The organism is Aquitalea sp. USM4, from assembly GCF_004328945.1.
Classification (GTDB): domain Bacteria; phylum Pseudomonadota; class Gammaproteobacteria; order Burkholderiales; family Chromobacteriaceae; genus Aquitalea; species Aquitalea pelogenes.
In genome coordinates, this window is record NZ_CP029539.1 from 459357 (window position 1) to 574699 (window position 115343).

Here is a 115343-nt window from a genome sequence, read left to right on the forward strand (position 1 = left end):
CGAGGAAAAGCTGGAACTGCTGATTGGCCTGCTGAACGAACTGGAACAACTGCCAGCCCCCGTGGCGCTGACCGAGGACAAGCTGCAGCCAACCGAAGCGGAACTCTGAAATAAGAGACGGAAAGCAACAGGCCCCGGTGTAATGCCGGGGCCTGTTGTGCATTGTTTTAGCGCGTGAAAATCAGCCCGCACTGGCCACCACGCGCCGCACCGCCGCCATCACGGCCAGCAAGGCCAGCTTTTGTGTGGTCAACAGCCGGATATACCGGCGAAAAGGCGGGAAGCTGCCCACCACTTCACTGGCGGCAAAATGCTCGACTTCCAGCCGCCAGCCCTGCTCATCCGCAATCAGTTCACAACGCTTGAAATCCAGTGGCATCAGCGCGGTGTGCAAGTCGCGGTCCTGCTGCAACAAGGCCATCAGGCCCACCAGCGCTGCACCATCCCCCTCGCGGCGCAGACAGGCAAAACCGCTGCGCTGCCAGTTGCCGCGGTGTTGCAGTTGCAGCCGGGACGGACGGGATGGCGCAGTACCAGGCAGTGCCAGTACAAAGCAGCAGCTGACGGTATGCAGCAGGAACTGGCTTTCCACCCGCTCCTCCACCCGGAAAAACCAGTCCGCAGCAGGCAAGCGGTAAGCCGGACAGCCCTCATCCACACCGACCACTTCCAGCCCGTTCAGGTCCTGCGCCAGCCTGGCCAGGGTTGCCCCCGGCCGGTAAGCCCGTGGCTGGCGCGCTTGCCACAGCCGCTCAAGCACCAGAGGCAACACGCTTGAGCTCCTCGTCAATCAGCGAAGCATGGCCGCCCACCTTGCCGAACTCCTCGGCCAGAATGTCTTCAATGGCCACGGCACGGAAGGGGTTCACCTTCTGGACAAACACGGTCCACACCAGTGCATACAGCGCAGTCAGACCCAGCATGATGCCAAAGGGCAGATAGATGTCCCGCGGATGCATGCCCGGCGGGGTGATGTACCAGATGGCAATCAGGATGCCCACCGAAGACACGATCTGCGGCAGCGGGAACCAGGGCGAGCGATAGGCCCGCGGGAAATCCGGCCGGGTGAAGCGCAGACGGACGATAGCCAGATTCACCAGCAGATAAGCCACACCCCAGGCGCACACCGCCGCCAGCACCAGCGGCATGATGCGGTCCAGATCACCCTGAATGAACCAGGCATGGACACAGGGAATGACCACCGCCACCAGAATGCCCACCAGCGGCGTCTTGAAACGCGGGTGCAGATAGGTAAACGCCTTGGGCAGCGCGCCATCCACCGCCATGCCGTACAGGATGCGCGGCAGCGCGGCAATCAGGGTATTGATGGTGGCCGCACCGGCAAACAGCAGGCCGATACCCAGCCAGATCTTGCCGAAGGGGCCCATCACCTGATCGGCAAAGGCCGGAATCGCCATCGGGGTATCCAGCAAATGCGGGCCGGCGGGATTTTTCGGGTCCATCGCCACATTGGCCACCTGATGCACCATGGCCGCACCGTAGATGGCCATGGTGACGGCCACGCCGGTCAGGCCCAGCTTGGCGGCACGCGGAATATTGCAGCCGGCGTTTTTCAGCTCCGGGGCCAGCGGGGTCACCAGCTCGAAACCGACAAACATGAACATGGCCATGCCGATCAGGCTGAGTACGCCACTGGCGTCGCTCAGGTCCAGCGGGCTGCCGAACCAGCCTTGCAGCGACACGGCCGGGGCCTTGATGAGGCCGATGATGCCGAACACGGTAAGCGTGGCCCACATCACGAAGGTCAGCACGATTTCGGCCTTGCCGAAAATGGTGACGCCCAGCGCATTGAGGATGCCGAACAGCACCACCAGACCCACCCCCACCATCCAGGAAGTACCGCTGTGCTCCAGCATGGTGTTGAGGTGTTCAAAGTTCACCAGCGCCATGATGCCGGACAGGATGGTTTCCGCCGTACCGGCAAACACATGCACCAGCAGATAAGCGGAAATGGTGCCGGTAATCGCCCAGAAGCGCCCCAGCCCGCAGGATATGTAATCGTAGACGGCACCGGACGTCGGCATCATCGAGGCCGCTTCGGCAAAGGTGGTGGCCTGCGCCTGCATCATGATGAAGGCAATCAGCATGGCCAGGGCAAAGGTGCTGCCCGCCATGCCAAAACCGCTGGTAACGGTAAGGATGACCGGGCTGGCCATCACCACGCCGACCGAACTGGCCAGCGCCACCGGAAAACCCACCACCCCTTGCTGCAGGTGCCGGGTCAGTTTCTTCTCTATCGACATGCTGTTTTCCTCCTGAAGACTCGCTAACCATGGCAGGGAGGCACTGCAGCAGGCTTGCTACCTGTCTGTGGCGCATCAGTACACCTTCCCCATCATGCTGATAACCGGGCGCGCTTCTTTTTATGGCTGTCCCGGACGAAACCGTCACTGCCGCAAGTGCTGTTCGGCTTGTTGCCGGACAAACAGCGCATGCGCCAGCGCGGTACGACTACTCACATCAAACTTGCGAAACAGGTGCAATAAATGGGTTTTGACCGTGGCGAGCCCCATATTCAGCTCGCGGGCAATGGTCTTGTTACAGGCACCGGTAGACAACAGCATGGCCACTGCCTGCTCGCGCTCGGTCAGCACGATGGCGGGGTCCGGGCAAGGCTGGCTCAGCGTGCTGTCCAGCGCCATGTCCAGCAGACCATGCAAGCCATGCAGCACACGCAGTTCATCGTCACCAAAACCGGGCATCCGCCCTTGCCGCAACAGGGAGAAAGCGGCAACCACCCGCCCCTGCCGCCGCAGCAGGATTTCCGCCACATCCACCAGCCGGTTGCTGGCCAGAAACGGGGCATAGCGCGATGTGGCACGTAGCTCGTCTGGCAAGGCGCGGCCCAGCGTCACCACATCCAGCGGCTGGCGGGCCAGCCTGGCCGGATGCAGCGGGTCGTGCCCCATGTAACGCGCAACATAGCGCTGATGCACCTCTTGCGGCATGTGACGCAAGACGAAATCATGCGGCTGCTGCTGCCGGTCTACCCGGTAAAAGGCAGTGGCGCTGTGCGGCAATACATCCTGCAGTACGTCCAGACAACGTTGCAACGGCTTTGCCACCGGTGCGTCAGCCAGCAGATGGGTCATGGTGTTGTCCTGGCAATGGGTGGAAGCAGGCGCCTGGCCCGCTCCCTCCCGTCACATGATTCAGGCAGCCTCGAAACCGGCAGCCAGCGCACTGACGATGGCATCGCATTCTGCCTGGCCGATGACCAGCGGCGGCGACAGGATGATCTTGGTACCCACCGGGCGTACCAGCACGCCGTTTTCACGCGCGATTTCGGCCACCTTGTTGGCATAGCCGCCCATCGGGTCGATAGGCTCGCGGCTGTTCTTGTCCTGCACCAGATCCAGCGCAATCATCAGCCCCTTGCCACGCACCTCGCCCACTGCCGCGTATTTGTCGGCAAACGGTTTGAGCCTGGCCAGCAGGTATTCACCCTGGGCGGCGGCCTGGGCCGGCAGGTTCTCCTCGCGCACGATCTTGAGGTTGGCAATGGCTGCCGCGCAGGCAACCGGGTGACCGGCATAGGTGTAGCCATGCATGATGACGCCACCGAAATCCTGGTTCTTGGCAAAGGCATCGGCCACGCGCTGGTTCACCACGGTGGCACCCAGCGGCACATAGCCGGAGGAAATGCCCTTGGCCAGGCACATGATGTCCGGCTTCACGCCCCACAGGCGGCTGCCGAACATGGAACCGGAACGGCCAAAACCGGTGACGATTTCATCGGCAATCAGCAGCACGCCGTACTTGTCGCACACGGCGCGGATCAGCGGCCAGTAGCTGGCAGGCGGCACGATGACGCCACCGGCACCCTGGATGGGTTCGGCAATGAAGGCGGCCACGGTGTCCGGGCTCTGGAACAGGATTTCCCGCTCCAGCATCTGTGCACAGATTTGCGCCAGTTCTTCCGGATCTTCGGTAAACGGGTTGCGGTACAGCCACGGCGTTTCCACATGGAAGCAGCCGGGCAGCAGCGGTTCGTAGCTGCGACGGAACACGGTATTGCCGTTGACCGAAGCGCCGCCGAAATGCACGCCGTGATAGCCCTGCTTGAGCGAGATGAACTTGGTGCGGTCCGGCTGACCGCTGACGCGCCAGTACTGACGGGCCAGCTTGAGCGCGGTTTCCACCGCATCCGAACCGCCGGAACTGAAGCTGACCCGCGCCATGTCTTCCTGCTTCAGCATGTCGATGAGGGTGGCGGACAATTCCTCGGCACGCGGGTGCGAGATACCATCAAACAACTGGAAGTATTCCAGCTCGTCCAGTTGCTCCACGATGGCCTGCTTGATTTCCGGGCGGTTGTGGCCGACGTTGACGTTCCACAAACCGGCGACGCCATCCACCAGCTTGCGGCCCTGGTCGTCGAATACATGACAGCCATCGCCACGCACGATGCGGATGGGCTGGCGCTGTTTCATTTCATTGGGGTGCAGCATGGGGTGCCAGAAACGGGACTTGTCGTAAGACATGGGTTACTCCTTTGCAGACATATGTGCGGCCGATGGCGGCCAGCAAACCTGGTTAAGTACCTGAGTCACACCGCGCCGCCGCAGCCAATACAAGGAGTACAGCAAGGCGGCGCAACGCAGGATCGGGGGGCCTGTCAGTCACTCAGTGCGCGATGCAGACCGACTTGGTCTCGGTAAAGTTTTCCACCGCACCGCGACCAAATTCGCGGCCGATGCCGGATTGCTTGAAGCCGCCAAACGGCAGGCTGGGGTCGAGCGGAATATGGCTGTTGACCCACACCGTGCCGGCATCGATGCGCGGCACCAGGTTCATGGCGGCGGACAGGTCGTTGGTCCACAGGCTGGCGGCCAGGCCATAGCGCGAGTCATTGGCCATGGCAATGGCCTCGTCGGGATGGTCGAAGGGCAGCGCCACCAGCACCGGGCCGAATGCTTCCTCGCGCACGATGGTGCTGTGCTGGGCGGCGTTGACAATGATGGTGGGCTTGACGAAGTAACCGGGCAGATCGGCCGCGCCGCCGCCGGCCAGAATGCTGGCACCTTCGCTGCGGGCGGTGTCGATCAGCCGGCACACCGACTGCTGCTGGCGGGCTGACACCAGCGGGTTGACCTGGGCGTTCAGGTCCATGCCGCAACCCAGCGTCATGCTGTTGGCAGCAGCTGCCAGGCCTTCGACAATCTGCTTGAACTTGCTGCGCTGGATATACAGGCGGGAAGCGGCGGCACAAACCTGGCCCTGATTGAGGAAGCCCCCCATCAGCGCACCCTGGATGGCCTTGTCCACATCCACATCACCCAGCATGATCATCGGATTCTTGCCGCCCAACTCCAGCGAGAAGCGGGTCATGTTGTCGATGGCGGTATGGCCGATGGTCTTGCCGATTTCGGTGGAACCGGTAAACGACACCTTGCTCACCAGTGGGTGACCGGCCAGCGCCTGCCCGGCACGGGAGCCACGCCCGGTCAGCACATTCACCACGCCGGGCGGAATGCCGGCTTCAAGTGCCAGCTCACCCAGACGCAGCGCGGTGAGCGGAGTTTCGGTGGAAGGCTTGAGCACCACGGTACAACCGGCGGCCAGGGCCGGCACCATCTTCCAGATGGCAATCATCAAGGGGAAATTCCACGGCACGATGCCGGCCACCACGCCCACCGGCTGGCGGCGGGTGTAGGCGGTGTAGCGGGTGCCGGGCGGCACCGGAATCGACACGTCCATAGTTTCGCCACCCAGCTTGGTGGCCCAGCCGGCCATGTAGCGGACAAACTCGATGGACGCGCCCACTTCGATGGCCCGCGAGATATGGATGGACTTGCCCTGGTTCAGTGTTTCCAGTTGGGCCAGCTCTTCGGCATGCGCTTCCAGTACATCGGCCAGCTTCAGCAGAATGCGCTCGCGATCGGCCGGGCGCAGGCCGGACCACACCCCGGCGGTGAAGGCGCGGTGTGCGCTTTCCACCACCGCATCCACATCCTGCTCGTTGCCATCGGCCACACTGGCAATCACCTGTCCTGTTGCCGGATTACGCACCTCGCTGCGTTGGCCGGACTTGGCGGCCACCATCTTGCCGTCCAGCAGCAAGCCGTGCTCGCGCAGCAGGAAGGCATTCACCGACTCCAGAACATCCACCCGATTGTGATCCATTTTCTCTCCACTCCTTGCAGGGCGGCCTTGCCAGCAGGCAGGCCGCCTGATTTGCCTTGTCGCCACCATTCGCTGACAAGCAGCAACCGCGGCAACGCGATTTGTTGCAGATCAATATACGCGTCAGTTTTTGGCGGGCTTATCCCAAATCGGCAAATCCTGCATGGCCTGCCCGGCTGGGCAGCCAGGCGCAAAAGTGGCACTTCCCGGACTGTTTTGTTGCAATGAAGAAACAGCAGCCAACACGGCAGAACCACGGTCTGGCAAGGCTGGGAAAGGCCTTGCCAGGCAATGGTGACAGGCAAATAGATAATATATTAAGTATTTTTTGCAGCGCTTCGGCAAATGACCCAATATAGTCTGGACTTGGCCTGGCAAGACAGAACGTCCGCTGCATACATGGCACTGCCTTGCCCAGACAGAAAAGATGGCCCGCAGAGGCCGGGCGATAGCACACGCCATCGCACCGGATTGACATCTACATCGTCAGAAACAGAAGGTGACGGGCCACAGGCTGCCACCGGAGAAATGCATCAGGAGGTCCACCATGCTGGCTGAGGTTCGCCATTTCAATGATGCCCAGTGCCATGCCGCGCACTTGCCCGGCTGGCAACAGGTATACGACCAGATCAGCGGCGGGCGCTTTTACAGCTCGCTGTCCCGCCTGAACACCGGCCATCTGGAAGTGTTCCGCGAAGCTTTCAACCAGCGCGTGGTGCAATATGGCCGCGCGCCAGCCGACATGGTGCACTTTGCCATTCCCATCCACGCCCCGCTGCCCCTCACCCTGCAAGGCCGCGCGGTAGGCTGTCATGCCATTACCGCCCTGCGCAGCAATGAAGAATTCATCATGCATGCACCTGCCGAGGTGGACTCCATCCAGCTGTCGGTACGTAATGAAGACCTGGCCGCACTGGCACCGGAGTTTTACCAGCAGCTGAACAGCAAACGCCAATGGCAGCCGGTAATCCAGATTCCGCCCGAACAACTGGCCCACACCCGCCACTTGTTGCTGAGCGTGTTTGAAGAAGCAGTGGAAAACCCGGACCTGATGCGCTTTGCCGGCAGCCAGAAGCTGGTGCAACACCAGCTGATCAGCCTGCTGCTGGACCTGCTGCACGGCAGCGTGCCGGAGCGCGCCATCAACCTTACCCATGCCACCCACTGTGACATCGTGCGGCGCAGCCAGGCCATCGTGCTGGCCAGCAGCGACGAACCGGTGACCGTGCTGGACCTGTGCCAGCAGCTGCGCATCAGCCGACGCACCCTGCAAAACAGCTTCCAGCTGATTGCCGGCACCACGCCGGTGGATTACCTGCGCTCCATCCGGCTCAATGCGGTACGGCGCATGCTGCTGTCACCGGAACATGCCGGGCTTGGCGTGCGCGATGCCGCCGGGCACTGGGGCTTTTACCACCTGGGACATTTTGCCCGGGACTATCGCAAGCTGTTTTGCGAGCTGCCATCGGAAACCCGCCAGCGCAGCCTGCTGCAGTAAGACAGGCCAGACTGACTGTCTTGCCTACCCTCCATGCTGCTGGCGGTAGGCACTGGGCTTGCTGCCGGTTTCACGCAGAAAGAAGCGGGAAAAATACGCCGGGTCCTTGAAGCCAAGGTGATAGGCAATTTCGTTTACCGACCCGGCGGAATACATCAACAAGCGCTTGGCTTCCTGCAACAGCCGGTCATGCACCAGCCGCTTGGACGGCAAATCCGCCATGCGCCGGCAAATATCATTCAGCCGCGACTCGGTCACCCCCATTTCCTCGCCATAGCGCCACAACGGCCAGTGCTCGCGAAAATGCGCTTCGATCAAGGCATTGAAGCGATGGAAAACCTGCAAGTCCTCGCGGCGGCATTGCCGGCTGTGCTCGCCCTGCGCACTCAGGCGCAAGGCCGTCACCAGTACCAGCTGCACCAGTCCGTGCAGCGCGGCCTCGCGCCCTACTGCGTCATGGCCATACTCCTCGGCCAGCAAGGCCAGCAGCTGAGGCAGCTGCTGTGTGGCCGCCCCATCGCCCAGTTCAACGCAAAACGGCTGCATCAGCCCTGCCTCGCGCTGGGTCGGCGGCAGGGTGTGCAATAACTGGCGTGCCAGCTCCTGCCGCACGGTCAGCACATAGCCGTCGGCATCGGCCTCGGTGATGAAGGCATGCGGCACGGTGGGCGGGGTAAAGAAAAACAGCGGAGCCTGCGCCACATAGTGCTGATCTTCCAGATACAGCCGTATCTGCCCACTGGCCAGATAATGCAGCTGGAAAAAGCGGTCGTGCCGGTGCACCGGCATATTGCGGCCAAAAAACTCCGCCAGCTTGCCAAAGGCTTCCACATTGATATCCGACTCGCCATAGCGGCTGTCATACACCTTGCCGATGTCGATATTGGGAATCGGGGTACGGCTTTCCTGCTTCATGGCGGCTCCATCCTGTCATGTGCGCAAAATGCCACATGCCGACTGACTTCCATCTTTTGTACAGCAAGCATTTTCCAGCTGCAAGCCACAGCCAGCCCCTGCCCTTTGTATTGATTGGTTTTCTCGCATTTCCAAGCAGTATTCCAGCGAAAACGAATAAACCAGCACCCGCAGGAATTCCATGAAAAGTACAGTTAATTCCTTAGAAAATGCGGCATGCCACATGGCATAGTGGGCAGCAACAGCGCTTGCAGCAGATAAAGCGCGTTGACAAAGACGGAAGCAGGCCCGTATAAAGTTAACATATTAAATAAATGGTCAGCCCCGCTGTCCACCACCACAACAAGGAAGAGACCGATGAAGCAAGGCCGCATCGTGCTGAACCAGCAAGCCCGCCACGTGACCGCGCTGGCCGATGGCAAGCTGCTGCTGGACAACGGCAATCCGCTGGCAGACTCCCCGCAATGGCTGGCTCCGGCCAGCGGCACCGTGTATGGCGTGGCACTGAACCACCGCAGCCTGCTGGAACAGCTGGAAGCCGAATTCCAGCAGCCGCCCTACCAGAAAGCCCCGGCCACGCCGGTGCTGTTCATCAAGCCGCGCAATACCCACGCCGGCCACGGCAGCGCCATCTCCCTGCCCACCCAGGCGGGAAAGGTGTTTGCCGGTGGTGCGCTGGGCGTGGTGATTGGCAAGGTGGCCAGCAAGGTGGCAGTCGAACAGGCACTGGCTGTCGTGGCTGGCTACACCGTGGTGAATGAAATCAGCCTGGAAGAAACCAGCTTCTACCGCCCGGCCGTCAAGGCCAAGTGCCGCGACGGTTTCTGCCCGATGGGCCCGTGGCAGGTGGATGCCGCTGCCATCGACCCGCTGAACGTGGAAATCCGCAGTTACCTGAATGGCGAGCTGGCCGAAACCCATCACAGCCGCGACTGGTTGCGCTCCGTGCCGCAGCTGATTGCCGCCCTCAGCCAGTTCATGACCTTGCAGCCGGGGAACGTGATCATCCCCGCCACCCCGCTGCGCCAGCTGGAAATCCGCCCCGGCGACACCGTGGCGGTGGAAATCGACGGCATCGGTCGCCTGGAAAACCGCCTGATCGCCGAGGAGAGCGCCCAATGAAACACGCCCGCATCCGCCTGCCCGGTGAGGCAGACATCCACGCAGTTCTGGTGAATGACGACCACTCGGTACAGCTGGCCGATGGCCGCCGCTTTGCCGAAGAGGCGGTCGAATGGCTGCCGCCGGCAGAAGGCACGGTGTTCGCGCTGGGGCTGAATTATGCCGACCACGCCGCCGAGCTGGCCTTCAAGGCCCCGACCGAGCCATTGGTGTTCCTCAAGTCACCCGCTACCCTCACCGGCCACCGGCAGGTATCGGTACGCCCGGACAACATCACGTACATGCATTACGAATGCGAGCTGGTGGTGATCATCGGCAAAACCGCCAAGAACGTCAGCCGCGAACAGGCGATGGACTACGTGGCCGGCTACAGCGTGTGCAATGACTACGCCGTACGTGACTACCTGGAAAACTATTACCGGCCCAACCTGCGGGTGAAAAACCGCGACACCCTCACTCCGATCGGCCCGTGGTGGGTGGACCGCGACGACGTGGCCAACCCGGCCAGCCTCACCCTGCGCACCTGGGTGAATGGCGAGTTGCGCCAGCAGGGCAACACCAGCGACATGGTGTTCGACATTCCTTATCTGATTACCTACCTCAGCAGCTTCATGACCCTGTCCCCCGGCGACATGATCGCCACCGGCACGCCGGAAGGGCTGGCCGATGTGCTGCCCGGCGATGAGGTGATTGTCGAGGTGGAAGGCGTGGGCCGTCTGGTCAACCACATTGTCAGCGAGGCGCAGTACGCCGACAGGCTGCTGACAAAGTGATTTGATGAGATTGCACTGGACCCGGCAAAGCCGGGCCTTTCAACAAACTGATTGATTCCGCAGCCTTTCCATCTATTCCCGATCCCTTTGGCCTTGCCCTGCCAATTGAAGAAGGGCGCCTCGCTTTCTGCTTAGAAAGCGAGAGGGGGTTGTCAATAATCGGCTGAACGATTACCCGGCGCAGCCCGGTAGACGGCGCGCCTGCACAGGAGAACACAAGATGATCAAACACTGGATCAACGGCCGCGAGGTCGAGAGCAAAGAAGTCTTTGAAACCGTCAACCCGGCCACCGGCGAAGTGATTACCGAAGTCGCCTCTGGCGGTGCCGACGAAATCAACGCCGCCGTGGCCGCCGCCAAGGAAGCCTTTCCCAAGTGGGCCGGCACCCCGGCCAAGGAACGCGCCAGGATCATGCGTCGTCTGGGCGAGCTGATCGACCAGAACGTGCCCATGCTGGCCGAGCTGGAAACACTGGACACCGGCCTGCCGATTCACCAGACCAAAAACGTGCTGATTCCGCGCGCCTCGCACAACTTCGACTTCTTCGCCGAAGTGTGTACCCGCATGAACGGCCACAGCTACCCGGTGGACGACAGCATGCTCAACTACACGCTGTACCAGCCGGTGGGCGTGTGCGGTCTGGTGTCGCCGTGGAATGTGCCCTTCATGACCGCCACCTGGAAAACCGCGCCCTGCCTGGCGCTGGGCAATACTGCCGTGCTGAAGATGTCCGAGCTGTCGCCGCTCACGGCAAACGAGCTGGGCCGTCTGGCGCTGGAAGCCGGTGTGCCGCCCGGTGTGTTCAATGTGGTGCAGGGCTATGGTGCCACCGCGGGTGATGCGCTGGTGCGCCATCCGGATGTACGCGCGGTGTCGTTTACCGGCGGCACCGCCACCGGCAAGCGCATCATGCAGAATGCCGGGTTGAAGAAATTTTCCATGGAGCTGGGCGGCAAGTCGCCGGTGCTGATTTTTGCCGATGCCGATCTGGACCGCGCACTGGACGCCGCGCTGTTCACCATCTTCTCGCTCAATGGCGAACGCTGCACCGCAGGCAGCCGCATCTTCATCCAGCGCCCGGTGTACGACAAGTTTGTCGAGGAATTTGCCGCGCGCGCCAAGCGCCTGATTGTTGGTGATCCGCAAGACCCGAAAACTCAGGTCGGCTCCATGATCACCCCGCAGCACTACGACAAGGTGACCGGCTACATCCGCATCGGCATGGAAGAAGGTGCCCGTCTGGTGGCCGGTGGTCTGGAACGCCCGGCCGGCCTGCCCGCCCATCTGGCACGTGGCAACTTCATCCAGCCCACGGTGTTTGCCGATGTAGACAACCGCATGCGCATTGCGCAGGAAGAAATCTTCGGCCCGGTGGTGTGCCTGATGCCGTTTGACGACGAGGCCGATGCGCTGCGGCTGGCCAACGATGTGGAATACGGCCTGGCGTCCTATATCTGGACCCAGGACATCGGCAAGGCCCACCGCCTGGCCCGTGGCATCGAAGCCGGCATGGTGTTCATCAACAGCCAGAACGTGCGCGACCTGCGCCAGCCCTTTGGTGGTGTGAAAGCCTCCGGCACCGGGCGCGAGGGGGGCGAATACAGCTTCGAGGTGTTTGCCGAAATCAAGAACGTCTGCATTTCGATGGGCAGCCACCATATTCCTCGCTGGGGCCTGTAAGCGCAGTGCCGTTGCGCTGTTTTGTTAGCAGCTGAAAAACAACAGATGGTCAGGGCGCCACAGAACGCCCGGCCTCTTGGCTGTGGCACACATCAATGCCCACTGCCCTCACGACTACAAAGGAGACACTCCATGGGACAACTCGCCCTGGCGGCCAAGATCACGCATGTGCCGTCGATGTATCTTTCCGAACTACCCGGCCAGCACCAAGGCTGCCGTCAGGCCGCCATCGACGGCCACAAGGAAATCGGCCGTCGCTGCCGCGAACTGGGGGTGGACACCATCGTGGTGTTCGATACCCACTGGCTGGTGAACTCCGGCTACCACATCAATTGCGCCCCGGCGTTTGAAGGGGTTTACACCTCCAACGAACTGCCGCATTTCATCAAGAACCTGCCCTATGCCTATCCGGGCAATCCGGCACTGGGCCAGTTGCTGGCCGATGCCGCCACCAAGGCCGGGGTACACACCCGTGCGCATGACGCCACCACGCTGGCGCTGGAGTACGGCACGCTGGTGCCGATGCGCTACATGAATGCCGACCAGCATTTCAAGGTGGTGTCGGTGTCCGCCATGTGCACGGTGCACAACCTGGCCGACAGCGCCCGGCTGGGCATGGCCATGCGTCAGGCGGTGGAAGAACAGTACGACGGCAAGGTGGCCTTCCTCGCCAGCGGTTCGCTGTCGCACCGCTTTGCCCAGAACGGCGTGGCCGAACAATACCTGCACAAGGTATGGAGCCCCTTCCTTGAAACCTTCGATCACGAAGTGGTGGCCATGTGGCAGCGCGGCGACTGGAAAACCTTCTGCGCCATGCTGCCGGAGTATGCGGAAAAGTGTCATGGCGAAGGCTTCATGCACGACACCGCCATGCTGCTGGGCGCGCTGGGCTGGGACGAATACCAGGGCAAGGCCGAGGTGATCACGCCTTACTTTGGCAGCTCCGGCACCGGCCAGATCAACGTGGTACTTCCCGTCTGATTGCTTGCCCAACACGGCCAGCCCTGCCCCGGCAGGCTGGCAGTTTTCCCCGGAGGATTCCATGCCGCATTTCATCGTCGAATGCACCGACAATATCCGCGAGCAGGCCGACTTGCCCGGCCTGTTCGAAAAAGCCCATGCCTACCTGATTGGCACCGGTCTGTATCCGGTGGCGGGCATCCGCAGCCGCGCCATCTGGCTGGACACCTGGCGCATGGCCGATGGCGAGGCCGACTACGCCTTTGTCCACATGAGCCTGAAAATCGGCCACGGCCGCACGTTTGAAGAACGCGAGCGCACCGCCGAGGGCCTGTTTGCGCTGATCAAGCAGCACTTTGCCCCGCTGTTCGATGCCCGCTACCTGGCCCTCACTTTTGAACTGAGCGAGCTGGACGCCAGGCTCAGCTACAAGCACAACAACGTCCATCAGCGCTTCAGATAAACCGCCATGCATACCGCAAGTCAGGCACAGCAACAGGTGCGGCTGATCGTGCTGCTGGGAGTACTGGTGGCCTTCGGCCCGCTGTCCATCGACATGTATCTGCCCGCCCTGCCCGCCATTGTGGCGGATCTGGCCGCGCCGGTGGCACGCATCCAGCTGACCATAGGCAGCTTTCTGGCCGGCTTTTGCGGCGGCATGCTGCTGTACGGCCCGCTGTCCGACCGCTATGGCCGCCGCCCGGTATTACTGACCGGCCTCAGCCTGTATGTGCTGGCCAGCCTGGCTTGCGCTGCGGCGCAAACGGCAGAACAGCTGATTGCCCTGCGCGTGCTGCAAGCCATGGGTGGCGGCGCGGCCACGGTGATGGCGCGCGCCATCGTGCGCGATGCCTTTCCGCTGACGGAGGCCAGCCATGTGCTGACGCTGATGCAGCAGATCACCATGATCGCCCCCTTGCTGGCACCGCTGCTGGGTGGCTGGCTGTTGCTGCTGGCCGGTTGGCGCAGCCTGTTTTTGTTGCTGGCGCTGATTGGCGCGGCATCGCTGGCCGTGGTGGCACTGCGCCTGCCGGAAAGCCACCCGCCCAGTGGCCGCAGCGACATCACGCTGGGCAAAGCCTTCCGTGCCTATGGCCACCTGCTGCAACACCTGCCCACCATGGGCTACAGCCTGGCGCTGGGCCTGAGCTTTGGCGCGATGTTCGCCTACATCACCGGCTCGCCCTTTGTGTACATCCAGTACTTCGGCGTGGCCGCGCAGCATTACGGCTATCTGTTCGGGCTGAATATCGTCGCCATCGTGCTGTTCAGCCAGCTCAACCGCTACCTGCTGCGACGACATGCCATTGACAGCCTGTTGCAATGGCAATGCGGCGTAGTGGCGCTGGCCGGGCTGGCGCTGTGGCTGCTGGGCGCGCACAGCCTGTGGCTGACCGTGCTGCCACTGCTGTTCAGCGTGGGCATGACCGGCAGCATCGGCCCCAATGCCATGGCGCGGCTCTTGCAACTGCATGCCGACCGGGCCGGTGCGGTGATGGCGCTGGCGGTCTCCGGCCAGTTTGGCTGCGGCATGCTGGCCAGCGCACTGGTGGCCAGCCTGTTTGACAGCAGCCCGCGCGCCATGTGCCTGCTGGTGATGGCCTGCGGTGTCGCCGCCTGGCTGAGTCTGCAATTGATCCGTTTTTCCCGGAAACCGACATGAACACCGAATCCCGCCCATCCGCGTCCCTGCTGCGTGAACAGGCTTATATCAACGGCCAATGGCTATCCGGCGCGCAACAGTTTGCCGTGCATAACCCGGCCAGCGGCGCACTGCTGGCCCGTGTGGCGGATCTTGGCGCAGCAGAAACCTGCGCGGCCATTAAGGCCGCCCATGCCGCCCTGCCCGCCTGGCGCGCACTGAGCGCGCAGCAGCGCGCCACCATGCTGCTGCGCTGGCATGCGCTGATCTTGCAACACCAAGCCGAGCTGGCAGCGCTGATCAGCCAGGAGCAAGGCAAACCGCCAGCCGAGAGCACCGGCGAAATTGCCTACGGTGCCAGCTATATCGAATGGTTTGCCGAGGAGGGAAAACGGGTTTACGGCGAAGTGATTCCCAGCCCCTTTGCCGACAAGCGCCTGCTCACCGTGCGCCAGGGCGTGGGCGTGGTGGCGGCCATTACGCCGTGGAATTTCCCGCACGCCATGATTACCCGCAAGGTGGCGCCTGCGCTGGCCGCCGGCTGTACTGTGGTGCTGAAACCCGCCGCCGAAACGCCCTTGTCCGCGCTGGCACTGGCGGTACTGGCCGAACAGGCTGGCCTGCCGCCCGGCGTATTCAATGTCGTCACAGGTACCGATGCGGTGGCCATCGGCGCTGAACTGACCGGCAGCCCGCTGGTGCGGGCGCTGAGCTTCACCGGCTCCACTGCGGTCGGCAAATTGCTGATGCGCCAGTGCGCCGATACGGTGAAAAAACTGGGGCTGGAGCTGGGTGGCAATGCGCCCTTCATCGTGTTTGACGATGCCGATCTGGATGCCGCCGTGCAGGGAGCGCTGTTTGCCAAATTCCGCAACAGCGGCCAGACCTGTGTCTGCGCCAATCGCCTGCTGGTGCAGGACGGCATCTACGATGCCTTTGCCGCCAGACTCGCCGCTGCCGTGTCCGCGCTACAGGTTGGCCCGGCCAGCGAACCCGGCATGCAACAAGGCCCGCTGATCAGCCAGGCCGCGGTGGCCAAGGTGCAGCGCCATATAGCCAACGCCGTCAGCCTGGGCGCAAGGGTGCTCAGCGGCGGTGCGCCGCATGCACGCGGCGGCAACTTCTTCCAGCCCACCGTGCTGGCTGATGTCACCGAACAGATGCTGGTGGCACAGGAAGAAACCTTCGGTCCGCTGGCTCCGCTGATCCGCTTTCACGACGAAGCCGAGGCCATCCGTCTGGCCAATAGCGGCGAGTCGGGCCTCGCCGCCTACTTCTACAGCCGTGATGTCGGCCGTTGCTGGCGGGTGGCCGAAGCCATCGAAGCGGGGATGGTGGGCATCAACGAAGGGGCCATTTCCACCGCTGTCGCCCCGTTTGGCGGCATCAAGCAGTCCGGGCTGGGCCGTGAAGGTGGACGGCTGGGGCTGGAAGAATTCATGGAAACCAAATACCTGTGCTTTGGCGGCATCGCCAACTGAGGAGACCACATGCTGACGCAAGACATCATCCACACTACCGCCCGCCGCCTGCATCAGGCCGAACAGCAACGCGAGCAGATCCGCCAGATTTCGCTGGACTACCCGGACATCACTATTGAAGACGCCTATGCCATCCAGCGCTGCTGGGTGGAGATGAAACTGGCAGAAGGCAGGACGATCAAGGGCCACAAGATCGGTCTGACTTCGCGTGCCATGCAGATGTCCTCGCAGATCAACGAACCGGACTACGGCACCCTGCTGGACGACATGTTCTTCAATGATGGCAGCGACATTCCCACCAGCCGCTTCATTGTGCCGCGGGTGGAAGTGGAGCTGGCCTTCATCCTGGGCAAGGAGCTGAAAGGCCCGGACATCACCCTGTTCGATGTGTATCAGGCCACCGACTTTGTCATTCCGGCACTGGAAATCATCGACGCACGCAGCCAGTCCATCGACCCGGCATCCGGCCGCCCGCGCAAGGTGTTCGACACCATTTCCGACAACGCCGCCAATGCCGGCGTGGTGATGGGCGGCCGCCCGGTGAAGCCGTCCGAGCTGGACCTGCGCTGGGTATCTGCGCTGATGTACCGCAACGGGGTGATCGAGGAATCCGGCGTGGCCGCGGCAGTACTGAACCACCCGGCCAACGGCGTGGCCTGGCTGGCCAACAAGCTGGCGCCGTTTGATGTCAGCCTCAAGCCCGGCCAGGTGATTCTGGGTGGCTCCTTCACCCGCCCGGTGCCGGCGCGGGCTGGCGATACCTTCCATGTGGACTATGGACCGCTGGGTGCCATCAGCTGCCGCTTTGTTTAGATCAGCGAACAAAAACCCTGCTGCTGCGTTGCGCCTCCTGGCCGTACACCTTGTACTGTCTGCGTCGGCGCGCCTTGCATCTGGGGCGCTGCGCTATTTTGTTAGCTGCTCTTGTTTTTTAAGGAAAATTCCATGCAGAACCCATCCAACCGCTTCAAGGCTGCGCTGAAAAACGGCGAAGTGCAGATCGGCCTGTGGCTGAGCCTGGCCAGCCCCTACAGTGCCGAGCTGCTGGCCGCTGCCGGTTTCGACTGGCTGCTGATCGACGGCGAACACGCGCCCAACACACTTACCGACATGCTGGGCCAGCTGCAGGCCATCGCCCCCTACCCCAGCCACCCGGTGGTGCGCCCGGTATGGAACGACCCGGTGCGCATCAAGCAGATTCTGGACATTGGCGCGCAAACCCTGCTGCTGCCCATGGTGCAGACCGCCGAAGAAGCGGCACTGGCGGTAGCCGCCACCCGCTATCCACCGCATGGCATCCGCGGGGTGGGCAGCGCCATTGCCCGCGCCTCGCGCTGGAACCGCATCGAGGGCTACCTCAAGCAGGCTGAACAAGAGCTGTGTGTGCTGGTGCAGATCGAAACCCGTCAGGGTCTTAACAATCTGGACGCCATTGCCGCCACACCCGGCGTGGATGGCGTGTTCATCGGCCCGGCAGATTTGTCCGCCGACATGGGCTATCTGGGCCAGCCAGCCCACCCGGAAGTGCAAGCCGCCATCGAACAGGCCATCGCCCGCATCCGCGCCCAGGGCAAGGCGGCCGGCATCCTGATGGCTGATGAAAAACTGGCCCGTCACTATATCGAGCTTGGCGCGCAGTTTGTCGCCGTGGGCGTGGACAGCACCGTGCTGGCGCGCAGTGCCGAAGCACTGGCCGGCCGCTTCAAGACTGGCGGTCAGCAAGCCGGTGCCAGTGGCGTGTACTGAAACAAAACCGGGCAGCCCGCCGGGCTGTCCGCTGGCACTGTGTCCAGCCACCAGATAATTAATATATTCAATTAACCGCAACCGAAAGGACCGCACAGCCACATCGCACACCGCAGCAAGGCAACAAGGTGATCTGCCAGCAAGAGCAGGCACCAAGACAAAGGACAACACGCCGGAACGCTCCCGGCACGATCAATGAGGAGAAGTGCATGAGTCTGGATAAAGCCACGACCTGCCACACCGCGCCCGACCTGATGGATCAGGCGCACAAGCACGACACACAGCAAGAACAGCGGGTAATCCGCAAAGTCTCCGGACGCCTGATCTGGTTTCTGTTCATCCTGTTCGTATTTTCCTTTCTGGACCGCATCAACATCGGCTTTGCCGGCCTCACCATGGCCAAAAGCCTGAACCTGACAGCCACCATGTTCGGCTTTGCCGCCACCATTTTTTACATCACCTACGTGTTGTGCGGCATTCCCAGCAACATGATGCTCAGCCGCATCGGTGCCCGGCGCTGGATGGCCGGCATCATGGTGGCCTGGGGCTTTGCCTCCACCGCCACCATGTTTGCCCATGACGCCACCAGCCTGTACATCCTGCGTGCACTGGTGGGCATTACCGAAGCCGGCTTCCTGCCCGGCATGCTGGTCTACCTTACCTTGTGGTTTCCACGCGTCTACCGCGCCCGCGCCAATGCCCTGTTCATGATTGCCATGCCGGTAACGGCAGCGCTGGGCTCGGTGGTATCCGGCTATCTACTGGAAATGGACGGCATCTGGCAACTGGCCGGCTGGCAGTGGCTGTTTCTGGTGGAAGGCCTGCCCTCAGCCGTGCTGGGCGTGGTGGTGTGGTTTTATCTGGATGACTCGCCGGCCAAGGCAAAATGGCTCAGCCCGGAAGAAAAGCGCTGTCTGCAAGGCATGCTGGACGCCGAGGTACACCAGCCGGCCCAGCAACATTCCGGCGTAATGCACGAGCTGCTGCAACCGACGGTGCTGAAATTCGCCTTCGCCTATTTCTGCCTGGTCAACACCCTGAGCATGGTGAATATCTGGGTGCCGCAAATCGTCAAAAGCTTCAATGCCGGCAGCAGCAATGTCACCATCGGCATCCTGGCCGCCATTCCGCAGCTGGGCACCATTTTGCTGATGCTGTGGTGGGGTGCGCGTTCCGACCGCACCCAGGAGCGCAAATGGCACACCGTGCTGCCCATGCTGTTTGCCGCTGCAGGCTGGCTGCTGACCGCCTATGCCGGCGACCCGGTGGTGCGGCTGGCCGGCATCGTGATGGCATCGGCCGGTTCCTTTACCGCCATGACCATTTTCTGGACCACCCCCGACACCACGCTGTCGACCAAGGCCAAGGCGGTGGGCATTGCGCTGATCAACGCCACCGGCAATATCGGTTCGGCGCTCAGCTCCTTCGTGGTGGGCTGGCTGAAGGACATGTCGCACAGCTTCACCAGTGGCCTGTTGTATGCGGTAGCCGCCTTATTGATAGGTGCCCTGGTGTTTCTGCTGATTCCACTGCAAAAGCCGGCCCGCTACTGAACCATTAACCCTTCCCTATTTACCTGCACGGTGTCCGGCATCAAGGCCGCACACCGCGACGGCCTGCGCCTGACAATCGGCAACGCAGGCCCAAACCGGAGCCATATCATGCAAGGCAAACATTTTTGGGCAGCCCTGTTCCTGCTGCCGCTACTGGCCCACGCCGACGTCACCCTGTACGGCACGCTGGACGAAACCATCGAATCGGTAGGTACCCGTGGTGCTGCCAATGGTCAGCCCGGCAGCAGCGTGCGCCGCATCAGTTCGGACAGCTCGCTGATCGGCTTCAAGGGCCGTGAAGAGCTGGGCAACGGACTGAGCGCCTACTGGCAGCTGGAGAGCAATCTGTGGCTGGACAGCGCGCCGTCCTATGCCACCTTTGGCACCCGCGACAGCTTTGTCGGCTTCGCCACGCCTGCCGGCAATGTGCAGGCCGGCCTGATCAGCCCGCCCACCCGCGTGGTGGCCGGCATGCTGGATGTCAATCAGGGCAATACCGGCATTGGCATGTCCGGCGCGCTGCTGGGCAAGCTGGGCAATGTACTGTCCGCTGACGGCCTGCTGAAGAGCTATGGCAGCGCCACCCCGGCCGACGGCAATGGCAACACCCTGGTACGCACCAGCCCCTTCGACACCCGCCGCAAGAATGCCGTGCAGTACACCAGCCCCAGCTGGCAGGGGCTGACGGCAACCGTGGGCTATGACGCGGTGGAAACGCGCGCCACAGGTGCCAGGCATGCCGCCAGCGTGTTTGACCTCGGGCTGAGCTATCGCGGAGGCCCATGGTTGCTGACCTCCGCTTACGAGCGCATCGACACCGGTGTGGATGATGCTGCCAGCAGCACAACCCAGTTCCGCCAGGTATGGAACCTGCGCGCAGGTGGCTACTACCGTTTTGGCGAAGTCAGCCGTATCGGCCTGCTGCTTGACCACACCGATGGCAAGCTCACACCCACGGCCGCCGCCAGTTATCAGGGCAGCAGCCTCAGCCAGAATGTGTGGTATGTCCAGACCGTTATCGGCGTCGGCGACCATGGACGGCTGATCAGCCAGTATGGCGAGTCCGGCAAGTTGCAAGGCAGCACAGCCAGCGATAGCGGGCGGGCACGCCATGCCGAGCTGGGCTACGAATACGACCTGTCGCGTCACACCACCCTGAAAGCCCTCTATGCGCAAATCCGGAATCATGGCAGCGCTGCCTATGATTTCGGCTTCAGCAGTATTGGCAGTGTGCCTGCCGGCAGTACGGTGCACGGGCTGGCCATGGGGCTGCGGCACAGCTTCTGACGCCAAACTCGCTCCAGATGGGCAGATTCTCCTTTCAGCTGCACCATCCTTGTCAGCCACCCCTTGCCGGGTGGCTGTTTTTTTGCTGCATCTGCCTTTTGGTGCAGGGTCGAAGAAATCCATGAAAAGTACAGTAATCAACCTGAAACTTGTATTTAACGGCTGCAATATGGCCTACATAATGCAGTCAGCACGTCGCGCTTTTACGCGCGACAGACGATAACAACACCAAGTGCCAGCTGGCTGCCGTATTTCATTGCTCACGGCACGAATACTTAACTTGTTAATAAAATACATGCAACAGGAGACATTCATGAGTGAGAACACACTGCTGACCCGGCTGCAGCAAATCCTGCCGGAAATCGCCGCCAACGCAGACAAGGCCGAAGCCATGCGCCAGGTGCCGGAACAAAACATCCGCCTGCTCAAAGGCATTGGCATGCATCGCGCCTTCCAGCCGAAGAAATACGGGGGGCTGGAAATCTCCCTGCCGGAATTTGCCGACTGCGTGGCCGCACTGGCCGGTGCCTGTGGCGGCACCGCCTGGGCATTCAGCCTGCTGTGCACCCACAGCCACCAGTTGGCCATGTTCTCGCAACAATTGCAGGACGAAGTATGGGCCAACAACCCGGATGCCACCGCCAGCAGCAGCATTGCCCCGTTCAGCCAGATCGAGGAAGCCGAGGGTGGCGTGTACCTGAGCGGCGAAATGGGCTGGAGCAGCGGTTGCGATCATGCCGAATGGGCCATTGTCGGCATGCGCCGCAAGAATGCCGAGGGCGAACTGGTGTACAGCTTTGGCGTGCTGCCACGCAGCGACTATGAAATCCGCGACAACTGGTTTGCCATGGGCATGAAAGGCAGCGGCTCCAAAACCCTGGTGATTCGCAATGCCTTCATCCCCAATCACCGTATCGAAGCGGCCAAGGACATGATGGAAGGCCGCTCCAGCGGCTTTGGCCTGTATCCGGACAGCGATATTTTCACCACGCCGTACCGCCCCTATTTTGCCAGTGGCTTTGCCGCCATCAGCCTGGGCATTGCCGAACGGATGTTGCAGGCCTTCAAGGACAAAACTGCCAACCGCGTGCGGGCCTACACCGGTGCCAGCGTCGGCACTGCCACGCCTGCCCTGATGCGCCTGGCAGAGTCCACCCACCAGGTGGCCGCCGCCCGCGCCCTGCTGGAAAAGACCTGGCAGGATCATGCAGAACACGGCCGTCGCCGTGCCTACCCGGACCGCCTTACACTGGCCTATTGGCGTACCAATCAGGCTTATGCGGTCAAGATGTGCATCGAAGCGGTGGATCGCCTGTTCAGCGCCGCCGGTGCCACCAGCTGGATGGAAGGCAACGAGCTGCAACGCCTGTTCCGTGACTCGCACATGACCGGTGCCCACGCTTATACCGACTACGATGTCTGCGCCCAGATCCTTGGCCGCGAACTGATGGGACTGGAACCCGACCCGAGCATGGTCTGACACCACCCCACAACAAGCAAAACAAGGAGATGAGGATGACAAGCAAACCACCGGCCAGTGTGGATGACCCACGCCTGTTCCGCCGCGCGCTGGGTAACTTTGCCACTGGCGTCACCGTGATGACGGCCTGCGATAGCGATGGACAAAAAGTGGGCGTCACCGCCAACAGTTTCAACTCGGTATCGCTCGACCCACCGCTGATTCTTTGGAGCATAGACAAGCGCTCCGGCAGCTATCCGGTATTTGCCTCGGCCAGTCACTTTGCCGTCAATATCCTGGCAGCCGACCAGATCAGCCTGTCCAACCGCTTTGCCCGCCAGAGCGACGACCGCTTTGCCGGTGTACCGCACACGCAGGGCGCTGGTGGCGCACCGCTGCTGGAGGACTGTGCCGCCCGCTTCGTGTGCGAACGCCATGCCATACATGATGGCGGAGATCACTGGATCATGCTGGGCAAGGTGGTGGCACTGGACGACTTTGGCCGGGCACCCCTGCTCTACCACCAGGGCAGTTATGCCATGGCATTGCCGCATGGCCTGCAGCAAAAGAAAGAAGAAAGCAGCCCGGCAGACCGGCAATGGCAAAAGCGGCTGGATGGAAATGTCTACTACCTGTTGACCCAGGCAGTACGGGCCTACCAGCAACATTACCAGCCACTGCAACTGGCCACCGGGCTGCGTACCAGCGAGGCACGCATGCTGCTGGTGATGGAACAGGGCCTGGATATGGCATCCATGCACGGCGAGGTCAACATGCCGGACAGGGAAGTGGAACAAGCCGCCCAGATGCTGATACGCAAGGAGCTGATCAGCCTGCAAGGACAGCATTATCAGCTGACCCAGCAAGGCAAGCTGCATGCCGAGGCCTTGCATGACCTGGCCGAGCAACAACAAGCCGCCATGCTGGCCAGTTTCACGCCGGATGAAATCGCCACCTTCCGCCGGATTCTGCAGGCCATCATCAGTCGGCGCTGAGCGTAATGCATCGCCATGAAAAAGAGCTGCCGGGAAACCGGCAGCTCTTTTGCTGTCATGCAGGCCTGTGATTGGCTCAGGACAAGCTGCGCAATTGCCGGGCCAGCGTCTGCAAGCGCAAGTCCAGATCAGCCAGCAGTATTTCCAGCTGTTCGGCATTGCCGGTCTTGCAGATTTTCTCCTGCTGCTCGCAAGAGCGTACTACCTGCCGGGCATCAATCAGGCGCGCCGCACCCTTGATCTTGTGCAACATCTGGGCAAGGCCATTCCAGTCCCGCTCGGCAAAGCATGCCTTGGCGGCGGCAAAGTCCTGCTGGTTGCTTTCGAGCAGCTTGCTGACAAACTTCTCTATCAGATCCTGATTGCCATCAAACAAGGCAGACAGGCTGCTGGCTTCATACACCGGCAATCGTTGCATGCAGACATCCAGGCTGTAGCGCAGCAGCACAGTATGCAAAAACGGCAAGGTAACCGGTTTGGGCAGCAGGATATTGAAGCCTGCTTCCTGCGCACGTTGTTGATCCCGTTCGGAAGGGTCAGCCGATATGCCAATGGCCGGGCGCTGCTCACCCGCGGCCCGCAGCTGTTGCACCAGGTCAAACCCTCCCAGCTGCGGCATGCTCAAATCGGTCAGCAAGCAATCAAACTGCCCCTGCTGCCATTGAGTCAGCGCATCCAGTCCGTTACTGACTCCCACCACCTGGCAACCCAGTCGCAGCAACTGGCTGTTAAGCAGAAAAAGATTGGCCAGATTATCCTCTGCAACCAGTACCCGCGGTTGCAACCCTTCGGCCCACAGATCCGACTCGGGCGTGCCGGCTCCTTCGTTTGGTCCGTAAGGGCTGGAAGCAGAATCCGCCGCGCGTGCTTGCAAGCGGTGGCCGATGCACCGCCGCATTGAAATCCATTGATGATATGACATGACACTGACACCTGTTTGTGATTATCCGCCGCATTCCAGCACGTTCAGAGGCTCAGACTGGCGCTGGCAGCGTACCGAGCATGAGCCTCTCTAAGCTTAGAAAGGGCAATGCAATCACTATCCGGGTTATTTCTTAACAAACAATAGGAAATTTCTGATCATGTATCGCCAAACATCCCGACGCAGCCAAAGCCAGCATGGCAGCTCCGCACACACACACCGGAGGGCAGGCATTTAGACAGCGTACGCACAACGCGCTACATTGTTGTCTGCACCATCTTCAAGCCGGCATTTGATGGCGGCATCATCGGAGCCCTCATGATTCATCACCAACATCCATTGACATCCAGTTGCCTGGGAACGCAGCGCCAGCTCTCCAGCTTTCACTTCGGCCAGCCGGGCTCCAGCGCCGGGAAGGCTTATATCCAGGCATCTTTGCATGCAGACGAGCTCCCCGGCATGCTGACCGCGTGGGAACTGAAACAGGCACTGCAAGTACTGGAACAGGAAGGAAAAATTGCCGGTGAAATCATTCTGGTACCGCAAGCCAACCCGATTGGCCACGCCCAGTCGCTGCTGGGGTATCAGCTTGGTCGCTTCGAACTGGCCACCGGACAAAACTTCAACCGCCACTACCCGCAGCTGACCCAGGCGGTGTACGCCGCAGTCAAGCATCAGCTGGGCAAGGATGCCAAAGCCAATACCGCACTGATCCGCCAGGCCATGCGCCAACACCTGCAACAACTGGCTGAACCTACCGAGTTGGTCAGCCTGCGCAAGCAGCTGTTACTGCTGGCCGCCGATGCCGACATCGTGCTGGACCTGCACTGCGACAGCAATGCGGCCTTGCATGTCTACACCGGCACGCCCTTGTGGCCACAGTGCGAGCCACTGGCGCGCTACTTGCAATCCCATGCGCAATTGCTGGCTACCGAGTCCGGCGATTATCCGTTTGACGAAGCCTGCAGCCAGACCTGGTGGGAGCTGGAAGCCCTGTGCCGCCAGGACGGCCTGGATGTGCAGATCGAAATGGCCTGCCTGTCAGTCACCGTGGAATTGCGTGGACAACATCAGGTGGCACAGGCGCTGGCGCGGCAGGACGCACGCGCCATCCTGGATTTTCTCTGCCTGCGCGGCTTGATTGCGGGCGAAGCACCGGCATTGCCACCGCTGCCCTACCCGGCCACCCCGCTGTCCGGCTCGGAAAACCTGCAGGCACCCCATCCGGGAGTGGTCAATTTCCTGCTGGCTCCCGGCACACTGGTAGCAGCAGGCCAGGCCGTGGCCGAAATCATCGACCCTCTGCAGGACAAGGTGGCAGTTTTGAGTTCACGCTATGGCGGCATGCTGTACGCACAGGAACTGCACCCGTATGCCACGGCAGGCATGACGGTAGCCAAGGTGGCCACCGCACAGTCATTCAAGACAGGAAAACTGCTATCGGCCTGAGGAATTGGGGGCCGCATCCCCTTGCTGGCCGGAAGGAGCCTGTGCAATGGCCTGTAACAAGCAGGCCGGGCACAGGCAATCTCCGCCATCCTGCGTCATGGGCATGACATTGGGCAGACTGGCACACCAGCAGTTTTCCTCACCATCAGCAATACCACAGCGGAAGGTGTCGCCACAGCGCTGGCACTGCTTGGCCTGGGCAAGCGGCGGCAAGGACAACAAGCGGTTCCACACCGCTTTTTTTTCATAGTCGCTGAAGCCTGGCCAACCAGCTATTTCCTTTAATGTTCGCCGGCAACTCTTGCAGCTTTCCCCGGTGGCATCCAGCTGGCAACGCTGCTGACAGGGGGATGGAATGGGAGAGGTACTCATGCGGGCCGCCCGGACAGAACGCCAGTACGCCGCAGGCATGCAAAATCCGCAGGGCTGCGCTGCAGCCCGGAATGATGACGCAACAACATTGATGCAAACATAAAACAGCCTGTTACAAGGGAATGAGACTAACCCGGCACGCGGGACCAGTTACCCGAAAATCACACGACATAATAGCAGTGCAAAAAATTGCCATAAAAATATAAGGCAATACATTGTTCAGGCTCAAACAACGCTTCTGCACCGACTACCCGGCAAAGAGCTTGCCCGGCAGCAATAACACAGGCAGTTCAGCTTTCCAGCATGTCAGTACCATAGCCCTTGTCGGCCACGTTCACACTATGCGTCTGCATGGTATCCAGCTGCAGCATGCTCAATTGGCGGCCGTATACGCCGCCAGTGTCCAGATACCAGACATTGTCGATCTGCCTGACCTGGCGCTGTGGAGTATGCCCCACACACAGCATGTACACGCCGACAACCGGCTTACGTACCATGCCCTTGGCCCGCAAACGGCACCAGGTGATCTGGCGCAGCAGCTTGCCGCCCTCTTCTCCCCAAGGGGTGGGTAATGCCAGTTGCTGACGCAACAAGTTCCAGTCGTCCAGCGGGCAATCGGCGTGCAACAGGCCGATCAGGCCGTGCTCGCTTACCACCTCCATCGCCAGCGGCAGGCGCAAGAACGCAGTACGGTAGGCTTGCTTGTCTTTTTCATCCAGGCAGATGAACCAGCCGCCGCCATTATTCAGGTAGCGTTCGCAGGCATCGGTTTGTGCCAGATCGAATTCCAGTGCCATCTGTTCATGATTGCCCCTTACCGCATAAAACCAGGGCTTGGCCAGCCACTCCAGCACCTGGCGCGACTCCGGGCCACGATCCACCAGGTCGCCAACGGAAAACAGCCGGTCGCGACTGCCATCAAACACCACTTGCTCCAGTAACTGACGCAATTCGGTGAAGCATCCATGCACATCACCCACTACAAAGTCACGCCCGGCCTGATTGGCGGGCATGCTGGCAAACAACTCACTCATACACAATCACATCAGTCTTGAGAGATACAGCTTTCATTATGCACATCTGCCCCCGGTTCTGCGGGAAATTGTCGAGCAGCAGGCATGAAAAAACGGCGCAGTGTCTGCGCCGTTTCTGAGCCAAATCAGTAAGAAAATTACTGGGCTGCGGATGCTGCAGCAGGAGCAGCAGTGCCGCCACCGATGGTTTGCATCACTTTCCACTGACCGCCTTCAACCTTGTACACGGTGATGCCGCCGTCTTTCAGGTCGCCCTTGTCGTCGTAGGTCCAGTTGGAAGAAGTCACACCGGAGTACTTGATCTTGGCCAGTACCGGCAGGTAAGCCTTGGGATCGGTGGAGTTGGCATCCTTCATGGCCTGGATCAGCGCGCGGGTCGCGTCATAGCCGTACGGGGAGTAAGTGGCTACGTCGGTCTTGAAACGTGCCTTGTACTTGTCGGCATATTCCTTGCCCTTGGGCATTTGTTCCAGCGGCAGGCCAGCCAGCGAGGCGATGGAGCCTTCGGCTTCCTTGCCTGCCAGTTGCAGGAAGTTCGGGGTCTTGGTCATTTCGCCGGAGATCAGCGGAGCCTTCAGGCCCAGACGCTTCATCTGCTTGGCCATCGGGGCGGACTGGGCGTCAGCACCACCGTAGAAGATCACGTCCGGATTCACGCCCTTGATGGAGGTCAGAATGGCGGCGAAATCGGTTGCCTTGTCGTTGGTGAATTCGCGCTTGGCCACGTCGCCACCGGCAGCCTTGACGGCTTTTTCGAATTCGTCAGCCAGGCCTTGGCCGTAAGCGGTACGGTCGTCAACGATGACGATTTTCTTGGCCTTCAGGGTGTCCACCACGAACTTGCCCATCACGCTACCTTGCTGGGTATCGGAGGTCATGGAACGGAAGGTGTTCTTGAAGCCTTGTGCGGTGAAGACCGGGGAAGTCGCCATGGCAATCATCGGGATGCCGGCGTCAGAGTAGATCTTGGAGGCCGGGATGGCGCAACCGGAGTTGAAGTGACCGATGATGCCGGAAACCTTGTCGTCCACCAGCTTCTGTGCCAGTTGGGTAGCGGTTTTCGGGTCGGCTTGGTCATCCTGGGCGTCCAGTTCGAAGGTCACCGGCTTGCCACCGATGGTCGGCTTTTCGGCGTTGGCATCTTCGATGGCCAGGGTCACGCCGTTTTTGTATTCTTCGCCATAGTGGGCTTGCGGGCCGGTCAGCGGAGCGGCAAAGCCGATTTTCACGGTGTCGCCACCAGCAGCGGCAGCAGCCGGAGCGGATGCGCCAGCCGGAGCGGCGGCGTCGTCTTTCTTGCCACATGCAGACAGTGCCAGAGCAGCTGCGACAGCGATGGTAACGGTAGTCAGCTTGGTGAATTGCATCTTGAATCCTCTATCTTTCGGTCTCTCCTGTCCGCTTGTGGCGGACAGATCTCATGCAGCGAGCTTGTTGTAAGTGAAAACGCTGGCGGCATTATTCCAATGCCGACAGCACATGACAAGTAGCGTGACAAAGATATCGTCACACAGCCCCGGTTTGTGACCATTCCCGCCAACAGCCGGGTTGGGCCGGGCCGGGGCTGACTGACATCAGTCGCCGATACTCATCAGGCTGGCGTTACCACCTGCTGCCGTGGTATTGACGCTGACTGCGCGCTCCACCACCAGACGATGCAGGTTGTAGCCATCTTTGCCGGCCAGAATCAGCGGAATCAGCGCACCGTCACGTTGCGCCAGTTGCTGGCGCACGCGGGCTGCGTCTTCCCCTTCATACAGCACGGCATCCAGCGAGGCAGTCAGCACGTCTTGCGTCAGCTCGACATGGCTGCCCAGTGTGCTGGCCAACTGGCGATTGGCCGGCGAATCCGCCAGCACTGCCACGTTGCCGGTAGCCAGTACGGCCACCAGTTGTTCGGCCAGCGTTGCTCCACTGCTGGCCACGCACCCTACCTTGCCGCGCGGGGCAAAGCAGAGCGTGTTCTTTTCGCCGGTCGGTCCCGGCAGGCTTACCTGATGGGTCAGCGGCGAAGCACGACCTGCCGCATCAATGCGTGCATTCAGGCCACTCACACCCATGCTGCCCGCTACCGCGGCCAGCTTGGACAGACCGGACAGATTGGCGGCCACCGGCTGCAAGGCCAGCTTGGGTGCCCATGCAGCGCGGGTCAGACGGTACAGGTAGAACGGGCCACCGGCTTTGGGGCCGGTACCGGACTTGCCTTCACCGCCGAAGGGCTGCACGCCCACCACCGCACCCACGATATTGCGGTTGACGTAGACATTGCCCACTTTGATCTTGTCGACAATATTGTTGATGGTTTCGTCGATGCGACTGTGAATGCCGTGGGTCAGGCCGTAACCGGTGCTGTTGATTTCTGCCACCACCTTGTCCAGCTGGCTGGCTTCAAAGCGCAGCACATGCAGTACCGGGCCGAACACTTCACGGGTGAGATCGGACAGGTTGTCGATTTCAAACAGCGTCGGCGGTACAAACGTCCCTTGCTGGCATTGTTCCGTGAGCGGGGTCTGGTAGAACCAGCGCGCACGCTGCTTCATCTTGTCGATGTGTGCCAGCAGGCCGGCCTGGGCTTCGGCATCAATCACCGGGCCGACATCGGTACTCAGTCTGGCCGGGTTGCCCACGGTCAGTTCGGCCATGGCTCCCTTGATCATGGCGATCACCTTGTCGGCGATATCGCTTTGCAGGTACAGCACGCGCAAGGCGGAACAACGCTGACCAGCCGAATCGAAAGCCGAGCTCAGTACATCGGTCACCACCTGCTCCGGCAGGGCCGAGCTGTCCACGATCATGGCGTTCTGGCCGCCGGTTTCGGCCACCAGCACCACGTCCTCGCCACGCTTGGCCAGGGTGCGGTTGATGATTTGTGCCACTTCGGTGGAGCCGGTGAAAATCACACCCTGGATGCGCGGATCGCTGGTCAGTGCAGCACCGACGATTTCGCCACGGCCCGGCAGCAGTTGCAGCACATCACGCGGCACGCCGGCTTCGTGCAGCAGACGCACGGCATAGGCGGCAATCAGGTTGGTTTGCTCGGCCGGCTTGGCCAGCACCGGGTTACCGGCGGCCAGCGAGGCGGTCACTTCACCAATGAAGATGGCCAGCGGGAAGTTCCACGGGCTGATGCACACCACCGGGCCCAGCGGCTGGTGGGTAGCATTGTCGAAATTGGCGACGATCTGCGCGGCATAGTAACGGCAGAAGTCCACCGCTTCACGCACTTCGGCAATGGCATTGCTCAGGGTCTTGCCCGCTTCACGCACTGCCAGTCCCATCAGTGCCGGCATGTGATCTTCCATCAGGTCGGCCATGCGGTTCAGGCAGCCAGCGCGGTCTGCCACCGGGGTATTGGCCCAGCGTGCGGCGGCAGCTTCGGCCAGTTGCAAGGCACGTTCCACATGTTCCTGCGTGGCTTCAATCACTTCACCGACGATGTCGGCGTGGTCGGCCGGGTTACGTACCGGCAGCTTGTCGCCTTCACTGATATCGGCATCGCCCAACAGCGGGCTGGCCAGCCACTGCTGCTGTTCCGAACCTTGCAGGCCGATTTGCAGGGCGGCAAGCACATGCTCGCTGGACAGGTCCAGGCCCTTGGAATTCTGACGCTCGCTGCCATAGAGGGAAACCGGCAGGGCAATCTTGTGATGCGGCTGACCGGCATGGCTGGCGGCTTCCGCTACCTGGTCGGTCACCAGTTCGTCGATGGATACGTTTTCGTCCACGATGCGGTTGACGAAAGAGCTGTTGGCACCGTTTTCCAGCAGGCGGCGTACCAGATAAGCCAGCAGGGTTTCGTGCGAACCCACCGGCGCGTAAATACGGCAGGCCTTGCCCAGATTGTCCTTGCCCACCACCTGGTCGTACAGGGTCTCACCCATGCCGTGCAGGCACTGGAATTCGTAATCCAGGCCCTGACCCAGCTGATAAATGGCGGACAGGCTGTAGGCATTGTGGGTGGCAAACTGCGGGTAGATGGCATCCTGTGCGGCCAGCAGGCGCTTGGCACATGCCAGATAGGAAATATCGGTATACACCTTGCGCGTATACACCGGGTAGCCCGGCAGGCCATCCACCTGGGCGCGCTTGATTTCGGCATCCCAATAGGCACCCTTCACCAGACGCACCATGAAGCGGTGACCGGAACGGCGTGCCAGATCCACCAGATAATCAATAATGAAGGGGCAGCGCTTCTGGTAAGCCTGCACCACCAGACCAATACCATTCCAGCCTGCCAGGTCCTTGTCGAAAGCCAGCTGTTCCAGCAGGTCCAGCGACAGCTCCATGCGGTCGGCTTCTTCGGCATCGATATTCAGGCCGATATTGTATTGCTTGGCCAGAACCAGCAGTTCCTTGAGGCGGGCATACAGCTCGGTCATCACCCGTTCACGCTTGGCGCGGCTGTAACGCGGGTGAATGGCGGACAGTTTTACCGAAATGCCCGGACCATCGTAAATGCCACGGCCGGCAGACTCTTTGCCGATGGCGTGGATCGCCATCACATAGTCTTTCATGTAGCGCTGGGCATCGTCCTCGGTCATGGCGGCTTCACCCAGCATGTCGTAGGAGAAACGATAGCCACGTGCTTCGCGCTCACGGCCATTTTCCAGCGCCTGTTCGATGGTTTCACCAGTAACAAACTGCTTGCCCAGCATGCGCATGGACATGTCCACGCCTTTGCGGATCAGCGGTTCACCGCCCTTGGCGATCAGACGGGTCATGGCAGCAGACAGGCCTTGCTCGCTATGCGAGGAAACCAGCTTGCCAGTCACCACCAGACCCCAGGCTGCGGCATTGACGAACAAGGAAGAGCTGTTGCCCAGGTGGGCTTTCCAGTCACCACGGGAAATCTTGTCGCGGATCAGCTTGTCGGCCGTTTCCTTGTCCGGAATACGCAGCAAGGCTTCCGCCAGGCACATCAGGGCAATGCCTTCCGCGCTATCCAGCGAAAACTCATGCATCAGGGCATCTACCCCGCTGGAGCGCGTACGCTCATGCCGCACCTGGCTGACCAGGCGACGCGCCAGGTCCTGGGTAGCGGTTACCTGTGCCGGCTGCAAAGCCGCCTGCGGCAACAAGGCCTGTACACATTCCTGTTCATCGCGACGGTATGCGGATGTAATGGCATCGCGCAAGGCGCTCTGGTTTAGGGCAAACACCTCGAATTGCATGGAAAACTCCCGATTTTGTTCGCAGCCCGGTTTATACCGGTTAAGATTTGCCTATTGTATACAATTGCATTTTTCTTTGTTCGACAATATAAAATATTCTTGGTATCAGACACTGCGTGGACGGCAACAGATCAAGGCAAATCAAGCGACTTGTCCTATTATTTGCTGCATCCCCCCACCCTTTTGCTGTTGCATTACCACAACGTTACCGCTTGCGATCCAGGCCACAGCCACAGCAGCTACCCGGCCTTCGCAGGCAGGCCAATCCACTTTGTAGTCAATGACAGGACTTGCCGTGCAGAATATTTTGCTCATCGTGAATGCCAGCCCCTATGGCAACGAACGCTGTCTGAGTGCATTACGCTTGACACTGACCCTTGCGAGCCATGGGCAACCCAGTCGCATCAAGCTGTTTTTGCTATCCGATGCGGTCATCACCGCGCAAAACGGTCAGGGCAATTCCAATGGGCCAAGCCTGGCAGACATGCTGACCGAAGCCATGACGCATGGTGTCGCCGTCCATGTTTGTCGCACCTGTGCCGAGGCACGCGGGCTGGATCAGACCCGCCTGCTACCAGGCGTGAAGATAGGCAGCATGCCGGAACTGGCCGACTGGACGCTGGAAGCCGACAAAGTCGTCAGTTTCTGAATAAAAAAAGGCCTGCCTCTCGGGGGGGAAGGCAGGCCAAAGGGCAGTTCACATCAAGCAGCAAGAAATCAAATGGGGCGTATCAACATTTCCGAACGAACCTCGCGCACCCCAGGCACATTGGCGGCAACCTCAAGCAAGTGCCGTACGGTATCGCGACTGGGGCTGGAGCCTTTCAGCCACACCATCCCGGCCTTGACCGAAGGATGCACGACCGAACCCGAACCATCGGCTAGCGGCTTCAGAACTTCATTCAGCTCCCAGGCTATTTTCTCGTCATCTGATACATGAGAAACAGCAACATGTTCGGCAATCGGGTCCATCAGCAGGCTGTCAGTTGCCATCACTGCCTGCAGCGGAAGCAATAATAAAAATATCCATGCGGCACGTTTCATTTTCATCGCACACCTCGGTACAAGAGCACTCCAGCTGCTATTGCAAAAGCCGTGCCAACCTTGGATAAGCATTTAAATTCAATGGCTTAGTAAAAAAAAGCCACATACTCCGCTGCTTGTTTGTCTCAAACTGTCGCCCATCAGCGACAAGGCGAGATGGCAACAATGCTCAAGTCATTGATTAACATGAAAAAACCCCTGTCGCCATTTGGCGACAGGGGTTTTCGATCCTGATACCGGTTTAAAAGTCCTTGAACGCTGCAGCCACCAGATCATGCTTTTGCAACAAGCGGTAGAACTCGGTTCGGTTACGGTCGGCAATACGCGCAGCCACACTGGCATTGCCTGCAGTCACCCGCAGAAGCTTCTCCAGATATTCCCGCTCGAACTGACGCCGCGCCTCTGCCAGTGTAGGAATACTGGCCATGCCGTCTGATACGGCTTTTTGCACCAGGCTTAGCGGAATCAGGCCTGCGGTACTCAACACGCAGCACTGCTCGACGGCATTGGCCAGTTGGCGGATGTTGCCAGACCAGCGCAGACTGCATAGATATTCCGTGGCGTCGGGAGCGAATCCGGCTACCTCCTTGCCATAACGTTCACACACCTGACTCAGGAAATGCTGCGCCAACAGCGGAATATCCTCCCGCCGTTCACTCAGTGCAGGCAATTGCAGGGTAAGGACATTGAGACGATAAAACAGATCTTCACGAAACAGGCCATCACTGATCAGCAATTCCAGATCGCGGTGCGTTGCCGAGATCAGCCTGACATCAACGGCGATTGGCTTGCTGGCTCCCAGCGGGCGCACTTCGCGCTCCTGCAGCACGCGTAATAGCTTGACCTGCAGGGCAAGCGGCATATCCCCGATTTCATCCAGAAACAAGGTGCCGCCATCGGCCTGGGCAATCAGCCCCTGGTGGCGCGCTGCCGCCCCGGTAAAAGCGCCCTTCTCATGACCGAACAACTCGCTCTCCAGCAAGTTGTCCGGAATGGCCGCGCAATTGACTGCAATAAACGGCTTGCCTGCCCGTGGACTAGCGCGATGCAATGCCCGGGCCAGCACTTCCTTGCCGGTACCACTTTCACCGCGAATCAATACACTGGCATCCGTGACAGCAACCAGACGCGCCTCGGCCAACAGCTCATCCATCAAAGGACTGCAACTGACCACCTCTGCGCGCCAGGTATCCTGCTCATCATGCGACAAGGCAGGCGCAGACAACTGCAACGCCTGAGACACCTTGCTCAGCAGGGCGGCACTGTCAAATGGCTTCACCAGATAACCGAACACGCCGCGACTTACCGCCTCCACCGCATCAGGCACTGTGCCATGAGCAGTCAGGATGATCACCGGCAAGGACGGATAACTCCGTTTCACCTGCTCGAACAAGGCCATGCCATCCATTCCCGGCAAGCGCCAATCGGTCAGTAACACATCCGCTCTGCGCACAGCCAGGGCGCTCAGTGCGGCCTCGGCCGAAGCTGCCTTGTCCACCAGATAACCTGCTGCCTCCAGACGCAAACCAAGTAGGTGCAGCAAGTCCGCATCATCATCCACCAACAGAACACGCCCGACATGCATCATGGTTGTATCTTCTTTTTGCTGGCCTTGTTGACCATGGATTGTTCAATCAGACGCAAGGCTTCCAGCTTGGCCGCCAGCTCATCGGCACGATGTTGCTGCTCGGCTAGCTGGGCATTGCTTCTTTGCATGGCATCCTCATGTCGCTTGCGCTCATTGAGCAGACTGCCCAGCAAGATGGACAAGCCCGACAAGCCTTCTGCCGGCTCTTGCCGCAACTGCTCATTCGCCTTGTCCAGTTGGCTGCGCAATGGCTCAATCCTGGACTCACCATTCAGCCATTGTTGTGCTACATAGCGCAGGCGCTCGCCGGCGCAAGCATCTTTCCCGGGCAAGGCACTATCACGACTACGCCGCAGGCTGCCCAGGACAGCCTCTGCATCCTGACAGTTGCGAGACTGACTCTTCCAGGCAACTACCCCACCGGCATCGCGTGAGGAGTGTTCTGACCAACCAGCACATGCCGACAACTGGCTTAACAACAGCAAGGCAAAAATATTGTTACGCATCATGCGAATGCTCATTCAGGAAGTACATGGCCACCAGACACGGAAATGCGCCCCCTTGGCAGCAGGCAAGGATTCAACATCGCCTCCCATCAGTTGGGCAAAGGTTTTCACCATGGTCAGCCCGATACCGCTACCCGGAGCCTCCCCGACTGGAGCAGGCCCACTATAGAAGGGCTGGAAAACCAGTGTGTGATTTTCAGGCGCAATTCCTGGCCCCTGATCAATGACCGCTACCCATGTACGATCAGCCTCCCTGCCGGTTGCAACGGAAATAACACCGCCAACAGGAGAAAACCGAATAGCGTTAGAAAGAAGATTATCAATAATGGTTCGGAATTTTTCACTATCGACCGGCACCTGCAAACTATCGTGCGACAGTTCCAGCGTGATGCGCTTTTGCTGCAACAAGGGACGCATGCTTGCCGCCGCATCCTCAATCAAGGCATGCAATTCATGCACACGCATGTCCAGAGGCTGTGCCAGCCAGTTGGCGGCATCATGCCGCAACAAGGCATCCACCCGCTGACGTAACAAACGGGTATTGGACAAGGTGATCGCCACGATTTCCTGTTGCGAGGGCAGCAAGGGGCCGGGAATCTGGTCTTGCAGCAGTGACGATGCCTCCTGAATAGCCGCCAACGGGGTTTTCAGCTCATGCGAGACATGACGGAAAAAATCCGCCTTATCCTCTTCCAGCCGGGCAAGTCGATGATCCAGCTCACCCAGGGCAGCAGCCAGCTGCACGATGTCGGCCGGAGCCGACATCAACCAGCTCTGACCACGCACTCCCTGAGAAAGGGCGGCAATTTTACCGCGCAGCTGCTGCAGGGGCCTGACCAGCAGCCAAGCCAGTAGTAATCCGGAAAACACGGCAAGGCATAATGACAGGATGGCCACCCGGTCAGCCTGTTGACGCTTTTCCCGCAAATTGCTGTCCCACTGCTTGCGCTGTACCTCACCCAATTGCCGGATACGTGACTCCAGCGCCGCTCCCAAACCGGACAGCGACTCATACTGTGCGGACCACGCCGCAACAGGATGTTCACCACCATCCAGCAAGGCCAGCGATTGCTTCCCCCACTCCGATAATGCCCGTCCGAGTCTGCGCAAACCGGCATCATCCTGCCGCTCCAGCCTGGCCGCCAGCTGCATCAGTGCGCTCAAGGCCTCTTTGCCAACCTGGGAATAGCTCTCCTCACGCAAAACATTCCACTGGCGTGTCGAGCGCTCAAACAGCTCACCCTGACTGGAAAATATGCGTATGGATTCGGAAAGTAGCAGGGCCTGACGCTGATTCTGGTCCACTTGTTCCGCCAACTGCTGCAGATGCCACCAGGTTTGCACCAGTGCCAACGAGGGAATCAGCGTCACCACGAACAAGCTAGCAACCAACAGCGACTTGAAAGACAGATGGCGCAATAGCATGAACACTCCAGACACGAAGATGAAGCCATTGTCCAACAGCACGGCTTGTCTTCACAAATCAAAGCAGCAGTCGCTGACAGATTGACGATAATCGGGCGCATGCCGCAGCCCAAATGCACAAAGCCCAGCTCGTTTGAGCTGGGCTTCGAAGGGGGAGTCTGGCAGTGTCCTACTTTCACATGGCGAATGCCACACTATCATCGGCGCTAAGGCGTTTCACGGTCCTGTTCGGGATGGGAAGGCGTGGGACCACCTCGCTATGGCCACCAGACATAAACTGTCAACAAACTAAAAGAAGCTTTGTCATCCAGACATCGTCTGAATCACTGAATTAATTAGATTGGGTCTTTGATCGCGTCGCACACTCACTATCCATCCGGCCTCGGTTTCCCAAGCCACTCAAATGATAGGATCAAGCCTCACGAGCAATTAGTATCGGTTAGCTTAACGCCTCACAGCGCTTCCACACCCGACCTATCAACGTCCTGGTCTCGAACGACTCTTCAGGAGGGTCAAGCCCTCAGGGAAGTCTCATCTTCAGGCGAGTTTCGCGCTTAGATGCTTTCAGCGCTTATCTCTTCCGAACTTAGCTACCCGGCAATGCCACTGGCGTGACAACCGGTACACCAGAGGTTCGTCCACTCCGGTCCTCTCGTACTAGGAGCAGCCCCCGTCAAACTTCCAACGCCCACTGCAGATAGGGACCAAACTGTCTCACGACGTTTTGAACCCAGCTCACGTACCACTTTAAATGGCGAACAGCCATACCCTTGGGACCGGCTACAGCCCCAGGATGTGATGAGCCGACATCGAGGTGCCAAACACCGCCGTCGATGTGAACTCTTGGGCGGTATCAGCCTGTTATCCCCGGAGTACCTTTTATCCGTTGAGCGATGGCCCTTCCATTCAGAACCACCGGATCACTATGTCCTGCTTTCGCACCTGCTCGACTTGTCGGTCTCGCAGTTAAGCTACCTTTTGCCATTGCACTATCAGCACGATTTCCGACCGTACCTAGGTAACCTTCGAACTCCTCCGTTACACTTTGGGAGGAGACCGCCCCAGTCAAACTGCCTACCATGCACTGTCCCCGATCCGGATAACGGACCAAGGTTAGAACCTCAAAGGGGTCAGGGTGGTATTTCAAGGTCGGCTCCACAGGAACTAGCGTCCCTGCTTCAAAGCCTCCCACCTATCCTACACAAACCACTTCAAAGTCCAATGCAAAGCTACAGTAAAGGTTCACGGGGTCTTTCCGTCTAGCAGCGGGGAGATTGCATCTTCACAAACACTTCAACTTCGCTGAGTCTCAGGAGGAGACAGTGTGGCCATCGTTACGCCATTCGTGCGGGTCGGAACTTACCCGACAAGGAATTTCGCTACCTTAGGACCGTTATAGTTACGGCCGCCGTTTACTGGGGCTTCGATCAAGAGCTTGCACCCCATCACTTAACCTTCCAGCACCGGGCAGGCGTCACACCGTATACGTCCACTTTCGTGTTGGCACAGTGCTGTGTTTTTGATAAACAGTCGCAGCCACCGATTCTCTGCGACCTGTCGTAGCTCCCACCGCAGGGTGTTCACCACAACAGGCATACCTTCTCCCGAAGTTACGGTATCAATTTGCCGAGTTCCTTCTCCTGAGTTCTCTCAAGCGCCTTAGAATTCTCATCCTGCCCACCTGTGTCGGTTTGCGGTACGGTTCTTGTGTAGCTGAAGCTTAGTGGCTTTTCCTGGAAGCGTGGTATCAGTCACTTCAGGTCCGTAGACCCTCGTTATCACTTCTCGGCGTTAAAGAAGGGCGGATTTGCCTACCCTTCACGCCTACCGGCTTGAACGACCTATTCCAACAGGCCGCTGACCTAACCTTCTCCGTCCCCACATCGCACTACACAAAAGTACGGGAATTTTAACCCGTTTCCCATCGACTACGCTTTTCAGCCTCGCCTTAGGGGCCGACTCACCCTACGCCGATGAACGTTGCGTAGGAAACCTTGGGCTTTCGGCGAGCGGGCTTTTCACCCGCTTTATCGCTACTCATGTCAGCATTCGCACTTCTGATATCTCCAGCATCCCTTACGAGACACCTTCACAGACCTACAGAACGCTCCCCTACCATCTGCACTTACGTGCAAATCCGCAGCTTCGGTTATCAGTTTGAGCCCCGTTACATCTTCCGCGCAGGACGACTCGACCAGTGAGCTATTACGCTTTCTTTAAATGATGGCTGCTTCTAAGCCAACATCCTGGCTGTCTGGGCCTTCCCACTTCGTTTACCACTTAACTGATCATTTGGGACCTTAGCTGGCGGTCTGGGTTGTTTCCCTCTTGACGATGGACGTTAGCACCCACCGTCTGTCTCCCATGCTCGCACTTTCCGGTATTCAGAGTTTGCCATGGTTTGGTAAATCGCAATGACCCCCTAGCCATAACAGTGCTTTACCCCCGGAAGTGATACATGAGGCACTACCTAAATAGTTTTCGGGGAGAACCAGCTATCTCCGAGTTTGTTTAGCCTTTCACCCCTATCCACAGCTCATCCCCTAGTTTTGCAACACTAGTGGGTTCGGACCTCCAGTGCGTGTTACCGCACCTTCATCCTGGCCATGGATAGATCACTCGGTTTCGGGTCTACGCCCAGCAACTAAGACGCCCTATTCGGACTCGGTTTCCCTACGCCTCCCCTATGCGGTTAAGCTTGCTACTGAACGTAAGTCGCTGACCCATTATACAAAAGGTACGCAGTCACCCCTTGCGAGGCTCCCACTGTTTGTATGCATCCGGTTTCAGGTTCTATTTCACTCCCCTCCCGGGGTTCTTTTCGCCTTTCCCTCACGGTACTGGTTCACTATCGGTCGATCACGAGTATTTAGCCTTGGAGGATGGTCCCCCCATCTTCAGACAGGATTTCGCGTGTCCCGCCCTACTTTTCGTATGCTCAGTACCAAGAATGAAATTTCGTGTACGGGGCTATCACCCACTATGGCGGACATTTCCAGGTCCTTCCACTATCTCAATCTTTATCACATACAGGCTATTCCGCGTTCGCTCGCCACTACTGACGGAATCTCGGTTGATTTCTTTTCCTCGAGTTACTTAGATGTTTCAGTTCACTCGGTTCGCTTCCACGTACCTATGTATTCAGTACGGGATACCCTTGCGGGTGGGTTTCCCCATTCGGATATCGCGGGATCAAAGCTCTATTGCCAGCTCCCCCGCGCTTTTCGCAGGCTTACACGTCCTTCATCGCCTGTGATCGCCAAGGCATCCACCAGATGCACTTAGTCGCTTGACCCTATCATTTCAGTAACCTGAGTTACCAATCCGACAGGATTGTGTTTGTGCGACATGTCACACCGCCCCTTTTGGTATGGCGACATGACATTAGATACAATCAAATTCCCAAGATGACGATTTGTCCCACATACAGAATTAACTGCAGGTGTTTCATCTCGCCGTCTAATTAATTCGGCTTCTTCAGTTTGTTAAAGATCGGGCATTGTCTACACAACGCAAACAAAAATCCACGCAGCAATCAATCATGCTGTGTGCGCTTTTGTTTGCACTGTAAGGTGGTGGTGGAGGATGACGGGATCGAACCGACGACCCCCTGCTTGCAAAGCAGGTGCTCTCCCAACTGAGCTAATCCCCCAAACTGGTGGGTCTGGAAGGACTCGAACCTTCGACCCCTGCGTTATCAACACAGTGCTCTAACCAGCTGAGCTACAAACCCAGTCAAACCCTTAAAATCTCGAATAACCGATAGGCTGTGAATACTTGACGATCGCCTTCTCTAGAAAGGAGGTGATCCAGCCGCAGGTTCCCCTACGGCTACCTTGTTACGACTTCACCCCAGTCATGAATCCCACCGTGGTAAGCGGCCTCCTTACGGTTAGCCTACCCACTTCTGGTGAAACTCACTCCCATGGTGTGACGGGCGGTGTGTACAAGACCCGGGAACGTATTCACCGCAGCATGCTGATCTGCGATTACTAGCGATTCCGACTTCACGCACTCGAGTTGCAGAGTGCGATCCGGACTACGATCGGTTTTATGAGATTGGCTCCACCTCGCGGCTTGGCTACCCTCTGTACCGACCATTGTATGACGTGTGAAGCCCTGGTCATAAGGGCCATGAGGACTTGACGTCATCCCCACCTTCCTCCGGTTTGTCACCGGCAGTCCCATTAGAGTGCTCAACTGAATGGTAGCAACTAATGGCAAGGGTTGCGCTCGTTGCGGGACTTAACCCAACATCTCACGACACGAGCTGACGACAGCCATGCAGCACCTGTGTTACAGCTCCCTTTCGGGCACCAATCCATCTCTGGAAAGTTCTGTACATGTCAAGACCAGGTAAGGTTTTTCGCGTTGCATCGAATTAATCCACATCATCCACCGCTTGTGCGGGTCCCCGTCAATTCCTTTGAGTTTTAACCTTGCGGCCGTACTCCCCAGGCGGTCAACTTCTCGCGTTAGCTACGCTACCAAGGATTCAAACCCCCAACAGCTAGTTGACATCGTTTAGGGCGTGGACTACCAGGGTATCTAATCCTGTTTGCTCCCCACGCTTTCGTGCATGAGCGTCAGTGTCATCCCAGGGGGCTGCCTTCGCCATCGGTATTCCTCCGCATCTCTACGCATTTCACTGCTACACGCGGAATTCTACCCCCCTCTGACGCACTCTAGCTGTGCAGTCTCCAATGCAGTTCCCAGGTTAAGCCCGGGGCTTTCACATCAGACTTACACAACCGCCTGCGCACGCTTTACGCCCAGTAATTCCGATTAACGCTTGCACCCTACGTATTACCGCGGCTGCTGGCACGTAGTTAGCCGGTGCTTATTCTTCAGGTACTGTCATCCCCCAGCGATATTAGCGCTAGGGATTTCCTCCCTGACAAAAGTCCTTTACAACCCGAAGGCCTTCTTCAGACACGCGGCATGGCTGGATCAGGCTTGCGCCCATTGTCCAAAATTCCCCACTGCTGCCTCCCGTAGGAGTCTGGGCCGTGTCTCAGTCCCAGTGTGGCGGATCATCCTCTCAGACCCGCTACTGATCGATGCCTTGGTGAGCCTTTACCTCACCAACTAGCTAATCAGACGTCGGCCGCTCGAATAGCGCAAGGTCTTGCGATCCCCTGCTTTCCTTCTCAAAGCGTATGCGGTATTAGCTATCCTTTCGGATAGTTATCCCCCACTACTCGGCACGTTCCGACGCATTACTCACCCGTTCGCCACTCGTCAGCGGAGCAAGCTCCCTGTTACCGTTCGACTTGCATGTGTAAAGCATGCCGCCAGCGTTCAATCTGAGCCAGGATCAAACTCTTCAGTTCAATCTCATAGCAAATTTCTGGCACGCAAGATCAAAGAATAAACAAGTACTTCTTGGACTGTTTACTTTTTCTCTCGCAGTGCAAGTGTGGCTTTCGCCAAGCACTCACACCTATCGGTTATTCTGTTTTTTAAAGAGCGGTGCAGGTCGCTGCGTTTCGTTTCCGTCGCTGCGTTGTCTGCTGAGGAGGCGAACTATACCGCCCTGACCCACCCTCGTCAACACTTTGTGCGAAGAAATCTGCAGGATTTGCCAAAATTCCGTCGCGCAGACCGCTAAGTCACTGAACGGTAATACTTTATGAAATACGGGTTTCGTGACTGTTTTGCTGCGGGTGCACAGTCAATGCTCGACTCACATCCCTTCCGGCACCGACCGGCCGTGAAAACTGGCGCAAAAAGCTAGTCTCAGCACCGACACAGGCAGCAAAAAGCCCGGCTGGGCCGGGCTTTTTGCTGAGTCAGCCATTTCTCATACCAGAGAGGGCTGTCCACATAACAGCTTACTGACTGTCCGGCTTCTTGGTATTTCGGCTACGGCCGCGCGGTGCAGATGGTACCGCTGCCTCAGAACTTGCAGCCGGCTTACGGCGCGAACGCGGAGCAGGTACAACGGCATCCCCCGCAGACTGCGCAGCGACGGAACTTCCCGCAGGCTTGCGTCGTGCGGCTGTCGACTTCGCTGGCTCACCTTTCACAGGCGGTCGAGGATCAACCGGTGTTGGCACCGCTGCCGGTTTACGCTGATTCCTTGCCTTGCCGGATGCTGCCGACGCCGCTTGCGGAACAGCAGCGACACTATCTTGTCGGCTGGCAACATGTTTGCCATGCTGATTCCGACTACGCCCACCATGATTGGTCTGCTTGCGGGAGGATGTAGCAGTATGGCTTGCATGCTGTGGTTTCTCGCGTTTGCCACCAGGCGAAGCCATAACCGGCTGTGCTGTATCACGTACCAGTGCAAAATCAACCTGGGCATTTTCCAGATTGGCGCTCACCACTTTTACCGTCAGCGTATCGCCGAGGCGATAAGACATCCCGCTCTTTTCACCAACGATTGCCTGAATATCCTTGCGGAAGTGGAAGTAGTCCTTGCCCAATTCAGAGATATGTACCAGGCCTTCCACATAAACATCATCCAGCAACACAAATACACCAAAGCTGGTAACCGCACTAATCTTGCCTTCGAATACCTCTCCTACCTTGTCCTGCATATAGTAAGTCTTGAGCCAGGACTCGACGTCACGACTGGCATCATCCGCCCGCCGCTCTGTCATGGAGCAATGCATACCCAGCTGGGCCCACTTGCCGGGTTTGTATTTGCTGCCCTGCAATACTGCCTTGATTGAACGGTGAACCAGCAAATCCGGGTAACGGCGGATCGGTGAGGTGAAATGCGTGTAGGCATCATAAGCCAGGCCAAAGTGGCCATTATTGTCTGGTGTGTAGACGGCCTGCTGCATGGAGCGCAGCAACATGGTTTGCAGGACAGGCGCATCGGGACGGCCGTGAATCTGCTCAGCCAGCTTGGCATAATCCTTGGCTGTCGGCTTGTCGTTACCCGCAAGAGTAAGCCCAACCAACTGCAAGTAATTGCGCAGGTTCTCAAGTTTTTCTGGCGTAGGGCCTTCATGTACGCGATACAGGCATTTTTGCTTGCTCTTGAGCAGGAAGTCCGCCGCACAGACATTGGCCGCCAGCATGCACTCTTCAATCAAGCGGTGTGCATCGTTGCGGACCACCGGAACGATCTTGTCTATCTTGCCCTGCTCGTTGAAGATCATCTGGGTCTCAATCGAGTCAAACTCGATTGCACCCCGCTTGGCACGGGCTGCCAGCAAGACCTTGAACAAGCTGTAGAGTGTCTGGATATTCGGCAACAGCGGGTTATCTGTCCCATGCTGGATCCAGTCCCATACCTGGGTATAGGTCAGCCGTGCTTTTGAAAGCATGACTGCAGGGTAGAACTGATAGCGTTTGACTTCTCCCTTGCCATTGATTTGCATGTCACAAACCATGCACAGCCGCTCGACATCGGGATTCAAGGAACAGATGCCGTTTGACAGTGCTTCGGGCAGCATCGGGATAACACGGCGCGGGAAGTAGACGGACGTTCCGCGATTCACTGCCTCTTGATCCAGGGCATCGCCCGGCTGGACATAATGACTGACATCGGCAATGGCCACGATCAGCCGGAAACCCTTGCCTTGCTTCTCCGCATAGACAGCATCATCGAAGTCGCGTGCAGTTTCGCCATCAATGGTCACCAGCGGCAGATGACGCAAGTCGACACGATCCTTGGACAAGTCTTTTTTGCGTACTTTCTTGGGCGTGGACTTGGCTTGGGCTAATACCTCTGCCGGAAACTCATGCGGCAAGGCATGTTTGCGCAGCGCAATTTCAATTTCCATGCCCGGATCAGCATAATTGCCCAGCACTTCCACAACCTTGGCTACCGGCTGTCGATAGGCATCCGGATATTGCAGGATTTCTACCATCACCACCTGGCCATGCTTGGCATCCTTCTCACTGCCTGGCTCGATGAGGATTTCATGCCGGATACGACGATCTTCAGGCGTGACGATCCATACCCCACGTTCCTGATGAATACGCCCTACCAATTTGCTGAATGCATGATCCAGCACCTCGACAATTTTGCCTTCCTGCCGGCCACGACGGTCAACGCCGGAAGGACGGACCAGTACGCGGTCGCCATGCATGACTTTTTTCATTTCACGCTCAGGCAGGAAGATATCCACCCCACTGCCTTCACCTTCATCCGGCAGAGCGAAACCAAAACCGTCACGGTGACCGGAAACCTTGCACTTGATCAGATCCAGCTTTTGAGCTGCACAAATCGCGCCTTTACGATTGATGATCAGCTGACCTTCACGCTCCATGGCCAGCAGGCGGCGCTCAAAGAAGCCCAATTCGGTATTCTTGATAGACAACATGGCGGCCAGTTCTTCCGGAAACATTGGCACACCGTTATTTTCCAGAAGTTGCAGAACGAACTCCCGGCTGGGTAAGGGATTGGAATATTTGAGTTTTTCTCGTTCCAAGAAGGGATCCTGCAAACGCAGGGGAATGTTTTTTTGTTTTTTTGCAGATTGGGCCATTGACACCCTCAGAAACTTGTTTATAATTCGCATCTCGTTGCAGCAAGACAGCAACTGAATGATACAGCAAAGCAGTGCCCAGGTGGCGGAATTGGTAGACGCACTAGGTTCAGGTCCTAGCGCCCGCAAGGGTGTGGAAGTTCGAGTCTTCTCTTGGGCACCAACAAACTGTATTGTATAGTGCTTGTTCAGCTTGTAGCAGAAAATTTGGTTTGCCCAGGTGGCGGAATTGGTAGACGCACTAGGTTCAGGTCCTAGCGCCCGCAAGGGTGTGGAAGTTCGAGTCTTCTCTTGGGCACCAACAATTTTTAGAATCAGCATTTACTGCTGGTTTGCAGTACGACAATTTGCTTTGCCCAGGTGGCGGAATTGGTAGACGCACTAGGTTCAGGTCCTAGCGCCCGCAAGGGTGTGGAAGTTCGAGTCTTCTCTTGGGCACCAATAAAAAGCCGTTGATCTCTGATCAACGGCTTTTTCCATTTCTGCGCAGATAATTTCATTGCGCTTGCTTTTTGCTACCCTCCCCGCGCACTGCCAGTGCAGCACCCGCATTACGATCCAGCCGCCAGAAAAATGCGACCGAAAACAAAGTCAGCATGCCCATCGCCAGAAAAGACCAGGCAAAATCGCTGCCTTGCAAAGTACCATGTCCTTGCAAGCCCGCAGTCGTCTGCAAAATGATGGCTGCAAAAGTCACACCAAACCCAGCTGCCAATTGCTGCGCCACGCTGGAGAGGCTGGTTGCATGGCTCATGCGCGCCTGTGCCACGTCAGCAAAGGCAATGGCGTTAAGACTGGTAAATTGCAAAGAGCGCAGAAAACCACCCAGTACAAACACCAGCAGCATCACCCAGTGCGGTGTTTCGGGACGAAACAACCCGTACACCGCCATGGACAAGGCGACCAGTACGGCATTCCAGGTCAGCACTTGCCTGAAGCCAAAGCGTTCGAGCACGCGAGATACAATGGTTTTCATGAAAATGGCACCAACTGCGGTGGAACAAGTCAGCAAGCCCGATTGAAAAGGCGTGTAGCCAAAACCAAGCTGCAACATCAAGGGCAGCAGGAAAGGGGTGGCACCTATCCCCATGCGGATGAGAAAGCCCCCCCAGACACTGGCATGAAAAGTTGGCAAGCGCAGCAAGGATAGGTCGAGCAAGGGTTCATTTACCCGGCGGTAATGCAGCAAGTAAGCCAGCAACATCACTCCTCCAGCCATACTGACGGCCAAAGAAAGGTTGGCAGACAACATATGCTTGCCCTCGGTAGCCAGCCCCAGCATCAGCATGGACAAGCCCACTCCGCTCAAGAAAAAGCCGGTCTTGTCCAGTGCCGGTACATTTTCATCCCGCAGATTCTCAATGTAACGGCCAGCGAGCACCATGCCTAACAGGCCAATGGGAATATTGATGAAAAATATCCAGCGCCAATGGAAATACGTGGTGATAAACCCACCCAATGGTGGCCCGATAACAGGGCCCAGCAAGGCAGGAATGGTGAGGTAACTCAACGCCCGGACCAGTTCATCCTTGCGCGTTGTGCGCAAGATGACCAGTCGTCCCACAGGCACCATCATCGCTCCGCCCATGCCCTGTACAAAGCGCGCCAGGACAAATGACTCCAGCGAGCCACTGAAGCCGCAAAGGATGGAACCCGCCATGAAAACCAGGATGGCCGAGCGGAAAATGCGGCGTGCGCCGAAACGGTCCGCCATCCAGCCGCTGACGGGGATAAAGACAGCAAGGCTGACCAGATAGGAGGTCAGCGCCAGCTTGAGCGCCACCGGATCAACCTGCAAATCCTGTGCAATGGCGGGCAAGGAGGTGGAAATAACCGTAGCATCCATGTTCTCCATGAATAATGCGGTCGCAATGATGAGCGGCGTCAGCATGCTGCGGGCAAGAAGAAACTGCATGTCGTGTCAAAGCGGTAGAAAATCTGAATTCAGTCTAACAGCTTGACCCAAACCCACCGCAAGGATCTTACAAACAAGTGTTGCGGATGACGGAATAAAACAAGGCAGCACATAGCTGCCTTGTTTGTGATGACACATCCGGGGCGTTACTGCGCAGGTAACTGCAAGGCGTTGCTGAGGTCACCCATAGGGGCTGACCCATGAGCGCGCAAACCGGCATCACGTTCCAGTACGCCAGGCAAAGGTTGCAACTCAAAACGGCGCGTCAGGAAGCGCAGGATGGAGCCGGTATCGTATTGCGTGTGATCGACAAAGCCTTTGCGGGCATAGGGAGAAATGATGATGGCAGGAATTCGGCTACCCGGACCCCAGCGGTCACCTTGCGGGACCGGTGCATGGTCGTAGATGCCACCGTTTTCATCGTAAGTCACCACAATCAGCATGTTCTTCCATTGCGGGCTCTGCTGCAGACGGGCAATAACCTGGGCAATGTGCTCGTCGCCATCTGCCACGCTGGCATAACCTGCATGCTGGTTGACATTCCCTTGCGGTTTATAGAATGAAACTGCCGGCAGCTTCCCGGCTTGTGCAGCCTGGAGGAACTCTGCATCAAAATCCTTCAGGTGTGCCTGACGATTAGCCTGCCGGGTAAGCGGGTCAAAGTCGGCGTAATAGTTGAAGGGCTGATGATGAGGCTGGAAGTTAGGCGTACTGCCATTGTAGATATTGCTGCGCGCGGCGAGCGCAGCATTCCAGCCACCGGCATACCAGGCCCAGCTCACACCTTTGGCGCTCAGCCGATCCCCGATGGTCGGGCCGTTCTGGGCTGGCAAGGTGGTTGCCTTGGCAGTATCCGCATACTGACTTGCTCCGTTGGCAGCCGGGGCATTGCCACTGGGCTGATATAACGGCTGCATGGTGTTTACTGCATAGAACATGCCCTGCTGGTCTTTTGGCGTCAGGTTGCCATCATTCTTGTAGCTTGGTTTGCCCTCCAGAACCGATGGTTTGGCACTGGTGGCGGGAGTCAGCCGCAGGAAGTGTCCCTGTGCATCGGTGTCGATGGCCGAGATGGAATCGCGAGCCGGCGAGTCAGCTGCATCTGCATGCGGATATTGCGGAGCACAGGCGCAAATCAGGTACTGGTGATTGAGGAAGGAACCACCAAAGGCACCCATGAAGAAGTTGTCGGCCAGCGTGTACTGACGCGCCAGCTTCCACAAGGCCATTTTACTGCCATCGTAATACCCCATGCTCAGACCGCCGGCATCGGAATAAGTGGCAAACTTGTCGTTGGCACCACCATTGATCTGCATCTGGTTGTTATAAAAACGGTGAACCAGATCTCGTGTCGTGACATCCTGCGCAATCACGGTGCCGCTGCCCTGCACTCCTTTGGGATCATCCAGCTGGTACGGCCGGTTGGGCCAGCCCATGGTTTGTGCCTGGGACAAGGTGACTCGCTGCCCGGCTACCGTCAGCCCCCCCCAGGTCGGCGGTAATACAGGGAGCACGGAACCATCAAAATCCTTCTGCGGGATGTACGCACCACGCGAAGAGGGGTTCACCCCGGGTATGCCGTTTGCACCGGGAAACAGCCCGTACAAATTATCAAAAGCACGGTTTTCGGCAAAAATGACCACTACGTTCTGGATGGCATCAAGCGAGCCGGCAGTAGTCGGTGCCGCTACAGGCATGCTGTTACACCCCGCCAGAGCAAGGGTCAGCGCCATCGGTGCCAACAAGGACCTGGAAATTTTCATGTCTGTCTCCGTATGCTGAATACCAGCGATTGTCGCTGCGGCGTGTTGCAGCATGATGATGGATTAGAAACTGAAAATTATTGATGCGGCAAGCTGGCAGTTACTGGCCCTTGTACAGAGACTTAACGTCATCAGCCCGTGATGAAACTACGCTATGTTGCAACAATCCTGTCGTCGATCAAGCACCATGCACCACTCCACCACCCTGTTACGTATTTCCTTTTGGCTAGGCGGTTTTCTGCTGCTCGGCAGTCTTTGCGCATGCACACAAGCAGGCAAGCAAGCGCAAGTCAGCTCGATGGCCGGTATTTATGCAGTCAGTTCGATACCAGACAACCACCAGCTGACCCAGCTGGGACGCCAGCTGTTCTTTGAAACCACGCTGTCGGCCAATGGCAAGCAATCCTGTGCCAGTTGTCACAGCCCGGATCATGCTTATGGCCCTCCGGATGGCAAGTCGGCACAACTTGGCGGGCTGGATGGCAAGCAAATGGGTAACCGTGCCGTGCCGTCCCTGCGCTATTTGCAGACCGTACCGCCTTTTAGCGAGCACTTCCGCGACAACGATGGCAATGACAGTGAGGATGCTGGACCAACAGGGGGCTTTACCTGGGATGGTCGTGCTGCCAGCTTGCACGAACAGGCGTCCATTCCATTGCTGGCAAGCAATGAGATGGCCAATGCCAGCGCAGACCAGGTGGTGAAGCAGCTAGAAGGCAGTGCAAGTGCCAACGCCTTCATGGCAGTTTTCGGCAAGGATATTTTCCAGCATCCGGCACAAGCCTTCGACAAACTGGTACTGGCACTGGAGGTATTTCAGCAAAACCCGGCCGATTTTTATCCGTATAGCAGCAAATATGATGACTGGCTCCGGGGCAAGGCTGAACTGAGCCGTCAGGAGATGCGCGGCTTGCAAGTATTCAACAATCCGGACAAGGGCAACTGTGCCGCCTGTCATTTGAGTGAGCGCCAGGCCGATGGTGCTTTTCCGGCGTTTAGCGACTTTGGCCTGATTGCGCTGGGTGTACCACGCAATCGGCAACTGGAAATAAATCGGAATACGGCATTCCACGATATGGGTCTATGTGGACCGGTGCGCCAGGATATGCAGAAAGCAGAATACTGCGGGCTATTTCGGACCCCGTCCTTGCGCAATGTGGCCACACGCAAGGTGTTTTTCCACAATGGGGTATTCCATGATTTGCGCAAGGCGGTGGAATTTTATGCCAGCCGTGATACCCAACCGGAAAAATGGTACCCCGTCGCCAGCAATGGCCAGCCGGTGATGTTTGACGACTTGCCGACGGTTTATCATGGCAACATCAACCGCGATGCCCCTTTTAGCGGAAAAAAGGGCGCATCGCCGGCGCTTAACGCACAAGAAATCAACGACTTGCTGGCATTTCTCGGCACACTGACGGATGCAGATGCCCGCCCGGCACGCAGCGGGCCATAGGGGCCGCTCCGCTTACACATCCAGTCTGGGTACATCAGCCTGACCTAGTATGGCAGCCAGCACATCCACCACCAGTTGGTGGTCCTCGCGTTGTGGCAAGCCGGATACCACGACCGAGCCGACACACACGCCGCCTTCCAGCAGCAGCGGAAACCCGCCGCCATGGGTAGCGTAATCTGCCAATGGCAGTCCGTTCTTCTCCTGCAGGCTGGTTTGCTGACGCTGGCAATCCAGCCCGATGGCCAGTGAGCTGCGCTCGAACTTCTGCACCACATTATGCTTGCGCCTGGCCCAGTCCTCGTTATTGGCTGTGGCACCCGGCATCAGGCACTGAAAGCGCCTGGTCTGGTTGAGAGTAAGCACAATCGCCAGTGCGGCACCACGCCGTATCGCATCCTCCCGCAGACGGCAACCCACCAGCCACGCGGTATCCGCATCGAATTGCTTGAATTGCAGCAGGGCTTCCTACTGCGCAATGATCTGCAAATCCTGCTCGATACTCACAGCACCTCCTCCGCAGAGATTTCACGCCCCGACTCAGCGCTACGCACGGCGCGCTCCAGCCACTCCATCACGTTGGCGGCTTCGGCAGCAGGCACCGGATTACTGTCCTGCCCACGGATGGCCGCAGCAACACGCTGGTAGTAACAACGATAGTCACCAACCTGATTAGCCCATTGCGTATGACGGCTCACATCACCTTCAGCCACGATCAACTGCCCCGGCAGAGGGTCATTGCCCCATCCTTCTGCGCCCACAGCCTTGCCCTGCTTCAAGTCCGACTCCTGCGTATCCAGTCCGTATTTGACGTAGCTGGCCAGATCGCCATGCACCGCATAGCGCGGGATACCGCCACTCACCAGGCATGAGCCATGCAATACCACGTGCGTTGCCGGATAGCGCAATTGCACATGGAAATAATCCGTTGCCTTGGCGCCCTGACGCTGCGTGGCAAGAAAGGCGGTAACTCCCAGAGGACGCCCGAACAACAATAAGGCCTGATCCAGCAGGTGCGGACCCAGGTCGTACCACAAACCACTACCGGCCCCGCCCTGCTCACGCCAGCGCTGTCGTACTTCAGGGCGGTAGCGGTCAAAGTGCGAGGCAAACTGGCTGATCTGCCCCAAGCGGCCACTTTCCACCAACTGGCGTAGGGTCAGAAAATCTGCATCCCAGCGACGATTATGGAAAACGGATAACAACACGCCCTGCTGCTTTGCCAGCTCATCCAGCTCTCTTGCCTCGCTTAGCGTGACGGTAAACGGCTTGTCGACGACAACATGCTTGCCAGCCAGCAGCGCAGCGCGTGCCTGTTCGAAATGCAAGTCATTAGGGGTGGCAATCACAATCAGGTCGACCGCTGCATCTTGCAAAGCCTGTTCAAGCGAGGGCCAGCACCGTGCATCAGGCCAGTCAGCCTGCAACTGCTCGGGCTTGCTGCTGACAATCCCGTACAGGCGCAGGTCCTGGCAGGCGGCAATCAAGGGAGCATGGAAGGTTTTACCGGCATAACCATAGCCAAGCAGTACGGCATTCAAAGGTGTGCTCATGTCATTTCCAGGGGGAGGCAAGGCAGGTGAATCACGCGCTGGAGAGAGACTGCATCCAGGGTGTTAGCGCTATCATGCCAGCACTGATGCATAAAAAAAACCCACCGTATGAGGTGGGCTTTTTTGGATCAGGCCAGGATTACAGGCCGTAAGGATGACGCAGTACGATGGTTTCTTCACGGTCAGGACCGGTGGAAACGATATCGATCGGTGCACCACATACTTCTTCGATACGCTTCAGGTAAGCCTGGGCGTTAGCCGGCAGGTCTTCCCAGCGCTTCACACCAACGGTGGAATCCGTCCAGCCCGGCATGGTTTCGTAAACCGGTTCGCACTTGGTAACCGCATCGGAACCGAAGGGCAGAATGTCAATCTTCTTGCCATCGAGCATGTAGCCGGTGCACAGCTGGATTTCTTCCAGGCCGTCCATCACGTCCAGCTTCATCACGCACAGACCGGACACACCGTTGATCTGGATGGAACGCTTCAGCGCAGCGGCATCGAACCAGCCACAACGACGCGGACGACCGGTAACCGAACCGAACTCGTTACCACGCTTGGCCAGGAATGCGCCAATTTCGTTTTCCTGTTCGCTCGGGAAGGGACCGGAACCCACGCGGGTGCAGTAGCCCTTCACGATACCCAGCACGTAGCTGAGCATTTGCGGCGGAACGCCTGCACCCGGTGCTGCGGCACCAGCCACGCAGTTGGACGAGGTGACGAAGGGATAGGTACCGTGGTCGATATCCAGCAGGGTGCCCTGGGCACCTTCAAACAGGATGGGCGTACCGGCCTTGTCCATGTCGTACAGTGTGCGGGACACATCAGACACCATCGGCTTGATGCGCTCGGCCAGCTTCATGGTGTCAGCCAGGATGACTTCATAACTTACCGGGGCTGCCTTCAGCAGATTGGTCAGCAGGAAGTTGTAGTACTCAACGTTTTCCTTCAGCTTGGAGGCAAAACGTTCCGGATTGAACAGGTCGATCACCTTCAGTGCGCGACGGGCTACCTTGTCTTCATAGCAAGGGCCGATACCGCGACCGGTAGTACCGATCTTGCCAGCACCCAGCGCGGCTTCGCGCGCCTGATCCAGCGCCACGTGGTAAGGCAGGATCAGCGGACAGCCTTCGGCAATCTTCAGACGGGCCGAGGCATTCACGCCAGCAGCTTCCAGTTCGTCGATTTCCTTCAGCAGTGCCTCAGGCGACAGCACCACGCCATTACCGATGAAACATTCCACGCCTTCACGCAGAATGCCGGACGGAATCAGACGCAGTACGGTTTTCTTGCCATTCACCACCAGAGTGTGGCCCGCATTGTGACCACCCTGGAAACGTACCACAGCACGTGCGTGGTCGGTCAGCCAGTCAACGATCTTGCCCTTGCCTTCATCACCCCATTGGGTACCGATCACGACAACATTCTTGGACATTGGAAAAACCTCTTCTTCAGTCAAACTAAAAATCAGTTAAAGGGGACGATCTGCCAGCCGTCAGCGGCCGGAACCAGTTCACGGTTGCAGCCGATGGCCTCGGCTGATTCCCCCAGATAATCAATGATCACGACTTCGCCGCCGGCGCGCAGGCGCTCGACTTCTGCCTGTGCCGCTGGCAGATGGCGATTGGAAACGCGGATGCCCATGGCACTGCCGCGTTCCGGCAGGATCTGGATCAGATCACGCAGATCCAGACTGAAACCTGTTGCAGGACGAGCACGGCCAAAGCGACGACCGACATTGTCGTAGCGGCCACCACGGGCCAGTTCTACCGCCCAGCCCGGGGCATAGGCGGCAAAAATCAAACCGGTATGGTAGTGCGTGCCGCGCAGCTCGGACAGATCGAAGCTGATGGCAACACGGCCTTCAAAGGCACGGGCAATGGCAGTCAGCTGCATCAGTGCCAGTTCCACTTCCGGCAATGAAGGCAGGCGGGTACGCGCCTTTTCCAGCACGCTGGCCGGGCCGTAGAGTTCGGGCAGGGCCAGGAAGGCAGAACGATACGGTTCAGCCAGACCGGCAACCTGTTCGGCAATGCTGGCTGCATCCTTGTTTTGAAGGACGGCAAACAGCTCGCGCGTTGCCTGCGGTGACAAGCCTGCGGCATTGGCCAGACCACGGAAAATGGCGGTATGGCCGACGTCTAGACGCAGTTGCGGTACCTTGACCTGCTCCAGCGTGGACAACATCAGTTCGATGATTTCAATGTCCGCCTCGATACCGGCGTATCCATAAAGCTCGGCACCAACCTGCATGGGCTGGCGCGAGCTCATCAAACCGTTGGGACGGGTATGCACCACGCTACCGGCATAGCACAAGCGCGTCACACCGGTGCGATGGCCCAGCAGGTGAGCATCGATACGCGCCACCTGCGGGGTGATGTCGGCGCGCAACCCAAGCTGATGACCGGAGAGTTGGTCGTCCAGCTTGAAGGTTTTCAGATCCAGCGCGGTATCCCCTTCGGCGATCAGCGAATCGACATATTCGATCAGCGGCGGCAGGACCAGTTCATAGCCTGCACAGCGGAATTGTTCCAGCATCGCCGCCTTGGCAGACTCCACCTGGCGGGCAGTGGCGGGCAGAATGTCCGCAATGTATTCGGGTAACAGCCAGTTACGCATATTCCGTTTTCGACAAATAAAAGGCGGGATTCATCACCCCGCCCTGTTTACGGCAAACTGGCCGGGGTGTCCGGCCAGTCATGAAAACTGATTGTAGAATCAAGACAACGCTTACTTGCCCTTGCTGGCAGCCTGCGGGTTCTTGAAGTACTTGAAGAACTCGCTGTTCGGGTCCAGCACCATGACATCGCTCTTGTTCTTGAACGATTCCTTGTAGGCATCCATGCTACGCCAGAACGCGTAGAACTCCGGACTGCGGCCATAGGCTTCAGCATAAATTGCTGCTGCCCGGGCATCGCCAGCACCTTTCAGTTGCTGCGCCTTGTTGTAGGCCTCGGCAAGGATGACATCGCGTTGCTTTTCTGCTTCGGCACGGATGCGTTCAGCATCGGCAGCACCTTCGCTGCGCAACTGGCTGGCGACGGTACGACGTTCTGACTGCATGCGGTCATAGACAGAGTTACTTATTTTATCCGGAAAATCGACTCGTTTTAAGCGTACATCGAGAATTTCCACGCCTATTTTACGCGCATCTGCGTCTGCGCGCTTGCGAACCGTGTCCATCACCTCGTCCCGCTTGCCGGAAATCACGTCGGCAACCGTCTTCTGGCCAAACTCGGCGCGCAAGCCATCATTGATGGTTTGCTTCAGGCGGGCGACCGCTGCGGCTTCCGAACCAACGCTCTTGTAGAACTGTTCGACATCGACAATGCGCCATTTTACATAGCTATCCACCAGCACGTTCTTCTTCTCGCGGGTGTTGAACAGCTCTGGGGCTTCGGCATCGATAGTCAGCACGCGGCGGTCAAAATAACGCACATTCTGCAACAGCGGTATCTTGAAATGGATGCCCGGGGTAGTGATGATGCGGTTCACCTCGCCAAACTGGAAGACCATGGCGTACTGGCGCTGGTCGACAGTAAACAGCGACAGGCTGGCGATGAACAGGGCGGCAAGTACCGCGAGCAAGGTTGGCATGAGTTTCTGCATGTCAGCGCTCCCCGCCGAGAATGTCACGGCTGCGACCAAAATCACGACCATTCTTGTTACCACGCACGGCAGGTGCTACCGGAGCCGCAGGCTGCGCTGCTGCAGGTGCCGATGCTGCACTGGCGGTAGCGGGTGCAGTTGGCGCCGTTGCTTGCATCAGTTTGTCCAGAGGCAGGTAGAGCAGGCTATTGCCGCCCTTCTGATCCACAATGACCTTGCTGCTGGCACTCATTACCTGCTGCATCATGTCCAGGTAGAGGCGGTCACGCATGACCTTGGGGGCCTTGTTGTATTCCGACAACACTTGCTTGAATCGGGAGGCATCGCCTTCTGCCTCCGCTACCACTTTCTGCTGGTAGGCTTCCGCCTCCTGCTCCAGTCTGGCCGCCATGCCCTTGGCTTTGGGCACTACATCATTGGCGTAGGCCAAACCTTCGTTGCGTAGCTTGTCCTTATCCTGACCTGCCTTCACGGCATCATCAAATGCGGCCAGAACCTGCTCGGGTGGCTGGACGGCATTGATGTTGACCTTGGCAATGCGCACACCCAGGCCGTAACGATCCAGAATGTCCTGGATCACTTTTTGTGCGTCTGCGGCGATCTGGGCACGACCTTCATTCAGGACAAAGTCCACCTTGTTGCGGCCGACAACTTCGCGGATGGCCGTTTCCGTAGCCTGCTTGACGATATCGTTGGCATTACGGTCGGCAGAGGCATTGTTGAACAGGAAGGCCTTGGGGTCCTTCACGTCGTACTGGACCGAGAGTTGCACATCGATGATGTTCTGGTCTGCCGTCAGCATCAGCGACTCTTCCGGCACCTTGTTCTTGGCATTGCTGCGATACCCGACTTCCACGCTGCGCAGTTCGGTCAGGTTGACGATTTCAGCTTTCTCAAACGGGTAAGGCAGGTGCCATTGCAAACCCGGATCGGTGACGCGGCTGAAACTGCCCATGCGTAACACCACCCCCTGCTCCTTGGCATCCACGACATAAAATCCGCTACCCAGCCATAGTGCCGCCAGGACACCGACCACGGCGATGGCTCCGCCCTTGAATGCTGCCTTGGGTTCCGGGCCAGGCTGGCCTCCTGCCGGAGGACGGGCACCAAGCAAACGTGCCAGCTTCTGATTGAGCTGGCGGAATACTTCGTCTAGATCCGGCGGTCCGTCACTGCCCTGACGTCCCCGGTTTGGATCATTCTGCGACATATTCGTCTTGTTCTTCATGTTGGTTATCAGGTGACTGCAAGCGTTCGGCAAGTGCTTCACGCAAGAGTTCCAGCCCTTCCCCGGTGAGCGCGGACAGACGCACGGCCTGGATTTCACCATGCTCGTCCCGTTCGATGTCCGCTGGCAGCTGGCGCAAATCAGTCTTGTTCCACACAATCAGCTGCGGCACGGACTCGGCGCCGATTTCAGCCAGCACCTTGTTGACTTCTTCGATCTGAACATCGCGCAAGGGGTTGGAAGAATCGACCACATGCAGCAACAGGTCAGCCTGGATGGTTTCTTCCAGCGTGGCACGAAATGCGGCAACCAGGGTATGTGGCAAATCCCGGATGAAACCGACGGTATCCGAAACGATGATGGATGTTTCGGTATTGAGAAACAGCTTGCGGCTGGTGGTGTCCAGCGTGGCAAACAACTGGTCCGCCGCATAGGCACGTGCCTTGGTCAGCGCATTGAACAAGGTGGACTTGCCTGCGTTGGTGTAACCGACAATGGAGACCGAGGCAATGCCGGTGCGCTGACGACCACGGCGCTGGGTATTGCGCTGCTTCTGTACCTGGGCCAGGCGTTCTTTCAGTGCCTTTACCCGATTGCCCAGCAAGCGGCGGTCGGTTTCCAGCTGGCTTTCACCCGGTCCACGCAGACCAATACCACCCTTCTGGCGTTCAAGGTGAGTCCAGCCACGCACCAGACGGGTAGCGATATGCGACAGTTGCGCCAGTTCGACTTGCAGCTTGCCTTCATGACTACGGGCGCGCTGGGCAAAGATGTCCAGGATCAGGCTGGTACGGTCGATCACACGGCATTGCAGCGCGCGTTCCAGATTGCGCTCCTGCGCTGGCGATAGCTGGTGATTGAAAATCACCACATTCGCACCGGTGGCCCTCACCATCACCCCAACCTCTTCCACTTTTCCCTTGCCGGCAAACAAGGCGGCATCCGGACGCTGGCGCTTGCCCTGGATGATGCCAGTGACAGTGACATTGGCAGAGCGAACCAGCTCGGCACATTCGGCAACATTTTCCTGATGATCCGGATCACCAAAATCCAGACAGACCAGCACAGCCTGGTCTCCAATATCGGGACGATCAAACACAGTATTCAAAACCGTTATAAAGGGTTGCGCTGCAACTGCTGAGCATGGCTGCAGCCGAACCTGGCATGAAAAAAGGCCGACAAACCGTGTCTGGATGACACAGTCTGGCGGCCCGTGGAGGATTCAGCGCTCGGCCCGATCAGGCGTCTTGCTGATCCTGCTTCTGACCCGGATGTTCGTGCGGGATATTAACCGGACGGGCCGGTACCACGGTGGAGATGGCGTGCTTATATACCATCTGGGTTACCGTGTTCTTCAACAGCACGACGTATTGGTCAAAAGACTCGACCTGACCCTGCAGCTTGATACCGTTAACCAGATAGATGGAAACCGGCACGTGTTCCTTACGCAGGATGTTCAGGAACGGGTCTTGTAACATTTGCCCTTTAGAGCTCATTCGTTTTCTCCGAATCGTTGATTGTTGTATTAAGTAATCTTTAAAACCCGGCTGGCATGCTTATTTTTAGCAGAAAAAAACCCAGCCTACTATTTTTTACCACTCTTGCCCCAGCGCACTTCCTTCTCGCGCCCACGCATCTTGGACATCGGCTTGGGCTTGGCTCTGGACTTTTCCTTGGATTCTTCGGTATCGAAGGGGTTTTCCGAGGTTTTGTACTGTACCCGCAGTGGCGTACCCTGCAGTTTGAACACCTTGCGGAAGGTATGTTCCAGATAACGCGTATAACTTGCCGGAATCGCATCCAGTGCATTGCCGTGAATGACGATGATGGGCGGATTCATGCCGCCCTGGTGAGCATAACGCATCTTGGGACGCATCAGGCCCGAACGCGGCGGAGCCTGACGCTCAACTGCAACATTCAGCACACGGGTGAGCTTGGGCGTGGCCAGTTTGACCATGGCGGCCTGGTAGGCTTCGTCGATGGACTTGAACAGATCAGCCACACCACGGCCTTCGATGGCCGAGATGTAATGGAACTTGGCAAAGTCGAGGAAGCTGATCTTGCGGGCGATATCCCGCTTGATGGTTTCCTTTTGCTCGAAATCCAGGTTGTCCCATTTGTTGACTGCCACCACCAGCGCCCGGCCTGCTTCCAGTGCAAAACCGGCAATGGTGGCGTCCTGTTCGGAAATGTCCAGCTGCGCATCCAGCACCAGTACCGCGACGTTCGCGTCTTCAATGGCCTTCATGGTCTTGATGACGGAGAACTTTTCAATCGCTTCGTTCACCTTGCCACGACGACGTACACCTGCGGTGTCGATAATGGTGTAGGTATGGCCTTCGCGTTCAAAATCAATATAGATGCTGTCACGCGTTGTCCCGGCCTGGTCGAAGGCGATGACACGCTCTTCACCCAGAATGGCATTCACCAGCGTGGACTTGCCCACATTCGGGCGGCCGATGACGGCAAACTTCGGGTGATAGCGGTCTTCTTCTTCCACTTCTTCCGGGAAGTCTTCCAGCACCATGTCCATCAGTTCGCGCACGCCGTCACCGTGTGCGGCGGAAATCACCAGCGGCTGACCCAGTGCCAGTTCGTGGAATTCCGCTCCGGCAATGGCATGGCTGATGCCTTCGGCCTTGTTGACCACCAGGAAAACCGGTCGGTCGATCTGGCGCAGCCGGTTGGCGATGATCTTGTCCTGCGGAGTGATGCCGGTACGGCCATCCACCAGAAACACCACCGCATCGGCTTCGTCGACCGCCTGCAGGGTTTGCTTGGCCATCTCGAACAGGATGCCTTCGTCGACCACGGGTTCGAAACCGCCGGTATCCACCACCAGATACGGTTTGCCCCCGACGCGACCGTGACCGTAATGGCGGTCGCGAGTCAGGCCAGGCTGGTCGGCGACCAGTGCGTCACGGCTACGGGTGAGCCGGTTAAAAAGGGTCGACTTGCCCACATTGGGACGGCCGACCAGCGCTACGGTAGGTTTCATTACAACATTTACTCAATGGACAGCAGCGACAGGCGGCCACTTGCCGCTTGTACCAGAGCAGAAGAGCCCAGGGACAGGGGCTGGGCGACAGTGCCTTCGCTACCTAGTTTCACACGGCCCACCAGGCTGCCATTTTCATTGGACAGCAGGTGGCCATAGCCTTCGCCATCGATCACCAGAACAAAACGTCCGAGCATGGCGGGGCCAGATACATTACGGAATTTCAGGGCATCCGTTTTCCACAGGTTGCGGCCGGTAGTACGGTCATAGGCCCAGACCGAACCGTTTTCCGCAGTGACATACAGCTTGCTGGCATCCAACGCGACGCCACGGCTGGAGGACAACTCGCGCGACCACATCAGGTTGCCGCCCTTGGCATCAAAGCAGGCTACTTTTCCCTGGTAGGCCACGGCACACACCTGACCGTTTTCGTAGACCGGACGACTGGTGATGTCGGTAATGCGTTCCAGTTCGGTGGCACCACGCGGGTTGGCCACTACGCCTTCCCACAGGGTATTGCCATTGGCGGGGCTGATGATGTCCAGCTTGCCGCCAGGCAGGCCTACCATGACAGCTTCATTACCAACGGCCTGCATGGAGCCGGTATTGCGAACCAGCAGCTGCGGCTGCGTGTGGGATACCGACCATTGCTGCTTGCCGTCACTCAGGCTGAAACCGGTCAGACGGCCGTCATTGCTGCGCACCACCACCATGCTGCCAGCCACCTGCGGTGCTTCCAGAATGACGCTGGTGAGCGACTGCTCCCACAGTACCTTGCCGCTGTTACGGTCGGCGGCCAGCAGTTTGCCGTCCAGCGTGCCGACGATGACAGTATCACCCGCTACAGCCACACCTGCGGAAAGACCGCGCTTGAGCGCGATGTCAGCCGTTTGGCGACCGGTCAGGGCATCCACCACACGGATATGACCATCGGCATCGGCAGAAACCACATTACCGTTGGCATAAACCGGTGTGAATGTGCCATCGGATGCAGCTTGTGACAGCGTCCACTTCACTTTCAGCGCCTGGATGGGCTTGATGTCCGCCAGCGGTGTGGGCTTGGCAGCGACAGAACCTTCAAACCAGCTGGCACAACCAGCCAGCAAGAAGGAGGAGAGTACAGCGGTAACCAGCAGTTGGCGGCGCATCAATTAGGCTCCCAGTGCGTCAAGTTTGGTCTGAATGAACTGGCGGTTGGGCGAGTCGCCTACCAGCTTGGCAAGCGCAGCCTTGTAGGCGTCACGAGCGGCAGCCTTGTCGCCCTTGGCAGTCTGCACATCGCCGCGCAAATCAAGGAACAGGGCATCAAAGGCTGAAGGATGAGCCTGACCCAGTTCGGCCAGGGCTGCATCGTAATGCTTCTGGTCGAGCTGGATGGTGGCCAGACGCAGGTGCGCCACGGCAACCATGGATTCGTCCTTCACGTTTTGCACCACCCAGCCCAGTTGGGCCTGTGCCGTGGCCGGATCGTTCTTTTCGAAGGCGACCTTGGCGGCAAGCAAGGCAGCATCAGCAGCGTAAGCGGTGCCGGCATAGTCTGCCTGCAACTGCGCGGCAGCCGATTTTACCTTTGCAAGGTCCTGCGTCTGGGCAGCCTGCTCGACATCGGCAAACACCACGGCAGCCTTGCTGGCCTGTGCTGCCTGATAGTAGCCATAGCCCTTGTAGCCCAGATAGGCCACGCTGATGGCCAGTACCGCACCACCAATCAGTTTGCCCCATTGTTGCCAGAAGGCCTTCATGGAGTCGATCTGTTCCTGTTCCTGCAAGTCGTACGCCATTGCGCACCCCCCTTATATCAAGCCTTGATCGCGGCAATGGTCGCGGCTACCTGGTCCAGCACCACGGTTTGCTGTGCTGCTTCGGCACGCATGGGCTTGACCACGGCCTGACCTGCCGCCATTTCGTTTTCTCCGATGATGACGGCAAATTCGGCACCGCTGCCATCGGCCTTTTTCATTTGCGACTTGAAGCTGCCTTCACCCAGGTGCTGAATGACGGACAGGCCGGCATGGCGCAACTGCTGTGCCAGTTTCATCGCATACATGGCTGCACCATCGCCCTGCTGCACGATGTACACATCCACACTGCGTGCCGCCGGCAACAAACCCTTGTCCTGCAACAGCAGCAGCACACGCTCCAGGCCCATGCCAAAACCGATGCCCGGTGCCGGCTTGCCACCCAGTTGTTCAATCAGGCCATCGTAACGGCCACCGGCACATACCGTGCCTTGTGCGCCCAGTTCGGTGGTGACCCACTCGAACACGGACTGATTGTAGTAATCGAGGCCACGGACCAGACGCGGGTTTTCGACAAAGTCGATGCCCAGCGCGCCAATCATGGCCTTCCAGCCTTCGTAATGGGCACGCGAAGCTTCACCCAGATAGTCGGACAGGCGCGGCGCATTGTTGGCCATTTCCTGCAATGCCGGGTTCTTGGTATCCAGCACGCGCAGCGGGTTGGTATACAAACGGCGTTTGCCGTCTTCATCCAGAATGTCGACAAAGCCTTCCAGATAGCTGATCAGCGCCTTGCGATGCGCTGCACGCTCTTCGGCATTGCCCAGCGAGTTGATTTCCAGACGGACATACTGGCTCAGGCCCAGGCGTTGCCACAGGTCGGCGGTCATCGCGATGATTTCGGCGTCGATATCCGGGCCGGCAAAGCCCAGTGCCTCGATGCCCATCTGGTGGAACTGGCGGTAACGGCCTTTTTGCGGTTTTTCGTGGCGGAACATCGGGCCCATGTACCACAGTTTCTGCGTGGTGTTATACAGCAGGGTATGTTCCACCACGGCACGCAAGGTACCTGCGGTACCTTCCGGGCGCAGGGTCAGGCTGTCACCGTTGAGGCTGTCGACAAAGGTGTACATCTCCTTTTCGACCACATCGGTCACTTCGCCAATGGCCCGGACAAACAGCGGGGTGGTTTCCACAATCGGTGTACGGATGTTCTGATAGCCATAGTCGGCCAGCAGCTTGCGCAATACGCCTTCAAAGTATTCCCATTGGTACGACTCGGCGGGCAGTACATCATTCATGCCCTTGATTGCCTGCAATTTTTGCGCCATTTGATGTTTTTTCTTGCTATTCGGTTGATCTTGCCAGTCTGTAGCTGCCTGCGCTCAGCGCTGCGGCAGGATGGGAATGGTGCGTGCAGCCGGTGTTTCCCGGCGCTTGCTGCCACCTTCACCAAAACGGCTGTGAACATAGTTGTTCACCAGCGCCATGAATTCTGCCGCGATATTGTCGCCTTTCAGGGTGACATCCTTCTGGCCATCCACATAGACCGGTGCCACCGGCACTTCACCGGTACCGGGCAGCGAAATGCCGATGTCCGCGAGCTTGCTTTCGCCCGGGCCATTCACCACACAGCCCATCACCGCTACCTTCATGTCCTCCACACCCGGATATTGCAAACGCCATACCGGCATCTGCTCGCGCAGGTATGTCTGGATCTGGTCGGCCAGTTCCTGGAAGAAGGTGCTGGTGGTGCGGCCACAACCCGGACAAGCAGTCACCAGCGGGGTGAAGCTGCGCAGGCCCATGGTTTGCAGCAGCTCCTGCGCCACCACCACTTCGCGGGTACGTGCTTCGCCCGGCTGCGGGGTCAGCGAAATACGGATGGTGTCGCCAATGCCTTCCTGCAACAGGATGGCCAGCGCCGCGGAAGAAGCCACGATGCCCTTGCTGCCCATGCCAGCTTCGGTCAGACCCAGATGCAGCGGAAAGTCGCACCGGCTGCCCAGATCACGGTAAACAGTGATCAGGTCCTGCACATTGCTGACCTTGCACGACAGCAGGATGTTGTCAGCCGGCAAGCCAAGTTCCATCGCCTTGTCGGCAGATTCCAGCGCCGACACGATCAGCGCTTCGCGCATCACCAGTTCCAGCGGCAAGGGTTGCGGCTTGCTGTTATTGGCATCCAGCATGCGTGCCAGCAGGGCCTGATCCAGGCTGCCCCAGTTCACGCCGATGCGTACCGGCTTGTCCAGCTCGGCCGCGGTGCGGATCATGTAGGCGAACTTGTCGTCCCCCTTGGCACCCTTGCCGACATTGCCGGGATTGATACGGTATTTGGCCAGGGCGCGGGCACAGTCAGGGTATTCCTTGAGCAGGCGTTCGCCATTGAAATGGAAATCGCCCACCAGCGGGACATGACACCCCATGTCGTCGAGGCGCTGGCGGATTTCCGCCACGCGCGCGGCAGCTTCCGGCGAGTTGACCGTGATGCGCACCAGCTCGGAGCCGGCCTGGGATAACTGGTAAACCTGTTCTACGGTGGCGATGGCATCTGCCGTGTCGGTATTGGTCATGGACTGCACCACAACCGGTGCATCCGACCCCACCATGACATGCCCCACGCGTACCTGACGGGTGGGGCGTCGCGCGATATTCACGCTATTCATGCAACAATCCGCATTTACTTGAGTTCAATTTTGGCAGTAGTGCCACGAATCTTGTCGGCCAGCGCAACCGGCTGGCCGTTAAAACTGAGTTCGACCTGGGCCGCATTGCCAATTTTCAGCTGGAACGGCGGCGTACCGCTCAACTCCTTGCTGCCACCTGCTTCCAGCGTGCCAAATTGCAGTTTCTTGCCGGTGGCATCAATGACCGAGATCCACGCTGCCTGTTTGGCACTGAGGCTGATCTTGCCGGTAGCGGCTGCCGGTGCCGCATCCGCTGCACTCGGGATACTGGCCTGTGGCTTGCTGGCCACCGGGGCCGGCTGGGTCACTAGCGCAGGGGCTGATGCTGCCGGTTGCGTAGTCTCTGCCGGGGCAGTTTGCGGGGCGGATGCTGCCTCGGCCTGCGGCAAGGGTGCCGAGGCTGAAGTAGCCGCCGAAGCTGCCTGTTCCGTCAGCATGGGTTGCAAGGTTTGCTTGCTGTCATCTGCCTTGCTGGCAGGCCGGGACAGTAACCAGACTGCAGCAGCAGCCAGTACTGCCAGCACCAGGACAATGATCAGCCATTTGCCGGCTTTGCCGCCTGGGGCCTGCATGTTATCCAGTGCGTTTGCCTGTGGCGCATGCGCCACGGCATCACCCTGCGCCTCATGCTTGACCAGGTTGACCACGTCGTTGACCGCAGATGGAAAATGCTGCTCAAGTTGCTGCATCAGGGGTTCCGGATCCACATGCAGAAAACGGGCATAGTTCCTGACAAAACCACGTACAAAAGTGCTACCCGGCAGTTGCTGGAAATCATCGTGTTCGATGGCTTCCAGTTGCCGGATGGACAGCTTGAGCCGGTCTGCCACTTCGCCCAGACTCAGGCCGGCACGTTCACGGGCCGCCTTGAGCACCGCACCGACGCCAAGCCCTGAGAGCTGACCATTTGCTTCCTGTTCCATCTTCAGCTTCCGCTCAACAGCATTTGAGTTTCTTTGGAGTCCGGGTATTTGTTTTTCAGCAGGGCCGAATATTCCGCCTCATGCGACCGGTCTCCCCCTTTTCTGGCAATCTGCACACCCAGCCACAGCACATCGGCACCGGGCGGGGTATTCCCGACAATTTTCAGCAGGCGGGAAAAATAAAAGGATGCCAGCTTGGCATTGCCCAGCTCCAGATGCAAGGCCGCCAGCTCACGTAGCGCCGGCGGATAGTCCGGAGCCAGTCGCAGTGCGGTCAGCAGGTAATCGTTTGCCTGGGTGGTCTCCCCCAGCTTGACACTGCAGCGGCCCATATTGAGGTAGGCGGTCTGTGGTGTCTGGTACAAGGGGTTGGCAATAGCCTTTGCCAGGTAGTCCATCGCTGTGCGCGGGTGGTCGTGCTCGCACAGGAACTGGCCGTAGTTGTTATTGGCCTCCGGACTGGATGGATCGACCTGCAAAGCCTTCAGAAAGTTCTTCTCGGCATCGGCATCCAGATGCATGAGATTGAAAATGTAGGCGCGCGTCAGATAGGCACCGGCAAAGCTGTCATCGGCTTCGACGGCTTCATTGGCAGATTCCAGCGCCACGGGCAGGTTGCCCATCGATGCATATTCAACGGCCAGCTGGCTGCGGATTTCCGCCAGTTTCCGGTTGGCCGGAGCGGCGAATGCGACACAGGCATACGCCAACAGGCTTGCTGCCATCCACACTCGCCACTTGATCATTTTTCATTCTCCTGTGCGATCTGCATCCATTTGACCTGACGGCGGGTCTTGTCCATCACCTGCCCCGCCAGTTGCCCGCATGCTGCATCGATATCGTCGCCACGGGTTTTTCTTACGGTAACCACGTAGCCCTGCTCCTGCAACATTTCCCGGAAAATCCGGATTGCATTATTGCTGGAGCGGTCATAGCCGGAATTGGGGAAGGGGTTGAACGGAATCAGGTTGAACTTGCACGGTACGTCGCGTACCAGCTCCAGCAACTGCCGCGCATGTTCCGGCCGGTCGTTGATGCCGTCCAGCATCACGTATTCAAAGGTGATGAAATCGCGCGGAGCCTTTTCCAGATAGCGCTGGCAGGCGGCCATCAGTTCCTTGAGCGGATACTTTTTGTTGATCGGGACGATTTCATCACGAATGGCATCGTTGGGGGCGTGCAGGCTGACAGCAAGCGCCACCGGACAGGCTTCGCGCAGGCGGTCCATCTGCGGCACCAGGCCGGAGGTGGACAGCGTCACCCGACGGCGGCTGAGGCCGTAGCCGTGGTCGTCCAGCATGATCTGCAGCGCACTGACCACATTGTCGAAGTTGGCCAATGGCTCGCCCATGCCCATCATCACCACATTGGACACCACCCGTTCGTTCTTCGGGGTGATTCCCATGGCCTTGTTGGCCCACCACAGCTGGCCGATGATTTCGGCGGTGGAGAGATTGCGGTTGAAACCCTGGCGGCCGGTGGAGCAGAACGTGCACTCCAGCGCGCAACCCACCTGGGATGACACGCACAAGGTGCCGCGGTCGTCTTCCGGAATGAACACGGTTTCCACACCGTTGCCGGTGCCGACGTCAAGCAGCCACTTGCGGGTACCATCACTGGACGCCTGCCCGGTCATCAGCGACGGTACGCGCACCTCGGCCCTCTCGTGCAGCTTGGCACGCAGGCTCTTGGCCAGGTCGGTCATCGCGTCGAAATCGTCTTCGCCCATCTGGTGCATCCAGCGCATCACCTGCTTGGCGCGGAAGGGTTTTTCACCCATGGCGGCAAAGTGTTCGGTCAGCTGGTCCAGATTGAAGTCGAGCAGGTTGGTTTTCATGCAGTCCTCGGTAAAACAGCGGCAGCCACAGGGCTGCCGCCAGATACATCCATTACGGCAAAACGAGATTAACGGGAGTAGATCTCGGAAGCGGCAAAGAAGTAAGCCACTTCGATGGCAGCGTTTTCAGCGCTGTCGGAGCCGTGTACGGCGTTAGCGTCGATCGATTCGGCGAAGTCGGCGCGGATGGTGCCGGCGTCAGCCTTTTTCGGGTCGGTAGCGCCCATCAGTTCGCGGTTCTTGGCGATGGCGTTTTCGCCTTCCAGAGCCTGGATCATCACCGGGCCGGAAACCATGAAGTCAACCAGGTCCTTGAAGAAAGGACGTTCTTTGTGCACAGCGTAGAAGCCTTCGGCTTCAGCGCGGGACAGTTGCTTCAGCTTGGCTGCAACAATTTTCAGACCGGCGGATTCGAAACGGTCGTAGATCTTGCCAATCACGTTCTTGGCGACGGCATCCGGCTTAACGATGGACAGGGTACGTTCAATTGCCATAAAAATCTCCCAAATACTCCCAAATAACAGAACAAGTGGCTAAACTAGGCTTTAGTTTATCCACTCGGGTTACGCAATTCTGAGGAACCCGATATTTTACCAGCCTTTTCAAGCCTCTGCTGCATAAAAATTCAAGGCCATGACTGAACAAAACCACGGGCAGGACCACGGCCATGCGCCGGACGAACAAGACCTCAACAGCAAGCTGAAAAAACGCCTGGCGATTGCCGGTGGCCTGGTTGCGGTGGCACTGGCCGCCATTCCGGTGCTCGATGGCATGAAGAAGCCCAAGGTCGACATGACGGCAGCAGCACCGGTCAGCAGCTCGGGCAAGATTGTCAATGCCGCCTCCGCCCCTGTGGTTGAGGCCAGCGCTCCGGAGCCGCAAGTCGCCAGCGCGCCGGCAGTGGAAGCCAGCGCGCCGGAGACTGATGCCGGAACTTCGCCTTCGCCAGCGGCACCGATAGCCGCCACACCACAGACCCCGGATGTGAGCAAGACTCCGGCAGTAGCCAGTGCCAAACCGGTGGCACCACCAGCGGCACACCCGCCTGCCAGCAAGCCTGTCGTCAAAGCCGGCACCGGCAGTACAAGCACCGTCACCACCAGTACGCCAGCCCCGGCAGCGGCACCTGCGGTAAACACCGCAGCACCGCATGTGGCTGCCAGCAAACCCGCACCATCTGCCAGCACGGCCTCACCGGTGACGGTAAATAGTGCAGAAACCACCGCCCTGCCCCAGAGCGCGCCACTTTCCAAGGCCAAGCCGGAAGGCAGTTCGCTGGGTTACAAGTTGCAACTGGGCTTGTTCTCCAGCATGGGCAATGCTGAAAAGCTGGTGAAAGAACTAAAGGCCAAGGGTATCGAGGCCCATACCGAAACCCGTGTACAACTTGGACCGTTCAAGAACCGGGCCGAAGCCGACGAGGCCATGGCCAAGCTGCGCAGTCTGGGCTATACCCCGCTGCTGGCGCCTGCCGGACAGTAATTGCACCCAACGACACAGCGGCCCGCCCTTCAACAAGGCGGGCCTTTTGTTTGCTCCAATCAAAAAAAGGCAGCCAAGGCTGCCTGAAGGTCGATCAGAGGATGCAAACCATGTCCGAAACAAGAGAGGCCCGGCGACAAGCATGGCCCCTCTTGCTGCCGCTCAACCCAGGGTTGGCATGGCAAATTCTGCGCTCTGCACCTGCCCTGCCGGCCAGCGACTGGTGATGGCCTTCATGCGGGTGTAAAAACGCACACCTTCCGGGCCGTGCATGTGATGGTCGCCAAACAGCGAGGCTTTCCAGCCGCCAAAGCTGTGGAAGGCCATGGGCACCGGAATCGGCACATTGATGCCCACCATGCCCACCTGGATGCGATGGGCAAACTCACGCGCGGCACCGCCATTGCGGGTAAAGATGGCCGTGCCATTCCCATAGGCGTGCTGGTTGATCAGCTTTACTGCCGCTTCCAGACTGTCCACCCGCACCACGGCCAGCACCGGGCCGAAAATTTCTTCCTGATAGATGGTCATCTCCGGGGTGACATGATCGAACAGCGTGCCGCCGATGAAGAAGCCTTCCTCGCAGCCCGGCACCACCAGGCCACGGCCATCCACCACCAGTCTGGCCCCTTCGGCCACACCCTGTGCGATATAGCCAGTCACCTTGTCCAGATGCTGGCGCGTCACCAGCGGGCCCATTTCGGCCTTGGGGTCGGTACCGACATTGATGCGCAGCTGACGGGTACGCTCGGCCAGCCGCGCCACCAGTGTGTCAGCCACCTCACCCACGGCCACGGCCACGGAGATGGCCATGCAACGCTCGCCGGCCGAACCATAGGCCGCGCCCATCAGCGCTTCTATGGTCATGTCCAGATCGGCATCCGGCAGCACCACCATGTGGTTCTTGGCCCCGCCCAGCGCTTGCACCCGCTTGCCGTGTGCGGCACCGGTTTCATAGATATAGCGGGCAATCGGGGTGGAGCCGACAAAGCTGACCGCGGCCACATCCGGATGGGTAAGCAGGCCGTCTACCGCCAGTTTGTCGCCTTGCAGCACATTGAACACGCCATCCGGCAGCCCCGCTTCCTGCAGCCATTCGGCAATCAGCAAGGGGGCGGACGGGTCGCGCTCGGAAGGCTTGAGGATGAAGGTATTACCGCAGGCCAGCGCCACCGGGAACATCCACATCGGCACCATGGCCGGGAAGTTGAACGGTGTGATGCCGGCCACCACGCCCAGCGGCTGGCGCATGGTCCAGGCATCCACGCCGGTGGCCACCTGTTCGGTGTATTCGCCCTTGAGCAACTGCGGAATGCCGCAGGCAAACTCCACCACTTCCAGCCCGCGCTGCACTTCGCCCTGCGCGTCAGACTCCACCTTGCCATGCTCGCTGGAAATCACCGCTGCCAGTTCGCGCTGGCGTTCCTCCAGAATGCTTTTGAAGCGGAACAGGATGCGCGAGCGCTTGAGCGGGGACAGTGCCGCCCAGGCCGGAAACGCTGCGTGAGCGGCGGCCACCGCGGCCGCCACATCCTGCGGCTCGGCCAGGGCCACTTCGGCCTGCGGACGGCCCAATGCCGGGTTGAACACGGCACTGTAACGCTGTGCCACACCAGCAGTACGCTGGCCATTGATGAAATGCGGAATCTGCAACATGGTTTCTCCTTGCTGAGGGCAAGCCGGGGGCCTGCCCTTGAGCGGTGGGCATCAAATGGAAAATGAGCGGGAATGTGACGACCAGCGCCGGGCCAGGACAGCCCGGCACCGCGGCCTCAATCAGGCAGTTGCAACAGCCATTCGTGCTGCGGGTCGTTGTGGAAGGACCACTGGCGTTTGGGCCCGGCCATCACGTTGAGGTAATAGGACTGGTAGCCATAGGGCACGCACACCGGGTGATAGCCGCGCGGCACCATCATCACGTCGTGGTTTTCCACGGCGTGGGATTCGTCCAGGCTGCGGTCGTCGGTGTAGACCCGTTGGAAGGCAAAACCCTGCGGCGGGTCGATGCGGTGGTAATAAGTTTCTTCCAGTGCGCTTTCCGCTGGCAGATTGTCCAGATCGTGCTTGTGCGGCGGGTAGCTGGAAGAATGGCCGGACGGGGTGATCACCTCCACCACCAAGAGGCCGTCGGCCGGCTCGGTCTGCGGCAGGATGTCAGTCACATAGCGGGTATTTGCCCCCTTGCCGCGCACACTGCGCTGCATGCTGGCAGGTGCAATCAGCCGCACCTCGCGGCCCGGCTGGCCGGGTGCCGAGCACAAGGCCACTTCGGCCGGGGTCAGTGCGGTGATGGTAAGAGGCTCGCCGGCCGGGACATACACCGCCCACGGGGCCTGTTCGTCGAACACGCTGCTGCGCTCGCCCAGGCTGTCCCAGTACAGACTACCTGCCTGCACCGCCACCTTGCCGGTCAGCACCACCAGACAGCATTCACGCCCGGCATCCTGCCAGCTTTCCTGTTCGCCCACATCCAGTCGCACGGCGCGGAAACCCACATGTTGCCAACCGGCGCTTTGCGGGGTGATGTCGGCAATTTCGCGCCCTTTGCCTGCCTTGACCAACAAGCTCATGCCACATTCCTTTCCTGCTGATTGATGGCCGCCACCAGCGATGACAAGGTGCGATAGCCCTTGTCGGCGTATTCATAGCTGGGCGCGACGACCGGGTCCTGCTCGGCCTCCACCACCAGCCAGCCCTGATAACCGTGAACTGCCAGAGCACGCAAAATGGCTGCAAAGTCGATGCAGCCATCGCCCGGCACGGTAAACGCACCATTGATCACCGCCTGCAGAAAGCTCCAGTTGCCGTTCCAGGCCTGCTTCACCACTTGCGGGCGCACATCCTTGCAATGCACATGTACCACGCGGGCAATATGTTTGTTCAGCACGGCCAGCGCATCGCCACCGGCAAAAGTGATGTGGCCGGTATCAAACAGCAGGCCGACTTCCGGGCCGGTCACCGCCATCAACTGGTCGATGTCCTGCGCGGTTTCGACATAGGCCCCCATATGGTGGTGATAAGCCAGGGTGATGCCGCGTGATTGCAGATGGCGGGCAAATTCATTCAGCCGCGCGCCATAGGCCAGCCATTGCTGTTGACTGGTAAAACGCGGGCGCTTGTACAAGGGCTGGGGCTGGCCCTGAATGGCACTGGCCACCTCGCCATACACCATCACCTTGCAGCCGTTTTGCACCAGCAGCTGCAGATGCGGCTCCACGCGGCGGATTTCCTCTTCCACGCTGCTTTCCGCCAGATATCCGGAATGCCAGCCTGACACGCACTCCACGCCATAAGGCTGTAATACGGCAGCCAGCGTTTGCGGGTCGCGCGGAAACTTGTTGCCCAGCTCGAAGCCCTGATAACCGATGCGCGCACCTTCGCGCAAAATGGTGTCCAGCGTGACCTCCCCGCCCAGCGAGGGCAGGTCGTCATTGCACCAGGAAATGGGGTTGATGCCGATTTTTACCTTGAATGGCTTGCTCATTATTGTTCTCCCGGGTGCTCAGCGCGGCTGGCGACGGCTGCGCCAGATGTCGATCAGGGTTTCGAAGTTGTTGCGCGCAGCGGCAATCAGCCCGGCGTCGTCCAGTTCGCCGGCCAGCCAGCGTTGTGACGGTTCGTGGAACAGCGTGCGTCCCACCATGAAACCACGGCAGCTGCGGCTGGCTGCCGCGTCGGCAAAGCCCTGACGCAGCACATCCAGCGACGCATGCAGGCCCAGCAACACCACGCCACGGCAATAGGGGTCACGCTCGGCCAGCAGCGCGTCCACCGCCTGCCATTGCGCGGCCGACATGGATTCCAGCTTCCACCACTCCGGATAGATGCCCAGATTGTAAAAACGCTTGAGTGCACGCAGCACGGTATCCGGCTGTTGCGGCAGCTTTTTCGACGGAATCACTTCCAGCAGCAGCTCATGTCCACTCAGTTGCGCTGCCTCGTAAATGGCGCGCACCTGGGCTTCCTGCTCCAGCCGGTTTTCCAGGGTGTCGTCCGGGTGGTACTGCACCAGACATTTGATGATGTGTTCCTGCGGCCAGCTTTCCAGCCTGGCGGTGGCGGTGCGGCCACGGTCGAACTCCAGCGGGTTGGAACCGGGCAGTTCCACCGGACGGCCTATCCACCAGCCGCGGCCAGTAGCGGCATACATGGCATCCTCGCCGTAGCGGTCATCCACCAGAATGCCGATATGGCCTTGCAGTTGCAGTGCGCTTTCGGTTTGCGCCACCGCCTCCACCAGCAGGCGCTTGAGCACGGAAATGCGCGCCTCGTCCGCCCCGCTTTGCCGCGCCAGCTCGAAAAACTGGTTGCGGTGATCGAAGGCAAACACGCACAGGTCATTCCATTGCTTGCGCTTGATGCTGACCCGGTGCAGGCGGCTGAGCGTGGCATCGTCACCCGGTCGCAGCGGTGTTGTTTCCAGACCGAGGAAATAATCCAGTTCGGCCGGGGTGGGCATGGCCGGCGAGCAGCCATGGCGCGACACCACCAGAGCGCCGCAGGCATTGGCGCGGGTGCAGCACCAGCCATAGTCGCGGCCATGCAGCCAGCCGGACAGGAAGCCGGACAGAAAGGCATCACCTGCGCCCAGCACATTCATCACTTCCACCTGCGCGCCCTTGACCGAGAAGGCATCCTCGATGCGCGCCGGGATGGCACCCGGAATCACCGCGCAGCCCAGCGGGCCACGCTTCACCACCAGTGTGGCATGTGGTGCCAGCTGGCGCACGGTGGCCAGGCTGGTGAGCAAATCGTCCGAGCCTCCGGCGATATTGATTTCTTCTTCGGTACCGACAATCAGGTCGAACAGCGGCAGTACCGATTGCAAATGGGCAGTCACACCATCGCTGGCGATATAGCGCTCTTCGCCATTGCCACGGCCGGTAATGCCCCACAGCACCGGGCGATAGTCGATATCCAGCACGGTGCGCACATCATGCTTTCGTGCCAGCGCCAGCGCCTTGCGGCTGGCGGCATTTACCTTGGCAGTGGAAAAGTGGGTGCCGGTAATCAGCAGCGCCTTGCTGGAGGCAATGAAGTCTTCATTGATATCCGCTTCTTCCAGCGCCATGTCGGCACAGTTCTCGCGGTAAAACAGCAGGGGGAAGGTATCGCGGTCCTTGATGCCCAACAGCACCAGCGCGGTAAGCCGTTCCGGGTCCACCTTCACCTGGCTGACATCACAGCCTTCCGCTGTCAGGGTGTCCAGCAGGTAGCGGCCCATGTGTTCGTCGCCTACGCGGGACAGCATGGCGGACTTCAGGCCGAGGCGGGCAGTACCGAAAGCAATGTTGGCAGAGGAGCCGCCCAGATAGCGGGCAAAGCTGCTGGCGTCTTCCAGCCTGGCTCCCAGTTGGCGGGCATACAAGTCGATGGCCAGTCTGCCCAGGCAGATCAGGTCCAGCGGTCGGTCGGCAGCAAAATGGGTGGTGTTTTGCATGATGTGCATTCTTTGTCTCGTTGAGTGACTGTCCGCCGCTGCGGCCCGCCTCCACCCGCCCGGGGAAGTGCGCCGTCAGCCATATCGGTGAAGTCCAGCATAAATCGCCGGACTGACGAATGCAACTTTTTTTTCGTATTTATTTTCTAATAGAAATTATTTTCCGAAAAATGTTTTTGTAGTGCGCCGGTTTCACTCTAAAATGACGCCATCCACATTGCCGAACATTCCTGCCATGACCAAGGAAATAAGCGCCGATCAGCTGATGCAACGCATCGCCGAGGAATACGAAGACCTGAGCAAGCAGCTGAAAGTGATTGCCAAATATGTAGAAGAACACCGCCAGACCCTGGTGCTGGAGCGCATTACCGACATTGCCCAGGCCTGCGAGGTGCAACCTTCCGCCATCGTGCGTTTTGCCCAGCGCTTTGGTTTCAGCGGCTTTTCCGACATGCAGACGGTGTTCCGCGATGCCTTTGCCCCGGCCGGGGGCAATGTCAACAATTACCAGAAACGCATCCGAAGCGTGATTGCCACGCAGGACACGCCGCTGAGCAACACCCAGGTGACGCAGAACTTCATTGCTGCCTGCCAGCAAGGGCTGGACGAGTTGTCGCAAGCGCTGGACCCGGCGGCCATCGACAAGGCAGTGGAATTGCTGGTGAAGGCGGACAATATCTATGTGGTGGCGGTGCGGCGCATGTTTCCGATTGCCAGCTATATCAGCTATGCCCTGCAGCACACGGCCAAGCGGGTGCATCTGGTATCCGGCCTTGGCGGCATGTACCACGACCAGATCCGCAGCATCCGCGAAAACGACCTGATGATCGCCATCAGCTTCCAGCCTTATGGCAAGGAAACCCGTTACTGCGCACGTGTAGCCGGACAAAACAAGGCAAAGCAGCTGGTGATTACCGACAGCCAGTTAAGCCCGCTGGCACGCAATGCCGATGCGGTGCTGACGGTAAAAGAGGGCACCGCGTTTTCCTTCCGCTCGCTCACCAGCACCATCAGCCTGTGTCAGGCCTTGTTCATTGCCCTGTCTTACCGGCTGGAACTGGTGATTGAAGAGACCCGCGACGCCGGGGCTTACGACGACTGATCAGCAAGGACGACATGATCAGTCCCGCGCCGGTCAGCTGACTGGCGCTCATGCCGCTGCCAAACCACCACCAGGCCAGCATGGCGGTCCACACCGGCTCCAGCAGCAGGATGAAGGCGGAACGCTGCATCGGCACCCGTGCCTGCGCCCAGCCTTGCAGGAAGAAGCGGCCACAGGTGGCCAGCAGGATGCTTACCAGCAGCCAGGCCATCAGCTCACCGCTCAGCCGGGATGGCCAGTGTTCCACTAGTACACTGCCGACCAAACCGGCCACTCCGGCCAGCAGCAGCTGCAAGGCGGTCAGGCTCAATGCCGGCGCCTTCGCCCCTGCCCTGCCATTCAGATTGAGAAACACCGACATCGCCACGGCCGAAGCCAGAAACAGGCTGTCGGCCGCACCCAGCTGCCAGCCACCATGCAAGGCCATGGCCGCCACACCCAGCGCGGCCAGCGGCATGGCCCACAAGGTTTGCGCCAGCAGCACGGTGCCAAACATCAGCCGCGCCAACACTGGTGCCAACACCACGCCCAGGCTGCCGATGAAGGCACCCACGCCCAGGTTGTTGCTTTGCTGCAAGGCCAGCATCCACAGCACCATGGCCAAGGCCAGCATCAGCGCACTCCACCAGCTACTGGCAGGCAAACGCCAAGGCAATGGCTGGGCACGCCAGCACGCTAGCAAGGTCAGCACCACACCGGCACTGCCAAAGCGCACTCCCAGAAACAGCAAGGGCGGCATGCCGCGCAGCACTTCCTTGGAACACAGCCAGCCAAAACCGGCAATCAGGGTCACCAGCACCAGCGTGGCTTCTGCCAGTCCGGGACGTACCGCTTGATCTACTCTCACAACTGGATTCGGGCGCACAACAGGTTTCCGCAACAATGAAAAAACGGGAAGGCGCACCTTCCCGATCAACACCCTGCTGAGAGATTCCTGCCGCATTGTCATGTCGCATCAGGACAGCCGGGTGTGACTCCGGCCACAGTTTAACCGCTGCCACACCCGCTGTGTGATGCCAGGCTATCAGCTGCGGCGATTACGCTGGCGGTACTGGTCTGCCACCACGGCCACCACGATGATGATGCCTTTGACGATTTCCTGGTAATAAGCGTCGATACGCAGGAAGGTGAAGCCGGAGGTCATGGTGCCCAGAATCAGCGTGCCGATCACCGTGCCGGTAATCTTGCCCAGGCCACCATTGAGCGAGGTGCCACCGATGACCGCAGCGGCAATCGCGTCCAGCTCGTACATCATGCCCATGCCGGCCTGACCGGACACCGCCCGCGCCGACGTCACCACCCCGGCCAGACCGGACAACAGGCCGGCCACGGTATACACCAGAATCAGGTGGCGGTTGACATTGATGCCGGCCACCCGCGCAGCGGCACGGTTGGCGCCGATGGCGTAAGTGTATTTGCCGTAGCGGGTGTAGCTGAGGATGATGTGGAACACCAGCGCCGTCACCAGGAAGATGATGACCGGGTTGATGCCGGCACCAATCGCGGCATAGTTGTCCGACAGCATGCTGATGGGCTCACCCTTGGTGTACCACTTGGCCATGCCGCGTGCAGTCACCATCACTCCCAGCGTGGCGATGAAGGGCGGAATGGCGGTCTTGGCAATCACCGTGCCATTGATCAGGCCACACACCAGCCCCACCAGCAAACCGGCTGCCAGCGGTGCAATCACCGGCAGGTCGGTCAGCGCGGGGAATACGGCGCGGGCAAAGTCGGAGGTTTGCGCCAGACTGGCCGACACCATGGCGGTGAGCGCCACCACCGAGCCGGATGAGAGGTCGATACCGCCCATGATGATGATCTGGGTGACGCCCACCGCGATGATGCCGATGACCGATACCTGCAGCACCATCACGATCAGTCTTTCCTTGTTGGCGATGAAGCTCTGGCCGACGAACAGCCAGCCCAACAGTTCGAATATCAGGGCCACGCCCAGCAGCACCATGAAAATGCGTGCTTCGGCGGGAATCCTGAAGCCAAATGCGCCGGATTTTGCTGCCTTGTCCAGCGGCTGCGTATTGCTGATTGCCATCTCGTCTTCTCCTGCTGTTATTGTGCTTTGCTTGGCTGGCGGCAGTGTCAGCCGGCAGCCAGTGTCATGATGCTGACCTGGGTGGCATCGGCGCGCTCGACAATGCCGGTCACCCTGCCCTCGTGCATCACCATGATGCGGTCGCTCATGCCCAGTACTTCGGGCAACTCGGACGAAATCATGATGACGGCCACACCCTGCCCGGCCAGCTTGCAGATCAGCTTGTGGATTTCGGCCTTGGCGCCCACGTCGATGCCGCGGGTGGGTTCATCCAGAATCAGTATTTTCGGATTGGTCAGCAGCCAGCGGCCAATCAGCACTTTTTGCTGGTTGCCACCGGACAGGTTTTCGATGCGTTCGTCCAGATTCGGCGTTTTCACCCGCAGCGTGCCGGACATGGCCGCGCACATGCTGTCCAGCGCCTGCTGGCGGACAAAACCGGCCTTGAGGTTGTCACCGCCCAGCACCGAGATCTGCATGTTTTCCTGAATGCTCAGGTTGAGAAAACAGCCGGTGTCCTTGCGGTCTTCGGTGAGAAAGGCCATGCCGTGCTGCATGGCAGTACGCGGGGAATCCACCGTCACCGCCTGGCCATTGATGCGGATCTGGCCGCTGCTGGCCGGGCTGACGCCAAACAGGGTTTCCGCCACATTGCTGCGGCCGGAGCCGATCAGCCCTGCCACGCCGAGGATTTCCCCCTGACGCACGGAAAAGGACACATCGTGGAATACGCCATCGAGGGTGAGGTGTTCCACTTCCAGTGCCACCTCGCCAATCGGCACGATGGTCTTGGGGAACATCTCGGTGATTTCACGCCCCACCATCATGCGGATCACTTCATCATGCGTCAGCTGCTCCACCCGCTTGCAGCCGATGAAATGGCCATCGCGGAATACCGACACCTCGTCGGCAATCTCGAACAGCTCGTTCATCTTGTGGGTGATGTAGATGATGCCCTTGCCCTGTTCGCGCAGCATGCGCACGATGCGGAACAGGTGGGCGACTTCGTGCTCGGTCAGCGCTGACGTGGGTTCGTCCATGATCAGCACGTCGGAGTTGTACGACACCGCACGGGCAATCTCCACCATCTGGCGGCTGGAAATGCTCAGGCTGGCCACCTTGGCCTCGGGGTCCAGATCAATGGCCAGCTGGGCAAACAGCTCGCGGGTCATCTGGTACATCCTGGCGTGGTCGATCAGGCCGAAGCGGTTCAGCGGTTCGCGGCGGATCCAGATGTTTTCGGCAATGCTCATGAAGGGCATCAGGTTCAGTTCCTGATGAATCATGGCGATGCCGTTTTCCAGGGCATCCAGCGGCGAAGTCAGCGCAATTTCGCGGCCGTGCAGGCGGTACACGCCCTTGTCCGGGATATACACCCCGGCCAGGATTTTCATCAGCGTGGACTTGCCGGCGCCGTTTTCTCCCATCAGCGCATGCACGGTTCCGGCGCGCAGGCGGAAGGACACATCATCCAGCGCCACCACACCGGGAAAAGCCTTGCGCACGCCTTCCACTTCAATCAGCAGCGTTTCGCTGTTCACCGGCGGGTGGGACGGTGCGGCTGCCTTCGGTTTTTCCGGGGCCAGGCTCAACATGGCTTGCTCTCCTCCTTGAGTACCGGGCGGCAGTCTCTTGCTACCGCCCGCTTCAGCATTAGTTGCGCGACTGGTAGTTCTTCAGGTTGGCCGGGGTGACCAGCTCGAACGGCACCCAGATCATCGACGGCAGCTTCTCGCCACGCGACAGCTTCAATGCGGTGTCTACCGCACCCTTGCCCTGACCGGCGGCATTCTGGAACACGGTGACTTTCAGCTCGCCGTTTTTCATCGCGGTGAGGGCATCCTGGGTAGCATCCACGCCAGCCACGATGGTTTTGTCCAGACGCTTGGCAGACTTGAGCGCCTGGATGGCACCCAGTGCCATTTCGTCGTTATTGGACACCACGGCGTCAAACTGCAGGCCGGCACTCAGCCAGTTCATCATCAGGTCGCGGCCATCGGTGCGCGACCATTTGGCGGTCTGTTTTTCTACAATCCTGATGCCGTTACACGGGGCCTTGGCGATGACTTCTTCCACGTCCTTGGTACGCTGACGTGCTGCCTGGTTGGCCAGGTCGCCCATCATCACCACGATATTGCCCTTGCCCTTCATCAGGCGGCACACCTCTTTCATCTGTACGGTGCCGGATTCGGCCTCGTTGGAGCCGACAAAGGCCACCTTGGCAGGCAGGGTCTTGTCAGCCGGCATGCGGTTTACGTACACCAGCGGAATGCCGGCGCTTTGCGCCAGCTTGGTGATTTTCGGGGTGGCATCGGTATCCACCACGTTGACGATGATGGCGTCCACTTTCTGGGCAATGAAGTTTTGTACCTGGCTGAGCTGGCGGCCAACGTCGTTCTGCGCATCTTCAAACTGGATGTCCACACCCTTCTGGCTGCCGGCGTAGGTTTTCATGTTGTTGCGCAGCACGGTGAGAAAGTTGTCGTCAAAGGCAGACATGGTCACGCCCAGTTTGGCGGCGGATGCCGGCATGGCCAGCATGGTGAGGGAAAAGAACACTGCGGAACCAGCAAGCTTGGTGATGCGTTTCATTGATGCGTCTCCTGTCCTTATGGTGTGGGTTCGATCCCGACATGCCGCCGACCGCTCATGTTGCAGTGCAATGCGAAGCGCATATCGTGTTGTCGTGCAGCTAAGATAAGTGAGCCGCATCAATATTGCAAATAAAATTTCATGCTGCACTGCACTTAGAAATGTTTTTCTATATTTTGCCAGATGAACCAGTTGCCCTGGCTGGCCAAGGCCCTGCCATAGCGCCATGCACAGCATGGCCATCCCACTGATTTAAAAGGTTTTAACCGGGAACAAATGCAACAACAAGGGCGGAAAAATGAAAAAGCCATGCCGACATGGCATGGCTACTGACTCAGCGACCAGTTGCACTGGCAGCAAGCGGTTTCAGGCAACAACCGGCTGGCGCAGGCTGGCACACAAAGCGGCCAGATAGTCGTAACCCTTCTTGGCATATTCATAGCTGGGTGCCAGCGCCGGGTCCTGCTCGGCCTCCACCACCAGCCAGCCCCGGTAGCCATGTCGTTGCAGCGTGGCCAGAATGGGAGCGAAGTCGATCATGCCGTCGCCCGGTACGGTAAACACGCCCTTGAGTACGGCATCCAGAAAGCTCCAGTTTTCCTCTCTGGCCTGTTGCATCACCGTCCGTCGGACATCCTTGCAATGCACATGCACCACCCGGTCCACATGCTTGAGCAGCTCGACATAGGCGTCGCCTCCGGCAAAAGTGATGTGGCCGGTATCAAACAGCAGGCCGACATCCGGCCCGGTGAGTGACATCAGCAAGTCCAGGTCGGCACTGGTTTCGCAATACGCACCCATGTGATGGTGATAAGCCAGAGTGATGCCCTTCCCCTTCAGCCAGGCAGCAAACGCATCCAGCCGCGCGGCGTAATCCCGCCATTGCTGCTGGCTGGCAAAGCGAGGCCGTTGCGAAAGTGGCGTTTGCTGCTGTCCCTGCACCGAACCGGCCACCTCGCCATACACCAGCACCTGGCAACCGTTGAACACCAGCTTGTCCACATGGGCAGTGGCTGCTGCGATTTCATCTTCCACCGAGCCCTCGGCCAGATGACCGGAATGCCAGCCGGACACCACGGCCACACCGTATTCGGCCATCTTGTCGCGCAGGGCCTGCGGGTCTTTGGGAAACTTGTTGCCCAGCTCGAAGCCGGCATAGCCGATTTCCGCGCCCTCCTGCAGGCAGGTTTCCAACGGAATATGTCCACCCAGTTGCGGCAGGTCGTCATTACTCCAGGAAATGGGGTTGATGCCAATACGCACATCGAAATCTGTCACGCTCTCTCTCCTTGTTGTCATCCGGCTCAGCCCAGGCGTTGACGCTGGCGGGCCTGTTCATAGTCGGCACGGGCATTGCGTACCGCTTCGCGTTCGGACACTTCCGGAATGCCCACCTCCCACCAGCTGCCGCCTTCCGGGGTGCATTGCGGGCCATCGATACGCAGCTGGATCAGGTAACTGCGGCTGGATGCCCGGGCGCGCACCATGGCGGCCAGCAGTTCGGCCACCGAGCCGACGGTTTCGGCCTCGGCACCCAGCGAACGGGCATTCCGGGCAAAATCGACCTGCGGGATACCATGCTCGCCATGCAGACAGTCGACCAGCATATTGTTGAAAGGCGCACCGCCGCAGGCCTGCTGCAAGCGGTTGATGCAGGCGTAACCGGCATTGTCCAGCAGCACCACGATGATCTTGTGACCCAGCATCACCGAAGTGGCCAGCTCATTGTTCAGCATCAGGTAGCTGCCATCGCCCACCATCACGATGACTTCGCGTTCCGGCCGGGCCATCTTCACCCCCAGGCCACCGGCCACCTCGTAACCCATGCAGGAAAAGCCGTACTCCATGTGATAACCACCGGGCGTACTGGTGCGCCACAACTTGTGCAGCTCGGCCGGCAGCGTACCGGCAGCGCATACCACAATGTCGCGTTCGGCCGAATCCGCTGCCGAGGCCTGCACTGCGCCGATGGCCTCGGCATAGGTGGGCAGGCTGGCACGCGGGCTGCGCACAATTTCGTCCACCTGACGGCGCCAGCCATTGCACAGGCGCTGGCTGTGCGCGGTCCAGTCGGCATCGGCCTGCCAGCCTTCCAGCGCTGCACTCAGTGCCGCCAGCCCGACCGCAGCATCACATTGCAGGCCGTGGCCGCCCCACTTGCCGGCATCAAAGCCATTCACATTGATGGACAACAGCGTGGCCTGCGCGTACAGCGCATGTGAACCGGTGGTGAAGTCCTGCAAACGGCTGCCCACCGCCAGCACCAGGTCGGCTTGTGCAGCCAGCTCGTTGGCCGCCGGGGAACCAGTCACGCCGATGGAACCGGCCAGCAGCGGGTGATCCCAGGCCAGCGCGCCCTTGCCCGCCTGACTCTCGCCAACCGGAATACCATGTGTTTCGGCAAACTGGCGTAGCGCGTCAGCACCACCCGCGCTGTACAGCACCCCGCCACCACACACGATGAGCGGGCGTTTGGCCTGGCGCAACAAGCTGGCCAGAGCCGCCAGCTCGGTGGGTTCCGCCGGTGGCTGACGGAAATGGATGTCACGCTCAGCAAAGAAGGCTTCCGGCCAGTCAAAGGCCTGCGCCTGCACATCCTGCGGCAGGGCCAGTGTCACCGGACCGCACTGCGCCGGGTCGGTAAGGGTGGCAATGGCACGCGGCAAGGCGGTCAACAACTGGGATGGCACCACGATGCGGTCGAAGTAGCGCGATACCGGCCGCAGGCAATCCACCGCCGACACACCGCCATCCTGAAAATCTTCCACTTGCTGCAATACCGGGTCCGGCGCACGCGAGATGAACACATCACCCGGCAACAAGAGCATAGGCAGGCGGTTGACATGGGCCACCGCAGCGGCAGTGACCAGATTGGTACAACCGGGGCCGATGGAGGTGCTGACCGCCATCATGCGACGGCGAAAATGCGCCTTGGCATAGGCGGTGGCGGCCAGTGCCATGCCCTGCTCGTTGTGGGCGCGCAAGGTAGGCAGCACATCCTGCGCTGCCTGCAAGGCTTCGCCCAGACCGGCCACATTGCCGTGGCCGAATATGGCCCACACGCCGCCAAACAGCCGCTCCCGGCTGCCATCCGGCATGGTGACAAACTGCGCGGCCAGATAGCGCACCAGCGCCTGGGCCACGGTGAGACGTACGGTTTTCACATCCATTCTCCAGGGGGCGATGACATCAGCTGACCGGGCGGTGCCAGCATGACGTCATCGAGAGTAAGGAACAGCCTGCCACTACGATATAAGATTTCCGAATGATTGCAAATTATTTTTCATTTTAATTTTATTTTGAAAAACAATTTCCGTAAACCAGACCATGCTTGCTAGGGAGACAGATAGGGCGAAGCCGACATGTTCTCTGCCAGATAAAGGCGGAATTCAGCCGCCCCGATTTCGCCTCCCTGCGGCAATACCCCCAGTGCTGCCAGCACATGTTGCAGGGCCTTGATGGCCTGGCCATCCGGGTCCTGATCAATCACCACATCCAACAGCCCCTGCTGCAGATACTGCCGGTGGTCGTCCGACAGCTCGTGTGTTACCCAGCACACCTTGTCGTGGATGGCATAGCGGCGCAGCGCAGCCTCAATGCCGGGTGAGCCCGCCCCGCTGTTGTAAATTCCGGCAATCGGCCGACCCTGCTTGAAAGCATGACTGACCGCGGTATAGCAACGGTCGGCATCGTCATGGGTGGCGGTGGCCACCTGATCACACTGCAAATGAGGAAAGCGTTGTGCCAGCACCTGGGCACAACCGCTGGCACGCTCCAGATGGCCACGGTAGTCCGGCCGACTGGACAGCAACAGCACCCTGCCCGCTTGCGGACACAGACGGCCCAGCAGCCAGCCGGCAGTCCGCCCGGCAGCATGGTTGTCTATGCCCACATAGCGAGCCTGCGGCAGACCGGCCACATTACTCACCACCAACGCCACCTGCTCGCCGCGCTGGATGGCCGCTTGCATGGCCAGCTGCACAGCGGGAGTATCCGGTGCCGCCACAATCAGCCCCTGCCGTGGGTACGGCCGGGGACGCAAGGCGCGCACCATGGCGGCTTCATCCTTTTCCCCCAGCGTCTGCTGGTGCACTACTACCCGGCGGTCCAGCATCGGCAGTGCCGCTTGCAAGGCCTGCCGCAGCCGCCGAAAGAAGGGGGATTGGTTATCCGGCAACAGGATGTCCAGATGAATCAGCCCGTGGCGGGTATCCGGTAACAGCCGTGGCACCGCCAGCTCACGCGCAGCCGCTATCACCTTGGCGCGCGCCGTGGCCGAGACACTGCCTCGCTCGTTCAACACCCTGTCCACCGTGGCCACGCTGACGCCGGCAGCAGCGGCGATTTCGATGAAACGGGCTGTTTTCTTACGCCGTGGCGGCTGGGTCATGCGTATGTCCCCTGGAGTCAAGCATTGTGGCAATCAGCCCACATTGACGATTTATCGTCAAATCAGCAACTGAAAAGCCTGCTTTCCTTCTCTAGAGTCAGCCTCATTACCACCTGCTGCAGCCCTTTTACCACAAGGATCTAACCCTTTGGCATCAGGTGCACTGCAACATGGCTATCAGGCAATACCACAACACATGGAGGACGACATGAAGATTGCGCTTGACCCATACATGCACCGGCACCTCAGCCTGCCGGCGCTGTGCCGCAAGACGGCGGAGCTGGGCTACCGCCACATCGAGCTATCCCCACGCGCCGACCTGCTGCAATGGTGGGCCATGCCGCGTGCCAATGGCCAACGGCTGGCCGGTTTCAAGCAGGCCATGCGCGAACATGGCGTCAGCTTGGCCACGCTGCAACCGATGTACCGCTGGTCCAGCCCGTTTGAAGATGAACGGCAGGCGGCGATGAAATACTGGAAAAAGGCCATCGAAATTGCGGTGGAACTGGAATGCGACACCATGATTTCCGAATTCGGTCGGGGTGCATCGCCAGAGCGTTCCGTCGGGTTGGGTGCTGGCATCAATACTCCGGAGCAATGCGAAGCCGCCTTCTGGCGTTCTATGGACGAGCTGGTGCCGATCTTCGAGCGCGAAGGCCTGCAGCTGTCGATCGAGCCACACCCTGAAGACTGGGTGGAAACCTTCCAGCCCGCACTGGACATCGTGCAGGTAATTGGTTCAGCCAATGTGAAGCTGTCCTATATCGCGCCGCACACTTTCTATTACGGCGACGACATGGCCGCCATGCTGCGCGCCGCCGCACCGGTACTGGCTCATGTACGCGTGGCCGACACCTTCAACCACAAGGCTTCATCCGGCCTGCGCTATATCGTCAACCCGCCCGGTGCCAATGTACGCGTGCATCAGCATCTGGATATCGGCCAGGGCGAAATCGACTGGGATGTGTTTTTTGCCACCCTGGCCGGCATCGGCTTTGACGGCGTGCTGTCCTCCTGCGTGTTTGCCTGGGAAGAACGTGCTGACGACTCGTCCCGCTTCATGCTGCAGGAAATACGGCGCTATCTGGACCAGTATTTTCAACAAAAGTAGCCCCGACCCTCATTCACAGAAAGACCACCATGCGCCACCCCATCCGCTTTGCCATCAACCGCATCAGCGCGCCGCACCTGTCGTTCCCGGATTATCTGGCCATGTGCCGCCGACTGGGTGTGAGCGACATAGAAATCCGCAACGACCTGAACGGTGTGGAAATCAGCAATGGCACTCCTGCCGCACAGCTGCGCGCAGCTGCCGTCGAGGCGGACATCACCATCCGCACCATCAATGCGCTCTACCCGTTTGATGTGTTTGATACCGACCTGCAACAACGTGCCGTGCAGCTGGCCGCCTATGCCCGCGACTGTGGTGCAGAGGCGCTGGTGATGTGCCCGCTCAACAGCCGCGATGACACCCGCACTGACAGCCAGCGCCAGCAGGACCTTATCCATGCGCTCAAACAACTTAAGCCCATTCTGGACGACCACGGCATTACCGGGCTGGTGGAGCCGCTGGGTTTTGAGGAATGTGCGCTGCGCCGTAAGTCCGAAGCAGTCACCGCCATCTACGCGGCGGCAGGTGAACGCCACTTCCGCCTGGTGCACGACACCTTCCACCACCATCTGGCTGGCGAAGACATTTTCTTCCCGGAACTGACCGGGCTGGTGCACATCTCCGGCGTGGAATCCACCACCCTGGCCAGCACAGAAATGCGTGACGGCCACCGCGTGCTGGTTGGCAGTGCCGACCGGCTGGGCAATATCCCGCAATTAAAGGAGCTGCTGGCCCGTGGCTACCAGGGCCTGGTGTCGTTCGAACCCTTTGCCAACGAGATCATGGAAGCGCCGGACAGCGAAGCCCTGCTGCGTAACAGCATGGATTACATCCGCCAGCAACTGGCCGGCTAAACCGGCAGATCACACAACAAGCAAGACCAAGGAGACAAACATGAGTTTAGCCATTGGTGTCATCGGCACCGGAGCCATCGGGCAGGACCACATCCGCCGCATCAGCCAGACCCTGTCCGGCGCAAGCGTGGTTGCCGTCAACGACATTAACCCCTTGCAAGCCGAGGCCACGGTAAAGCAATACCAGTTGGTCGCCAGCGTACACGACAGCGCCCAGGCGCTGATCAACGACCCGGCGGTGGAGGCGGTGCTGGTTACCTCCTGGGGCCCAAGCCATGAAGAATTTGTGCTGGCCGCCATTGCCGCCGGCAAACCGGTATTCTGCGAAAAACCGCTGGCCGTCACTGCCGAGGGCTGCATGCGCATCGTTAATGCTGAACTGGCACGTGGCAAACGGCTGGTGCAAGTTGGCTTCATGCGTCCCTATGACGCCGGATACCGTGCGCTCAAGCAAGTACTGCAGGAAGGTCGTATCGGTGCTCCGCTGATGCTGCACTGCGCTCATCGCAACCCCTCGGTGGGTGAGAACTACACCACACCGATGGCCATTACAGATACGCTGATTCACGAGCTGGACGTCCTGCGTTGGCTGCTGGACGAAGACTATGTCTCGGCGCAGGTGGTTTTCCCGCGCAAGAGCAGCCATGCGCTGCCGCATCTGGCCGACCCGCAGATCGTGTTGCTGGAAACCGTCAGCGGCGTGCGCATCGATGTGGAAATCTTCGTCAACTGCCAGTATGGCTATGACATCCAGTGCCAGATCGTGGGCGAAACCGGCATTGCCAGCCTGCCCGAACCGTCCAGCGTGCCGCTACGCAGCGCGGCCAGCTACTCCACCGCCATCCTCACTGACTGGAAGCAACGCTTCATCGCCGCTTACGACGTAGAGCTGCAAGCTTTCATCGACGGTGTGCAGGCCGGTTGTCTCACCGGCCCCTCCGCCTGGGATGGCTACGCTGCCGCCGTGGCTGCAGATGCCTGCGTGCTGGCACAGCAAAACGGTGCCGTGGTTGGCATCAGCATGCCGGAGCGTCCTGAGTTCTACTGATTTTCCTGCGTTCTCTGCAGCACACTTCCTCGGACTTGCCACGGTGGCCAACAGCTACTGTGGCTTTTTTCATCGCACACTCAAGAATCCAAACGCCCCAAGTTGGGCAAACAAACATGTTCAACAAAAGTAGTGCCTACCACCGTCCAAGCCTGATGGAGATTGATGATATTTGCTCAACGCTTCCCTCATGACCCGATCAAAAAATCGAGGGGAAAATGCAATAAAAAACAGATACAAATACGAATAAGGAGTGATTAAACTGCGCGGATACAAACAAAGATCGGTAAAATTTTTATTTTTACTTCGATGATGATCGTGGTGCAAGGAATTACCATACAATAAAATAGCCTGTATCAAACAATCATGACTCCACGAGTATGAAGAAAACTGAAAATCCCCTTCAACTGCTGACAAGCCATAATGCTGCACATATGAAATAACACCATATGAAAGATGAACAAGAAAGATAGCAATGAGCCAAAGGAATGCTACTTTACCATTTGCACGAACAATGTAAATCCACAAAGCACACGATAGCAATAATCGCAAAATAATAAAAAATCGAACCAAACGTATATCACACAACACCAGCCGATTTAAATGCCACACATCACGCACAACCCAGATCGGCCTACACAATAGATATCTGTAAACACTAACGCCAACATTCCCATAATCACTCGACCCATCATGTCCCTCCCTCACATGATGCGCCAGGTGATCCTCTTTAAAAATCGGAAACACAAACAAAATAAGCAAAGCTTCACAGTACAATTTAGTCAAAACATCTTTACGATGAATCATTTCATGAAGAACCGGCAAATTCAAAGAAGCAACCAACCACAATGAGAAAAAGACAAATAGAGAAGATGGCACTGAAAAATCAACATATACAAATCTAATTAAAACATAATGCATGGCAAACAAAGATACACATGGATACAAACATAGCGAAATATTAGCTACAGCTTTGCTCAGCCTACCGCGCACAATAATATTGTCAGGGCGAAGAGGACCTATCAACTTGCTGACAATAGGAAATAAAACAAATACTAAAATAGCAAGCAAGAAATTGAGTGAAAGAATTGATTCCAACAATAGCAAGAATGGAATAAACAATGGAATGATGAAAATCATAGCTACACCAACATAAACCTAGTTGATGCACGAAAAAAGTCTGACTCCCCATTCGCCTCATAGATATTAGTTATACTCTCAATTCTTTTCTTAATCATTCTTTCACCAACATTTAGCTTCACAGCCATCCCTTCCGCACTCAAACCACTACAAACCATTTTAACAATTAACAAATCCACATCTGAAAATTCAAAGTATTTCATAAAGTAGCTGCGTCGCAACTCAACAAAACAATCAAATATATAATAGCCATAAGAAACCAATATGGCCGACAGATTATTTAAATTAATCTTAGCATGACTACCTTGCAACTTTGACCATAGATAAAATACTGCAAACCTTACACCCACTCCATACTTACTATGCAATGGGATAATACAATAATTTTTATAGCCGCTTTCATTCAAATAACGCACCATATCTTGCTGAGCAAGATTCAAGTCATCCTCATTTATTTTATCGAATGGCACAATCCTTTGCTGCGCATGTAAAAAAAATGGATCTATGCCATCCCAATGCCGACGCTCGTACTCATCACACACAGCATGTTGACCACCAGATAAATAATCAAAAACTGGATTTTCACCGTGAAAATTACTCACTAACTTAAAGACAAAACCGTCAACGAAAAAAACATTTAAGTCGGTTCGCATCTTTCTTATCAAATCATTCGCATCGACAACTTCAGAAAAATCGAACAATTGATTATTCAAGCTATTTATCAGATCCATCAGCATTCTCCATCCTGATCGTCGATACTACTAACTCGCCACAACTACACTCGGCCAATATCATCCAAAAAAAATGTCCGCATTGTTCACAAGCGATACGGTGCAAGTAATTGGGTTCTAGCAGTTCGAAATCATCAATGAACTGCAATTTGCAATAAGGGCAATAAAATTCCATTTGTAATTCCAATTAAAATTCCAATGGAATTTATCACAGTTAACTTTTATTCAAATAATGATTATCCCTATCAAAATAACTGCCAGTACCGGTTGACTTCTGCTTGCCAAGCTGAATACGCACGCGCATGCCAGCACTATCTGCAAAGTCACGTGGCAGAGCGCTGGAGACATCCGAGCCTCCATCTGCGACAAGCAGAGACGCCGTGGCTTGATACGGCGATGCATCTGATGCTGCGCTTCTGCGGAAGCGGGGCAGGCCAGATCTGATGTGTTGGAAAATATATTTCCAAAAAATTATTTTCAGAATTTTTTTTCCAACATATACTCATCAGCAAGCAGACCAGCCCGCAGCACGGTTGGCCAACAACACGTATGAGGAGACAGCAATGACCGCAGTAGCCCTGTTCGGTGCCGGCCGTATCGGCAAGATCCACGCCGCCAACCTGGCCGCCCAGCCCGGTGCACACCTGAAGTATGTCGTCGACACCCACCAGCCTTCGGCGCAGGAACTGGCAGCGCAATATGGTGCCCGCGTGAGCGATATCGACAGCGCACTGGCCGACCCGGAAGTCGGCGCAGTCGTCATTGCCTCCAGTACCGATACCCATGCCGACCTCATCCTGCGTGCTGCCGCGCATGGCAAGGCCATCTTCTGCGAAAAGCCGGTGGACCTGACGCTGGAACGCGCGCGCCAGTGCGCCGCTGCGGTGAAAGAAGCAGGCGTGGCCTGCCTGATCGGCTTCCAGCGCCGCTACGACCCTACTTTTGCCGCAGTGAAAGCGCGCATTGAAGCCGGGGAAATCGGCCAGCCGGAAGTGCTGGTGGTAACCAGCCGCGACCCGGGTGCGCCGCCGGTCGACTACATCAAACGCTCCGGCGGCATTTTCAAGGACATGCTGATTCACGACTTCGACATCTGCCGCTGGATTCTGGCTGACGAAGCCATCAGCGTGCAGGCCACGGCCAGCGTGCTGACCGACCCGGCCATTGGCGAGGCAGGAGACGCCGACACCACCGCCGTCACCATCCGCACCCGCTCCGGTCGCCTGTGCCAGATCAACACCAGCCGCCGCGCTGCCTATGGTTACGACCAGCGCTTTGAAGTGCTGGGCAGCCTGGGCATGTTGCAGGCCGGTAATCACCGCCCTACCGAAGTGACTGCCTATGGTGGCCAGCAAGTCAGCACCGATCTGCCGGAACACTTTTTCCTGGAACGCTACCGTGCTGCCTACGCACTGGAAATGGCACATTTCTTTGACGTGGTGCAGCACGGCGTCACCCCGCGCACCACGGTGGAAGACGGCGTCAAGGCACTGGAGCTGGCCGATGCTGCCACCCGCTCCTGGCAGGAAAACCGCCTGATCAGCCTGTAAGCCTTCCCTTCCTCTGTCACATGCCCACCGCCATTTTGCCGGTGGGCAGGGAGAAGTCATGTCTGAACTCAATATCGGCATTGTCGGCCTGGGCCGGCTTGGCCGCCGTCATGCGCTCAATCTGCGTGATCGCATTCGTGGTGCCCGGCTGGTGGCAGCCTGCTCACCAGTGGATGAAGAACTGGGCTGGGCGGCAGAACACCTGCCCGGCGTCCACCGCCACCATACGCTGGAGGCCATGCTGGCCGAGCCTGATGTCGAGGCCGTTTTCCTGGTCACCCCCACCGCGCTGCATGCCGGGCAGATCATCGCCTGCCTACATGCGGGCAAGCATGTGTTCTGCGAAAAGCCGCTGGCCTTGAATGTGGAAGATTGTCAGAAGGTGGAGGCCGTGGCTACCGCTTATCCGCAGCTCAAGGCCATGGTGGGTTTTGTGCGCCGTTTTGATGCCAGCTATCAGGACGCAGCGGAAAAACTGCAACAGGGGCTGGTAGGCCAGCCCTATCTGTTGCGCTCGCAAACCTGCGACCTGAACGACGAAAACGGCTTTTTCGTCAAGTTTGCCCCCAGCAGCGGCGGCATTTTCATGGATTGCAGCATTCACGATATCGACCTGGCGCGCTGGCTGCTGGGTTCGCCCCAAGCGCTACGCGTCTGGGCCACCGGCACCAATGCCTTGCACCCGGCACTGGCCGATTGCGGCGATGTGGACAATGGCGTGGCCATGCTGGAATTTGCCGATGGCAAGCTGGCCTGCTTCTATGCCTCGCGCACCCAGGCGCATGGCCACGAAGCCCTGACCGAAATCTTTGCCACTGCCGGGCGCTTGACTGTTGGTGCCAACCCACGCGCCAACCGGGTGGACATCAGCGATGCCCGTGGCGTGCGCAATGAATGTGTGCAGGACTTCTACCAGCGCTTTGCCGAGGCCTTTGTCAGCGAAGCCCAGCACTTTGTCGATGCCGTGCTGCACGATCAGCCCTTGGCGCTCAGCCTGGCCGACGCTACCGAGGCCACCCGCATTGGCCTAGCCATCACCCAGGCACTGCGCAGCAAGGAGGTGGTGGAGCTATAAGCTGCGTGGCTGCCTGCAAAAAGCCCTTGCTACAGAGCAAGGGCTTTCAGATTTTTGACACCCCCTCTCGGTTTCTGAAAGGAAAGCGAGGCTCCCTTTCAGGGAAAGGGTGGGGGGATGGGGACTAGATGGAAAGGCTGCGGAATCAAGTGCTTTGCCGGGTTCAGTAGCATTGCATCAAATGTCTTTATCAGCAGCCTGAGCCCTTGCTACTCAGCAAGGGCTTTTTGTTTCCATCAGTTGGCCCGCACAGGCCGGGACTCAGGGCCGCATGCTGCCCTGCTCCACCAGCCGCTCATGCCAGGACAATGCCTCACCCAGCAGATGCGGGGTGTGCTTGCCCTTGCTGTCGCGGCAGGCGCGGTCGAAGTAATCCTGCAGCAGCGGGCGGTAGTCCGGGTGAGCGCAATTGGCTATTACCGTGCGCGCACGCTGTTTGGGCGACAGGCCGCGCAAATCGGCCAGACCCTGCTCGGTAACGATGATGCAGACGTCGTGCTCGGTGTGGTCGACATGGCTGACCATGGGCACGATGCAGGAAATCGCGCCGTTTTTGGCGGTGCTGGGGGTGACAAAGCAGGACAGGAAGCCGTTACGGGCAAAGTCACCCGAACCGCCAATGCCGTTGATGATGGAGGTGCCGGCCACATGGGTGGAGTTGACGTTGCCGTACAGGTCGGCCTCCACCATGCCATTGATGCCGATACAGCCCAGACGGCGAACCAGTTCGGCATGGTTGGAGATTTCCTGCGGCCGCAGCACGATGCGTTCACGGTAATGGTCGATATTGCGGGCAAACTCCTGCACGCCTTCCGGGCTGAGTGACAAGGCGGTGGCCGAGGCCATGCGGATGGTGTCGGTGCGGATCAAATCCAGCATGCCGTCCTGAATCACCTCGGTAAAGGCGGTCAGATTGCTGAAGCCACCATCACGCAAGCCGCCCAGCACCGCATTGGCGATATTGCCTACGCCGGATTGCAGCGGCAGCAGGTTCTCCGGCAAACGGCCCATCCTGATTTCATGCTTGAGGAATTCCACCAGATGCCCGGCAATGCGCTGGCTGGTTTCGTCCGGCGGGGTAAAGCGGCCCAGGCGGTCCGGCGCATGGGTTTGCACCACCGCCACCACCTTGGCCGGGTCCACCCGTAAATACGGCTCACCAATGCGGTCGCCCGCCTGGGTCAGCGGAATCGGCTGGCGGTTGGGCGGCAGTGCCGTACCGTAATAGATGTCATGCATGCCATCCAGCCCCAGCGGCTGAGTGCTGTTGACTTCCAGAATCACCTTGTCGGCCAGGTCCAGCCAGGTCTTGTTATTACCGATGGAGGTGGACGGAATCAGCCGGCCATCCGGCAGGATGCCCGCCACTTCCACCACCGCCAGGTCGATCTTGCCCAGAAAGCCGAACCAGGTGTATTGCGCCACCTGGCCCAGATGCACATCCATATAGTCGATTTCGCCACGGTTGATGCGCGCGCGCAGCTCTGGGTCTGATTGGTAAGGCAGGCGAAAATCAATGCCACCGGCCTTGGCCAGCGCGCCATCCAGCTCCGGCGCGGTGGAGGCCCCGGTGAGCACACGCAAGGCGAACTTCTCGCCGCGTCCCTGCGCTGCTTCAATACGGCCAGCCAGCGCCAGCGGCACTGCCTTGGGGTAGCCCGAGCCGGTAAACCCGCTCATGCCCACGGTCATGCCCGGCTGGATGTGTGTGGCGGCCTCCTCAGCCGACATGATTTTCCCTGCCAGACCGGCATGGTGAATGCGTTGTTCCACTTGTTGTTCCCTTGCAATTTCCGGCCTGTTGCGGCCTGGTGTTTTATCGAGCGTCGTGCCGTTCTGAAGTGTCGGCTTGTTACTGGCTGCCAACTTTATCTTACGTTCACGTCAGCTAGCCAAGCCAGCTACTTAAGCAGCTTCGACCGGATTGCGGAGAACTAATCAGGCAAAACATGACCTGAATCAAAACTTGTTTGACCAAAGCTGATATAGGGTAGCCCTTGATTTTTCGCACAACAATAATGCCATTTGAATTTTTATTCATAAAATTTGATTTAATTGGCATATTTAGTTTCCCCATTCTCCCTGTAGTGCCAAACCGGCAAACATTGCGGCAACAGCCCATGCGCATCCTTCTTGTTATGTATCAAATTTGCATCAAATATCCATATTTAACCGCCAGGCCAGTTAATTCGACCGCTAGTACTGGATTTAAGGGTTAAACATTGTTAGCTTCTACTGGTTTTGGTAATTCAACCAAATACCATGTCAGCATCCCAAGCATCCAGAAAGTCCGTCCCCGCCGATACAGACAAGGACCCGCGCACCCGGCTGATTGAAGCCGCCTTGGAAGTCCTGCTTCATGACGGTATCATGGGATTCAGCCAAAGCAAGGTTGCGCGACAGGCCGGGCTGCGGCAAAGCCATCTGACTTATTACTTTCCCACCCGCAACGATTTATTAACCGTGGTGGTGGAACACGGCTGTCAATTGGTGATCAATGCTCAGGACTGCAGCGAACCTGCCGCCTTGGGCAGCCTGGAGGATTTCCGGCTGCGGATGTGCAACAACGTATGTGACACCCGCATTGCCCGCCTGATGGTGGCGGTTACCGTGGCAGCAGAAACCGACCCGCGGCTGAAGCAGTGGATCAGCGATTTTGACCGCCGCATGTTGAACAACAAGAAAGAAGCATTCCAGCAATACGGCATCACCTGCAGTACCGATGAGCTGGCGCTGTTCCACAGCACCATTGCCGGCATCGCGCTACGCAACCTGAACAGTTGCACCCCGGAAGATCATGCCGAAGCCCGGCATCGCTTTTTGCTGGCCTTTGACCGGCTGGTCCTTGCGTCACATCCGACACAAAGATCAGAAAAATCCTAGGAATCAACTCGCCCATAAGGCAGGACAATGCCAACACCCTTCGCAAGGGACCGGCATGAAATGTAACAGGAGCATCATGATGCATCCCACCCCCTCTCCCGGCCGACAAGCACATAGCCGGACCCTGATCGCGCAACGCGCCTTGCTGCCCCTGTTGCTGGGTCTTGGCCTGAGCGGCTGCACGCTGACGCCGCCCGCACGGGCACCGCAGATGGTTGACAGCCAGATGCAAAACTACGGCAGCAAACTGGCTGACCAGCAAACGGCAGCCAGCCCCACCGGCATCGGCAACAGCGGCATTTCGCAGCACCTGGCCTATGGCCAGCAGCTGCCTGCAGAGTGGTGGCAGCTGTTCCGCTCCCCGGCACTGGACAAACTGGTGCGCGAAGCGCTGCAGAACAACCCCAGCCTGGGCGCTGCGCGCGCAGCGCTGAAGCAGGCGGAAGAAAACTACAATGCGGCAGCTGGTTCGCTGCAATATCCCTCGGTCAGCGGCCAGCTGGGTGGCAGCCGGCAACACCAGCTGTTATCAGGCAGCACGCCATCCACCTACAACGTCCTGACTGCCGGTTTGAACGTGTCTTATTCGCTGGACCTGTTCGGTGCCAATCGCCAGCAATTGCTGGGCCTGATGGCGGCTACCGACTATCAGCGCTACCAGCTGGAAGCCACTTACCAGACCCTGATCTTCAACGTGGTGACCACCGCCATTCAGGAAGCTTCGCAACGCGCCCAGCTGCAAGCGACGCAGGAGATGCTCGCCGCCAGCGAACAACAACTGCGCATTGTGGAAAAACAGGCGGCACTGGGTGGCGTGGCCCGCAGCAGCGTGCTGTCGCAAGCCACACTGGTGGCACAAACCCGCGCGCAGCTCTCTCCGCTGGAAAAGGCACTGGACCTCACCCGCCACCAGCTGGCGGTATATGTCGGCAAATTCCCGTCTGAACAGGGTCTGCCGGAATTCACCCTGGACAGCCTGCAACTGCCCGCCGAATTACCCGTCTCCCTGCCATCCGAACTGGTACGCCAGCGTCCGGACATCCGTGCCAGCGAGGCCTTGCTGCAACAGGCCGGCGCCGCAGTTGGTGTGGCCACGGCCAACCAGTATCCGCAAATCAACCTGACCGGCAGCTTCACCCGCGAGCGCTTGTTTGTTGGCCCGGCCACCACCGGGCTTAGCCTGTGGAGCATTGGTGCCGGTGTCACCCAGTCCCTGTTTGATGGTGGTTCCTTGCGCGCCAAGAAACGTGCTGCGGATGCCGCATTCGAACAGGCGCAGGCCCAGTACCGGGATACCGTGCTCAAGGGCTTCCAGAACGTGGCCGACAGCCTGCGGGCCGTCAGCGCCGATGCCAGCACCCTGCAAGCCCAGACCGAAGCCGAAGCCCGTGCACGCGAAACCCTGCAACTGACGGAAAAGCGCTTCCGGCTGGGTGCAGTCAGCCAGCTGGCACTGCTGGATGCCCAGCGCACCTGGCAGCAGGCCCGCATCAGCCTGATCAGCGCCAGCGCCAGCCGGCATGCCGATTCCGCCGCGCTATTCCTGGCACTTGGCGGTGGCTGGTGGAACCGCAATGGCAACGATGGCAATGCAGAGCAGTCCGCCCAGGCCCGTCCCTGAGCCCGGCACACAAACAACACGCAATCTAGAGAGATAAAAGGAAAGCAATATGACCAAGCGAATGTTCATCATGCTGGGAGGCATAGTGCTGCTGGTAGTGGTGCTGGGGCTGGGCTTCTTCATGCATATCCGCAGCCTGATGGCTGCCGCACCCAAGCCGACGCCGCAGGTTGTCAGCACCATCATCGCGCACACCAGCCAATGGCAACCGCAACTCAAATCCGTCGGCACGCTCAGCGCCGAACATGGCGTGGATATCAGCAGCGAAGTGGCCGGCCAGGTGCGCAGCGTCCATTTCCAGTCAGGGCAGGACGTGAAGGCCGGTGATGTGCTGGTACAGCTGAACGCCGATGCTGACGTGGCCCAGTTGCATGCACTGGAAGCGGCAGCCGAACTGGCCGCCATCACGCTGAAGCGGGACCAGGCGCAACTGGCGGTGCAGGGTGTTGCCCAGTCTCAGGTGGACAACGATGCCGCCGACCTGAAAAGCAAGAAGGCACAAGTGGCGCAACAGGCTGCCGTGGTGGCCAAGAAAACCATCCGCGCTCCGTTTGCCGGACGGGTGGGCATCACCAGCGTCAATCCGGGCCAGTACCTGAATGCCGGTGACAAGATTGTCACCCTGCAACAGATCGACCCTATCCATATCGACTTCAACCTGCCGCAAAACCAGCTTTCTGCCGTTCACACTGGCCAGAAAGTGGTGGTTCAGACCGACGGCACCGCTGACAAGCAGTTTGTCGGCAGCGTAAACGCCATCAACCCCAAGGTCGATCCCAACACCCGCAACGTGCAGGTGCAGGCCTTGATTGCCAACCCGGGCCGCAAGCTGCTACCCGGCATGTTTGCCAATGCCAGCCTGGACACCGGCAAGCAACAGACCTACCTCACCCTGCCACAGACAGCGATTACCTATAACGCCTACGGCTCCACCGTATTCGTGGTGGTGCCGGCCGGCAAGGATGCATCTGCAGCGGCAGGCAATCTGGTGGCCAAACAGGTATTCGTGCAGACCGGGCCGACCCGTGGCGACCAGGTGGCCATTCTCAGCGGCGTGAAGGAAGGGGATCAGGTTGTCACTTCCGGCCAGGTCAAGCTGAAAAACGGTATTGCCGTGGCCATCAACAACAGCGTACAGCCGGCCAACAACCCCAACCCGACTCCGCAGGAACAGTAAGGGCGCGCCATGAACTTTACCGATATCTTCATCCGGAGACCGGTGCTGGCCACCACCATCAGCTTGCTGCTGGTGGTGCTGGGCTTGCGCTCGCTGTTTGGCCTGCCAGTCAACCAGTACCCGCAAACCCAGAATGCCGTGGTCACCATTTCCACCACCTATTATGGTGCGGATGCCAAAACCATTGCCGGCTTCATCACCCAGCCGCTGGAAGGGGCCATTGCCCAGGCACAGGGCATTGACTACATGTCCTCCACCAGCAATAGCGGGGTGTCCACCATCACCGCCAACCTGCGGCTGAACTACGATGCCAACCGGGCGCTGACCGAAATCAACACCCAGGTCAATTCGGTGAAAAACCAGCTGCCCTCTCAGGCACAGCAGCCGGTTCTCACCGTACAGACAGGCCAGACCACGGACGCCATGTATCTTGGCTTTTACAGCAAGACGCTGGCCAACAACTCGGTAACGGACTTTCTGAACCGGGTGGTCAAGCCCAAGCTGGACGCCATTCCGGGGGTGCAGACAGCCGAGTTGCTGGGTGCGCGCCAGTTCGCCCTGCGGGCCTGGCTGGATGCCAACAAGATGGCTGCCCACGGCGTGACTGCCACCGACGTGAGCAATGCGCTGGCCAGTAACAACGTGCTGGCTGCCGTAGGCAAGAGCAAGGGGCAGATGGTCAGCATTCCGCTGACTGCGGCGACTGATCTGCACAGCGTGGAAGAGTTCAAGAAGCTGGCCATCAAGCAGAATGGTGATGCCATTGTGCGGCTGGAGGACATTGCCACCGTTACCCTGGGCTCGGAAAACTACGACTTCAACGTGGCTTTCAGTGGCGAACGCTCGGTGTTCATCGGTATCAAGGTGGCACCGGAAGCCAACATCCTGGATGTTGCCAAGACGGTACGTGAAGCCTTCCCGGCCATCCAGAAGCAACTGCCCTCCGGCCTTACCGGGCAAATCGTGTATGACTCCACCGACTTCATCAACACCTCCATTCATGAAGTGGTGAAGACCCTGCTCGAAGCCCTGGTCATCGTGACCGTGGTGATCTTCCTGTTCCTCGGCAGCTTCCGTGCCGTGCTGGTGCCGGTGATTGCCATGCCGCTGTCGCTGATCGGCACCTTCTTCATGATGCTGGTGCTGGGCTACTCCATCAACCTGCTTACCCTGCTGGCACTGGTGCTGGCTATTGGCCTGGTGGTGGACGACGCCATCATCGTGGTGGAAAACGTCGACCGCCACATGAAGGAAGGCAAGTCGCCGTTTGAAGCGTCCATCATCGCGGCACGCGAACTGGGCAGCCCGATTCTGGCCATGACCGTGGTGCTGGTGGCCGTGTATGTGCCCATCGGCTTCCAGGGTGGCCTGACCGGTGCGCTGTTTACCGAGTTCGCCTTTACCCTGGCCTCCGCCGTTACGGTGTCCGGCGTGGTGGCTCTCACCCTGTCACCCATGATGTGCTCGCGCTTCTTCCGCCCCGAGCAGGATGAAGGCCGCCTGGTCAAAGCCATCGACCATACCTTCGAGAAGGTGCAGAACGGCTATCGTCGTCTGCTGCACAGCCTGCTGGAAACCTGGCAGGTACTGGTGGTGATGGCCGTCATCATGCTGGCGCTGCTGGGTCTGATGACCAAGATGTCGCAGTCCGAACTGGCACCGGAAGAAGACCAGGGCATCGTACTGGGCCAGATTGTCGGCTCACCTACGGCGACGGCTGACCAGATGCTGACCTACGCCCAGCAAATGTTCGCCATCAGCAAGGCCACCCCGGAATACGAGCAGATGTTCCAGATTACCGGCACGCCGACTGTCAATGCCGGTATTGGCGGCATTCTGCTCAAGCCGTGGGAAGACCGGACGCGCAGTGCCAAGGAAATCCAGCAGGATCTGCAAAACCGCTGGAACAAGATTGCCGGTGCACGGGTAGCGGCCTTCCAGTTCCCACCACTGCCGGGCTCATCCGGCTTGCCGGTCCAGTTTGTCATCAAGACCACCGAGCCGTTTGAAAACCTGAATGAAGTGGCACAGCAACTGCTGGACAAGGCACGCAGCTCCGGCAAGTTTTACTTTGCCGACGTGGACCTGAAAATCGACGCACCGCAAAGCACCGTTGTGATAGACCGGGACAAAGCCACCGCCATGGGCATGACCCAGCAAGATGTCGCCAATGCCATGAGCGCAGCCATGGGCGGCGGTTATGTCAATTACTTCTCCATTGACGGCCGCTCCTACAAGGTCATCCCGCAATTGCTGCAAAAGGACAGACAAAACCCGGCGCAGCTGCTGGACTACCAGGTACGCACACCCAATTCCGGTGTGATTGCCCTGTCCACCATCGCCAAACTGAAGACCGAAGTGGTGCCGGAATCGATTACCCGCTTCCAGCAACAGAATTCGGCCACCCTGTCCGGTGTATCCGGCCAGGCACAAGGCGAAGTGCTCAAATACCTGGAAGACACGCTGAAGGAAATTGCACCCAGCGGTTATACCGTGGATTACGCAGGCCCTTCGCGCCAGTTCAGCCAGGAATCCGGTGGCTTTGCCCTCACCATGCTGTTTGCCGTCATCATCGTGTTCCTCACCCTGGCCGCGCTGTTTGAAAGCTTCCGCGACCCCGTGGTGATTCTGGTCTCGGTACCGCTGGCCCTGTTTGGTGCGATGATCTTCATCTTCCTGGGCTTCTCCTCCATCAACATCTATACCGAGGTGGGCCTGGTAACACTGATGGGCCTGATCAGCAAGCACGGCATCCTGATCGTGGAAGTCGCCAACGACCTGCGCAGCAAGGGTGCCAGCAAGCTGGACGCCATCGTCGGTGCGGCAGAAATCCGGCTGCGCCCCATCCTGATGACCACCGCCGCCATGGTTTTTGGCGTCATCCCGCTGGTGATTGCCTCTGGTGCCGGTGCCGCTGGTCGCCATGCAATGGGGCTGGTGATTTTCACCGGTCTGTCCATCGGCACCTTGTTCACCTTGTTCGTGGTGCCTGCCATGTATATGGCACTGGCATCAGAACACGGCAACAAGGAAGTAAAGGACCAAACCAGCACTTCGGCAGCAGATATCGCCTGATACCCTGTCGATGCAGCCAGAAAGCCCGCCATGTGCGGGCTTTTTTCATACCGGTATCGCGGAAAGTGAAGCTTTATTGACCTAGGCAAAATGAATGTCCGGAACCATGAACTATTATCCAGACATCCGCAGCAACGGAACCGGCCATGCTGCACATGGCGTCCTGCGCATATCTTGCGCGCCGACCAACGATGCCTCACCGGGTATCAGGTTCTGCTTGCTGTCATTCCATCACTGCAAGACATCCCCCAACAGGAGATAACCAAATGGATAAAGCAATCAAGGCAGCCATGGAAGGCCTGCTGCGTGTTGCCACCGGCGAAACCCCGCATATCCGTCGTGCCAACTGCCCGGAAAACGGATCTGACGATCGTCAGGTCGACTGCCCGGCCTGCCAGGCCATTGAGCGGGCGGAAAAGCTGTTGCACCCGCAATGGGCCGACAAAGCGCAGATTCTGGAAACAGTGATTCGCCGACTGGATATCGGCTAAGCCGGGTACGCCGTACAATCAGCGACCCAATCGCATTGGCCAGGCTGGAATACAGCTGCAAGCCAACGCACAAAAAATGACAAACTGGAGCCACCCACCTCGCAAGAGAGCGGTGGCTCTTTACATTTCCCACCCCTCGCCCCACTCCCGGAAGGATGGAAACAATCGGCCTCCGGCAAGAACCAGTCAAACTGAATATCCACTCCCCACAGCCTTGCCCTGGCGGCTTCATTTCCGGTCAGATCAAAACAAAAAGGCCTCACAGTATTTCTACTGTAAGGCCTTGATGTGAATGGTGCCGGTAAGAGGAGTCGAACCCCCGACCTTCGCATTACGAATGCGCTGCTCTACCAACTGAGCTATACCGGCTTACCAACTTGGTAAAAAAGCCTTGAGTCTCTGTTAAGAAATTCAAGGCTTTTTCGAATCTGGTCGGAGTGAGAGGATTCGAACCTCCGGCCTCTACGTCCCGAACGTAGCGCTCTACCAGGCTAAGCTACACTCCGATATGTGTCCCGCATTTATTTCTGCGAGAGAAGCAATTTAACTGTTTTACAGTCTTTTTGCAACATTTTTTTCAGAAATTTGGTCGGAGTGAGAGGATTCGAACCTCCGGCCTCTACGTCCCGAACGTAGCGCTCTACCAGGCTAAGCTACACTCCGCTTCCATTTTTCTGCTCTCTTAATGTCTGCTTTTTGACCTGTTTCCGGGTTACAATCAGCGACATCAGAGGACGCGCATTATGGAACATTTATGTGGTTTAAGCAACTATCTTTTTATCGATTGAATCAGGAATCCCTGCACGAAACCGGCAAACTGGTGCAAGCACTGGAAAAGACCCCATTCCAGCATTGCGGTGGTCTGGACTGGTTCAGCGAGGGCTGGGTCGCCGCGGCCTCACATCTGGACAGCCCGGTCTACCAGGCACGCGACTGTCAGTTACTGTCACTGAAGCGCGAAGACAAAGTACTGCCGGCAGGCGTCATCCGCGACTTTGTCGAACTGAAAGTCCAGGAAATTGAAGACAAGGAGTTGCGCAAGGTTGGGCGCAAAGAAAAGCTGGCGCTCAAAGAACAAGTAACCGATGACCTGCTGCCACGTGCTTTCGTACGCACACACCGTACCACTGCTTATCTGGACTGCCGCCGTGGCTGGCTGATGGTGGATTCAGGTACTGCCAGCAAGGCTGAAGCACTGGTTTCCAAACTGCGTGAGGCCCTACCTCCCTTCCCTGCCGCCCTGCCACGCACCAAGCTGGCACCGCACACGGCCATGACAGATTGGCTGGCTGCCGGTGAGGCTCCGTATGGTTTCGAGCTGGATGCTGATTGCGAACTGAAAGATGGCAGTGAAAATGGTGCCGTCATCCGCTGTACCAGGATGGATCTGACATCCGATGAAATTCGTCAGCATATTGCAACCGGCAAGCAAGTCACGCGCATTGGCCTGATCTGGCAGGAAAAAGTGCGTTTCATGCTGACCGACACCCTGCAATTGAAGCGGATACAGTTCCTGGACGTTCTGCAGGAAGAAGCCAGTCAAGCCGGCGACGACAGGGAAAGCCTGTTTGAAGCAACCTTTACCTTGATGAGCGAAGAACTGGGCGAGCTGGTTGAGGCATTGATTGAAGCGCTGGGTGGACTGGATGACAGCCAGGCCACATTGACACCACTAACCGGGGCAAGCGCAGCAGCCAACAGTACGGTTGCTGCACAGGTAACTGCAGCCAGCCCGAGCGACCTGCCCTGGGACTGAATCGCCAGTTCACCACGATCCACTCAAGAGCCTGCGGGCTCTTTTTTTTTGATAGCTCAAAACTAACAATCGATTTACAACAATCAATTTAACAAAACTATTGCCATCGCAGATACTGCATCCATGCCAAGAGCAACACGGTTGTCAGCAAAAGTTTGTACCAGCCATTTTGTGGATGCGTTTAGCTAAGAATATTCCTATTACTTTTTAAGAAGCATCCCAGTCATAAAGAACAGGCGATGCAGTACAAATACATCAAGCAATCCAGTACACAGGGAGTGCCTCATGCAAAACCAACAAACATGGCAGGAAGTGTTGCTCGACATTTTGGCTGCTTTTTCAGGTTTGCAGTAACTACACTGGAAAACAACTTCCAGACCATTCCCAAGGCAGACGAGCACATGGCGTGATGCCTGCACTGGGGAGCAAGTAGATCGACTCAGGCGAGCGAGCAAAACTCGCAATACTCACAGCGTTAGAGAACAGGAGCAAGTGATGGCACATACAACAGGTTCCGCAGGTAAATGTCCGGTCATGCACGGTGGCATGACACAGTCCAGCATGTCCAACACTGACTGGTGGCCCAAGTCGCTCAATCTGGACATCCTCCACCAGCACGACAGCAAGACCGACCCGATGGGAGCCGACTTCAACTACCGTGAAGAAGTCAAAAAGCTCGATGTTGAAATGCTCAAGCAAGATCTGAAAGCCTTGATGACCGACAGCCAGGAATGGTGGCCGGCCGACTGGGGGCATTATGGCGGACTGATGATCCGCATGGCCTGGCACGCCGCCGGCAGCTATCGCATTGCCGATGGTCGTGGTGGCGCAGGTACCGGCAACCAGCGTTTTGCCCCGCTGAACTCCTGGCCTGACAATGGCAACCTGGACAAGGCACGCCGCCTGCTGTGGCCGATCAAGAAAAAATACGGCAACAAGATCAGTTGGGCAGACCTGATGATTCTGGCTGGCAATATGGCTTATGAATCGATGGGCCTGAAGACCTTCGGCTTTTCATTTGGCCGCGAAGACATCTGGCATCCGGAAAAAGACATCTACTGGGGTTCGGAAAAGCAGTGGCTGGCACCCAGTGGTAGTGAAGGCAGTCGTTACTCCGGCGTCCGCACGCTGGAAAACCCGCTGGCAGCCGTGATGATGGGCCTGATCTACGTCAACCCGGAAGGGGTAGACGGCCAGCCAGACCCGCAAAAAACTGCATACGACATCCGCGAAACCTTTGCCCGCATGGCAATGAATGATGAAGAAACGGTTGCACTGACCGCTGGCGGTCATACCGTGGGCAAGACTCATGGCAATGGTAACGCAGCGCAACTGGGCCCGGCTCCCGAAGGAGCGCCGATGGAAGAACAAGGACTGGGCTGGATCAACCATCACAGCCGCGGCATTGGCCGCAATGCCGTCACCAGCGGTATCGAAGGAGCCTGGACCACTCACCCCACCCAATGGGATAACGGCTACTTCGACATGCTGCTGGGTCATGAATGGACGCTGACCAAGAGCCCGGCCGGTGCCTGGCAATGGATTCCGATCAACATCAAGGAAGAAGACAAGCCGGTAGACGTGGAAGACCCGAGCATCCGCTGCATGCCGATCATGACCGATGCCGACATGGCCATGAAAGTAGACCCGATTTATCGCGAGATCCTCGAACGTTTCCATAAGGATCCGGCCCACTTCTCCGAGGTATTCGCCCGTGCCTGGTTCAAGCTGACCCACCGCGACATCGGTCCGAAAACCCGCTATATCGGCCCGGACGTGCCGCAGGAAGAGCTGATCTGGCAAGACCCGGTTCCGGCAGGCCGCCGCGACTATGATGTCGATGCAGTCAAGGCCAGGATTGCCGCCAGTGGTCTGAGCGTGGCCGAGCTGGTCAGCACCGCCTGGGATAGCGCCCGCACCTTCCGTGGTTCGGACAAGCGCGGTGGTGCCAATGGTGCACGCATCCGTCTGGCTCCGCAAAAGGATTGGGAAGGCAATGAACCAGCCCGCCTGGCCAAGGTACTGACTGTACTGGAAGGTATTGCCAGCGAGTTTTCCATCAGCATTGCAGATGTGATCGTGCTGGGTGGCAATGTCGGTATCGAGCAAGCCGCACGTGCGGCAGGCCATGCCCTGACGCTGCCGTTTGCACCGGGTCGTGGCGATGCCACTGCCGAGCAGACCGATGCCGAATCGTTTGCCGTACTGGAACCGCTGGCAGATGGCTTCCGTAACTGGCAGAAGCAGGATTACATCGTCAGCGCCGAGGAACTGCTGCTGGACCGCGCTCAGCTGATGCGTCTGACTGCCAATGAAATGACCGTTCTGATTGGTGGCCTGCGCGTTCTGGATACCAACCATGCTGGCAGCAAGCACGGCGTATTCACCGATAAACCGGGCCAGCTGACCAATGACTTCTTTGTCAACCTGACGGACATGGCTTACACCTGGAAGCCGGCTGGGCAGAATCTGTACGAAATTCGCGAGCGTCGCAGCGGTGCGCTGAAATGGACGGCAACACGGGTTGATCTGGTGTTTGGCTCCAATTCGATCCTGCGTGCCTATGCCGAGGTGTACGCCCAGGATGACAATCAGGAAAAATTCATCAAGGACTTTGCTGCCGCCTGGACCAAGGTAATGAACGCGGATCGCTTTGATCTGAACTAATCAGCCTCCCGACAGGCAGGACTTGCCTGTTTGCCCCTAGCGGTATCGCCTTCAGCGGCGGTACCGCTTTTTCATTTGCTGCTGCGCACTTTCGCCTGCAAGGCCATGCCTGCTCTCACTCTGGCGAGAGCGGCAGCAGCCTATTCAGCACAGGTTGCAATTTAAAATAGCAATTGAAGTTTAGATATTATAAATTTTACTTGCGAATAATTATCATTAAAATACAAATACCAACTACAACAGGAGAGTGTCATGCCCCAAGACAAACACAACTACCGCAAACCTGCCGCCAGATGGCACCAGATTCGCGTAATTGCCGGATTACTGATTGTTTGCAGTGGCTGGGGCTGGATGATTGAGTCTGTAGTACAAGGACCCGCAGGAGTCAGCACGTCATTCAACCAGCAGCAGACGGGTTAGCCGTAAAGCTCTCTTGCCAGCCTAAGCAGCATTACTATTTCCTATTAGGAAATAATATAATGAAGAAATAGCCATTTTTTTAACATGGCAATCGCTTTAAGCTGTTCACATGGCAATTAGCACAGGCATGACATTCATGAGCACCCGACAAGCAGCACTGTTCATTTCACATGGCGCCCCTACCCTGCCGCTGGAAGACAGCCCGACGCGTCACTTTCTGACCCGGTTGGGTGAAACGCTCCCGCGTCCCCGAGCGATTGTGGTGGTTTCCGCGCACTGGGAAACTCATATTCCCACCGTCAACCTGGCCGCCAAGCCTGAGACCATGTATGACTTCGGTGGCTTCCCTGCGGCACTGTATACATTGCGCTATCCGGCAAGTACCGACCTCGGCTTGGCCGCAGATGTGGTAGACCGTCTACGCAACGCCGGTCTCAAAGTGGGCACTACCGACCAGCGCGCACTGGACCATGGCATGTGGACACCGCTGATGCTGATGTACCCGGCAGCAGATATCCCGCTGGTGATGGTATCCCTGCCACATAACGCAAGCGGGGAGACCTATTTCCAGATGGGGCGTGCGCTACGGGGCCTGCGCGATGACAATGTACTTGTCATCGGTTCTGGCAGCTATACCCACAATCTGTGGCAACTGAGCCGCGATGGCAGTACGCCGCCAGCCTGGGCCGAAGCTTTTGCCCAATGGATGGACCAGGCATTGCTGGAAAACCGTCAGCAGGACATTCTCAACTGGAAACAGAAGGCACCGCTGGCAAGGGAAAACCACCCTACCGACGAACACTTCAATCCGCTGCTGGTAATGATGGGTGCTGCCTCGGACAATACTGCGCCGGTAAAACTGCACGACGACTGGCGCATGGGCTCACTGTCCATGGCGTGCTGGCAATTTGACTGAGCAGGCAGCTGGCCCCTGACCATGGGGCCTGTACTGTAAACCGGCTGTCACAGGGTTTTCAGCTTGCCGCGAAAGTCAGCCAGGCTCTGATAGCCCTTAGCTTCCATCAGCATGGCCAGCTCCTGCAGAATGCGGGTAAAAGCACCTTCCCCCTCCTCATAAAGACAGGTACCAATCTGCACCGCAGTCGCGCCGGCCAGGATATGCATGAACGCCTCCCGGCCACTACTGATGCCACCGCAGCCCACCACATGTTTGTCCGGCAAGCGCCGGACAAACTCGCGCACATTGGCCAGTGCCGTGGGTAATACATAAGCCCCGCCCAGCCCGCCCAGCCCATCCTTGGGCTTGATCACCACGCACTCATGCTCCGGGTCAATCACTAGTCCATTACCAATCGAATTGATGCAGGTGACAAAGCGCAAACGCGGAAAGGTATTGAGTACCGTAGCCATCTGGTCAAAATGCACCAGGTCGAAATAGGGCGGCAATTTGACTCCGAACACACCGGGATAGACATCGCTCATGGCCTGCAAGCTTGCCAGACAGGCCGCCGGATCGTAGCCCAGCTGTGGCTTGCCAGGAAGGTTGGGACAGGACAGATTGACTTCCGGGATACAGGGGAGGCCCTGCTCGGCCAGGCTGGCCAGCATCTGCAGATTGTCTTGCAGGCTCATGCCAGACAAGGACAGGAACAGGGGTTTTCCCGCTTGATGCGGGTAGCCACGCGCATAGTCCAGATAGTAGTCAAACCCGGCATTGGGCAAGCCCATCGAGTTGATACTGCCCAGCGGCGTTGCGCAGTAGCGCGGTTCCGGATTGCCGTCTCTAGGCTGCAAGGTACAGCTCTTGGTAATCACAGCACCGGCAGCCGAATGACGGACTTGCTCCAGTTCTTCCACCGAGCGGCACATTACACCGGAAGCATTGTACAGAGGGTTGGTCATGGTCAGACCAAGCCAGGAAACAGAAAGGTCTAGCTGCATGATCGCTCGCCTCACCATCAAAATGCGCAGTCTGAGCGCCGCCGGCAAAGCGGGTACTGCGCCACGTCAAGCGCAATGAAAAACGGCCGTCAGGCGGCCGTTTTCTGACAAGACAGGGCGCATCAGCGCAAGGCGTGCACCCCTTGGTAGAAGACAAAAGCGATGACCCAGGCCAGCAACACCGACCAGACCACCGACAACGCAGTGAATGCGCGGCTTTTCGATTCACGACGAATGGCCGCTACCGTGGACAGGCAAGGCACATAAATCAGGGTGAAGATCAGAAAACTCATGGCCGAAGCCCAATCCAGATGGTGCAGCAAAGCTGCGCCAAGGCCGGCCTCCGGCACGCCGTAAATGACTGCCAGACCGCCGAGCAGAATTTCCTTGGCCACAAAGCCCACCAGCAGGGCAACGGCCAGTTCGTGGCGGATGCCAATCGGGTCGAGTACCGGAGCCATCACACTGCCCAACATATCCGCCAGTGTCTTGTCATGACCCGCCGGGATATGGGACACCAGCCATACCAGCACCACCCCCATCAGGATGAAGCTGGAGGCCAGTTCGAGAAAGGCACGCACTTCACCCGTCGCCCGGATCAGCATATGGCGCAGGCCGGGCAGGCGGTAAGGCGGCAGCTCCAGCAAAAATGCTTCATTGCCGCGATAACGATGCTTGAACACCCAGGCAGTGAAAATGGCGACGGCAAAACTCAGCAGGTACAGCAGCAGCAGCACCCAGGGCGCCTGCTGTGGCCGGAACAGGATGCCGGAAAAGAACACCACCACCTGCAAGCGGGCCGAACACAGGGAAAAGGGAATGATCAACATGGTGAGCAAGCGCTGTTTGCGCTCGCGCATCACCCGCGTCCCCAGAATGGCGGGGACATTGCAACCAAAGCCCATCAGCTGCATCACGAAGCCACGCCCATCCAGCCCCAGCCGTGCCATGAAGGCATCAGTCAGATAAGCCGCCCGTGCCAGATAGCCGCTATCTTCCACCATGGCCATCAGGATGAAAAACACGAACAGAATGGGCGCAAAGGTCAGAACGGTGGACACCCCCTGCCAGATACCATCCAGCAGCAGGCTTTGCACAATGGCCGGCAATGGTGCAAGCCAGTGCCCCAGCGCAGCTTCCTTGAACCAATCCAGCCCGGAGCCAACCAGGTCCTGCAGCGGTGTGCCAATCTGGTAGGTCAGGTTGAACAACAAGGCCATGAAACCGAAAAACAGCGGCAAACCCAGCCATGGATGCATCAGCCAGGCATCAACCTTTTCGGTCTGGCCCACCGGCAACACCGGCGGCAAGCTCCATACTCCCTGCAAGCGCGCATGCGCCAGTGCAATGGCCTCTTGTGTTTCCGGTACCTTGTCCAGCTGGGCATGCACGGCGGGCTCTGTGCCAGAGGCCTGCCTGTTCAGCATGTCCATCAGTCGCGGCCAGCCTTCCATGCGCTTGGCGGAAACTAGCGCCACCGGAACACCCAGCTTGTGCTGCAAGGCATCAACATCCAGTTTGATCCCCATCAGCCTGGCCTCATCCGCCATGTTCAAAACCACCACAGCGGGCAAGCCACTGGCCAGTATCTGCATCGCCAGTGGTAACTGACGGTCCAGTTGCGCGGCATTCAGCACCAGCACCACGGCATCGAATGCCGTACTCATCAGCACATCACGAACCACGGCTTCATCGTCGGTATAACCGGTCAGGTCATTGACGCCGGGCAAATCCACCAGCTCCACCATGCTGCCACCCAGCAACACACGCGCACTGGTCAGGTCCACCGTCAGTCCCGGCCAGTTACCTACCCGCTGTGACATGCCGGTGAGACGATTGAACAAGGTCGACTTGCCGGTATTGGGCAGACCAATCAGGGCAAAACGCTTCATTCAGCCACCTTGACCTGAATGAAACGTGCCAGGCTGCGCCGCAGCAAGAACCGCGTGCAGCCTACTTCCAATACCAGAGGCCCGCCGAACGGTGCGCGGCGCGACAAACTGAACCGACTGCCCGGAATCAAGCCGAATGCGGCAACACGGCGAAATGCCTCATCAGACAGTTCAAGACTGTCCACCACCCCTTTACACCCCAGCGGAAACTTGTCGAGTGACACCATGTGCAGCCCAATAACGCGAATAATTTGCATTATTGTACGCAATAATCCCTCCATCCTGTAAGGCTTTGCACGGCAGGATGATGCCAACCCTTGAGCCATATCAATCGGCTCAGGCCGGGTAACAGACGGCGCAGGTAAATCCGGTCGCAAATGTGGCCCTGATGCGGCATAGCGTTTAGAATCTGGCTCATCTCCAATTTCCGTAACGGACCCCCGACCATGAGCATCAAATCCGACAAGTGGATCCGCCGTATGGCGCAGGATCACAACATGATCGAGCCGTTTGAGTACAACCAGATCAAGAACGTCAATGGCGAGAAGGTGATTTCCTTCGGTACCTCAAGCTATGGCTACGATATTCGCTGTGCCGATGAATTCAAGGTTTTCACCAATATCAACAGCACCATTGTCGACCCGAAGAACTTCGACCCCGATTCTTTTGTTGAAGTCTCCGGCAAAGGCTATTGCATCATTCCGCCCAATAGCTTTGCGCTGGCACGCACGGTAGAGTACTTCCGCATTCCGCGTTCGGTGTTGACGGTTTGCCTGGGCAAATCGACTTATGCGCGCTGTGGCATCATCGTTAACGTCACCCCTTTCGAGCCGGAATGGGAAGGCTATGTCACGCTGGAGTTTTCCAATACCACCCCGTTGCCAGCCAAAATCTATGCCAATGAAGGCGTGGCGCAGGTACTGTTTTTCGAGTCCGACGAAGTGTGTGATGTGTCCTATGCCGACCGCGCAGGCAAATACATGGGCCAGGTTGGCGTTACCCTGCCACGCCCTTGAATACACATGGCCAGCCCGGCCAGCAGCGAAAGACAAGGACAGCGATCGCTGTCCTTTTTTGTTTGATGTGTAATCAAAAGCCGCTCGCATTATTGCCGCCTTGTTCTAGGATGAACTGTACGAAATAGTTTTCCATGCAAGTCAATCAGCCTTTCTTACTGTTTCTTCTTGGGGTGTCGCGGTTCCCCCTTGCCGTAACGCCCCTTTTTTTGTGCTGACGAAATTACATTTGCATATTCACTGAAAAATAAAATTTCATTGGATTTTAAATGACAATGCAGATAACACTTTGAAAACCGCTATCAGGCCAAAACAGAACAGGGTCAGCACATGCTGACCCCGATCCGTACCCGCACCCCACAAACCCGCCGCAGACTAAATCACTTCACTGGCTTTCTGACAGGGATCTGCCATCAAGACCCTGGCAGCTTCAGCCAAGGCATCCAGATCCTCATCCAGATGTTCCTGCAAGTCCATCAAGGCCGCCCGTAGCACCACGGCCGCCAGCTCCGACTGTTTACCACTGACACTGAACACATGCGACAGCACCCGCAATTCACGACAGCTGTTCAGATCCAGTGGAATTTCCAGCGTACGCACTGCATCGACATGAATGACTTCATCAGCCACCATTCCCTTGCTGCGACAGCTTTCCAGCTCGCCCAGCAAGTCCTTCAGAGCCAGTCCCATCACACTCTCCTTTCAGCTTCCATTTAACGTTAGCTCTGGATAGAACACCGACCAAGAACAGGCAACCAACATATTGACTTGAAACAAGATATTCACGTTTCCGGACCAGGCGGATAGCGCTGAAAATCATCATGCACAATGCAAAAATGGCTGCCCTATCACCATAGGACAGCCATTCTCAAATACCAGCGACAACATTCAGGGCAGCTACAAATCCATGCGTCGCATGCCTGTCCGCTTCACCTCAAGCCTGCGATTGAAGCAAGGGACAACAAATCAGCCCTCTTCGGCATCGCCATCCACATAAAACCAGTGACCATCTTCCTTGCGGAAGCGGCTGATTTCATGCAGTCGTTGCGCCCGGCCATTTACTTTGTAGCGTGCAACAAACTCAACCACCCCGGCCTCATCATCCTTGCCACCGGCCTGGGTACTGAGTACATCCAGAGACATCCATTTGACAAAGCGTTCTTCGCGCGACAAATCCAGCTCTGCCGGACGTGTGGAGGCATGCCAGCTGGCCAGGAGATAGTCCGCATTGTTCATGGTGTACGCAGCATAACGCGAGCGCATCAGGCTTTCTGCGTCGGGAGCAGATTCCCCACCATTGATATAACGGCCGCAGCAGTCCTGAAAGGAAGCAGGCAGCCCGCAAGGACAGCCTGTGGATTGTTTTTTCTTGCTCATTGTTTCAATTAGCCCAGGGCGGGCAATCCGTAGAGTTTCAACAGAAAATTGGTAAAAACAGGTTGTGGCGGCTTTGGCTGCATTTTGGGCCAGCGCCGTAGCCACTCCCGCAGACGCATTTCCATCCGAGACTGCGACTCTTCCTGAGAAAGCTGACCGGCATCACGCTGAACGGCCAGATAGCGGTACATGGCAAAACAGTTGTCATCAACCTGATTGGCACCCACCAGCCGCAAGCGATAGGCATTGAGCTGGTCGGCAGCAGCAACACGGGTCATGCCGCCATTTTTGACCTTGTCCGCCAAACGATTGGCCTCTTTCAACAGCAAATCCACCTTGCTATCCGCCGGACTGGTGGTCACGGGAGGACGAGCGGGATGAATGCCACCATTTTGTGGTGCAGCAGGCTGTTGCAACAAGCTGCATGCGCTGAGTGACAAGGACAGCACCGCGAGTTGCAGTGAGGTCTTATGGATGAAAATCATGGCGGTAGTGTAGCGGATGTCAGGCAATCTTGGACAAAATCCACCATCACACAGTTCGGCAAGCATCGAAAATGACAAAACCGACTGGCTGGGAATGCACAGTCGGTTTTGCCCGGTGGGCCTGAACAACAATCAGCTTCAGGCCAGATGCTCAAACAGCGGCGTCGACAGATAGCGCTCGCCAAACGAAGGAATCACCACCACGATCAACTTGCCTGCATTCTCAGGGCGCTTGGCCAGTTCAATGGCAGACCACACCACCGCACCAGAAGAAATACCGACCAGCACACCTTCTTGCGTGGCAACGGCACGCGCCGTCGCAAACGCATCGTCGTTTTTAACGCGAATGATTTCATCATATACGCCGGTATTCAGGATAGGCGGTACGAAGCCGGCACCAATACCCTGAATGGGGTGCGGTCCCTTCGGACCACCAGACAGCACCGGCGAAGCATCCGGTTCTACCGCCACAACTTGCACCCCAGACTTACGGGATTTCAGCACCTCGCCAACCCCGGTAATGGTGCCACCGGTACCCACACCGGCAACAAAAATGTCCACCTGGCCATCGGTATCGCGCCAGATTTCCTCTGCCGTGGTGTTGCGATGCACTTCAGGGTTGGCTGCATTTTCGAACTGCTGCGGCATGAACCAGGTGTCCGGGTTTTCTTCCACCAGTTGGCGCGCCTTGGCAATTGCACCACCCATACCATCCGGGCCCGGGGTCAGAATCAGTTCTGCGCCATATGCCTTCAGCAATTGCCGACGTTCGCGGCTCATGGTTTCCGGCATAGTAATCACCAGCTTGTAGCCACGTGCGGCACAAACCATCGCCAGACCGATGCCGGTATTGCCAGATGTTGGCTCCACGATGGTGGTATGCGGCCCGATCTTGCCTTCTTTTTCGGCAGCATCGATCATGGCAACGGCAATACGGTCTTTCACACTGTGCGCCGGGTTGAAAAACTCCAGCTTGGCCACCACGGTGGCAACGCACCCTTCGGTCACACGGTTCAGCTTGACCAGCGGTGTATTGCCGATCAGATCGGTTACGGTATTGGCGATACGCATTGTCTTATTCTCCCGGGCAACAATAAATCGGAATTTAATATCCCATATAATATATGAGCCTGCCTGAAAACCTAATAGTGTTTGCTTCTATTGAATGAACCAACAAATCCGGGGCCTACCATGCCTATCCAGGAAAACCTGATACCCCTGCACGGCTGGCGCCGCAAGCTTTACATCATCATTTTCGAGGCCGATACCCGGGCTGGCCGCATGTTTGACCTGGGGCTGATCGTACTCATCCTGCTGTCCCTGCTCACCGTGGTGCTGGAAAGTGTGGCCAGTATCCGCCAAAGCTGGGGAACACAACTGAAATGGCTGGACTGGTTGTTCACCATCGTGTTTACCGCCGAATATCTGCTCCGGCTGGTATGTGTACACAAGCCACTGCGTTATGCGCGCAGCTTTTTCGGTGTGGTGGACCTGCTCTCCATCCTGCCTCTCTACCTGGGCCTGTTCATTCCGGAAAGCCGGTTTTTGGCAGATGTCCGGGTTTTGCGCCTGCTGCGCATGTTCCGCATTCTCAAACTCACGCGCTACATGGGTGAGGCGCGCGAGCTCAAACGCGCCATGCTGGCCAGCCGCCGCAAGATTCTGGTATTCCTGATGAGTGTCATCGCCCTGGTCATCATCCTGGGCACGCTGATGTACGTTATAGAAGGAGAAGCCAACGGCTTTACCAGCATCCCCATCGGGATTTACTGGGCAATTGTCACCCTCACCACCGTCGGTTTTGGCGACATCACCCCCAAAACCCCGCTGGGACAGGCATTGGCCAGCATTGTCATGATTACCGGCTATGGAATCATTGCGGTGCCCACCGGCATCGTGACGGCAGAAATTGCCCGTGGCAGCAGCAGTACGCCGGCAGACAAGCAATCAGCCACCAGGCTGTGTCCACATTGCTTTACCGAAGGGCACGACTGGGATGCCCGCTTTTGCAAGCATTGTGGCGGCAAGCTGCCACGACCGGCCAATCACACAGTCAGCTGAACATCACCGGGCATTTGGCAGGGAACGCGCGGCCAGAATGGTCCGCGCCAACTGTTCGGCCTGCTGGGCAAGCAAATGTGCAGCTTCTTGCATCGCCACATCCAGGACCATCGGGCGATTGCAAAGCGAATAGCAGCCATCAAATGCTGCTGCCAGCCTACCCGCATCATCCGCAATAATGGCACCAGACAGCAAACTGACAGGCACCCCTACCGACCGGGCCAGAGCCGCAACACAAGCCGGAGCCTTGCCGGACAGGGTCTGGCTGTCACTGCGACCTTCCCCGGTCAGTACCCAGTCTGCCCCGGCAACAGCTTGTGCCAAACCAATATGGCTGGCCACCGCCTGAGCACCGGACACCATGCGCCCACCCAATAATTGCAGCGCATAACCCAAGCCACCGGCAGCGCCACTCCCTGACAGATGACTGGCAGATTGCCCCATACCCGCATCCAGCTGCCGAGCGAAATGAGCAATCCCTGCGTCAAAGCGTGTGATATCCGCCATTGCAACACCCTTTTGCGGACCGAATACCGCTGTCGCCCCCTGCTCTCCGGTCAAAGGATTTTCCACATCCGACCAGACTTCCAGCTTCACCTGTGCCGTCTTTCCGCGTAACGGCTCACACGCTAACGTCTGAAAATCAAGCACATCCTGGAGACTTCCTTGAAGCCTTTCACCCTGCGCATTCAGCAGCTGCAAGCCCAGTGCAACCAGACAGCCAGCCCCGCCATCATTGGTACTGGAACCACCCAACGCAACCGCAATCTCTCGATAGCCATCAGCAAGCAATGCCAGCAGCAGCTGACCAACTCCGCGACTACTACGCTGCGTGACAGGCGTATCTCCGGCGTCTGGCAAACCGATGATGCGTGCCACTTCCAGCACCACCGTCCCATCCGGCAGCAACAGGCAGGACACTGACTGTTCCACCCCGCTTGCATTGCAAACGGAATAATCAAGCCACTGGCCTCCTACTGCCGCATGCAGGGCATCCAGTGTCCCCTCGCCGCCATCAGCCATGGGA

At 58.4% G+C, this 115343-nt stretch carries 92 protein-coding genes, 8 tRNA genes, 3 rRNA genes and 1 pseudogene (2 of these 104 cut by a window edge); 39 read left to right on the plus strand and 65 right to left on the minus strand.

The window, feature by feature from the left end; translation table 11 throughout:
- On the plus strand, positions 1-109 hold the 3' portion of the coding sequence (gene hpaR, locus DKK66_RS02065; protein WP_131355126.1) for a homoprotocatechuate degradation operon regulator HpaR. The gene continues 374 nt to the left of window position 1, outside the view; only the last 109 of its 483 coding nucleotides appear in the window; its start codon lies off the left edge, out of view; the stop codon is at positions 107-109.
- A 72-nt stretch (positions 110-181) separates the two neighbouring features.
- Here hpaR and DKK66_RS02070 read toward each other — a convergent pair whose 3' ends face one another.
- The 5 genes from DKK66_RS02070 to DKK66_RS02090 all read right to left on the minus strand — a co-directional run bounded on the left by DKK66_RS02070 (position 182) and on the right by DKK66_RS02090 (position 6147).
- Positions 182-772: a DUF3156 family protein gene (locus tag DKK66_RS02070; RefSeq protein ID WP_165494092.1), complete on the minus strand. Its 591-nt coding sequence runs from the start codon at positions 770-772 to the stop codon at positions 182-184.
- A complete protein-coding gene (locus DKK66_RS02075) occupies positions 753-2264 on the minus strand; it encodes an APC family permease (RefSeq protein ID WP_131355133.1) in 1512 nt (503 codons plus the stop codon). Before DKK66_RS02075 ends, DKK66_RS02070 begins: the two co-directional genes overlap by 20 nt.
- A 144-nt stretch (positions 2265-2408) precedes the next feature.
- A complete protein-coding gene (locus DKK66_RS02080) occupies positions 2409-3113 on the minus strand; it encodes a LuxR C-terminal-related transcriptional regulator (RefSeq protein ID WP_131355136.1) in 705 nt (234 codons plus the stop codon).
- A gap of 60 nt (positions 3114-3173) precedes the next feature.
- On the minus strand, positions 3174-4505 hold the full coding sequence (locus tag DKK66_RS02085; protein WP_131355140.1) for an aspartate aminotransferase family protein: 1332 nt from the start codon (positions 4503-4505) through the stop codon (positions 3174-3176).
- 142 nt (positions 4506-4647) lie between these two features.
- A complete protein-coding gene (locus DKK66_RS02090; RefSeq protein WP_062789324.1) occupies positions 4648-6147 on the minus strand; it encodes an aldehyde dehydrogenase family protein in 1500 nt (499 codons plus the stop codon).
- A 547-nt stretch (positions 6148-6694) separates the two neighbouring features.
- Here DKK66_RS02090 and DKK66_RS02095 point away from each other — a divergent pair.
- A complete protein-coding gene (locus DKK66_RS02095; protein ID WP_052694064.1) occupies positions 6695-7645 on the plus strand; it encodes a helix-turn-helix domain-containing protein in 951 nt (316 codons plus the stop codon).
- A gap of 24 nt (positions 7646-7669) precedes the next feature.
- Here the strand turns inward: DKK66_RS02095 and hpaA are convergent, their stop codons facing one another.
- On the minus strand, positions 7670-8560 hold the full coding sequence (gene hpaA, locus DKK66_RS02100; RefSeq protein WP_062789323.1) for a 4-hydroxyphenylacetate catabolism regulatory protein HpaA: 891 nt from the start codon (positions 8558-8560) through the stop codon (positions 7670-7672).
- 357 nt (positions 8561-8917) lie between these two features.
- On the opposite strand from hpaA, the gene DKK66_RS02105 reads away from it, so the two are divergent.
- From DKK66_RS02105 to DKK66_RS02165, 13 genes are all read left to right on the plus strand, one after another.
- Positions 8918-9682, plus strand: a complete 765-nt coding sequence (locus tag DKK66_RS02105; RefSeq protein ID WP_131355143.1) for a fumarylacetoacetate hydrolase family protein — start codon at positions 8918-8920, stop codon at positions 9680-9682.
- Positions 9679-10455 (plus strand): fumarylacetoacetate hydrolase family protein, encoded by a 777-nt coding sequence (locus DKK66_RS02110; RefSeq protein WP_131355146.1) that lies wholly within the window; start codon positions 9679-9681, stop codon positions 10453-10455. Before DKK66_RS02105 ends, DKK66_RS02110 begins: the two co-directional genes overlap by 4 nt.
- A gap of 220 nt (positions 10456-10675) precedes the next feature.
- Positions 10676-12136 carry a 5-carboxymethyl-2-hydroxymuconate semialdehyde dehydrogenase gene (gene hpaE / locus DKK66_RS02115; protein WP_131355149.1) on the plus strand — a complete coding sequence of 487 codons (1461 nt, stop codon included), beginning with the start codon at positions 10676-10678 and terminating at the stop codon, positions 12134-12136.
- A 132-nt stretch (positions 12137-12268) separates the two neighbouring features.
- Positions 12269-13117, plus strand: a complete 849-nt coding sequence (gene hpaD, locus DKK66_RS02120) for a 3,4-dihydroxyphenylacetate 2,3-dioxygenase (RefSeq protein ID WP_131355152.1) — start codon at positions 12269-12271, stop codon at positions 13115-13117.
- A gap of 61 nt (positions 13118-13178) precedes the next feature.
- Positions 13179-13559 carry a 5-carboxymethyl-2-hydroxymuconate Delta-isomerase gene (locus tag DKK66_RS02125; RefSeq protein ID WP_045847046.1) on the plus strand — a complete coding sequence of 127 codons (381 nt, stop codon included), beginning with the start codon at positions 13179-13181 and terminating at the stop codon, positions 13557-13559.
- Positions 13560-13565: 6 nt separating this feature from the next.
- The gene (locus DKK66_RS02130; RefSeq protein ID WP_131355155.1) at positions 13566-14759 is read left to right on the plus strand and encodes a Bcr/CflA family multidrug efflux MFS transporter; all 1194 of its coding nucleotides are present in this window, start codon (positions 13566-13568) and stop codon (positions 14757-14759) included.
- Positions 14756-16219, plus strand: a complete 1464-nt coding sequence (locus tag DKK66_RS02135; protein ID WP_131355158.1) for an NAD-dependent succinate-semialdehyde dehydrogenase — start codon at positions 14756-14758, stop codon at positions 16217-16219. The genes DKK66_RS02130 and DKK66_RS02135 overlap by 4 nt, the downstream gene beginning before the upstream one ends.
- Before the next feature lie 9 nt (positions 16220-16228).
- A complete protein-coding gene (gene hpaH / locus DKK66_RS02140) occupies positions 16229-17032 on the plus strand; it encodes a 2-oxo-hept-4-ene-1,7-dioate hydratase (RefSeq protein ID WP_045847043.1) in 804 nt (267 codons plus the stop codon).
- 132 nt (positions 17033-17164) lie between these two features.
- A complete protein-coding gene (gene hpaI / locus DKK66_RS02145; RefSeq protein WP_131355161.1) occupies positions 17165-17965 on the plus strand; it encodes a 4-hydroxy-2-oxoheptanedioate aldolase in 801 nt (266 codons plus the stop codon).
- Positions 17966-18174: 209 nt separating this feature from the next.
- Positions 18175-19518 (plus strand): 4-hydroxyphenylacetate permease, encoded by a 1344-nt coding sequence (gene hpaX / locus DKK66_RS02150; RefSeq protein ID WP_207389839.1) that lies wholly within the window; start codon positions 18175-18177, stop codon positions 19516-19518.
- Between the two features lie 108 nt (positions 19519-19626).
- Positions 19627-20805, plus strand: coding sequence for a porin (locus DKK66_RS02155; protein WP_131355163.1), 1179 nt, complete (start codon positions 19627-19629; stop codon positions 20803-20805).
- A 313-nt stretch (positions 20806-21118) separates the two neighbouring features.
- A complete protein-coding gene (locus tag DKK66_RS02160) occupies positions 21119-22285 on the plus strand; it encodes a p-hydroxyphenylacetate 3-hydroxylase oxygenase component (protein WP_045847040.1) in 1167 nt (388 codons plus the stop codon).
- A gap of 35 nt (positions 22286-22320) precedes the next feature.
- Positions 22321-23259: a p-hydroxyphenylacetate 3-hydroxylase reductase component gene (locus DKK66_RS02165; protein WP_131355165.1), complete on the plus strand. Its 939-nt coding sequence runs from the start codon at positions 22321-22323 to the stop codon at positions 23257-23259.
- 76 nt (positions 23260-23335) lie between these two features.
- Here the strand turns inward: DKK66_RS02165 and DKK66_RS02170 are convergent, their stop codons facing one another.
- The gene (locus DKK66_RS02170; RefSeq protein WP_045847038.1) at positions 23336-24157 is read right to left on the minus strand and encodes a response regulator; all 822 of its coding nucleotides are present in this window, start codon (positions 24155-24157) and stop codon (positions 23336-23338) included.
- A gap of 342 nt (positions 24158-24499) precedes the next feature.
- Between DKK66_RS02170 and DKK66_RS02175 the strand changes: the two genes are divergently transcribed.
- Positions 24500-25630, plus strand: coding sequence for a succinylglutamate desuccinylase/aspartoacylase family protein (locus DKK66_RS02175; protein WP_131355167.1), 1131 nt, complete (start codon positions 24500-24502; stop codon positions 25628-25630).
- Here DKK66_RS02175 and DKK66_RS02180 read toward each other — a convergent pair.
- From DKK66_RS02180 to putA, 4 genes are all read right to left on the minus strand, one after another.
- A complete protein-coding gene (locus tag DKK66_RS02180; protein ID WP_062789311.1) occupies positions 25619-26002 on the minus strand; it encodes a cysteine-rich CWC family protein in 384 nt (127 codons plus the stop codon). The genes DKK66_RS02175 and DKK66_RS02180 overlap by 12 nt on opposite strands.
- A 290-nt stretch (positions 26003-26292) precedes the next feature.
- A complete protein-coding gene (locus tag DKK66_RS02185; RefSeq protein WP_045847036.1) occupies positions 26293-27036 on the minus strand; it encodes a metallophosphoesterase in 744 nt (247 codons plus the stop codon).
- Between the two features lie 137 nt (positions 27037-27173).
- Complete coding sequence (locus tag DKK66_RS02190) at positions 27174-28403, minus strand: branched-chain amino acid ABC transporter substrate-binding protein (RefSeq protein WP_131355170.1); 1230 nt, start codon at positions 28401-28403, stop codon at positions 27174-27176.
- Positions 28404-28610: 207 nt separating this feature from the next.
- Positions 28611-32207, minus strand: a complete 3597-nt coding sequence (gene putA, locus DKK66_RS02195; RefSeq protein WP_131355173.1) for a trifunctional transcriptional regulator/proline dehydrogenase/L-glutamate gamma-semialdehyde dehydrogenase — start codon at positions 32205-32207, stop codon at positions 28611-28613.
- Positions 32208-32502: 295 nt separating this feature from the next.
- Here putA and DKK66_RS02200 point away from each other — a divergent pair, with 295 nt between their 5' ends.
- The gene (locus tag DKK66_RS02200; RefSeq protein ID WP_131355176.1) at positions 32503-32856 is read left to right on the plus strand and encodes a DsrE/DsrF/TusD sulfur relay family protein; all 354 of its coding nucleotides are present in this window, start codon (positions 32503-32505) and stop codon (positions 32854-32856) included.
- Between the two features lie 68 nt (positions 32857-32924).
- Here the strand turns inward: DKK66_RS02200 and DKK66_RS02205 are convergent, their stop codons facing one another.
- From DKK66_RS02205 to rnr, 10 genes are all read right to left on the minus strand, one after another.
- Entirely contained in the window at positions 32925-33251 is a 327-nt protein-coding gene (locus DKK66_RS02205; RefSeq protein ID WP_131355179.1) for a BON domain-containing protein, read from the minus strand.
- A gap of 241 nt (positions 33252-33492) precedes the next feature.
- Positions 33493-34839, minus strand: coding sequence for a sigma 54-interacting transcriptional regulator (locus DKK66_RS02210; protein WP_131355182.1), 1347 nt, complete (start codon positions 34837-34839; stop codon positions 33493-33495).
- Positions 34836-35348 (minus strand): hypothetical protein, encoded by a 513-nt coding sequence (locus tag DKK66_RS02215; protein ID WP_131355185.1) that lies wholly within the window; start codon positions 35346-35348, stop codon positions 34836-34838. Before DKK66_RS02215 ends, DKK66_RS02210 begins: the two co-directional genes overlap by 4 nt.
- 12 nt (positions 35349-35360) lie before the next feature.
- On the minus strand, positions 35361-36770 hold the full coding sequence (locus tag DKK66_RS02220) for a sensor histidine kinase KdpD (RefSeq protein ID WP_165494093.1): 1410 nt from the start codon (positions 36768-36770) through the stop codon (positions 35361-35363).
- A 156-nt stretch (positions 36771-36926) separates the two neighbouring features.
- Positions 36927-37041, minus strand: a 5S ribosomal RNA gene (gene rrf, locus DKK66_RS02225).
- A 137-nt stretch (positions 37042-37178) separates the two neighbouring features.
- A 23S ribosomal RNA gene (locus tag DKK66_RS02230) occupies positions 37179-40065 on the minus strand.
- A gap of 281 nt (positions 40066-40346) precedes the next feature.
- Positions 40347-40422: transfer RNA gene (locus DKK66_RS02235), tRNA-Ala, on the minus strand.
- A gap of 4 nt (positions 40423-40426) precedes the next feature.
- Positions 40427-40503 (minus strand) — tRNA-Ile (locus tag DKK66_RS02240).
- 64 nt (positions 40504-40567) lie between these two features.
- Positions 40568-42103 (minus strand): 16S ribosomal RNA (locus tag DKK66_RS02245).
- Together the 16S, 23S and 5S rRNA genes with 2 tRNA genes alongside form the textbook arrangement of a ribosomal RNA operon.
- 501 nt (positions 42104-42604) lie before the next feature.
- Positions 42605-45220: a ribonuclease R gene (rnr, locus tag DKK66_RS02250; RefSeq protein WP_131355191.1), complete on the minus strand. Its 2616-nt coding sequence runs from the start codon at positions 45218-45220 to the stop codon at positions 42605-42607.
- A gap of 76 nt (positions 45221-45296) precedes the next feature.
- Between rnr and DKK66_RS02255 the strand changes: the two genes are divergently transcribed.
- The 3 genes from DKK66_RS02255 to DKK66_RS02265 all read left to right on the plus strand — a co-directional run bounded on the left by DKK66_RS02255 (position 45297) and on the right by DKK66_RS02265 (position 45661).
- Positions 45297-45383 (plus strand) — tRNA-Leu (locus tag DKK66_RS02255).
- A 51-nt stretch (positions 45384-45434) separates the two neighbouring features.
- A tRNA-Leu gene (locus DKK66_RS02260) sits at positions 45435-45521 on the plus strand.
- Positions 45522-45574: 53 nt separating this feature from the next.
- Positions 45575-45661: transfer RNA gene (locus DKK66_RS02265), tRNA-Leu, on the plus strand.
- Between the two features lie 55 nt (positions 45662-45716).
- Here DKK66_RS02265 and DKK66_RS02270 read toward each other — a convergent pair.
- Both DKK66_RS02270 and acpA read right to left on the minus strand, forming a co-directional pair.
- The gene (locus DKK66_RS02270; RefSeq protein WP_242673551.1) at positions 45717-47135 is read right to left on the minus strand and encodes a DHA2 family efflux MFS transporter permease subunit; all 1419 of its coding nucleotides are present in this window, start codon (positions 47133-47135) and stop codon (positions 45717-45719) included.
- 146 nt (positions 47136-47281) lie between these two features.
- Positions 47282-48898: an acid phosphatase gene (gene acpA / locus DKK66_RS02275; RefSeq protein WP_131355193.1), complete on the minus strand. Its 1617-nt coding sequence runs from the start codon at positions 48896-48898 to the stop codon at positions 47282-47284.
- 298 nt (positions 48899-49196) lie between these two features.
- Here acpA and DKK66_RS02280 point away from each other — a divergent pair, with 298 nt between their 5' ends.
- Positions 49197-50354 carry a cytochrome-c peroxidase gene (locus DKK66_RS02280; RefSeq protein ID WP_242673552.1) on the plus strand — a complete coding sequence of 386 codons (1158 nt, stop codon included), beginning with the start codon at positions 49197-49199 and terminating at the stop codon, positions 50352-50354.
- A 12-nt stretch (positions 50355-50366) separates the two neighbouring features.
- Here the strand turns inward: DKK66_RS02280 and DKK66_RS02285 are convergent, their stop codons facing one another.
- The 17 genes from DKK66_RS02285 to ndk form a co-directional block, all read right to left on the minus strand.
- A complete protein-coding gene (locus DKK66_RS02285) occupies positions 50367-50813 on the minus strand; it encodes a heme-degrading domain-containing protein (protein WP_370302979.1) in 447 nt (148 codons plus the stop codon).
- 41 nt (positions 50814-50854) lie between these two features.
- Positions 50855-51904, minus strand: a complete 1050-nt coding sequence (locus DKK66_RS02290) for an oxidoreductase (protein WP_131355199.1) — start codon at positions 51902-51904, stop codon at positions 50855-50857.
- A gap of 139 nt (positions 51905-52043) precedes the next feature.
- Complete coding sequence (locus DKK66_RS02295) at positions 52044-53339, minus strand: adenylosuccinate synthase (RefSeq protein WP_131355202.1); 1296 nt, start codon at positions 53337-53339, stop codon at positions 52044-52046.
- A 32-nt stretch (positions 53340-53371) separates the two neighbouring features.
- On the minus strand, positions 53372-54523 hold the full coding sequence (locus DKK66_RS02300; RefSeq protein WP_045844763.1) for an ATP phosphoribosyltransferase regulatory subunit: 1152 nt from the start codon (positions 54521-54523) through the stop codon (positions 53372-53374).
- Positions 54524-54634: 111 nt separating this feature from the next.
- A complete protein-coding gene (hflC, locus tag DKK66_RS02305) occupies positions 54635-55501 on the minus strand; it encodes a protease modulator HflC (RefSeq protein WP_370302754.1) in 867 nt (288 codons plus the stop codon).
- Positions 55502-55514: 13 nt separating this feature from the next.
- Entirely contained in the window at positions 55515-56741 is a 1227-nt protein-coding gene (gene hflK / locus DKK66_RS02310; protein ID WP_239689624.1) for an FtsH protease activity modulator HflK, read from the minus strand.
- Complete coding sequence (gene hflX / locus DKK66_RS02315) at positions 56710-57840, minus strand: GTPase HflX (protein ID WP_045844771.1); 1131 nt, start codon at positions 57838-57840, stop codon at positions 56710-56712. The genes hflK and hflX overlap by 32 nt, the downstream gene beginning before the upstream one ends.
- 139 nt (positions 57841-57979) lie before the next feature.
- Positions 57980-58237 carry an RNA chaperone Hfq gene (hfq, locus tag DKK66_RS02320; RefSeq protein WP_045844760.1) on the minus strand — a complete coding sequence of 86 codons (258 nt, stop codon included), beginning with the start codon at positions 58235-58237 and terminating at the stop codon, positions 57980-57982.
- Between the two features lie 89 nt (positions 58238-58326).
- On the minus strand, positions 58327-59739 hold the full coding sequence (der, locus tag DKK66_RS02325; protein ID WP_045844759.1) for a ribosome biogenesis GTPase Der: 1413 nt from the start codon (positions 59737-59739) through the stop codon (positions 58327-58329).
- 8 nt (positions 59740-59747) lie between these two features.
- Complete coding sequence (gene bamB, locus DKK66_RS02330) at positions 59748-60887, minus strand: outer membrane protein assembly factor BamB (RefSeq protein WP_045844758.1); 1140 nt, start codon at positions 60885-60887, stop codon at positions 59748-59750.
- A 3-nt stretch (positions 60888-60890) separates the two neighbouring features.
- Positions 60891-61520: a tetratricopeptide repeat protein gene (locus DKK66_RS02335; RefSeq protein WP_045844757.1), complete on the minus strand. Its 630-nt coding sequence runs from the start codon at positions 61518-61520 to the stop codon at positions 60891-60893.
- 17 nt (positions 61521-61537) lie between these two features.
- The gene (gene hisS, locus DKK66_RS02340) at positions 61538-62809 is read right to left on the minus strand and encodes a histidine--tRNA ligase (protein WP_045844756.1); all 1272 of its coding nucleotides are present in this window, start codon (positions 62807-62809) and stop codon (positions 61538-61540) included.
- 54 nt (positions 62810-62863) lie between these two features.
- Positions 62864-64147 carry a flavodoxin-dependent (E)-4-hydroxy-3-methylbut-2-enyl-diphosphate synthase gene (gene ispG / locus DKK66_RS02345; RefSeq protein WP_131355207.1) on the minus strand — a complete coding sequence of 428 codons (1284 nt, stop codon included), beginning with the start codon at positions 64145-64147 and terminating at the stop codon, positions 62864-62866.
- A gap of 14 nt (positions 64148-64161) precedes the next feature.
- Positions 64162-65091 (minus strand): RodZ domain-containing protein, encoded by a 930-nt coding sequence (locus tag DKK66_RS02350; protein ID WP_131355210.1) that lies wholly within the window; start codon positions 65089-65091, stop codon positions 64162-64164.
- A gap of 2 nt (positions 65092-65093) precedes the next feature.
- Positions 65094-65837: a type IV pilus biogenesis/stability protein PilW gene (gene pilW, locus DKK66_RS02355; RefSeq protein WP_239689626.1), complete on the minus strand. Its 744-nt coding sequence runs from the start codon at positions 65835-65837 to the stop codon at positions 65094-65096.
- Positions 65834-66928: a 23S rRNA (adenine(2503)-C(2))-methyltransferase RlmN gene (gene rlmN / locus DKK66_RS02360; RefSeq protein ID WP_131355213.1), complete on the minus strand. Its 1095-nt coding sequence runs from the start codon at positions 66926-66928 to the stop codon at positions 65834-65836. The genes pilW and rlmN overlap by 4 nt, the downstream gene beginning before the upstream one ends.
- A 68-nt stretch (positions 66929-66996) precedes the next feature.
- A complete protein-coding gene (gene ndk / locus DKK66_RS02365) occupies positions 66997-67422 on the minus strand; it encodes a nucleoside-diphosphate kinase (RefSeq protein ID WP_059287534.1) in 426 nt (141 codons plus the stop codon).
- A gap of 139 nt (positions 67423-67561) precedes the next feature.
- Here ndk and DKK66_RS20645 point away from each other — a divergent pair, with 139 nt between their 5' ends.
- Positions 67562-68410 carry an SPOR domain-containing protein gene (locus DKK66_RS20645; protein WP_131355216.1) on the plus strand — a complete coding sequence of 283 codons (849 nt, stop codon included), beginning with the start codon at positions 67562-67564 and terminating at the stop codon, positions 68408-68410.
- 162 nt (positions 68411-68572) lie between these two features.
- Here the strand turns inward: DKK66_RS20645 and DKK66_RS02375 are convergent, their stop codons facing one another.
- The 4 genes from DKK66_RS02375 to iolC form a co-directional block, all read right to left on the minus strand.
- The gene (locus DKK66_RS02375) at positions 68573-70066 is read right to left on the minus strand and encodes a CoA-acylating methylmalonate-semialdehyde dehydrogenase (protein WP_131355219.1); all 1494 of its coding nucleotides are present in this window, start codon (positions 70064-70066) and stop codon (positions 68573-68575) included.
- Positions 70067-70182: 116 nt separating this feature from the next.
- Positions 70183-70980 carry a 5-deoxy-glucuronate isomerase gene (gene iolB, locus DKK66_RS02380; protein ID WP_045846018.1) on the minus strand — a complete coding sequence of 266 codons (798 nt, stop codon included), beginning with the start codon at positions 70978-70980 and terminating at the stop codon, positions 70183-70185.
- Positions 70977-71894, minus strand: a complete 918-nt coding sequence (gene iolE / locus DKK66_RS02385; protein WP_131355222.1) for a myo-inosose-2 dehydratase — start codon at positions 71892-71894, stop codon at positions 70977-70979. The genes iolB and iolE (DKK66_RS02385) overlap by 4 nt, the downstream gene beginning before the upstream one ends.
- 18 nt (positions 71895-71912) lie before the next feature.
- Positions 71913-73850: a 5-dehydro-2-deoxygluconokinase gene (gene iolC / locus DKK66_RS02390; protein WP_131355225.1), complete on the minus strand. Its 1938-nt coding sequence runs from the start codon at positions 73848-73850 to the stop codon at positions 71913-71915.
- 235 nt (positions 73851-74085) lie between these two features.
- On the opposite strand from iolC, the gene DKK66_RS02395 reads away from it, so the two are divergent.
- A complete protein-coding gene (locus DKK66_RS02395) occupies positions 74086-74952 on the plus strand; it encodes a MurR/RpiR family transcriptional regulator (RefSeq protein WP_045846020.1) in 867 nt (288 codons plus the stop codon).
- Here the strand turns inward: DKK66_RS02395 and DKK66_RS02400 are convergent.
- From DKK66_RS02400 to DKK66_RS02430, 7 genes are all read right to left on the minus strand, one after another.
- Positions 74882-75799 carry a DMT family transporter gene (locus DKK66_RS02400; protein WP_165494094.1) on the minus strand — a complete coding sequence of 306 codons (918 nt, stop codon included), beginning with the start codon at positions 75797-75799 and terminating at the stop codon, positions 74882-74884. The genes DKK66_RS02395 and DKK66_RS02400 overlap by 71 nt on opposite strands.
- A gap of 177 nt (positions 75800-75976) precedes the next feature.
- Positions 75977-77002: an ABC transporter permease gene (locus DKK66_RS02405; protein WP_045846022.1), complete on the minus strand. Its 1026-nt coding sequence runs from the start codon at positions 77000-77002 to the stop codon at positions 75977-75979.
- A 47-nt stretch (positions 77003-77049) separates the two neighbouring features.
- Positions 77050-78597, minus strand: a complete 1548-nt coding sequence (locus DKK66_RS02410) for a sugar ABC transporter ATP-binding protein (protein ID WP_131355231.1) — start codon at positions 78595-78597, stop codon at positions 77050-77052.
- Between the two features lie 58 nt (positions 78598-78655).
- Positions 78656-79594, minus strand: a complete 939-nt coding sequence (locus tag DKK66_RS02415) for a sugar ABC transporter substrate-binding protein (RefSeq protein WP_045846023.1) — start codon at positions 79592-79594, stop codon at positions 78656-78658.
- Between the two features lie 366 nt (positions 79595-79960).
- The gene (iolE, locus tag DKK66_RS02420) at positions 79961-80872 is read right to left on the minus strand and encodes a myo-inosose-2 dehydratase (protein ID WP_131355234.1); all 912 of its coding nucleotides are present in this window, start codon (positions 80870-80872) and stop codon (positions 79961-79963) included.
- 26 nt (positions 80873-80898) lie between these two features.
- Positions 80899-82758, minus strand: a complete 1860-nt coding sequence (gene iolD / locus DKK66_RS02425; protein WP_242673554.1) for a 3D-(3,5/4)-trihydroxycyclohexane-1,2-dione acylhydrolase (decyclizing) — start codon at positions 82756-82758, stop codon at positions 80899-80901.
- Between the two features lie 170 nt (positions 82759-82928).
- Positions 82929-83984, minus strand: a complete 1056-nt coding sequence (locus DKK66_RS02430; RefSeq protein ID WP_131355238.1) for a LacI family DNA-binding transcriptional regulator — start codon at positions 83982-83984, stop codon at positions 82929-82931.
- Between the two features lie 208 nt (positions 83985-84192).
- Here DKK66_RS02430 and DKK66_RS02435 point away from each other — a divergent pair, with 208 nt between their 5' ends.
- The 3 genes from DKK66_RS02435 to DKK66_RS02445 are packed head-to-tail and all read left to right on the plus strand — an operon-like array spanning position 84193 to position 86997.
- Entirely contained in the window at positions 84193-85095 is a 903-nt protein-coding gene (locus DKK66_RS02435) for a sugar phosphate isomerase/epimerase family protein (RefSeq protein ID WP_131355241.1), read from the plus strand.
- Between the two features lie 29 nt (positions 85096-85124).
- Positions 85125-85949, plus strand: a complete 825-nt coding sequence (locus DKK66_RS02440; RefSeq protein WP_045846027.1) for a TIM barrel protein — start codon at positions 85125-85127, stop codon at positions 85947-85949.
- A gap of 40 nt (positions 85950-85989) precedes the next feature.
- Positions 85990-86997, plus strand: coding sequence for a Gfo/Idh/MocA family protein (locus DKK66_RS02445; RefSeq protein WP_045846028.1), 1008 nt, complete (start codon positions 85990-85992; stop codon positions 86995-86997).
- 120 nt (positions 86998-87117) lie between these two features.
- Here the strand turns inward: DKK66_RS02445 and DKK66_RS02450 are convergent, their stop codons facing one another.
- Both DKK66_RS02450 and DKK66_RS02455 read right to left on the minus strand, forming a co-directional pair.
- Complete coding sequence (locus tag DKK66_RS02450) at positions 87118-88137, minus strand: fatty acid desaturase (protein ID WP_131355244.1); 1020 nt, start codon at positions 88135-88137, stop codon at positions 87118-87120.
- Positions 88138-88139: 2 nt separating this feature from the next.
- The gene (locus DKK66_RS02455) at positions 88140-88868 is read right to left on the minus strand and encodes a hypothetical protein (protein WP_131355246.1); all 729 of its coding nucleotides are present in this window, start codon (positions 88866-88868) and stop codon (positions 88140-88142) included.
- Positions 88869-89066: 198 nt separating this feature from the next.
- Between DKK66_RS02455 and DKK66_RS02460 the strand changes: the two genes are divergently transcribed.
- The 3 genes from DKK66_RS02460 to DKK66_RS02470 all read left to right on the plus strand — a co-directional run bounded on the left by DKK66_RS02460 (position 89067) and on the right by DKK66_RS02470 (position 91493).
- On the plus strand, positions 89067-89312 hold the full coding sequence (locus DKK66_RS02460; protein WP_131355249.1) for a hypothetical protein: 246 nt from the start codon (positions 89067-89069) through the stop codon (positions 89310-89312).
- Positions 89313-89431: 119 nt separating this feature from the next.
- A complete protein-coding gene (gene iolG, locus DKK66_RS02465; RefSeq protein ID WP_131355252.1) occupies positions 89432-90418 on the plus strand; it encodes an inositol 2-dehydrogenase in 987 nt (328 codons plus the stop codon).
- Between the two features lie 58 nt (positions 90419-90476).
- Positions 90477-91493, plus strand: coding sequence for a Gfo/Idh/MocA family oxidoreductase (locus DKK66_RS02470; protein WP_131355255.1), 1017 nt, complete (start codon positions 90477-90479; stop codon positions 91491-91493).
- Between the two features lie 261 nt (positions 91494-91754).
- Here DKK66_RS02470 and DKK66_RS02475 read toward each other — a convergent pair whose 3' ends face one another.
- Positions 91755-93224, minus strand: coding sequence for an acetyl-CoA hydrolase/transferase family protein (locus DKK66_RS02475; RefSeq protein WP_207389874.1), 1470 nt, complete (start codon positions 93222-93224; stop codon positions 91755-91757).
- A 531-nt stretch (positions 93225-93755) separates the two neighbouring features.
- On the opposite strand from DKK66_RS02475, the gene DKK66_RS02480 reads away from it, so the two are divergent.
- The 5 genes from DKK66_RS02480 to DKK66_RS02500 all read left to right on the plus strand — a co-directional run bounded on the left by DKK66_RS02480 (position 93756) and on the right by DKK66_RS02500 (position 100740).
- Positions 93756-94376: a TetR/AcrR family transcriptional regulator gene (locus tag DKK66_RS02480; RefSeq protein WP_045846034.1), complete on the plus strand. Its 621-nt coding sequence runs from the start codon at positions 93756-93758 to the stop codon at positions 94374-94376.
- A gap of 76 nt (positions 94377-94452) precedes the next feature.
- Entirely contained in the window at positions 94453-95997 is a 1545-nt protein-coding gene (locus DKK66_RS02485) for an efflux transporter outer membrane subunit (protein WP_131355261.1), read from the plus strand.
- 49 nt (positions 95998-96046) lie between these two features.
- Positions 96047-97174 (plus strand): efflux RND transporter periplasmic adaptor subunit, encoded by a 1128-nt coding sequence (locus tag DKK66_RS02490; protein ID WP_131355263.1) that lies wholly within the window; start codon positions 96047-96049, stop codon positions 97172-97174.
- A gap of 9 nt (positions 97175-97183) precedes the next feature.
- A complete protein-coding gene (locus DKK66_RS02495) occupies positions 97184-100249 on the plus strand; it encodes an efflux RND transporter permease subunit (protein WP_131355267.1) in 3066 nt (1021 codons plus the stop codon).
- Positions 100250-100515: 266 nt separating this feature from the next.
- Positions 100516-100740 (plus strand): hypothetical protein, encoded by a 225-nt coding sequence (locus DKK66_RS02500; RefSeq protein WP_045846038.1) that lies wholly within the window; start codon positions 100516-100518, stop codon positions 100738-100740.
- A gap of 293 nt (positions 100741-101033) precedes the next feature.
- Here the strand turns inward: DKK66_RS02500 and DKK66_RS02505 are convergent.
- The 3 genes from DKK66_RS02505 to DKK66_RS02515 form a co-directional block, all read right to left on the minus strand.
- A tRNA-Thr gene (locus DKK66_RS02505) sits at positions 101034-101109 on the minus strand.
- 60 nt (positions 101110-101169) lie between these two features.
- Positions 101170-101246, minus strand: a tRNA-Pro gene (locus tag DKK66_RS02510).
- An 80-nt stretch (positions 101247-101326) separates the two neighbouring features.
- Positions 101327-101403, minus strand: a tRNA-Pro gene (locus tag DKK66_RS02515).
- 91 nt (positions 101404-101494) lie between these two features.
- Between DKK66_RS02515 and DKK66_RS02520 the strand changes: the two are divergent.
- The 3 genes and pseudogenes from DKK66_RS02520 to DKK66_RS02530 all read left to right on the plus strand — a co-directional run.
- A pseudogene (locus DKK66_RS02520) lies at positions 101495-102391 on the plus strand (recombination-associated protein RdgC); the annotation flags it as partial.
- 600 nt (positions 102392-102991) lie between these two features.
- Positions 102992-105163 carry a catalase/peroxidase HPI gene (gene katG, locus DKK66_RS02525; protein ID WP_131355274.1) on the plus strand — a complete coding sequence of 724 codons (2172 nt, stop codon included), beginning with the start codon at positions 102992-102994 and terminating at the stop codon, positions 105161-105163.
- Between the two features lie 556 nt (positions 105164-105719).
- On the plus strand, positions 105720-106499 hold the full coding sequence (locus DKK66_RS02530) for a class III extradiol ring-cleavage dioxygenase (protein WP_062786088.1): 780 nt from the start codon (positions 105720-105722) through the stop codon (positions 106497-106499).
- 47 nt (positions 106500-106546) lie between these two features.
- Here the strand turns inward: DKK66_RS02530 and DKK66_RS02535 are convergent, their stop codons facing one another.
- From DKK66_RS02535 to DKK66_RS02545, 3 genes are all read right to left on the minus strand, one after another.
- Positions 106547-107485 carry a dihydroorotate oxidase gene (locus DKK66_RS02535; protein WP_131355280.1) on the minus strand — a complete coding sequence of 313 codons (939 nt, stop codon included), beginning with the start codon at positions 107483-107485 and terminating at the stop codon, positions 106547-106549.
- Positions 107486-107607: 122 nt separating this feature from the next.
- Positions 107608-109377 carry a ferrous iron transport protein B gene (gene feoB / locus DKK66_RS02540; protein WP_131355283.1) on the minus strand — a complete coding sequence of 590 codons (1770 nt, stop codon included), beginning with the start codon at positions 109375-109377 and terminating at the stop codon, positions 107608-107610.
- Positions 109374-109634: a FeoA family protein gene (locus DKK66_RS02545; RefSeq protein WP_045845706.1), complete on the minus strand. Its 261-nt coding sequence runs from the start codon at positions 109632-109634 to the stop codon at positions 109374-109376. The genes feoB and DKK66_RS02545 overlap by 4 nt, the downstream gene beginning before the upstream one ends.
- 189 nt (positions 109635-109823) lie before the next feature.
- On the opposite strand from DKK66_RS02545, the gene dcd reads away from it, so the two are divergent.
- The gene (gene dcd, locus DKK66_RS02550) at positions 109824-110393 is read left to right on the plus strand and encodes a dCTP deaminase (protein ID WP_045845705.1); all 570 of its coding nucleotides are present in this window, start codon (positions 109824-109826) and stop codon (positions 110391-110393) included.
- Between the two features lie 375 nt (positions 110394-110768).
- On the opposite strand, the gene DKK66_RS02555 is transcribed toward dcd, so the two are convergent.
- The 4 genes from DKK66_RS02555 to cysK form a co-directional block, all read right to left on the minus strand.
- Positions 110769-111083, minus strand: coding sequence for a hypothetical protein (locus DKK66_RS02555; protein ID WP_045845704.1), 315 nt, complete (start codon positions 111081-111083; stop codon positions 110769-110771).
- Positions 111084-111359: 276 nt separating this feature from the next.
- The gene (locus DKK66_RS02560) at positions 111360-111770 is read right to left on the minus strand and encodes a YchJ family protein (protein ID WP_131355285.1); all 411 of its coding nucleotides are present in this window, start codon (positions 111768-111770) and stop codon (positions 111360-111362) included.
- 8 nt (positions 111771-111778) lie between these two features.
- Positions 111779-112321: a hypothetical protein gene (locus tag DKK66_RS02565; protein WP_242673557.1), complete on the minus strand. Its 543-nt coding sequence runs from the start codon at positions 112319-112321 to the stop codon at positions 111779-111781.
- A gap of 72 nt (positions 112322-112393) precedes the next feature.
- Positions 112394-113326 (minus strand): cysteine synthase A, encoded by a 933-nt coding sequence (cysK, locus tag DKK66_RS02570; RefSeq protein ID WP_131355288.1) that lies wholly within the window; start codon positions 113324-113326, stop codon positions 112394-112396.
- Between the two features lie 120 nt (positions 113327-113446).
- Between cysK and DKK66_RS02575 the strand changes: the two genes are divergently transcribed.
- Positions 113447-114316, plus strand: coding sequence for an ion transporter (locus DKK66_RS02575; protein WP_045845701.1), 870 nt, complete (start codon positions 113447-113449; stop codon positions 114314-114316).
- Positions 114317-114319: 3 nt separating this feature from the next.
- On the opposite strand, the gene DKK66_RS02580 is transcribed toward DKK66_RS02575, so the two are convergent.
- A protein-coding gene (locus tag DKK66_RS02580; protein ID WP_131360811.1) for a glycerate kinase crosses the window boundary here: on the minus strand, positions 114320-115343 show its 3' portion. It continues 116 nt past the right edge of the window; the window shows 1024 of its 1140 coding nt (coding positions 117-1140); the start codon falls outside the window, past its right edge; it ends in the stop codon at positions 114320-114322.

Coding starts and splice junctions, on each gene's coding strand:
- DKK66_RS02075 (WP_131355133.1), bottom strand. CDS start 2,264: ATGTCGATAGAGAAGAAACTGACCCGGCACCTGCAGCAAGGGGTGGTG.
- DKK66_RS02080 (WP_131355136.1), bottom strand. CDS start 3,113: ATGACCCATCTGCTGGCTGACGCACCGGTGGCAAAGCCGTTGCAACGT.
- DKK66_RS02085 (WP_131355140.1), bottom strand. CDS start 4,505: ATGTCTTACGACAAGTCCCGTTTCTGGCACCCCATGCTGCACCCCAAT.
- DKK66_RS02090 (WP_062789324.1), bottom strand. CDS start 6,147: ATGGATCACAATCGGGTGGATGTTCTGGAGTCGGTGAATGCCTTCCTG.
- DKK66_RS02095 (WP_052694064.1), top strand. CDS start 6,695: ATGCTGGCTGAGGTTCGCCATTTCAATGATGCCCAGTGCCATGCCGCG.
- hpaA (WP_062789323.1), bottom strand. CDS start 8,560: ATGAAGCAGGAAAGCCGTACCCCGATTCCCAATATCGACATCGGCAAG.
- DKK66_RS02105 (WP_131355143.1), top strand. CDS start 8,918: ATGAAGCAAGGCCGCATCGTGCTGAACCAGCAAGCCCGCCACGTGACC.
- DKK66_RS02110 (WP_131355146.1), top strand. CDS start 9,679: ATGAAACACGCCCGCATCCGCCTGCCCGGTGAGGCAGACATCCACGCA.
- hpaE (WP_131355149.1), top strand. CDS start 10,676: ATGATCAAACACTGGATCAACGGCCGCGAGGTCGAGAGCAAAGAAGTC.
- hpaD (WP_131355152.1), top strand. CDS start 12,269: ATGGGACAACTCGCCCTGGCGGCCAAGATCACGCATGTGCCGTCGATG.
- DKK66_RS02125 (WP_045847046.1), top strand. CDS start 13,179: ATGCCGCATTTCATCGTCGAATGCACCGACAATATCCGCGAGCAGGCC.
- DKK66_RS02130 (WP_131355155.1), top strand. CDS start 13,566: ATGCATACCGCAAGTCAGGCACAGCAACAGGTGCGGCTGATCGTGCTG.
- DKK66_RS02135 (WP_131355158.1), top strand. CDS start 14,756: ATGAACACCGAATCCCGCCCATCCGCGTCCCTGCTGCGTGAACAGGCT.
- hpaH (WP_045847043.1), top strand. CDS start 16,229: ATGCTGACGCAAGACATCATCCACACTACCGCCCGCCGCCTGCATCAG.
- hpaI (WP_131355161.1), top strand. CDS start 17,165: ATGCAGAACCCATCCAACCGCTTCAAGGCTGCGCTGAAAAACGGCGAA.
- hpaX (WP_207389839.1), top strand. CDS start 18,175: ATGAGTCTGGATAAAGCCACGACCTGCCACACCGCGCCCGACCTGATG.
- DKK66_RS02155 (WP_131355163.1), top strand. CDS start 19,627: ATGCAAGGCAAACATTTTTGGGCAGCCCTGTTCCTGCTGCCGCTACTG.
- DKK66_RS02160 (WP_045847040.1), top strand. CDS start 21,119: ATGAGTGAGAACACACTGCTGACCCGGCTGCAGCAAATCCTGCCGGAA.
- DKK66_RS02165 (WP_131355165.1), top strand. CDS start 22,321: ATGACAAGCAAACCACCGGCCAGTGTGGATGACCCACGCCTGTTCCGC.
- DKK66_RS02170 (WP_045847038.1), bottom strand. CDS start 24,157: ATGCGGCGGTGCATCGGCCACCGCTTGCAAGCACGCGCGGCGGATTCT.
- DKK66_RS02175 (WP_131355167.1), top strand. CDS start 24,500: ATGATTCATCACCAACATCCATTGACATCCAGTTGCCTGGGAACGCAG.
- DKK66_RS02180 (WP_062789311.1), bottom strand. CDS start 26,002: ATGAGTACCTCTCCCATTCCATCCCCCTGTCAGCAGCGTTGCCAGCTG.
- DKK66_RS02185 (WP_045847036.1), bottom strand. CDS start 27,036: ATGAGTGAGTTGTTTGCCAGCATGCCCGCCAATCAGGCCGGGCGTGAC.
- DKK66_RS02190 (WP_131355170.1), bottom strand. CDS start 28,403: ATGCAATTCACCAAGCTGACTACCGTTACCATCGCTGTCGCAGCTGCT.
- putA (WP_131355173.1), bottom strand. CDS start 32,207: ATGCAATTCGAGGTGTTTGCCCTAAACCAGAGCGCCTTGCGCGATGCC.
- DKK66_RS02205 (WP_131355179.1), bottom strand. CDS start 33,251: ATGAAACGTGCCGCATGGATATTTTTATTATTGCTTCCGCTGCAGGCA.
- DKK66_RS02210 (WP_131355182.1), bottom strand. CDS start 34,839: ATGATGCATGTCGGGCGTGTTCTGTTGGTGGATGATGATGCGGACTTG.
- DKK66_RS02215 (WP_131355185.1), bottom strand. CDS start 35,348: ATGATGCGTAACAATATTTTTGCCTTGCTGTTGTTAAGCCAGTTGTCG.
- DKK66_RS02220 (WP_165494093.1), bottom strand. CDS start 36,770: ATGCTATTGCGCCATCTGTCTTTCAAGTCGCTGTTGGTTGCTAGCTTG.
- rnr (WP_131355191.1), bottom strand. CDS start 45,220: ATGGCCCAATCTGCAAAAAAACAAAAAAACATTCCCCTGCGTTTGCAG.
- DKK66_RS02270 (WP_242673551.1), bottom strand. CDS start 47,135: ATGCAGTTTCTTCTTGCCCGCAGCATGCTGACGCCGCTCATCATTGCG.
- acpA (WP_131355193.1), bottom strand. CDS start 48,898: ATGAAAATTTCCAGGTCCTTGTTGGCACCGATGGCGCTGACCCTTGCT.
- DKK66_RS02280 (WP_242673552.1), top strand. CDS start 49,197: ATGGCCGGTATTTATGCAGTCAGTTCGATACCAGACAACCACCAGCTG.
- DKK66_RS02290 (WP_131355199.1), bottom strand. CDS start 51,904: ATGAGCACACCTTTGAATGCCGTACTGCTTGGCTATGGTTATGCCGGT.
- DKK66_RS02295 (WP_131355202.1), bottom strand. CDS start 53,339: ATGTCCAAGAATGTTGTCGTGATCGGTACCCAATGGGGTGATGAAGGC.
- DKK66_RS02300 (WP_045844763.1), bottom strand. CDS start 54,523: ATGCGTAACTGGCTGTTACCCGAATACATTGCGGACATTCTGCCCGCC.
- hflC (WP_370302754.1), bottom strand. CDS start 55,501: ATGCCAACCTTGCTCGCGGTACTTGCCGCCCTGTTCATCGCCAGCCTG.
- hflK (WP_239689624.1), bottom strand. CDS start 56,741: ATGAAGAACAAGACGAATATGTCGCAGAATGATCCAAACCGGGGACGT.
- hfq (WP_045844760.1), bottom strand. CDS start 58,237: ATGAGCTCTAAAGGGCAAATGTTACAAGACCCGTTCCTGAACATCCTG.
- der (WP_045844759.1), bottom strand. CDS start 59,739: ATGAAACCTACCGTAGCGCTGGTCGGCCGTCCCAATGTGGGCAAGTCG.
- bamB (WP_045844758.1), bottom strand. CDS start 60,887: ATGCGCCGCCAACTGCTGGTTACCGCTGTACTCTCCTCCTTCTTGCTG.
- DKK66_RS02335 (WP_045844757.1), bottom strand. CDS start 61,520: ATGGCGTACGACTTGCAGGAACAGGAACAGATCGACTCCATGAAGGCC.
- hisS (WP_045844756.1), bottom strand. CDS start 62,809: ATGGCGCAAAAATTGCAGGCAATCAAGGGCATGAATGATGTACTGCCC.
- ispG (WP_131355207.1), bottom strand. CDS start 64,147: ATGAATAGCGTGAATATCGCGCGACGCCCCACCCGTCAGGTACGCGTG.
- DKK66_RS02350 (WP_131355210.1), bottom strand. CDS start 65,091: ATGGAACAGGAAGCAAATGGTCAGCTCTCAGGGCTTGGCGTCGGTGCG.
- pilW (WP_239689626.1), bottom strand. CDS start 65,837: ATGATCAAGTGGCGAGTGTGGATGGCAGCAAGCCTGTTGGCGTATGCC.
- rlmN (WP_131355213.1), bottom strand. CDS start 66,928: ATGAAAACCAACCTGCTCGACTTCAATCTGGACCAGCTGACCGAACAC.
- ndk (WP_059287534.1), bottom strand. CDS start 67,422: ATGGCAATTGAACGTACCCTGTCCATCGTTAAGCCGGATGCCGTCGCC.
- DKK66_RS20645 (WP_131355216.1), top strand. CDS start 67,562: ATGACTGAACAAAACCACGGGCAGGACCACGGCCATGCGCCGGACGAA.
- DKK66_RS02375 (WP_131355219.1), bottom strand. CDS start 70,066: ATGTTGCAGATTCCGCATTTCATCAATGGCCAGCGTACTGCTGGTGTG.
- iolB (WP_045846018.1), bottom strand. CDS start 70,980: ATGAGCTTGTTGGTCAAGGCAGGCAAAGGGCGCGAAATTGCCGACATC.
- iolE (WP_131355222.1), bottom strand. CDS start 71,894: ATGAGCAAGCCATTCAAGGTAAAAATCGGCATCAACCCCATTTCCTGG.
- iolC (WP_131355225.1), bottom strand. CDS start 73,850: ATGCAAAACACCACCCATTTTGCTGCCGACCGACCGCTGGACCTGATC.
- DKK66_RS02395 (WP_045846020.1), top strand. CDS start 74,086: ATGACCAAGGAAATAAGCGCCGATCAGCTGATGCAACGCATCGCCGAG.
- DKK66_RS02405 (WP_045846022.1), bottom strand. CDS start 77,002: ATGGCAATCAGCAATACGCAGCCGCTGGACAAGGCAGCAAAATCCGGC.
- DKK66_RS02410 (WP_131355231.1), bottom strand. CDS start 78,597: ATGTTGAGCCTGGCCCCGGAAAAACCGAAGGCAGCCGCACCGTCCCAC.
- DKK66_RS02415 (WP_045846023.1), bottom strand. CDS start 79,594: ATGAAACGCATCACCAAGCTTGCTGGTTCCGCAGTGTTCTTTTCCCTC.
- DKK66_RS02430 (WP_131355238.1), bottom strand. CDS start 83,984: ATGACCCAGCCGCCACGGCGTAAGAAAACAGCCCGTTTCATCGAAATC.
- DKK66_RS02435 (WP_131355241.1), top strand. CDS start 84,193: ATGAAGATTGCGCTTGACCCATACATGCACCGGCACCTCAGCCTGCCG.
- DKK66_RS02440 (WP_045846027.1), top strand. CDS start 85,125: ATGCGCCACCCCATCCGCTTTGCCATCAACCGCATCAGCGCGCCGCAC.
- DKK66_RS02445 (WP_045846028.1), top strand. CDS start 85,990: ATGAGTTTAGCCATTGGTGTCATCGGCACCGGAGCCATCGGGCAGGAC.
- DKK66_RS02450 (WP_131355244.1), bottom strand. CDS start 88,137: ATGATTTTCATCATTCCATTGTTTATTCCATTCTTGCTATTGTTGGAA.
- DKK66_RS02455 (WP_131355246.1), bottom strand. CDS start 88,868: ATGGATCTGATAAATAGCTTGAATAATCAATTGTTCGATTTTTCTGAA.
- DKK66_RS02460 (WP_131355249.1), top strand. CDS start 89,067: ATGGAATTTATCACAGTTAACTTTTATTCAAATAATGATTATCCCTAT.
- iolG (WP_131355252.1), top strand. CDS start 89,432: ATGACCGCAGTAGCCCTGTTCGGTGCCGGCCGTATCGGCAAGATCCAC.
- DKK66_RS02470 (WP_131355255.1), top strand. CDS start 90,477: ATGTCTGAACTCAATATCGGCATTGTCGGCCTGGGCCGGCTTGGCCGC.
- DKK66_RS02475 (WP_207389874.1), bottom strand. CDS start 93,224: ATGTCGGCTGAGGAGGCCGCCACACACATCCAGCCGGGCATGACCGTG.
- DKK66_RS02480 (WP_045846034.1), top strand. CDS start 93,756: ATGTCAGCATCCCAAGCATCCAGAAAGTCCGTCCCCGCCGATACAGAC.
- DKK66_RS02485 (WP_131355261.1), top strand. CDS start 94,453: ATGATGCATCCCACCCCCTCTCCCGGCCGACAAGCACATAGCCGGACC.
- DKK66_RS02490 (WP_131355263.1), top strand. CDS start 96,047: ATGACCAAGCGAATGTTCATCATGCTGGGAGGCATAGTGCTGCTGGTA.
- DKK66_RS02495 (WP_131355267.1), top strand. CDS start 97,184: ATGAACTTTACCGATATCTTCATCCGGAGACCGGTGCTGGCCACCACC.
- DKK66_RS02500 (WP_045846038.1), top strand. CDS start 100,516: ATGGATAAAGCAATCAAGGCAGCCATGGAAGGCCTGCTGCGTGTTGCC.
- katG (WP_131355274.1), top strand. CDS start 102,992: ATGGCACATACAACAGGTTCCGCAGGTAAATGTCCGGTCATGCACGGT.
- DKK66_RS02530 (WP_062786088.1), top strand. CDS start 105,720: ATGAGCACCCGACAAGCAGCACTGTTCATTTCACATGGCGCCCCTACC.
- DKK66_RS02535 (WP_131355280.1), bottom strand. CDS start 107,485: ATGCAGCTAGACCTTTCTGTTTCCTGGCTTGGTCTGACCATGACCAAC.
- feoB (WP_131355283.1), bottom strand. CDS start 109,377: ATGAAGCGTTTTGCCCTGATTGGTCTGCCCAATACCGGCAAGTCGACC.
- DKK66_RS02545 (WP_045845706.1), bottom strand. CDS start 109,634: ATGCAAATTATTCGCGTTATTGGGCTGCACATGGTGTCACTCGACAAG.
- dcd (WP_045845705.1), top strand. CDS start 109,824: ATGAGCATCAAATCCGACAAGTGGATCCGCCGTATGGCGCAGGATCAC.
- DKK66_RS02555 (WP_045845704.1), bottom strand. CDS start 111,083: ATGGGACTGGCTCTGAAGGACTTGCTGGGCGAGCTGGAAAGCTGTCGC.
- DKK66_RS02560 (WP_131355285.1), bottom strand. CDS start 111,770: ATGAGCAAGAAAAAACAATCCACAGGCTGTCCTTGCGGGCTGCCTGCT.
- DKK66_RS02565 (WP_242673557.1), bottom strand. CDS start 112,321: ATGCTTGCCGAACTGTGTGATGGTGGATTTTGTCCAAGATTGCCTGAC.
- cysK (WP_131355288.1), bottom strand. CDS start 113,326: ATGCGTATCGCCAATACCGTAACCGATCTGATCGGCAATACACCGCTG.
- DKK66_RS02575 (WP_045845701.1), top strand. CDS start 113,447: ATGCCTATCCAGGAAAACCTGATACCCCTGCACGGCTGGCGCCGCAAG.